102 protein-coding genes and 2 pseudogenes (1 of these 104 only partly in view) are annotated in these 113,697 nt (G+C 63.6%); 53 read left to right on the forward strand and 51 right to left on the reverse strand.

Features of this window, described 5'->3' with window-relative positions:
- Both CFE42_RS06135 and CFE42_RS06140 read left to right on the forward strand, forming a co-directional pair.
- A pseudogene (locus CFE42_RS06135) lies at nt 1-96 on the forward strand (integrase core domain-containing protein); the annotation flags it as partial.
- An 874-nt stretch (nt 97-970) separates the two neighbouring features.
- Nucleotides 971-1,585, forward strand: coding sequence for a hypothetical protein (locus tag CFE42_RS06140; protein WP_004631585.1), 615 nt, complete (start codon nt 971-973; stop codon nt 1,583-1,585).
- 46 nt (nt 1,586-1,631) lie between these two features.
- Here CFE42_RS06140 and CFE42_RS06145 read toward each other — a convergent pair whose 3' ends face one another.
- The 4 genes from CFE42_RS06145 to CFE42_RS06160 form a co-directional block, all read right to left on the reverse strand.
- Nucleotides 1,632-2,294 (reverse strand): hypothetical protein, encoded by a 663-nt coding sequence (locus CFE42_RS06145; RefSeq protein ID WP_193747925.1) that lies wholly within the window; start codon nt 2,292-2,294, stop codon nt 1,632-1,634.
- A gap of 605 nt (nt 2,295-2,899) precedes the next feature.
- Entirely contained in the window at nt 2,900-3,265 is a 366-nt protein-coding gene (locus CFE42_RS06150) for a hypothetical protein (RefSeq protein ID WP_004631583.1), read from the reverse strand.
- Between the two features lie 4 nt (nt 3,266-3,269).
- Entirely contained in the window at nt 3,270-3,995 is a 726-nt protein-coding gene (locus tag CFE42_RS06155; RefSeq protein ID WP_004631582.1) for a hypothetical protein, read from the reverse strand.
- The gene (locus CFE42_RS06160; RefSeq protein WP_004631581.1) at nt 3,985-4,431 is read right to left on the reverse strand and encodes a helix-turn-helix transcriptional regulator; all 447 of its coding nucleotides are present in this window, start codon (nt 4,429-4,431) and stop codon (nt 3,985-3,987) included. The genes CFE42_RS06155 and CFE42_RS06160 overlap by 11 nt, the downstream gene beginning before the upstream one ends.
- A 117-nt stretch (nt 4,432-4,548) precedes the next feature.
- Between CFE42_RS06160 and CFE42_RS06165 the strand changes: the two genes are divergently transcribed.
- From CFE42_RS06165 to CFE42_RS06180, 4 genes are read left to right on the forward strand one after another with little or no spacing between them, the layout of a single operon-like run.
- Nucleotides 4,549-4,743: a hypothetical protein gene (locus CFE42_RS06165; protein ID WP_037044300.1), complete on the forward strand. Its 195-nt coding sequence runs from the start codon at nt 4,549-4,551 to the stop codon at nt 4,741-4,743.
- Between the two features lie 2 nt (nt 4,744-4,745).
- Complete coding sequence (locus CFE42_RS06170) at nt 4,746-5,039, forward strand: hypothetical protein (protein WP_004631579.1); 294 nt, start codon at nt 4,746-4,748, stop codon at nt 5,037-5,039.
- Nucleotides 5,029-6,093, forward strand: coding sequence for a hypothetical protein (locus CFE42_RS06175; RefSeq protein ID WP_004631578.1), 1,065 nt, complete (start codon nt 5,029-5,031; stop codon nt 6,091-6,093). Before CFE42_RS06170 ends, CFE42_RS06175 begins: the two co-directional genes overlap by 11 nt.
- Complete coding sequence (locus CFE42_RS06180) at nt 6,090-6,356, forward strand: AlpA family phage regulatory protein (RefSeq protein ID WP_004631577.1); 267 nt, start codon at nt 6,090-6,092, stop codon at nt 6,354-6,356. Before CFE42_RS06175 ends, CFE42_RS06180 begins: the two co-directional genes overlap by 4 nt.
- A gap of 255 nt (nt 6,357-6,611) precedes the next feature.
- On the opposite strand, the gene CFE42_RS06185 is transcribed toward CFE42_RS06180, so the two are convergent.
- Nucleotides 6,612-6,968 carry a hypothetical protein gene (locus tag CFE42_RS06185; protein WP_238563808.1) on the reverse strand — a complete coding sequence of 119 codons (357 nt, stop codon included), beginning with the start codon at nt 6,966-6,968 and terminating at the stop codon, nt 6,612-6,614.
- A gap of 1,036 nt (nt 6,969-8,004) precedes the next feature.
- Between CFE42_RS06185 and CFE42_RS06190 the strand changes: the two genes are divergently transcribed.
- From CFE42_RS06190 to CFE42_RS06200, 3 genes are all read left to right on the forward strand, one after another.
- Complete coding sequence (locus tag CFE42_RS06190; protein WP_004631575.1) at nt 8,005-8,688, forward strand: type 1 glutamine amidotransferase domain-containing protein; 684 nt, start codon at nt 8,005-8,007, stop codon at nt 8,686-8,688.
- Nucleotides 8,689-9,302: 614 nt separating this feature from the next.
- Nucleotides 9,303-11,993: an excinuclease ABC subunit UvrA gene (locus CFE42_RS06195; RefSeq protein WP_004631574.1), complete on the forward strand. Its 2,691-nt coding sequence runs from the start codon at nt 9,303-9,305 to the stop codon at nt 11,991-11,993.
- Nucleotides 11,994-12,028: 35 nt separating this feature from the next.
- Nucleotides 12,029-13,189, forward strand: coding sequence for a low temperature requirement protein A (locus CFE42_RS06200; protein WP_004631573.1), 1,161 nt, complete (start codon nt 12,029-12,031; stop codon nt 13,187-13,189).
- A gap of 771 nt (nt 13,190-13,960) precedes the next feature.
- Here CFE42_RS06200 and CFE42_RS06205 read toward each other — a convergent pair.
- Nucleotides 13,961-14,155: a hypothetical protein gene (locus CFE42_RS06205; RefSeq protein WP_238563807.1), complete on the reverse strand. Its 195-nt coding sequence runs from the start codon at nt 14,153-14,155 to the stop codon at nt 13,961-13,963.
- A gap of 394 nt (nt 14,156-14,549) precedes the next feature.
- Between CFE42_RS06205 and CFE42_RS06210 the strand changes: the two genes are divergently transcribed.
- From CFE42_RS06210 to CFE42_RS06220, 3 genes are all read left to right on the forward strand, one after another.
- Nucleotides 14,550-15,557, forward strand: a complete 1,008-nt coding sequence (locus CFE42_RS06210; RefSeq protein WP_238563806.1) for a GGDEF domain-containing protein — start codon at nt 14,550-14,552, stop codon at nt 15,555-15,557.
- 286 nt (nt 15,558-15,843) lie between these two features.
- Nucleotides 15,844-17,268, forward strand: coding sequence for an alkaline phosphatase family protein (locus CFE42_RS06215; RefSeq protein WP_004631570.1), 1,425 nt, complete (start codon nt 15,844-15,846; stop codon nt 17,266-17,268).
- Nucleotides 17,269-17,271: 3 nt separating this feature from the next.
- On the forward strand, nt 17,272-18,486 hold the full coding sequence (locus CFE42_RS06220) for an alkaline phosphatase family protein (RefSeq protein WP_004631569.1): 1,215 nt from the start codon (nt 17,272-17,274) through the stop codon (nt 18,484-18,486).
- Nucleotides 18,487-19,171: 685 nt separating this feature from the next.
- On the opposite strand, the gene CFE42_RS06225 is transcribed toward CFE42_RS06220, so the two are convergent.
- Nucleotides 19,172-19,621: a hypothetical protein gene (locus tag CFE42_RS06225; protein WP_004631568.1), complete on the reverse strand. Its 450-nt coding sequence runs from the start codon at nt 19,619-19,621 to the stop codon at nt 19,172-19,174.
- A gap of 180 nt (nt 19,622-19,801) precedes the next feature.
- Nucleotides 19,802-20,668, reverse strand: coding sequence for a CHAD domain-containing protein (locus CFE42_RS06230; RefSeq protein ID WP_004631567.1), 867 nt, complete (start codon nt 20,666-20,668; stop codon nt 19,802-19,804).
- Between the two features lie 381 nt (nt 20,669-21,049).
- On the opposite strand from CFE42_RS06230, the gene CFE42_RS06235 reads away from it, so the two are divergent.
- From CFE42_RS06235 to CFE42_RS06245, 3 genes are all read left to right on the forward strand, one after another.
- Nucleotides 21,050-22,594 (forward strand): methyl-accepting chemotaxis protein, encoded by a 1,545-nt coding sequence (locus tag CFE42_RS06235; RefSeq protein ID WP_004631566.1) that lies wholly within the window; start codon nt 21,050-21,052, stop codon nt 22,592-22,594.
- A 297-nt stretch (nt 22,595-22,891) separates the two neighbouring features.
- Nucleotides 22,892-23,956, forward strand: coding sequence for a porin (locus CFE42_RS06240; protein WP_004631565.1), 1,065 nt, complete (start codon nt 22,892-22,894; stop codon nt 23,954-23,956).
- Between the two features lie 863 nt (nt 23,957-24,819).
- The gene (locus CFE42_RS06245; RefSeq protein ID WP_004631563.1) at nt 24,820-25,983 is read left to right on the forward strand and encodes a GGDEF domain-containing protein; all 1,164 of its coding nucleotides are present in this window, start codon (nt 24,820-24,822) and stop codon (nt 25,981-25,983) included.
- Between the two features lie 1,021 nt (nt 25,984-27,004).
- On the opposite strand, the gene CFE42_RS06250 is transcribed toward CFE42_RS06245, so the two are convergent.
- Nucleotides 27,005-27,457 (reverse strand): hypothetical protein, encoded by a 453-nt coding sequence (locus tag CFE42_RS06250; RefSeq protein ID WP_004631562.1) that lies wholly within the window; start codon nt 27,455-27,457, stop codon nt 27,005-27,007.
- Between the two features lie 725 nt (nt 27,458-28,182).
- Between CFE42_RS06250 and CFE42_RS06255 the strand changes: the two genes are divergently transcribed.
- The 4 genes from CFE42_RS06255 to pdeM are packed head-to-tail and all read left to right on the forward strand — an operon-like array spanning nt 28,183 to nt 34,158.
- Nucleotides 28,183-29,247 carry a ligase-associated DNA damage response exonuclease gene (locus CFE42_RS06255; RefSeq protein WP_004631561.1) on the forward strand — a complete coding sequence of 355 codons (1,065 nt, stop codon included), beginning with the start codon at nt 28,183-28,185 and terminating at the stop codon, nt 29,245-29,247.
- Nucleotides 29,244-30,890 carry an ATP-dependent DNA ligase gene (locus CFE42_RS06260; protein ID WP_004631560.1) on the forward strand — a complete coding sequence of 549 codons (1,647 nt, stop codon included), beginning with the start codon at nt 29,244-29,246 and terminating at the stop codon, nt 30,888-30,890. Before CFE42_RS06255 ends, CFE42_RS06260 begins: the two co-directional genes overlap by 4 nt.
- Nucleotides 30,887-33,502, forward strand: coding sequence for a ligase-associated DNA damage response DEXH box helicase (locus CFE42_RS06265; protein ID WP_004631559.1), 2,616 nt, complete (start codon nt 30,887-30,889; stop codon nt 33,500-33,502). The genes CFE42_RS06260 and CFE42_RS06265 overlap by 4 nt, the downstream gene beginning before the upstream one ends.
- On the forward strand, nt 33,499-34,158 hold the full coding sequence (gene pdeM / locus CFE42_RS06270; protein ID WP_004631558.1) for a ligase-associated DNA damage response endonuclease PdeM: 660 nt from the start codon (nt 33,499-33,501) through the stop codon (nt 34,156-34,158). The genes CFE42_RS06265 and pdeM overlap by 4 nt, the downstream gene beginning before the upstream one ends.
- 266 nt (nt 34,159-34,424) lie before the next feature.
- Here pdeM and CFE42_RS06275 read toward each other — a convergent pair whose 3' ends face one another.
- Nucleotides 34,425-35,294, reverse strand: a complete 870-nt coding sequence (locus CFE42_RS06275) for a manganese catalase family protein (RefSeq protein WP_004631556.1) — start codon at nt 35,292-35,294, stop codon at nt 34,425-34,427.
- Between the two features lie 143 nt (nt 35,295-35,437).
- On the opposite strand from CFE42_RS06275, the gene CFE42_RS06280 reads away from it, so the two are divergent.
- Nucleotides 35,438-36,733 carry an Nramp family divalent metal transporter gene (locus tag CFE42_RS06280; RefSeq protein WP_004631555.1) on the forward strand — a complete coding sequence of 432 codons (1,296 nt, stop codon included), beginning with the start codon at nt 35,438-35,440 and terminating at the stop codon, nt 36,731-36,733.
- 306 nt (nt 36,734-37,039) lie between these two features.
- On the opposite strand, the gene CFE42_RS06285 is transcribed toward CFE42_RS06280, so the two are convergent.
- On the reverse strand, nt 37,040-38,242 hold the full coding sequence (locus tag CFE42_RS06285) for a DUF2252 family protein (RefSeq protein ID WP_004631553.1): 1,203 nt from the start codon (nt 38,240-38,242) through the stop codon (nt 37,040-37,042).
- 192 nt (nt 38,243-38,434) lie between these two features.
- Here CFE42_RS06285 and CFE42_RS06290 point away from each other — a divergent pair, with 192 nt between their 5' ends.
- Nucleotides 38,435-38,860, forward strand: coding sequence for an HU family DNA-binding protein (locus tag CFE42_RS06290; RefSeq protein ID WP_004631552.1), 426 nt, complete (start codon nt 38,435-38,437; stop codon nt 38,858-38,860).
- A 117-nt stretch (nt 38,861-38,977) separates the two neighbouring features.
- Here CFE42_RS06290 and CFE42_RS06295 read toward each other — a convergent pair whose 3' ends face one another.
- The 5 genes from CFE42_RS06295 to CFE42_RS06315 all read right to left on the reverse strand — a co-directional run bounded on the left by CFE42_RS06295 (nt 38,978) and on the right by CFE42_RS06315 (nt 44,582).
- Complete coding sequence (locus tag CFE42_RS06295; protein ID WP_238563803.1) at nt 38,978-39,622, reverse strand: DUF2894 domain-containing protein; 645 nt, start codon at nt 39,620-39,622, stop codon at nt 38,978-38,980.
- Nucleotides 39,600-40,253 (reverse strand): OmpA family protein, encoded by a 654-nt coding sequence (locus CFE42_RS06300; RefSeq protein WP_004631550.1) that lies wholly within the window; start codon nt 40,251-40,253, stop codon nt 39,600-39,602. Before CFE42_RS06300 ends, CFE42_RS06295 begins: the two co-directional genes overlap by 23 nt.
- Nucleotides 40,250-42,556: a DUF802 domain-containing protein gene (locus tag CFE42_RS06305; protein WP_004631549.1), complete on the reverse strand. Its 2,307-nt coding sequence runs from the start codon at nt 42,554-42,556 to the stop codon at nt 40,250-40,252. Before CFE42_RS06305 ends, CFE42_RS06300 begins: the two co-directional genes overlap by 4 nt.
- Before the next feature lie 18 nt (nt 42,557-42,574).
- Entirely contained in the window at nt 42,575-43,309 is a 735-nt protein-coding gene (locus tag CFE42_RS06310) for a DUF3348 domain-containing protein (protein ID WP_004631548.1), read from the reverse strand.
- Nucleotides 43,310-43,454: 145 nt separating this feature from the next.
- Nucleotides 43,455-44,582, reverse strand: a complete 1,128-nt coding sequence (locus CFE42_RS06315; protein ID WP_024541786.1) for a DUF4034 domain-containing protein — start codon at nt 44,580-44,582, stop codon at nt 43,455-43,457.
- A gap of 344 nt (nt 44,583-44,926) precedes the next feature.
- Here CFE42_RS06315 and CFE42_RS06320 point away from each other — a divergent pair, with 344 nt between their 5' ends.
- On the forward strand, nt 44,927-46,081 hold the full coding sequence (locus CFE42_RS06320) for a class I SAM-dependent methyltransferase (RefSeq protein WP_004631546.1): 1,155 nt from the start codon (nt 44,927-44,929) through the stop codon (nt 46,079-46,081).
- A 9-nt stretch (nt 46,082-46,090) separates the two neighbouring features.
- Here the strand turns inward: CFE42_RS06320 and CFE42_RS06325 are convergent, their stop codons facing one another.
- Nucleotides 46,091-47,353: a TIGR03862 family flavoprotein gene (locus tag CFE42_RS06325; RefSeq protein WP_004631545.1), complete on the reverse strand. Its 1,263-nt coding sequence runs from the start codon at nt 47,351-47,353 to the stop codon at nt 46,091-46,093.
- A gap of 216 nt (nt 47,354-47,569) precedes the next feature.
- Between CFE42_RS06325 and CFE42_RS06330 the strand changes: the two genes are divergently transcribed.
- Nucleotides 47,570-48,412 carry an SAM-dependent methyltransferase gene (locus CFE42_RS06330; RefSeq protein WP_004631544.1) on the forward strand — a complete coding sequence of 281 codons (843 nt, stop codon included), beginning with the start codon at nt 47,570-47,572 and terminating at the stop codon, nt 48,410-48,412.
- Nucleotides 48,413-48,456: 44 nt separating this feature from the next.
- Here CFE42_RS06330 and CFE42_RS06335 read toward each other — a convergent pair whose 3' ends face one another.
- Both CFE42_RS06335 and CFE42_RS06340 read right to left on the reverse strand, forming a co-directional pair.
- The gene (locus CFE42_RS06335; protein ID WP_004631543.1) at nt 48,457-49,929 is read right to left on the reverse strand and encodes a diguanylate cyclase; all 1,473 of its coding nucleotides are present in this window, start codon (nt 49,927-49,929) and stop codon (nt 48,457-48,459) included.
- The gene (locus CFE42_RS06340; protein ID WP_193747924.1) at nt 49,910-50,200 is read right to left on the reverse strand and encodes a hypothetical protein; all 291 of its coding nucleotides are present in this window, start codon (nt 50,198-50,200) and stop codon (nt 49,910-49,912) included. The genes CFE42_RS06335 and CFE42_RS06340 overlap by 20 nt, the downstream gene beginning before the upstream one ends.
- Nucleotides 50,201-50,495: 295 nt before the next feature.
- Between CFE42_RS06340 and CFE42_RS06345 the strand changes: the two genes are divergently transcribed.
- The gene (locus CFE42_RS06345) at nt 50,496-52,736 is read left to right on the forward strand and encodes a M1 family metallopeptidase (protein ID WP_004631541.1); all 2,241 of its coding nucleotides are present in this window, start codon (nt 50,496-50,498) and stop codon (nt 52,734-52,736) included.
- A gap of 107 nt (nt 52,737-52,843) precedes the next feature.
- Here the strand turns inward: CFE42_RS06345 and CFE42_RS06350 are convergent, their stop codons facing one another.
- The 7 genes from CFE42_RS06350 to CFE42_RS06380 form a co-directional block, all read right to left on the reverse strand.
- Nucleotides 52,844-53,167, reverse strand: coding sequence for a P-II family nitrogen regulator (locus CFE42_RS06350; protein WP_004631540.1), 324 nt, complete (start codon nt 53,165-53,167; stop codon nt 52,844-52,846).
- Nucleotides 53,164-56,313: an efflux RND transporter permease subunit gene (locus CFE42_RS06355; protein ID WP_004631539.1), complete on the reverse strand. Its 3,150-nt coding sequence runs from the start codon at nt 56,311-56,313 to the stop codon at nt 53,164-53,166. Before CFE42_RS06355 ends, CFE42_RS06350 begins: the two co-directional genes overlap by 4 nt.
- Nucleotides 56,310-57,530: an efflux RND transporter periplasmic adaptor subunit gene (locus CFE42_RS06360; RefSeq protein ID WP_004631538.1), complete on the reverse strand. Its 1,221-nt coding sequence runs from the start codon at nt 57,528-57,530 to the stop codon at nt 56,310-56,312. Before CFE42_RS06360 ends, CFE42_RS06355 begins: the two co-directional genes overlap by 4 nt.
- Nucleotides 57,527-58,873 carry a TolC family protein gene (locus tag CFE42_RS06365; protein WP_004631537.1) on the reverse strand — a complete coding sequence of 449 codons (1,347 nt, stop codon included), beginning with the start codon at nt 58,871-58,873 and terminating at the stop codon, nt 57,527-57,529. The genes CFE42_RS06360 and CFE42_RS06365 overlap by 4 nt, the downstream gene beginning before the upstream one ends.
- 113 nt (nt 58,874-58,986) lie before the next feature.
- Complete coding sequence (locus CFE42_RS06370; RefSeq protein WP_004631536.1) at nt 58,987-59,514, reverse strand: hypothetical protein; 528 nt, start codon at nt 59,512-59,514, stop codon at nt 58,987-58,989.
- A gap of 64 nt (nt 59,515-59,578) precedes the next feature.
- Complete coding sequence (locus tag CFE42_RS06375) at nt 59,579-59,980, reverse strand: helix-turn-helix domain-containing protein (RefSeq protein WP_004631535.1); 402 nt, start codon at nt 59,978-59,980, stop codon at nt 59,579-59,581.
- A 168-nt stretch (nt 59,981-60,148) separates the two neighbouring features.
- Nucleotides 60,149-61,237: a tartrate dehydrogenase gene (locus tag CFE42_RS06380; RefSeq protein WP_004631534.1), complete on the reverse strand. Its 1,089-nt coding sequence runs from the start codon at nt 61,235-61,237 to the stop codon at nt 60,149-60,151.
- A 283-nt stretch (nt 61,238-61,520) separates the two neighbouring features.
- Here CFE42_RS06380 and CFE42_RS06385 point away from each other — a divergent pair, with 283 nt between their 5' ends.
- From CFE42_RS06385 to CFE42_RS06400, 4 genes are all read left to right on the forward strand, one after another.
- A complete protein-coding gene (locus CFE42_RS06385) occupies nt 61,521-61,850 on the forward strand; it encodes a multidrug efflux SMR transporter (protein ID WP_004631533.1) in 330 nt (109 codons plus the stop codon).
- 20 nt (nt 61,851-61,870) lie between these two features.
- Nucleotides 61,871-62,515 carry an NAD(P)H-dependent oxidoreductase gene (locus CFE42_RS06390; protein ID WP_004631532.1) on the forward strand — a complete coding sequence of 215 codons (645 nt, stop codon included), beginning with the start codon at nt 61,871-61,873 and terminating at the stop codon, nt 62,513-62,515.
- A 74-nt stretch (nt 62,516-62,589) separates the two neighbouring features.
- Nucleotides 62,590-63,027: an Rrf2 family transcriptional regulator gene (locus CFE42_RS06395; protein ID WP_004631531.1), complete on the forward strand. Its 438-nt coding sequence runs from the start codon at nt 62,590-62,592 to the stop codon at nt 63,025-63,027.
- 97 nt (nt 63,028-63,124) lie between these two features.
- On the forward strand, nt 63,125-63,736 hold the full coding sequence (locus CFE42_RS06400; RefSeq protein WP_004631530.1) for an NAD(P)-dependent oxidoreductase: 612 nt from the start codon (nt 63,125-63,127) through the stop codon (nt 63,734-63,736).
- A 35-nt stretch (nt 63,737-63,771) separates the two neighbouring features.
- Here CFE42_RS06400 and CFE42_RS06405 read toward each other — a convergent pair whose 3' ends face one another.
- Both CFE42_RS06405 and CFE42_RS06410 read right to left on the reverse strand, forming a co-directional pair.
- Entirely contained in the window at nt 63,772-65,259 is a 1,488-nt protein-coding gene (locus CFE42_RS06405; protein ID WP_004631529.1) for an ATP-binding protein, read from the reverse strand.
- Nucleotides 65,256-65,933: a response regulator gene (locus tag CFE42_RS06410; RefSeq protein ID WP_004631528.1), complete on the reverse strand. Its 678-nt coding sequence runs from the start codon at nt 65,931-65,933 to the stop codon at nt 65,256-65,258. The genes CFE42_RS06405 and CFE42_RS06410 overlap by 4 nt, the downstream gene beginning before the upstream one ends.
- Nucleotides 65,934-66,166: 233 nt before the next feature.
- Between CFE42_RS06410 and CFE42_RS06415 the strand changes: the two genes are divergently transcribed.
- The 3 genes from CFE42_RS06415 (at nt 66,167) to CFE42_RS06425 (ending at nt 69,913) form a co-directional block, all read left to right on the forward strand.
- Nucleotides 66,167-67,486 carry an Nramp family divalent metal transporter gene (locus tag CFE42_RS06415; protein WP_004631527.1) on the forward strand — a complete coding sequence of 440 codons (1,320 nt, stop codon included), beginning with the start codon at nt 66,167-66,169 and terminating at the stop codon, nt 67,484-67,486.
- 142 nt (nt 67,487-67,628) lie between these two features.
- Complete coding sequence (locus CFE42_RS06420) at nt 67,629-68,729, forward strand: GGDEF domain-containing protein (RefSeq protein WP_004631526.1); 1,101 nt, start codon at nt 67,629-67,631, stop codon at nt 68,727-68,729.
- 53 nt (nt 68,730-68,782) lie between these two features.
- Entirely contained in the window at nt 68,783-69,913 is a 1,131-nt protein-coding gene (locus CFE42_RS06425; protein WP_004631525.1) for a mechanosensitive ion channel family protein, read from the forward strand.
- Here the strand turns inward: CFE42_RS06425 and CFE42_RS06430 are convergent.
- The 8 genes from CFE42_RS06430 to CFE42_RS06465 all read right to left on the reverse strand — a co-directional run bounded on the left by CFE42_RS06430 (nt 69,903) and on the right by CFE42_RS06465 (nt 81,744).
- Nucleotides 69,903-70,793 carry a hypothetical protein gene (locus tag CFE42_RS06430; protein WP_024974208.1) on the reverse strand — a complete coding sequence of 297 codons (891 nt, stop codon included), beginning with the start codon at nt 70,791-70,793 and terminating at the stop codon, nt 69,903-69,905. The genes CFE42_RS06425 and CFE42_RS06430 overlap by 11 nt on opposite strands.
- Nucleotides 70,794-70,796: 3 nt before the next feature.
- Nucleotides 70,797-72,515 carry a DUF2334 domain-containing protein gene (locus tag CFE42_RS06435; RefSeq protein ID WP_004631523.1) on the reverse strand — a complete coding sequence of 573 codons (1,719 nt, stop codon included), beginning with the start codon at nt 72,513-72,515 and terminating at the stop codon, nt 70,797-70,799.
- Between the two features lie 23 nt (nt 72,516-72,538).
- Nucleotides 72,539-72,991 (reverse strand): hypothetical protein, encoded by a 453-nt coding sequence (locus CFE42_RS06440; RefSeq protein WP_004631522.1) that lies wholly within the window; start codon nt 72,989-72,991, stop codon nt 72,539-72,541.
- A 9-nt stretch (nt 72,992-73,000) separates the two neighbouring features.
- Complete coding sequence (wecB, locus tag CFE42_RS06445) at nt 73,001-74,260, reverse strand: UDP-N-acetylglucosamine 2-epimerase (non-hydrolyzing) (RefSeq protein ID WP_004631521.1); 1,260 nt, start codon at nt 74,258-74,260, stop codon at nt 73,001-73,003.
- A 260-nt stretch (nt 74,261-74,520) separates the two neighbouring features.
- Nucleotides 74,521-76,254: a bacteriophage N4 adsorption protein A gene (locus CFE42_RS06450; RefSeq protein WP_004631520.1), complete on the reverse strand. Its 1,734-nt coding sequence runs from the start codon at nt 76,252-76,254 to the stop codon at nt 74,521-74,523.
- Nucleotides 76,251-78,362, reverse strand: a complete 2,112-nt coding sequence (locus CFE42_RS06455; RefSeq protein ID WP_004631519.1) for a glycosyl transferase family protein — start codon at nt 78,360-78,362, stop codon at nt 76,251-76,253. The genes CFE42_RS06450 and CFE42_RS06455 overlap by 4 nt, the downstream gene beginning before the upstream one ends.
- Before the next feature lie 740 nt (nt 78,363-79,102).
- The gene (locus tag CFE42_RS06460; RefSeq protein ID WP_037044292.1) at nt 79,103-80,941 is read right to left on the reverse strand and encodes a methyl-accepting chemotaxis protein; all 1,839 of its coding nucleotides are present in this window, start codon (nt 80,939-80,941) and stop codon (nt 79,103-79,105) included.
- A gap of 89 nt (nt 80,942-81,030) precedes the next feature.
- Nucleotides 81,031-81,744: a glycine zipper 2TM domain-containing protein gene (locus tag CFE42_RS06465; protein WP_004631517.1), complete on the reverse strand. Its 714-nt coding sequence runs from the start codon at nt 81,742-81,744 to the stop codon at nt 81,031-81,033.
- Between the two features lie 270 nt (nt 81,745-82,014).
- Between CFE42_RS06465 and CFE42_RS06470 the strand changes: the two genes are divergently transcribed.
- On the forward strand, nt 82,015-82,947 hold the full coding sequence (locus CFE42_RS06470) for a 2-hydroxyacid dehydrogenase (RefSeq protein WP_004631516.1): 933 nt from the start codon (nt 82,015-82,017) through the stop codon (nt 82,945-82,947).
- A 23-nt stretch (nt 82,948-82,970) separates the two neighbouring features.
- On the opposite strand, the gene CFE42_RS06475 is transcribed toward CFE42_RS06470, so the two are convergent.
- Complete coding sequence (locus CFE42_RS06475; RefSeq protein WP_004631515.1) at nt 82,971-84,227, reverse strand: branched-chain amino acid ABC transporter substrate-binding protein; 1,257 nt, start codon at nt 84,225-84,227, stop codon at nt 82,971-82,973.
- A 229-nt stretch (nt 84,228-84,456) separates the two neighbouring features.
- On the opposite strand from CFE42_RS06475, the gene CFE42_RS06480 reads away from it, so the two are divergent.
- The 5 genes from CFE42_RS06480 to CFE42_RS06500 all read left to right on the forward strand — a co-directional run bounded on the left by CFE42_RS06480 (nt 84,457) and on the right by CFE42_RS06500 (nt 87,673).
- Nucleotides 84,457-85,122 (forward strand): TetR/AcrR family transcriptional regulator, encoded by a 666-nt coding sequence (locus CFE42_RS06480; RefSeq protein ID WP_004631514.1) that lies wholly within the window; start codon nt 84,457-84,459, stop codon nt 85,120-85,122.
- 41 nt (nt 85,123-85,163) lie between these two features.
- On the forward strand, nt 85,164-86,609 hold the full coding sequence (locus CFE42_RS06485) for an MFS transporter (RefSeq protein WP_004631513.1): 1,446 nt from the start codon (nt 85,164-85,166) through the stop codon (nt 86,607-86,609).
- 94 nt (nt 86,610-86,703) lie between these two features.
- Complete coding sequence (locus CFE42_RS06490) at nt 86,704-87,138, forward strand: HIT family protein (RefSeq protein WP_004631512.1); 435 nt, start codon at nt 86,704-86,706, stop codon at nt 87,136-87,138.
- Between the two features lie 91 nt (nt 87,139-87,229).
- A complete protein-coding gene (locus CFE42_RS06495; protein WP_004631511.1) occupies nt 87,230-87,409 on the forward strand; it encodes an ATP-binding protein in 180 nt (59 codons plus the stop codon).
- A 21-nt stretch (nt 87,410-87,430) separates the two neighbouring features.
- Nucleotides 87,431-87,673 (forward strand): ATP-binding protein, encoded by a 243-nt coding sequence (locus tag CFE42_RS06500; protein WP_268747290.1) that lies wholly within the window; start codon nt 87,431-87,433, stop codon nt 87,671-87,673.
- 8 nt (nt 87,674-87,681) lie between these two features.
- Here CFE42_RS06500 and CFE42_RS06505 read toward each other — a convergent pair whose 3' ends face one another.
- Nucleotides 87,682-88,044 carry a DUF2917 domain-containing protein gene (locus CFE42_RS06505; RefSeq protein ID WP_004631509.1) on the reverse strand — a complete coding sequence of 121 codons (363 nt, stop codon included), beginning with the start codon at nt 88,042-88,044 and terminating at the stop codon, nt 87,682-87,684.
- A gap of 256 nt (nt 88,045-88,300) precedes the next feature.
- On the opposite strand from CFE42_RS06505, the gene CFE42_RS06510 reads away from it, so the two are divergent.
- Entirely contained in the window at nt 88,301-89,257 is a 957-nt protein-coding gene (locus tag CFE42_RS06510; protein ID WP_004631508.1) for a TauD/TfdA family dioxygenase, read from the forward strand.
- Nucleotides 89,258-89,259: 2 nt separating this feature from the next.
- Here CFE42_RS06510 and CFE42_RS06515 read toward each other — a convergent pair whose 3' ends face one another.
- Nucleotides 89,260-90,786, reverse strand: coding sequence for a M20 family peptidase (locus tag CFE42_RS06515; protein WP_004631507.1), 1,527 nt, complete (start codon nt 90,784-90,786; stop codon nt 89,260-89,262).
- Nucleotides 90,787-90,938: 152 nt separating this feature from the next.
- On the opposite strand from CFE42_RS06515, the gene CFE42_RS06520 reads away from it, so the two are divergent.
- From CFE42_RS06520 to CFE42_RS06530, 3 genes are read left to right on the forward strand one after another with little or no spacing between them, the layout of a single operon-like run.
- Nucleotides 90,939-91,748, forward strand: a complete 810-nt coding sequence (locus CFE42_RS06520; RefSeq protein WP_024542641.1) for a MetQ/NlpA family ABC transporter substrate-binding protein — start codon at nt 90,939-90,941, stop codon at nt 91,746-91,748.
- 20 nt (nt 91,749-91,768) lie between these two features.
- On the forward strand, nt 91,769-92,905 hold the full coding sequence (locus tag CFE42_RS06525; protein WP_004631505.1) for an ATP-binding cassette domain-containing protein: 1,137 nt from the start codon (nt 91,769-91,771) through the stop codon (nt 92,903-92,905).
- Nucleotides 92,886-93,539: a methionine ABC transporter permease gene (locus CFE42_RS06530; protein ID WP_004631504.1), complete on the forward strand. Its 654-nt coding sequence runs from the start codon at nt 92,886-92,888 to the stop codon at nt 93,537-93,539. Before CFE42_RS06525 ends, CFE42_RS06530 begins: the two co-directional genes overlap by 20 nt.
- Before the next feature lie 186 nt (nt 93,540-93,725).
- Here the strand turns inward: CFE42_RS06530 and CFE42_RS06535 are convergent, their stop codons facing one another.
- The 4 genes from CFE42_RS06535 to CFE42_RS06550 form a co-directional block, all read right to left on the reverse strand.
- Nucleotides 93,726-95,597, reverse strand: a complete 1,872-nt coding sequence (locus tag CFE42_RS06535) for a family 2A encapsulin nanocompartment cargo protein cysteine desulfurase (protein WP_004631503.1) — start codon at nt 95,595-95,597, stop codon at nt 93,726-93,728.
- Nucleotides 95,572-96,510 (reverse strand): family 2A encapsulin nanocompartment shell protein, encoded by a 939-nt coding sequence (locus CFE42_RS06540; RefSeq protein WP_004631502.1) that lies wholly within the window; start codon nt 96,508-96,510, stop codon nt 95,572-95,574. The genes CFE42_RS06535 and CFE42_RS06540 overlap by 26 nt, the downstream gene beginning before the upstream one ends.
- Nucleotides 96,511-96,600: 90 nt before the next feature.
- Entirely contained in the window at nt 96,601-97,602 is a 1,002-nt protein-coding gene (epsC, locus tag CFE42_RS06545) for a serine O-acetyltransferase EpsC (protein WP_004631501.1), read from the reverse strand.
- 55 nt (nt 97,603-97,657) lie between these two features.
- The gene (locus CFE42_RS06550; protein WP_004631500.1) at nt 97,658-98,176 is read right to left on the reverse strand and encodes a rhodanese-like domain-containing protein; all 519 of its coding nucleotides are present in this window, start codon (nt 98,174-98,176) and stop codon (nt 97,658-97,660) included.
- Between the two features lie 245 nt (nt 98,177-98,421).
- Here CFE42_RS06550 and CFE42_RS06555 point away from each other — a divergent pair, with 245 nt between their 5' ends.
- Together CFE42_RS06555 and CFE42_RS06560 are read left to right on the forward strand one after the other, a co-directional pair.
- A complete protein-coding gene (locus tag CFE42_RS06555) occupies nt 98,422-99,840 on the forward strand; it encodes a PLP-dependent aminotransferase family protein (RefSeq protein WP_004631499.1) in 1,419 nt (472 codons plus the stop codon).
- Between the two features lie 73 nt (nt 99,841-99,913).
- Nucleotides 99,914-100,369, forward strand: a complete 456-nt coding sequence (locus CFE42_RS06560) for a DUF3005 domain-containing protein (protein ID WP_004631498.1) — start codon at nt 99,914-99,916, stop codon at nt 100,367-100,369.
- Between the two features lie 108 nt (nt 100,370-100,477).
- Here CFE42_RS06560 and CFE42_RS06565 read toward each other — a convergent pair whose 3' ends face one another.
- Genes CFE42_RS06565 through CFE42_RS06575 form a run of 3 tightly spaced genes read right to left on the reverse strand, consistent with a single transcriptional unit; the run spans nt 100,478 to nt 102,572 of the window.
- Nucleotides 100,478-101,257, reverse strand: a complete 780-nt coding sequence (locus CFE42_RS06565) for an enoyl-CoA hydratase (protein WP_004631497.1) — start codon at nt 101,255-101,257, stop codon at nt 100,478-100,480.
- The gene (locus CFE42_RS06570) at nt 101,254-101,688 is read right to left on the reverse strand and encodes a MarR family winged helix-turn-helix transcriptional regulator (RefSeq protein ID WP_004631496.1); all 435 of its coding nucleotides are present in this window, start codon (nt 101,686-101,688) and stop codon (nt 101,254-101,256) included. The genes CFE42_RS06565 and CFE42_RS06570 overlap by 4 nt, the downstream gene beginning before the upstream one ends.
- Nucleotides 101,685-102,572: an alpha/beta hydrolase gene (locus CFE42_RS06575; RefSeq protein ID WP_004631495.1), complete on the reverse strand. Its 888-nt coding sequence runs from the start codon at nt 102,570-102,572 to the stop codon at nt 101,685-101,687. Before CFE42_RS06575 ends, CFE42_RS06570 begins: the two co-directional genes overlap by 4 nt.
- 117 nt (nt 102,573-102,689) lie before the next feature.
- On the opposite strand from CFE42_RS06575, the gene CFE42_RS06580 reads away from it, so the two are divergent.
- Nucleotides 102,690-103,043, forward strand: a complete 354-nt coding sequence (locus CFE42_RS06580) for a metalloregulator ArsR/SmtB family transcription factor (RefSeq protein ID WP_004631494.1) — start codon at nt 102,690-102,692, stop codon at nt 103,041-103,043.
- On the forward strand, nt 103,030-103,989 hold the full coding sequence (locus CFE42_RS06585) for an SRPBCC family protein (protein WP_004631493.1): 960 nt from the start codon (nt 103,030-103,032) through the stop codon (nt 103,987-103,989). The genes CFE42_RS06580 and CFE42_RS06585 overlap by 14 nt, the downstream gene beginning before the upstream one ends.
- Here the strand turns inward: CFE42_RS06585 and CFE42_RS06590 are convergent.
- Complete coding sequence (locus tag CFE42_RS06590; RefSeq protein ID WP_004631492.1) at nt 103,979-104,104, reverse strand: hypothetical protein; 126 nt, start codon at nt 104,102-104,104, stop codon at nt 103,979-103,981. The two genes, CFE42_RS06585 and CFE42_RS06590, sit on opposite strands and share 11 nt — an antisense overlap.
- Nucleotides 104,101-104,484, reverse strand: coding sequence for a tautomerase family protein (locus tag CFE42_RS06595; protein ID WP_004631491.1), 384 nt, complete (start codon nt 104,482-104,484; stop codon nt 104,101-104,103). The genes CFE42_RS06590 and CFE42_RS06595 overlap by 4 nt, the downstream gene beginning before the upstream one ends.
- Before the next feature lie 103 nt (nt 104,485-104,587).
- Between CFE42_RS06595 and CFE42_RS06600 the strand changes: the two genes are divergently transcribed.
- A complete protein-coding gene (locus CFE42_RS06600) occupies nt 104,588-105,442 on the forward strand; it encodes a LysR substrate-binding domain-containing protein (protein WP_004631490.1) in 855 nt (284 codons plus the stop codon).
- Between the two features lie 130 nt (nt 105,443-105,572).
- Entirely contained in the window at nt 105,573-106,136 is a 564-nt protein-coding gene (locus tag CFE42_RS06605; protein WP_004631489.1) for a hypothetical protein, read from the forward strand.
- 28 nt (nt 106,137-106,164) lie between these two features.
- Here CFE42_RS06605 and CFE42_RS06610 read toward each other — a convergent pair whose 3' ends face one another.
- Nucleotides 106,165-107,286, reverse strand: a complete 1,122-nt coding sequence (locus CFE42_RS06610) for a beta-ketoacyl-ACP synthase III (RefSeq protein ID WP_004631488.1) — start codon at nt 107,284-107,286, stop codon at nt 106,165-106,167.
- Between the two features lie 192 nt (nt 107,287-107,478).
- Between CFE42_RS06610 and copC the strand changes: the two genes are divergently transcribed.
- Nucleotides 107,479-107,850 carry a copper homeostasis periplasmic binding protein CopC gene (gene copC, locus CFE42_RS06615; RefSeq protein WP_004631487.1) on the forward strand — a complete coding sequence of 124 codons (372 nt, stop codon included), beginning with the start codon at nt 107,479-107,481 and terminating at the stop codon, nt 107,848-107,850.
- Nucleotides 107,851-107,854: 4 nt separating this feature from the next.
- Nucleotides 107,855-108,784, forward strand: a complete 930-nt coding sequence (copD, locus tag CFE42_RS06620; RefSeq protein WP_004631486.1) for a copper homeostasis membrane protein CopD — start codon at nt 107,855-107,857, stop codon at nt 108,782-108,784.
- Between the two features lie 82 nt (nt 108,785-108,866).
- On the opposite strand, the pseudogene CFE42_RS06625 reads toward copD, so the two are convergent.
- Nucleotides 108,867-110,090 (reverse strand): annotated as a pseudogene (locus tag CFE42_RS06625) (M20/M25/M40 family metallo-hydrolase).
- 232 nt (nt 110,091-110,322) lie between these two features.
- Between CFE42_RS06625 and CFE42_RS06630 the strand changes: the two are divergent.
- The 3 genes from CFE42_RS06630 (at nt 110,323) to CFE42_RS06640 (ending at nt 112,208) form a co-directional block, all read left to right on the forward strand.
- Complete coding sequence (locus tag CFE42_RS06630) at nt 110,323-110,997, forward strand: histidine phosphatase family protein (RefSeq protein ID WP_004631483.1); 675 nt, start codon at nt 110,323-110,325, stop codon at nt 110,995-110,997.
- 49 nt (nt 110,998-111,046) lie between these two features.
- Entirely contained in the window at nt 111,047-111,811 is a 765-nt protein-coding gene (locus CFE42_RS06635) for an SDR family oxidoreductase (protein WP_004631482.1), read from the forward strand.
- 124 nt (nt 111,812-111,935) lie between these two features.
- A complete protein-coding gene (locus CFE42_RS06640) occupies nt 111,936-112,208 on the forward strand; it encodes a hypothetical protein (protein ID WP_004631481.1) in 273 nt (90 codons plus the stop codon).
- Between the two features lie 12 nt (nt 112,209-112,220).
- Here CFE42_RS06640 and CFE42_RS06645 read toward each other — a convergent pair whose 3' ends face one another.
- On the reverse strand, nt 112,221-113,087 hold the full coding sequence (locus CFE42_RS06645; RefSeq protein ID WP_004631480.1) for a LysR family transcriptional regulator: 867 nt from the start codon (nt 113,085-113,087) through the stop codon (nt 112,221-112,223).
- Nucleotides 113,088-113,188: 101 nt separating this feature from the next.
- Here CFE42_RS06645 and CFE42_RS06650 point away from each other — a divergent pair, with 101 nt between their 5' ends.
- Nucleotides 113,189-113,697 carry the 5' portion of a LysE family translocator gene (locus tag CFE42_RS06650; protein WP_004631479.1) on the forward strand. It continues 118 nt past the right edge of the window, so only the first 509 of its 627 coding nucleotides appear in the window; its start codon is at nt 113,189-113,191; its stop codon lies beyond the right edge, outside the window.

A 113,697-nucleotide genomic window follows, 5' to 3' on the forward strand; every position in this document is an offset into this window, starting at 1 on the left:
CGTGCGATCGCCGACTGGATTCAGTTCTACAACCACCGACGGCCCCACCAAGCGCTGAAGATGAAGACCCCGGCTGAGGCATTCGCTTTAGCCGCCTAACCTGTGCAGGTTTCACTGGGTCATTACATTGTCGCACGAGCAGTATTGGGCGGCTCGATCTTACCTGGACGGCTGGTTATCCTGCGCCCGTGGTGACAGCCTGCCGCGTACCGGCATGATTCGGGAGATCATGCGGATGTGGGGTATTCGGGGTGGGTTGCGCGCAGCCACAATGGAACTATGCGAGCGGCGGTATGGAGTCACTTCCTTAGGCTCCTTGACAGATGCGCAATTGCGCGCAGCGCTCTGGGTGACCGTGGCAGACTGGCGAGATATTGGGCACAGGTCCATACAGCGTAGACAGCCACACGGCAAAAAACCAACAACAGGGGGAGCAGCGACGATGCCTGGCACCAAGCTTCTACCAGCACTTGTTGGGGCGATATTCGCTGCTGCGCCTGTGTGGGGGCAGAACGCGCCGGCACCATTTGACGGTGAATGGGCGTTCACGTACCCCTGCGAAACCGCCACCGGCATATACGCGGAGCGCTGCAAGCAAGGCTCGCGCGACGAATTCCGCCTGAGCCTCCGGCAGCAAGGGCGGCGAATTTGCGGCTACCACCTTGCGACGGGTCAACTTGGCAACAGAGTCGACGAAGGCGACTTGGCCGGGCCTGGGCCTTCAGTGGCAGGCACTGCCACAGGCAATGTGGTGACCCTGACGTTCAAAAGCGCGCGCACAAGCGAAATAGGCCAAGCAACTTTGATCAAGGATGGAGACACCATCGTTTGGCACGTTACACAGCCTTTGCGCGAAGATAATTGGTTTCCGAATGATGCTGTGTTGAAGATGCAGACCGCTCAGCCCCACCTTCCCGCAACGAGTTGCGAGGCGGCGCCTCGACCCTGATTGATAACAACGACAGGTGCTATGTCACAGTTCGCACGCGTTGCCTTCCTGGCCATCCTGCTCACGCTATCCGCCAAACCGGCAATGGCGGACTGGACACAAGACTTCGTCAGAATTGCCTGCAACCCAGATGCACGCTTCTTCCGCTTCGAATGGGTTGGACTCGACGGCAGCAGTGCTTGGTCCGACGCTCAATACGATGACAAGCGCATGGAAGAGCGGAAGGCCATCTGGAGACAACATGGCTTTTACGTACCCTCGGATCTTCACTACGAGTGCAAAGTAGGAGACGTCACATACCGTCTCACAACGAAACAGCAAGCCCCTTATTCTCCCGGGATGTGCGGCGAGCAACCGCCAATCAAATTGAACCTCTCCAAGGATGGCGAGGAAATCCTGAAGGATGTGACCTTCGGCGATGACTGCTTTGGCGGCCCCTCTGTTGCGAGCGTGACCATATTCGAGACCCTGATGGGCTGGGGAGGGGCAGGCACTTCGATGTGTGCCTGGCCTACGACCAATTCCGGTAGTAGCCCATACAAAGAGGTCTGCGAAGACCCTTCAGCGTTCTCGCGCACCATGCCTGTCACCCAGGAGCAGATGGGAATCTATTTGCGCAAGCGGTCTAAGGAATAGCCCCACATCCTATTCTGCATGTCTCTGGCGCTAGGGGTTGTGAGCCTTATTCCCGCCCCTCCCGCTCTCTCTCCATAGTAAGTTCTTCAAGGCAATGACCAGAGGAAGGTTTGTCGCTGGATGGATGTAAGGAAGGGAGCGGGGACGGTGAGACCACCAAATCTAGACGACCTAGATTTCCTTTTTTGTATCGAAAGCGCCCTAGCCAGACGCCCTCCACTCCGTAGTCATACGTCTCAGTACGTCGCCACCCCTGACGCTCAAGAACGGGGAAGAAAATTTCATCGGTAATGCACGGACTTGGAGACTTCTTATATTTTCCAAATTCCATTGACTCGATTTCCGCATCAAAAGAAAAGATGAACCAAGAATACTTTCCTGGTCCTTCGGCAAGTCCTAAATTTAGATGCGAGTCCCCGTTCGGGTGGACGTAATACCACCACCCACCGCGCGCATTTCTGTTTTGGTGGTCATTCTTTATCTTCAATGGCGCTGGAAATTTGACGGCGAATTCATCTTCCACTTGGGACTTTGTTACACGCCCATCGGCAGAGTCCGTCAATCTGAGCAACTTCGCCATCAAGTCGGCTATAGGCTCCGGGCGAGAGGAGAGCGTCGCCTCGCCGGGGGCGGTGGCTCGCGCCCCAGAGGTCGTATGTTGCTTTTTTTCGGCCGACTTGCCGTTCACTTCGTGAGCACTGGCAGACATGCCCAGGCAAGATGCAAATATAGTCAACGACAGAAAATATCTATGCATATATATCGCCGCTCTCAATTTAACTGTTCAGGAGCATAGAGGTCTTTAGTGCGCTAAGCCATTGCTGCGTAGAGTCTTCGACGAAAGGAGGCAAGTCAGTGTCGCGTTCACTTCCAGTGCACGCAATGGCACAACGCCATCGACAGCGCCGCGCTGGAACAGATTCGGCTCAAAGGAAGAAAAGCGCCAAACCAAACGCCAAAAGCACGCACCCGGAAACAAGTTGCGATCGGAGAATGGTCCGCCACCCCGGGTAGCCATACGGCACGGGCGCCGAGAAGCGGATCGGGACAGGCAACCGCAACAGCCAAATTCTCCATGCGTGTGTAACCGCCATGACTCCGCAATCCAGCACGCAGAACTTAAGGAGCCGAAGCGGCTCCAGTTCATTAGGCAGTCGGAAAATTTGCATCACGAGGAATACCAGCGCAGGGAGGGCCAATAGCACCACGGAGGCTCGGTAAGCCAGTGTGACGCTGTCTTAAGCCACTGAGGCGCAGGGTTATCGCCTTGCGGGGCGGGGGTCCATTTCATATTCGTGCGGTGGAGCGGCGACGCTACTTGTACAACCCAAAATCAACCTCTTCCTTGACGAACTTGCCACTCGCCAGCAACGCCCTTTCAACATCTGCAATGACGGCCCTATTGTCGACGGGGGCCGACACGAAGAGGCCCCAGATATCGTCGTCAATCTCGTACCGGCCGCCGGCATACTTCCAGTAACCGAAATAGCGATCTTGCGAGAGGGCAACCTCTGGATCGTCGAGGTTCTCAGGATGGCGCTCCTGCACCGCGTCGAGCGCCTCCTGCAGGACCGCTGCAACGTTTGGAAAACCAGCAACTCGATGGTCGTCACAGATCTCGACCAGCAGATCGCTACCGTGATACACGGGCCGAACACGAAACCGGATTTGATCTGCCATGGAATCACTCCGCACGGATCATCTTCCCCAGCACCGGGAAATGCTGCTCTGCCCATCGTTTGAACTCGGCACGGGCGCTCACCGGAACCTGACATCCGGTTGCCGGGTCCAGTAACGACAGACCTTCACCGCGATCAAGACGCGCAGCCAGCACGCGCAACCTTTGCTCGACCCATCCGACCGTTGCAGCAGAGTCGTACCAGTACGCCAAATCGAGCAAGTCAAATATCTCTGCGTCCACGACTCCGCATGCGTACAAGTCTTGGTCAAGAGCCAGGTCACAGGCCACGCGCCTGGCTTGATGCGACTGATCCTTGGCGCTCAGGGTAGTCAACGCGGCGTGAAGCGCGTCCGGCGAGTAGGTTTCAGACTCACCCAACACCCCTGCATCGTCAAACACCAGGCTGCTGGCGTACCGACACAGCCCCAGCGCGACAATGCCCGCGAAAAACCACGAGTCACGCGTTTGAACGCCAACCATGAACGGGCGGCCCTCGCTCACCTCGCGCCGGCCTGCCTGCTCAGTGAAGGACAGCCAGCACGCATGTTCTAGGCGTTCTCCTGAAACCTGGACGAACGCCTGCAAGAGCGTGGCATCCGCTCCATCCCTGTCAAAAGCGACGGCAGCAGGCGGTAGACCGAACTCGGCAAGCGATGCGCCCACAATCGATTGCAGCTCTGCAAGCGTGTCCGGCAACTGATTGAGGGGAACGTAGAGGCTATTCGGCATCCCGCTTTGTCTTTCTCTTGACCGGCTTCCGTACGGCGCCGACCTGCACGTTGTTCGACCCACCAACAATGATCTGAGAGCGCTTGCCCGCCTTCACTGGCTGGGCCTCAGTGGCGCCGACCGACAGTCCACCGATCAATGCAAGGACACCTGCGCGCCCGCGCGCATCGAGTCTCCGAATGCCGGCGATCAACACGTCTTCCTCGGGGGACAGAAACGTCGATACGTGTCGCCCCGTAACCAAATACAGCGCGTCGGCTCCCGCTTCATGCCAGTTGGCCAGGATTCTTACGCCCGGTTCGCTTGTTCCCGTCTCGTAGTTTGAGTAAGTCCTCAGCGCGACCCCGCCGAGCGCAGCCATCTGGGCCTGTGATAGGCCCAGGCGCAATCGCTCTTCAGCGAGCCTTTCCCCAAAATGCAAAGTTCTGCTACCCATGAGTCATATGCGCAGATTTCTGCGTATCATCGAATTTCATATGCAAGATTCTCTTTCACGAGTATATCGACCATGCCCCGTGGAAATGTCGCGAAACGTCGCGCGCCAATTGGCGTCGTGACTGACAAGCCCGTCTATATCCGCCTTCGGCCCGAGGAGCTTCTGAAGTTCAAAGCGCGCGCCGCCACTGAAGGTCGGTCCCTCGGCAACATGGGCCGCGTTCTCATCCTCAGCGCGCTGGCCCAGCCGAGCCCCAACAAGCTTATGCAAGCCGTGCCGCAACGGCACGCAACTTCCGTTGTCGAGGATTGATCATGCACACCCAACACCGAATAGAACACGCCCTGCGCCGCAAGCTCTCTGGCCCCACCCGGCAAGACGTGCAGCAGACGATGGGCTGGGACAAAGGCGCCATGAGCCGCTTCCTGAGCGGCGAGCAAGGCGTGCTGATCGACAAGCTGGATACGCTGGTTGGCGTGTGCGGCTATGTGCTGGTCACGCGCAAGTACATGGATGCCGTGGCCACGCTGGGCGAGGTCGGCATGTTTTGCGAGTGCGCGCGTCAGGGCCACGGCGAGTGCGGCCGGCCGCAAGGGGGTGGGAAATGAAACACCTCTGGGCGAGCCCGGTGCCGGCAAGACCACGCTCATTGAGTTTCTGTGGAAGCTCTGCGGCCGGCGCGACTACGAAGGCTTCGACCCGAGCAAGTCGTCGCTCGCCGCTCGGGCCCGCAACTTCGCCCAGGTGGCCAACCTGCCCGTGGTGCTCATCGAGGGCGACCGCGGCGACGAAGGCGCCAAGCAACGCGGCTTCGATTGGGACGAGCTGAAGACCGCCTACAACGGCCGCAGCACCCGCGCGCGTGGCATGAAGAACGGCGGCAATGAAACCTACGAGCCGCCCTTTCGTGGCGCCATCGTCATCAGCCAAAACGCCGAAGTCAGCGCCAGCGACGCCGTGCTGCAGCGGATCGTCCACATCTACTGCGACCGCTCTGCACAGACGCCGGCAACGCGCGCTGCAGCCGAAGCGCTGGAGCGCATTCCCGTGGAGGATGTGTCGGCGTTCCTGCTGGCCACCGTCATGGCCGAGTCCAAAGTGCTGGAAACCTTCGCCGCCCGCGTGTCCGTGCACGAGCAGGCCTTGATGGCCCGGCCCGACATCAAGACCGTGCGTATCGCCAAGAACCACGCGCAAATCATGGCCATGGTCGACAGCATGCGCCACGTGCTGCCGCTCACCGACGAGCAGCACGCCGCCGCCCTGGACGAGCTGGGCCGCATGGCTGCTGCGCGCCAGCAGGCGATCAGTGCCGATCACGCATTGGTACAGCAGTTCTGGGAAGTCTTTGACTACATCGAGTCCGACGACGATGACCGGCCGATTCTCAACCACGCGCGTACAGGCGATGTCATCGCGATCAACCTGCAGCACCTGGAACACATCGCGGCAGAGCGGCGCGTGCACCTTCCGCCGTTGGCCGACCTCAAGCGCGTGCTCAAGACATCACGTCACAGGAAGTTCATCGATATCCGATCCGTCAACAGCGCCATCAACGCGCAATTCAACCGCGAGAACTTGCTCGCGCCCAAGCGGCCGGAAACGGTCAAGTGTTGGGTGTTCACGCAAGACCGCCCCAAAGCAAAAGGAGCCAATGCATGACCCGGCAAGTTAGATTGCTCGACCTGCCCGCCGACGGCTATCTGCGCCTCAAGCAGATCATCGGAGACCGAAAAGCCGACCCGCCCGTGCCAGCAATCATCCCCGTATGCTCTTCCACCTGGTGGACCGGCGTGAAAGAAGGCCGTTTCCCACAGCCCACCAAGTTAGGCCCCCGCACCACAGTGTGGCGCGTATCTGACATTTACGAGCTTATTTACGGCCGTGGGGGCAACACTGGGGGCAACTCCAAACGGCGAACTTGAGAGAATGGCTTAACGGTGGGGCTTTGCAGGAGTTATGTGACTGCTGTACGTCCCACCATCTGATGGTTTATTGAGGGACAACAAATGTGCCGTTAAGCATAAAGTGGCCGTCTGGACAGGTTATGGTTGTTTACCCGCTGGGCCACATTTATCGAAAATCGGCGCTAAGTTAAATAGCTTTTCCCGCTCGCAGCGGGAATGATGGACGTAAAAAAGCCGGCCGCGTGGCCGGCTTCTTCTTTGGTTTGGAGGCGCTCAGTCTGCTTCGATGCGTCCTTTGGCGTCCTGGAGCAAGCTGATGACTCCCCTGACGCTGCCGAGCACCTCTTGAGGGACACGCTCCCTCACCTCTCGAAGATTGATTGCTTTACCTTGGCTAACGATGTCCTGACATGCGACATCAATAGCCTCTCGCGCATTGTCCAGGCTCTGTTCTCCGCGGCGCCGCAACTGTCGCCGCCAGCGCTCGGCCAGGATGCGAGCCTCCGTGTTGGCGTTCTGATATAGCTGGCGCACGTCGACATCGAGGCGCCGCGCCGCCTCTGCCACACTCACCGGCGTCAACGAATTACCCATCGCGGTCAGTTCCGCGCGAATCTGGTCCCAGTCCAACGTCCGCCGTGGGGCACGCTGGCACTGGCGCGAACAGCATCGTCACCTGCCGGGATTCAACAGTCGCCGGCGACCAGCCCGCCAAGTCGCCCCTCAACAACTTGGGAAGTGACAATCCGGCCTGCGAAGCGATACTCAAATGGGCGGGCATCCTCATCAATCGGTCGCACAACGTACTGCTCAAGTTGCTCGACGACTTCCTCTCGGCCAGGGAACTCAGCTGCGGTCAAATCGGAGATGAGGTTTCTTTCGTCTGCCGAGGGCGGGCGAAAACTATTGAAGTTCCCACCTCTACGCTTTACGGGGCCCCTTACGGTCGCCCTCGTCAAGAGGGCACAAGGACGTTGCCACTCACTCAGACTCACCTCAACTGAGCCTAGGTTTGCGGCTTGGCCTCATCAGGCTCATAGCCCAGTCGCTCCCACCGCTCAACCTAAGCGGCAACTTCACCTACAGCGACATTCTTCGCGCCCCTGGACCCTGCAGTGACTTGGGCGGTCGAAGTGAATTTTCGGGACGAAAATCGCAATACCGAACTTCCGTTGCGCACGCGGTTTCAGCTTCGGTAGACGCTGAACGGCAGTTCGCGGTGATGACATGAAATTCCTTTCTCCATCCGAATGTTCAACACGGCTGGAAAGTGAGGGCTGTTGCGAGAATCCGTACGGGGGACAGCACTAAGCACGGCCTCGTATCTACAGTTCGCAATTCCTAAATTCGATGGCAGAGGCGCCCATACGGTAGATGCCATCCGTACTTGCGTTGGGTCACCGCGACCTTGCCTCTTTCAGGTTACCGATTGGTCGCGTTATGCGGAGCTTAGGAATTCGATACTGGCGGAACTGGAATCGACATGTTCAGGCGAACTCCGACCGTTCGACGCCGACGTGGTCAAGGGGCGGGGAAGAACACAGCACAAAAACCGGCAACACCCTCAGCGCTCCTGACAGCCGCCTATACTGCCAGAATGACTTGGGTCGACGACACCGCTCTTCGGCTCGTTGCAACGTGAATTGAACGGACTCGCGAGGTTGTCATGAAGATTCTGGTGGTACTGACTTCACACGACCAGCTCGGCGATACGGGCCGGAAAACCGGATTCTGGCTCGAAGAGTTTGCCGCGCCTTATTTCGTGTTCAAGGACGCAGGCGTCGAGATGACGCTCGCTTCGCCAAAAGGCGGCCAGCCGCCTCTCGACCCCAAGAGCGACGATCCGGATTCGCAAACCGAAGCAACCCGGCGTTTCAAGAACGATAACGAAGTGCAAGCGGCCCTGGCAAATACAGCGAAGCTCTCAACTGTCTCGGCCGCGGACTATGATGCCTTGTTCTATCCCGGCGGACACGGACCGCTCTGGGATCTGGCAGAAGATCCGCAGTCGATCTCATTGATCGAAACCATGTATGCGGCGGGAAAGCCGGTCGCCGCCGTTTGCCATGCACCCGGTGTGCTCCGTCATGCAAAGGCGCCCGATGGCTCTCCGCTCGTGCGCGATAAACCCGTAACCGGCTTTGCCAATTCAGAAGAAGCGGCCGTCGGTCTTACGGAAGTGGTGCCATTCCTCGTCGAGGACATGTTGAAGAAGAATGGAGGCAAGTATTCGAAGGGGCCGGATTGGCAATCATATGTGGTCGTCGCGGCAAGCCTGATTACTGGACAGAATCCCGCCTCGTCGGAAGCAGCGGCAAAAGCGCTGCTCTCGAGGCTGAGCATGGCTTGATACGTCGCCGGAGTTGAAGGAGTGAGTCATGCAAAAGGAGAGTGGGCCAGCAGATCCGAAACCCGAAACCAATCGAAGGACGTGATACATGCGCCCGAGCCGAACCTGAACCGGCGCGCACCAAGCACTTTGCTTTGATCGCACAGGGAATCTTTTCAGAAAATCGGCGTCGCTGGCTGGTAGAAGCGCGAACGACGATCGTTTGATCATGTCATGGGGCTTTCTGTTGCTGTCCGTGTCAGCCCTGGCTGGTCCCCCTGATTGTCTAAAAAGAATGGAGGAGCCGCGTCATGCAATCTTCCCTTGAAGAACACATGCTCTTCGATATGACACAGTGCGGAATTCGTTGCAGGCATCCTCATGCTGGTCTCGCACATCATGTTTGAATCTTTAGGGATGGCTCTTTACAGTCTCGGCTGTCTGGGGAAATGTGCCGCTGTCATGCTGGCGCTTCGGGTTTAATTGAAGCGGTGAGGATGCCCCGACAATGCTCGCCGCAGCGGCCATCCCCGCCCTCGTTGCTCAACAACCTTCGAGCCCGAATAGCCTGTGCCGAGCGCCTTCATTAGTTTTCGCTCGATTCGCCGAGCCATGCTTATTCGTTACTCATCGATATGGACGCCATCCGCAACGAAGCTCGCTCGACGCCGGCGCAATCCGACGCACCCGCTTTCACCGGCTTCGTGTGCGTGCGCGGCGCTCGCGAACACAATCTGAAAAACATCGACGTGCAGATTCCGCGTGATGCGCTAGTCGTCTTCACCGGCGTGTCGGGATCGGGAAAATCGTCGCTGGCATTTGGCACGTTGTACGCCGAAGCGCAGCGGCGCTATTTCGAATCGGTCGCGCCGTATGCCCGGCGCCTGATCGAACAGGTCGGCGTGCCCGAAGTGGACGCGATCGAAGGCCTGCCGCCCGCGGTCGCGTTGCAGCAGCAGCGAGGCACGCCGAGCGCGCGCTCGTCGGTTGGCAGCGTGACCACGCTGTCGAGTCTCGTGCGCATGCTCTATTCGCGCACTGGCGACTATCCGCCAAAGCAACCCATGCTGTTCGCCGAGGATTTCTCGCCAAACACGGTGCAAGGCGCCTGTCCGACTTGCCATGGACTCGGCCGCGTGTACGAGGTTACGGAAAAATCCATGGTGCCGGACGACTCGCTGACCATTCGCGAGCGCGCAATCGCTGCATGGCCGCCGGCCTGGCACGGACAAAATCTGCGCGACATTCTGGTGACGCTCGGCTACGACGTCGATAAACCGTGGCGCGATTTGCCGAAGAAAGTCCGCGACTGGATTCTCTTCACCGACGAACAGCCGACCGTGCCCGTCTACGCCGGCCTCACGCCGAAAGAAACCCGCGCCGCGCTAAAGCGCAAGGACGAACCGAGCTATCAAGGGACATTCTCCGGTGCGCGCCGCTATGTGCTGCACACGTTCGCGAACACGCAAAGCGCGCTGATGAAAAAACGCGTGTCGCAATTCATGGTCGGCAGCGTCTGTCCGACCTGCCATGGCAAGCGGCTCAAGAAGGAAGCGCTGTCGGTGAAGTTCGCCGGGCTCGATATCGGCGATTTTGCTCAGTTGCCGCTCGCCAGACTTGCCGAGATGCTCGAACCGATCGCGCGCGGAAAATGGCCCGAGCCGGATGCCGCTCATTCGGTCAAAGACGCCGCCAGAGGCAGCGTGCTCAGCAGGAGCGCCATGCGCGATGCCGTCGAAAAGCGGGTCGCCGCAGGCGGTTCCGCGCACAAAGCCTCGCCCGACGTGAGGCGCACGCCCAACCTGTCCGAGGAGAAGCGCGTCGCTGCCCAGCGTATCGCAGCCGAACTTCTAGAGCGCCTGACGACGCTGGTCGATCTGGGCCTGGGCTATCTCGCGTTGGAGCGCAGCACGCCCACGCTGTCATCCGGCGAAACGCAGCGCCTGCGACTCGCCACGCAGTTATCGTCGCAGTTGTTCGGCGTCGTGTACGTGCTCGATGAGCCATCAGCCGGTCTGCATCCCGCCGATAGCGAAGCACTCTTCAGCGCGCTGCAGGGATTGAAGGCGGCGGGCAATTCGCTGTTTGTCGTCGAACACGATCTGCAGATGATGCGGCGCGCCGACTGGCTGGTCGACGTCGGCCCCGCAGCGGGTGAGGCCGGCGGCTATGTGGTCTATAGCGGGCCGCCCGCCGGACTCGCGAAGGTGGAGGCGTCGCAAACGCGCCGGCATCTGTTCGCGCCACCGGCGCCAGTCGAACGTATGCCGCGTAAACCTACCGGCTGGCTGCGGCTCGCCGGCATCACGCGCAACAATCTGCTCGGGCTCGATGCCGCGTTTCCGCTCGGCTGTCTGACTGCCGTCACAGGCGTGTCGGGCTCGGGCAAATCGAGCCTCGTGAGCCAGGCACTGCCCGAGCTGGTCGCTAGCCACCTTGGACGCGCCTTCGAAAACCCGGACAACGACGAGCAGGACCCGTTGTTCGCCGCCACCGCCGTGCCGACCGGAGGCCGCATCACCGAAGGGATGGACACCGTGCGGCGACTCGTGCGCGTCGATCAGAAACCGATCGGCCGCACGCCGCGTTCCAACCTTGCCACTTACACGGGCCTGTTCGACCATGTGCGCAAGCTGTTCGCCGACACGCCGCTCGCCCGCAAGCGCCGCTACAGCGCGGGCCGCTTTTCGTTCAACGTGGCGCAAGGCCGTTGCCCGACTTGTGAAGGCGAAGGCTTTGTCAGCGTCGAACTGCTATTTCTACCGAGCGTCTACGCGCCCTGCTCGACATGTCACGGCACGCGCTACAACGCGCAGACGCTGGAAGTCACGTGGCGCGATAAAAACATCGCCGAGGTGCTCCGCCTGACCGTCGACGCCGCCTGCGACTTCTTCGCCGACGAAGCCAGCGTGATGCGCGCGTTGAACGTGCTGCGCGACATCGGCCTGGGCTATCTGCGGCTCGGCCAGCCGGCCACCGAACTGTCCGGCGGCGAAGCCCAGCGCATCAAACTCGCCACCGAACTGCAACGCGCGCAGCGCTCCGACACGCTGTATATCCTCGACGAGCCGACCACCGGCCTGCATCCCGCCGACGTGGACCTGCTCATGGTGCAACTCCAGGGACTCGTGGATGCCGGCAATACCGTCGTGGTGGTCGAACACGACATGCGGGTGGCCGCGCAGAGCGACTGGGTTATCGACGTCGGCCCGGGCGCCGGCGACGCCGGCGGCAAGATCGTGGCGAGCGGCACACCAGTGGAGATCGTGCGCGCGAAGGAAAGCCGCACCGTCGAGTATCTGCGGCAGTACCTCAACAACCACTGAAGATTGGTGCGCTAGCATTACTTGTTAGGCCCAAAATGCAGAACACAAAATATTTTGAACTCAATCGCCGTGCCACCTGGCTCGAGTTGTTCTTCGACCTGATTTTTGTGGTGGCGATCGGTGACGTAACGAATATCCTGAACCACACGCACGAGGGTCATCTTGACCCACCCCAGTTCTGGCAATACGTCCTCGCTTTCATACCCTTGTGGTGGATTTGGGTCAGCCACACGATGTATGCCAACCGGTTCGACGCGGATGACCGGAAGCATCGGCTCGCAACCCTGTTCATCATGTTCCTGATGATTATCATCTCAGGCTTGATCGACCAACGATTCCTGGCCAGCTTTGAGGCCATCATCGTCTGCTACGCTTGTTCGAAATACATCATCGCCATGATGTATTTCGTATCGAAGCAACGGCATAAGGAAAGCGTGCATCTCACAACGGCAGTTGGGTGGGTGACCCTCGCTGGCGCCACCATCAGCCTCGCTTCGATCCTGTTCCCGGCGCCACAGCGATATGTCGTGTTTTACCTTGGAATACTGTTCGATCTGGTTGCGTTCCTCTTTTTTTTGCCCCGTCATCTCCAGGGTATCCCAGTGCATACCGAACACCTGATCGAGCGTGTGGGCCTGCTCACGCTCATCTTACTGGGAGAGTCCGTTATCAGCCTGTCGGCGGGACTGGCCAATATTAGCTGGACTGTGGTGAGGCTGATGACCGCCGCCACCGGCTTCGTGACGATATCCAGCATCTGGTGGGTCTACTTTGACAGTTTTCACCTGTTGTCCAGACAGAAGCTCGCGACCGGTCATTCGGTCGCGTATTCGCATCTTTTTGTTTTCATCGGCCTGTCGATCCTGGCGAGCCTGATCCGGCATGCGATCCTGGACGACATGCAGGTAACCGATTTCCGGATACTGTTGGTCATCGGCACGGTCTGCTTTTTCATTGGCAAGCAGTACGCCTATTTCATGGAGCGTCCTGAGTTGCGGCGCCAGTTGGTCGTCAACACCCTGGTCGTGTTTGTGTTGACCGGGCTTGCCCTGCTATTGCCCAGAACCAGTTACATCCTGCTTGGCCTGACCGCTACGGTGATTTGTTATGCTTTCCTCAGTCTCAAATACCTGACCGTCCCCCGTGGGCGTCAGGATCATCCACGCAACAGCGCTATCACGGGAGACCAGCCATGAGCGACACAGCAAGTTCGGGTGCGATGCGGATGGCGTCCCAAGTTATCTGTGTCGAAGTAAAACGAGTCGAAACGGCCGGACTTCTGGCGGTTGTCGACGGCGAATATAGGTGCGAGCCCCTGCATCCTGCTACCGGCGTTGTACGTTGGATCAACCTGCTGTCTAATAGATAACGTCGCTGTCTATTAGAGAACGCCGAAGTAGGCCGTTCGGCACATTCCTACGACCCGAAGCTTAATTCATTGGAAGGTCGGAGGCAGTTCCATTAGGGCCAAAGATTTCAGCCCTGCCCGTGGCTCTATGCCCTACCGCCTGAGCCGAGCAGCAGCATGCGTCGTCATCATCAGTAGGTAGACGGTCCAATGACGAACTCGCGACTCGGGACGCTCTGCTACAACGTCCCAAGACCCGCATTGCGCGGGCCTCAACGGGAAGAAATCCGTTTGGACAGGTTATGCCTTATTCCGCCCCGTTGGGCCAAGTTGTGCTTTATGGCCTAGCGCCAAGCCAGACTAAGCCCCTGTGCAGCCGGCCACGTTATGCTTTATTCGTCGGCCACGTTATGCTTTATCGGCACGGCGCACCTTAACGGGCGGGTCTTCAAACGGTCGCAAAACCGATGGGCAAAAAAAGCCGACGTTTGCGCGTCGGCTTTTTTCATCGCGGTTACGCTTCGGCGACCTTCAGTCCGCCTCCATACGATCCCGCGCTTCCTGCAGCAAGGTGATAACCCCTCTAACGCTGCCAAGCGCCTCTTGCGGACACGCTTTCTTATTTCGCGAAAATTGATCGCTCCCCTTCGCTGAGGATTTCCTGGCATGCGGCATCAATCGCATCTCGGGCTTTTTCCACGCTCTGCTCGCCCCGGCGTCGCATATGCTGCCGCCAGCGCTCCAGTTGACCACGAATATCGTCCCAGACCAAGGTTCGACGCGGGGCGCGCTGCGCTGTGCGATGAGACAGCATGGTCACTTGTTTGCAAGTGTCGGCCGGTGGGGACCAGTTCTTCAGAGCGGCGTCAGTACTTTGGCAAGTACTCGTCCGGCGTGCCCAGCGATCTGAGGAAGCGCTAGCAATGTAGGCATGCCGCGATGCTTGAGCCAGTGATGTACCGTAACGTAGATGAACGACGTCAATATATATGTGCCCCCCTGAGAGGGGGGGCGCCCTACATCCACCAACGTCGGTAATCAACGGTTCGATTTGGTTTGCGCGGTCGCGCAACCCCACCAATTAACTACGTTGGCAGATGAACCGAAGCGCCTGCGCATCAACTACATTCGGCCAAAACAAGAAAGGTTGTGGTTTGGGAATTCATATGAGATGGGTAGCTTTACTTGGCGTAAGCGGAGCCCGGCGTTTGAGCACCGTTGAAAGGCTGCCGGAGTATGAGCAAGCGCTGTTGCGGGTCTATCTAGGCCCGTTCCCCTTCCTGGCCTATACAGTCGTTGCACTCATCCAACCAACGCCTGAGGCATACCGAACCCTATTGGTATGTCTTTTTTATGCCGTATTCAGCGTCGGTACGTATTTGGCTGTCAACACAGTGTCCGCCCCATCGCGCACGCGCTTAGTGGCGACCACCGTCATGGACCAGGCGTCGGTGGTGATGATACTTGCCGCAGGAGACCGGATTGCATTGCCCATGCTCTGGGCCTTCTTCTGGTTTTTGGTAGGCGCAGGGTGTCGCCATGGCAAGCGCATGTTGGCACTCTCCTGTACTGTCGCGCTTGCTGGCATTGTCATGCTCATGCGATGGGCACCGTGGTGGCAAGAGAATTTTTCCGCCGCGCTGGGCATCGCCTTTGGGGTTACCGCAACCTCGATCTACTTGTCAGTGCTGGTCAACAGGCTCGAGAAGCGAGCCGCTACCGACCCTTTGACGGGTCTGAGCAATCGCAAGAGCCTTGAGAAGGCCGTCGCACGCGTCCTTTCTGCTCAAGACGGGGAAGCGTACCGAACGGCTCTGTTGCTCATTGATTTGGACGGGTTCAAACAAGTCAACGATGCATATGGGCACGGAGTAGGAGACTTGCTGCTGCAACGCTTTGCCCATGCCTTGCAAGCTCGGATGCGCCGTGGCGATACGCTCTCCCGCTTGGGAGGCGACGAGTTTGTGATTCTGGCGCGCGACCTTGATACCAAGACAGACGCGCAAGCCATTGCAGATGAAGTCCAATCGGTACTGAATGCGATTCAAACCGTTGATGGGCATCCGGTTTCTGTGTCGGCCAGCATCGGCGTCTACCTGTTTTCAGCCGACACGCGAGACGCCCCACTCGACATCCCCGCCATCATGCGTCGCGCAGATAGTGCGATGTATCGCGCGAAGACCTCTGGCAAGAACCGGACTGTGTTCATCGACTAGCGTTTCCTCTGTGATAGCGGGTGAGCTGACAACTCGCTCGCCTCCAACTGCGCTTCCGCTGCCGTTGCCAGATTTTTATCCCGTGCCCGTCCGCCAGGCGTTGCATACCCGCACCTAATCTCGAAGCCGTCTTGACGACGTGTGCACCACACGCCGCATCCAGACCGTTTGAATAAGAGCCACGACTCTACTTCGCGATCCTGTCACATGATGGTCCGAGCACCACTGCTACTGTCCGCGCGTTCTAGGGATGCCCTCAGGGCGATAAATAAGCAGGAGAAGTAGCGTGACTCAGAAGATTTCAACGGCGCGTTTCCAGACGCGCCGCCGATTGCTTGGTGCGGCGGCCGCAACGCTCGCCGGTGCCGGCTTGTCTGCATGTGGCGGAGGCGGCGATGGCAGCCTCTCGGGGGATTCAGGTGGCGCCTCATCTACGGGCAGCGCGCCCGTGCCAACCCAGTTGGTGCCACCGGTCTTGCCCGGTCCTGCGCAGTCGGGTATCGACCACGTCGTGCTGGTGGTGATGGAAAACCGATCGTTCGACCACTATCTGGGCTGGCTGCCCGGCGCTAACGGAAAGCAGGCTGGACTCCAGTTCATCGACGCCTTTGGCAATCCGCAGAATTCGTTCCGCCTCGCGACTGATCCCAAGTATGGTTTCCAGGGCTGCGGCTTTGCCGATCCGGATCACAGCTACGAGGGAGCGCGCACCCAGCTCAATGGCGGGAAGATGGACGGATGGTTGCTCACGGCCGACACAAACAAGACGCCTGGCGACCTGTTTCCCATCGGCTACTACCAGGCCGAGGATTTGTCTTTCTTCGGATCCGCCGCTCGCGATTGGACGGTATGCGACAGCTACCACTGCGGCATTCTGGCGGAGACGTATCCGAACCGGTTTTACTTGATGTGTGGCGAGACTGACCGGTTACACAACTCCAATGCAACCTGTTCGCTCCCGACGATCTTCGATCGCTTTGCCGAAAAGGGCGTGTCGGCCAACTATTACTTCAGCGACGTGCCGTTCACGGCGCTGTTTGGCGCCAAGTATCTCAATACCTCCAAACCGTTCGCAACGTTTTTGACGGACGCCGCAGCCGGCACCCTACCTGCATTCTCATACGTCGATCCGCGCTTTACCGGGGAGAACCCGCAAGGCGTATCGGCCGATGATCACCCGAACTCGGATATCCGCAACGGACAGGTCTTTCTCAATCAAATCTATGATGCCGTGCGTAATGGTCCAGGTTGGCAAAAAACGCTGCTGATCATCACCTACGACGAGTGGGGCGGCTTCTTCGACCACGTGCCGCCGTTCAAGCGCCCGGTGTCTGCCGCAGAGACACAGTTGGGCAACGACGGCTACCTCGGCTTCCGTGTGCCGATGGTGCTGATCGGGCCCCGGGTCAAGCGTGGGCACGTCAGTCATTGGCCGCTCGACCCGAGTTCAATCCATCAGTTGCTAACCTGGCGCTTCGGGCTGAACGCCCTCGGCGGGCGTGGCGGGCTGCCGGACACCAATTCGATCGCCTACGCGCTCGACTTCGTCGCTCAGCCAAACCTGTCTGCGCCGGCTTACTCGGTCCCGCAAGGTCCGTTCGGGGGCGTGTGCTCCGGCTCCATCACCGGCAGCGTCCCCGGCATCAGCGGCGTTCCTGGCATCAGCTCCCTTCGCACGATCGCCACCTCGTTGGGCTTTCCTCTTCCTTGAATCATGGCCATCATGCGACTTTCCAAATTGAACTGGCTGACCAGCGGCATCCTCGCAACCTTCCTCGCCTGCCTGCTGACGGGCTGCGGCGGCGCGAGCGATGCAGCCAACTCGACAGGTGGGCCTTCGGCAGCAGTGTCGCCGGCTCCAGTCTCGCCACCCGCGCAGGCCCCAGTGACGCCAACCGCAAGCCGGATCGGCCATGTGTTCGTCATCGTGCTGGAGAACAAAGGCTATACCCAGACTTTCGGCTCTGGGAGCCAAGCGCCTTACCTCGCAAACACGCTGACGAGCCAAGGCGCGTTGCTGACTCAGTACTACGGTACCGGCCATAACAGCAACGATAACTACCTGACCATGATCAGCGGTCAGGCACCCAATGCGCAGACCCAGGCTGACTGCCAGTACTACACCGACTGGTTGGGCACCATGAGCCCCGATGCCAACGGGCAGGTGACTGGAACCGGCTGTGTCTACCCTGCCGCCATCGGCACGATCGCCAGCCAACTGGATGCCAAAGGGTTGGCTTGGCGCGGCTATATGGAAGACATGGGCAACGATCTGACGCGCGACGGCAGATCGACCTGCTCCCACCCTGCCCTCAATGGCAAGGACGGCACGCAGTCCGCCATCGCGACGGACGGATACGCGACGCGCCACAACCCGTTCATGTATTTCCACTCCGTGATCGACAACCAGTCGTATTGCGACAGTCATGTGGTGCGGCTTGATTCGCTGGCCACCGATCTGAACAGCGTTGCAACCACGCCCGCGTTCTCCTTCATCGTGCCAAACCTGTGCAACGATGGTCACGACGAGCCCACCTGCGCGGACGGCAAGAGCGCAGGCGGACTGCCGGCGGTCAACCGGTTCCTGCAGGCCTGGGTGCCGCAGATCATCAACTCACCGGCGTTCCAGTCCGATGGCCTGCTGATCATCACGTTCGACGAAGCGGATACGAATGACACCTCGGCCTGCTGCGGTGAGCCGACCGGGCCAAACTCGGTCGCGCCGGGCCTGACCGGCCCTGGCGGTGGCCGCGTCGGCGCGGTGGTGCTCTCCCCCTTCGTCAAGCCGGGCACGGTCAGCAATACGCCCTACAACCACTATGCCCTGCTCAAGAGCATCGAGGACGTTTTCGGGTTATCGCATCTTGGCTATGCCGGCATGAACGGCCTGCAGGGCTTTGGCAGCGACGTGTACAGCGCCGCGCGCTGATCTTTCCCGCGATGCCGTCGCGATCGACATCGGGCTGGCCAAAAAGGCTACGGCGAGATGCCCTCGGTGGCTGAGGGCATGCGCCAAGCTGTCAGATGGGCGTCTGCCCCTCCGTCTGCTCCCCTCAAGGAACGCCGGGAAGCACCGCTCGGCAATCGCACGACCCTCGCGCATGCCTGCGGCGATCGCTGCATCGGCCGAATCAAGATCGGCGGACACACGATGGAGCCGCTGCATCTGCGGATAGGACATGGCACCGTCCCGTGGTGCGCAGATAAACCCTGTGTATGCGTATCTGAATCCAGAGCCCCTGCCGAGCACGGCCAGCACCTGTATTGAGCAGCCCCTGAACTGCTGAATTGCCCACTGCTGCATTCCGGCGCCCCCAAGTATTCATCGCTGTCTTGATATTGACGGCAGGCGACGGCTGCAAGGCAATTGTCGAAGACTTACATTACATGTATGACATTTTTGTCATTGCTTTCATGTAACTTAATTCAAAGAAGATAGGTCGGGCCTTTTTTCCTCCTCGTGCGCAGCCAAGATGGCTGCGTTTTTTTTTGCCGATTCGGTGTTCAGGGGTCCGCTGTAGGTTCGCGCCTGTAGGGGGCAAGGGGGCAGTTCGCGTATGCCGGTCCATACAAGCGCTGATTGGCAGATCGTCGTCAGCGTGAATACCGCACCATCAATCCTTTGCTGGTCGGCCCGTCTTCACAGACTCTAGTTTCGCTACGACGGCGAGCAGACGATTCGCCGGCATCGCGGCCAATAGGTTGATTCCAGCGCGCAAGAGTTCGCTCTTCTTGACCTTCCTACCACCTGCGAGACACCTCTCCTTGATCTCGGCGAGCATTCGATAGTCTGCTTCCGGCATCGTGAAACTGTCCCGCACAACCTTGGTTTTCTTCGGCTTCTCCGGTGCCATCTCTCCCGCTGGGGTAGCCACACTGGCAGCACGCTTTGTCTTCTTCTGGTTCTTCTCTTGCCCGGTTGGCAATGCCGCCGGCTTGGCCGAGCTTTGTTTGGTTGCTCGCGCGCCTGCGCTCGCTTCAGATTTGGTTCGGCCAGTCTTTGCTGTCGCACTGGACGATGCGTTCTCAGCCACTGCCGCTTGCTTTGCCATTTCGAGTTCCATCTGGTGCCCCCTTTTCTGATGTGTACTGAAACAGTATATATAGTTTCCGACGGGCAAAAAATTTGAACACACCGATCAGGCTGAGGCCCGACGCCTCCTGACAAAGCTCGGACCGGATCTTGCCCACTGCTTCTGTGGATAAGTGACTGCACCTCCCCGACCGGGGCTCCAAGTAGAACCTCAGCGCTCGCAAGGGAGACACCCTAATGCGGCAATAGCAGCACGACGTCGGGCCTTCTTCTCCTTTCTAAGCCATTGCACAAACAGTTCGTGGGCTGTCGCGTACTCCGGCCTGACGGGGACTTGGGAGATGTAGGTTGCCCCGACAACCACGTCGTTCAGCTCTCCTAAAGCGTCTTGAAGCTGTTCCAGTCGGCGAATTCGTTTGATGTCCTTCTTTCCCAACACGGGCGAGAAGAACTCAAGCAGGTAACGCAGTCGCTTGATTTGGATACGCGTCTGATGCAATTCCTGCAAGCCACCATTCGACGCGCGACGAAGCGCTCGATTCACCCGCCTGGACGCCGCTGCAATACTGGCGGGCGCAAACTTTCCGAGCGTCTCGCTGGTCTCTGGCTGTGCCTGCGTTGCGTTGCCAATCGCTTCTCTAAAGTCAGCCATCAGCTTCTCAGGCCCGATGCCTTCGAAGGTAACGCGGCTCTCGGCACGCGCGCGCTGCCTGATGTCTTCCAACGCCTCCAGCAAGATCAAGGCAGAGGGCTGGCTCGGCGGAACGGCAGCGCGCAACAGCACGTTGACGATGATGTCCCAGTTCCTCGGCGGCCCAATTTGAGCCGCAACATCGGCTAGCCTGCATCGCCAGTCATCGGCCAGCGCCTTTGGAAGCAGGTCCCGATAGGCCCACAACAGCGCCCGCAGTCTACGGATGGCGACTCTCATCCGATGACCGATCTCGGGGTCGTTGCTCCGTAGATACTCTGGTGCCCAGTGCTCGACGATTGCGATCTCAGGCGTGGCCAGCCGAGAGAGCATCGACAGGGCCTGTGCTTCGGCATGCAAAGGAGATGATGCGGCGGAGTTGACCATCAGAATTGCCCATTGAGATCAGAGCACCGGTCGCAGCGAGCAGCCCAATCTCCCAATTGAATCGATGCGCGGCTTGCTGACACACACATGCAGTCTCATCACTCCATTGAGAGGTAGGAGCCAAGCCGGAGACGTTGGCCACCAGACTATCAGCCCACTGTAGACGAGTCCTCGGCACTGGCCTTGACACCTATCAACCGTAAATATAGAGGACACGGCGCAGGCGCGTCGCGCTTCAACAGCGGCAGGGTGGTAGACGGCGCACATATTTTCGCAGCAATAGTGCACTGCAAAAATTCATCTTAAGTGGCACGCAGATTGGCCGATAAGAAGACGTCCAGGCGAGGACCAGGTCTCGCCGAACTCGTCTTACCCGTCATCATGAAACTGTCGATCAAACTGCCCCTCGCCTTTGGTATTGCGCTGCTGCTGATGTTCTCCGGAGCAATCTACGGAATCGCTTCGCTCAACCACTCCATCGTTGAATACAACACCACCGTGCAGGCCCGCGTCGCCGATGAGCGGGCGGTGACGAAAATGCTCGTTACCTTCAAAACGCAAGTGCAGGAGTGGAAGGACACGCTTCTGCGTGGTGAAGACCCAGTCAAGCTGGACAAATATTGGGCGGCCTTCCTGAAAGGTGAGCAGGCTGTTTCTGATCAGGCAAAGGCGCTGCAGGATTCGCTTCCACCTGGCAAGAGTCGAGACCTGATCAAGCAATTTGCCGAAGCGCATGTCGCCATGGGCGTCGGCTACCGAAAGGGCCACGATATGTTCGTCGCCGCCTCGTTCGACCCTACCGTTGGCGACAAGGTCGTAGCCGGGGTCGATCGCGAGCCAGCACGCCTGCTGGATGAAGCGGCTCAAGAGATCGCGAAGGAAAGCATCGCCGTATCAGCCAAAACGGCTGAAGCCGCGCACACCGCATTGGTCGTCAGCTCCGCACTGATGCTCGTGGCATTCGGGCTGGGGCTGGCCGGCGCTTTCATATTCAGCCGCACCATTACGAAGCCACTTGCCCGCGCGGCGGATGTGGCCAGCGCGGTTTCGCATGGCGATCTAGCCAAGCCGTTTGACTCACGCGGCACTGACGAGATCGGTCAATTGCTCGATGCCCTCAAGCAGATGCAAACCAACCTTGCCAACGTGGTGAGCGAAGTGCGTCGGAATGCCGAAGGCGTTGCCGCTGCCAGCTCACAGATTGCTGCGGGCAACCTGAATCTTTCGTCGCGTACGGAAGAACAGGCGGCGTCGCTGGAAGAGACCGCCGCGAACATTGGGGAGCTGACCACAACCGTCCGACGCAATTCGGAGAGCGCCGTGCAGGCCTCCTCGCTCGCGGGGCACGCTTCCGACACCGCAGCACGCGGCGGCAAGGTCATGAACGAAGTTGTGCAGACCATGCAAGGCATCTCTGAGAGCTCTGCGAAGGTGGGCGAGATCATTGGTGTCATCGACAGCATTGCTTTCCAGACCAATATCCTGGCCCTCAACGCTGCAGTTGAAGCGGCCCGTGCCGGCGAGCAGGGCCGGGGCTTTGCCGTCGTGGCAGGCGAGGTGCGCACGCTCGCGCAGCGTAGCGCCTCGGCAGCCAAGGAAATCAAGGGCTTGATCAGTCAATCCACGGAGCGCGTGGAAGCGGGGGCGCGGTTGGTGCACGAAGCCGGCACCATCATCGATGACATCGTCACCTCGGTGCATCGCGTGACGCAGATCGTTGGCGAGATTTCCGCGGCTTCGGCCGAGCAAAGCACCGGTATCGATCAAGTGAACGTTGCCGTGGGCCAGATTGAAGAAGTCACCCAGCAGAATGCGGCATTGGTGGAAGAGGCGTCGGCTGCCGCGCATGCCATGGCCGAGCAGGCCGATTCACTGCGCCGCGCGGTTGCAGTCTTCAAGCTCAGGGACAGCGCGGTGGGCGCCTGACGAACAGGCCACGCGGTATGCAGGAATCTGCGGATGGCATCACCTGCGCATCGAGTTGATGAGCGCAGGGCTTGATGCTGGCAAGCGCACTGCAGCCTGTCTTTCGAGTAGCGCAATACTCGGATCGATTATTTCCAAAAAAAGAAATATTAAAGAGCCATTCATCTGGATTGTTTACTTATTGCTGTCACATAACTGACGCATTATCTCGCCTTAGCGTTCGGGGGCGCGTTCATTAGCTGGTTACGACAGGCCCCATCGCAGATTCATTCGTTCAAACAGCAATTGAGGCTAACAGTGAAAAAAACTCTCCTCGCAGTGACAATCGCGGCCGGCACCGTGCCTGCCGCCGCATTTGCGCAGTCGTCGAATGTCACGCTTTACGGCATTGTTGACGCCGGCGTCAGCTATCAAAGCCACGTGAAAGGCGGTGCCAACAGCAACGGCTCGGTCACCGCGCTCACCTCTGGTGGACTATCTGGGTCGCGCTGGGGCATCCGTGGCGCTGAAGATCTGGGGAATAACCTGAAGGGTATCTTCGTATTGGAAAGCGGCTTTGACATCGACACCGGCAAATCTGCGCAGGGTAGTCGGTTGTTTGGTCGCCAGGCCTACGTAGGCTTGCAGGGCGATTTCGGCGCCGTCACGCTGGGGCGTCAGCAAAACGCGCTGTACGACCTGTTCGCAGCTTACGATCCGATGGCAGTTGGACCGAACTACTCGCTGAATTCGGTGGACAACCAATTCAATGGCCGCGCCGACAATGCAGTCAAATACACGGGTAAGTTCGGCGGGTTGACTGCGACGGGTTTCTATAGCTTCGGGCGCGACAGCAATTCCGGACTCGGCGGTGAGGTCCCTGGCAGCTTCAAGGTCGGCAAGAACTATGGCGCGGGCGTAGCTTACGCAAATGGTCCGCTTTCGGTGGGTGTCGCCTATGACCAGTACCAGGGCAGCACCATTGCTGCCTCAGCACTCGATGCCAAACGCGCTGCCATTGGCGCGTCTTATGCAGTAGGCGATGCCAAGGTGTTTGCTGGTTATCGCTGGTTGCGCGATGAAGTCACGACCGGCACTGCACGCCACGACAATCTTTACTGGCTCGGCGCGCTCTACAAACTTACCCCTGCGTTCACTCTGACGGGCGCTGCCTACTATACGAACGCACGTACCGACAGCAACAGCTCCTGGATGTTCGTGCTGAACGCGGACTACGCGCTGTCCAAGCGTACCGACGCCTACGCGCTGATCGGCTATGTGAACAACAAGGGAAACGCAACTTATGGCGTGACTGGCACGGCTAACACGCTGCCGGGTCAGAACCAGACTGGCGCGATGGTTGGCGTGCGTCACCGCTTCTAATTCAGCCCAATAAGGCAGGTCGACGCGTCCAGGGACGTGTCGCCGCTAGATCATATCGACCTTGACTTGTCACCGGGTTCAAGGACGTTTGGCCGGCGCTTTCGCCGGCCATTTTTTTTGGAACGCGGCAGGCGCCACACTCTTAACGAGATGCGCTGCAAGACCGCTGCTACGCACCTATCCGGGCAGGGCTGCCGTCGTTTCGAGCGGTTAAGACATGACGACGGAGGATTCCCAGCTCAATGGGGCCGAGGATCGTCCGCTGCGCTTGGAGCCTGGGTGTCTCGTGAATGTTACTTTCAGGCCGGGAAGAAACCTCCCTCTGCCAAGCCCGACAACCGTTAGCACGAGGCATACGCCGTCGACCCACGACGCTCCACTCGATGCCGTAGCAGCGTCTTAAACCGACACGCTGATAGGCGGCGCTCTTTTCTTGCTCAGTCATGGCGCTTTGCATTGCTGAAACCAGTATTAAGTGGCACGCAAATTGGTCGATAAGAGGACGTAGAGGCCAAGACCTTGCCCGGCTGTCATCGCCTTACCCAACACCATGTACCTGTCGAGCAAGTCAGCACGGCCGTCGGTCGGATCGAGGAGGTCACAGAGCGGAATGCAGAACTGGTAGAAGAGCGTTAGGCCGCCGCTCATACAATGGCCGAGCAGGCCGATGCACTGTGTCGCGCGGGCAATCCTTCAAGCTCGGGAACAGCACGGTGCGGTGGCCGCTTGAGAGCCACGCAACTGCTATTCCCAAAATCTAGCAACAGAATCGCGTGCCAGCGGATTCGTTCGTTCTGCGCTCAGTTGTCGAATACGGTTTCGCTCCTCTTGTTTCGCCAATTTTTTGTCACCACCCCGATCTCATGCTCAGCCCCCTCATTCTGGTAGGTATTGTGATCATGTCTTGCCTGATGAGCGTGGCCATCCTTGGTTCGCTGCTTCGGACTGGGGTGATGGGTATAGGTCGCTGGTGCTTGGCTCACGCACTGTTGGCCACTGCTTTGGTGTGGATGTTGGTCGCCGGTACTCAGCCAGGACAGTTCACGACCATTGGGGCTGCGTTGATTGCGCTGACGGCCATGCTGTTGCTCGTGCAGGGGATGCGGCAGTTCTTCGGCATGAGTTACGTACGGCACGACGAAACTGCGGCATTCGCCATCGCCTTCGCAGCGTTGGTGTACTTTACTTACGCGTCGCCGAACTTCGGTGCGAAGATCGCGCTCGTCTCCATTTTGCTCGCTTATTCACGAATCGCTGTGGGTACGTTGGCGCTGCGTCACGCGCCGCGTGACGGTGCGCGCTACCCATATCGATTCGTTGCGGCGGCCGCCTATCTGGGCGCGTTATTTCATATCGCGCGGGCCGTCGCTGGAGGCTTCGGTGTGCCGCAAATGGCTCTTCTGGATCCCTCGCCCTGGAACGTTCTGTTTCTCGGGCTCGCAATTGTCACGTTGCCGTGCCTGTCAACCGGGATGGTGATGCTTGCACATGATCAGCTCGCGCGAAGAATGGAACAGCTCGCGAGTATCGACGAACTGACCGGTGCACTGATGCGACGAGCCTTCATCGAAAAGGCGAACGCGGTGCTTCGCGAAGCGGTTGCAAAGGGCAAGCCGGTATCGATCGCCATTCTGGACATCGACAAATTCAAAGCCGTCAACGACGCTTTTGGCCATGCAGTCGGAGATCGGACCCTTAGACACGTCGCATCTGTTGTGACCGCACGACTGCGGTCGAGCGACCTTTTCGGGCGTCTAGGCGGGGAGGAATTCGCGATTATTTGCGTGGATGCACAAAAGGCAGACGCAGCGGCGTTGATAAACGAACTGCGGCTTGCCGTCGAACGATCGCCAACAGAAGGCGTCCGCTGCACATTCAGCGCCGGGGTCGAATGCGTCATGCCCGGAGATACGTTGGAGGTTGCCTTGGCGCGGGCGGACGCGGCACTGTATCTGGCAAAAGCCACAGGGCGCAATCGAGTCGTCACGGCGCCAGAAGTCGAAGAGCGCGACGTTGAAACGCATTGAACCGCAGCCACTTTGAAATCCAATCTACTGAATCACGATGGCCGCACTGTGGTTTTACGATGACCATCGCATAACTTCCCGACTCGAAACCAGTTCAGCTAGGTGGCTTTCAACGGAGAGTACGCTTCTCCCCTCTAATGGGTGGTTAAGTTTCTTTTCAATCCACTGATAATGAAAGAACGCAGAATATTCAATGGTTCCCTATTGTTGCGTGCTCTGCGTTTTCTGACGCTCTTCCGGAGGGATGAAGGCGTCTGCGCCCGAGTCGTGTGCAGGGGCGCTTTTTTTCTATCAGAAGCAAACCTTTGACTCACATGAGAAGGCCGACGTCCTACTCTCATCAGGGAGCGTCGTGGAGCGATGCTAGCTAGAAAAGCCCCAGAGGCTCCGCCGCCCATCCCAGCTGTAAGTTACGCCCTCTGCCCGCCACCCAATGTGAACAACGACGCAAAGCGCTATCCGCCCTGCGACCGAGCTGTCACGGCCGCTGTAAATGGCCGCTTGGGTGAAAGATGCTTCCGGGGACCACCGCGCAGATATCGAAGCCCATCTCGTTGTCGTCGGTCTCTTCTGCGCCTTCGAGCGCCCAGTGCGCCCAATCCTTCAATCGCCCGCACGTACTTGCACGAGCGTCGATCGACTGGTGAAAGTAGGCCTGCAACATCAACTCCGTCAGGTGAAATGAAAACGAGTTGACCTGCTTGGCGCCTTGCGGGCCTTCTACTATCCACCACGCGTGGACGCCTATCCCGTCTAGCTCATCGCCTTAAAGTCGCAGGACGGCGCGACGGGGCAGCGTCTCAGTTAGCGCATCTTGGAGTTCACGCAGACAAGTCGTCTCGGCTTCGCTGATCCACTCGCGCATAAGGCCTCCGCATTTCCGCATGCCCACATTGACGGGCCGCCATTCGAAGGTAGATGCTGCGTAACCCCGTGCGTTGACGGCGCACAACGAACCTGCGTTTAGAGAGTCAAGCAGCGGACAGGACAGAACCCAGCCGCTGTTGGACAGAACTTCCGCTCACGTCAGTGGCGGCAATGACGCGCCACGATAGAGCGAAAAATCGTGTTCCCGGTCTTCACGGCCCACTTGAATGGCGTCTCGCTCATCGAGAAAGAAGACGTTTGGCGCGGTGAGCACCAGGTCGTAGCCTGTGTCTGCGCACAACTCTCCGCCCTGAAATTCCAACTGGACGCACAGCCATTCGCTCACGCGCCGACAGATCTCCTCCCGTCTTGGGTGGTTCAATCGGCAGTACGCTTTGGCCTCTGCCAGGCTGAAATGCACGGCTAACGCACATTCCTGCCGATTTCCACGGACTGTCGACATCGACCATTTCGCTGCCACGTCATAGCCGCCGCAGTGGGCTCGGGCCGACCTGACGAGCGCTCCTCTGGGTAATGCACGGCACACCGAGGACTCCAGTTCCCAAAGAGCGGCGGCGACCACCTCGTCTGGTTGATGCTCAAGCATGATGCTCCCCCGTTTTTAGCCTATTGGATGGCTCTTTCTAATAGGACCCCACGGTATGTCGATGCTGGCCTTCGCTGGCTGATACAGATCAAATTCTGGATTGGTCGCTCAGCAGCTGAGAAGTAGCGCTCACCGGTTTTCGGAGGTCCAGGGCCGCTGACCGTCCTTTTTCCCACCCTTGAAGAAATGGCCAACCGCCTCCTCAGCCGCGACCCCCGACCGCTCCACAACCGCTCCACAACCGCCCTGCAATCGCCCGCCAGCACGCCTGGCATGCCGGCTGCTTCCTCCACGGGAGCGCAACGGAGCCTATGCATGCATCAGGGATTACGAGCAGCAAAACAAGCAGCCGCAGGTTGGTTATTCTTTCTGGTATCGACGTCCGGCAGCGGGCTTTCGCTTGCACAGCCGGCTGAGCCGCACCCGGCATCGCCAGACGCCGCTCCAGCGGTTCAACCCAAGACGGCAAAGCACTCCTTGTCGCGGTATCCGGACACCATGCCGGCCTCCGCACCGAAGTCGCCCGCGACGCAGCCCGCGGACACTTCCGCGGGAACGCGTCAGCCTAGTGGTGGTGATTCGGCCGGCCCAGGTGCCGCCGCCGCAGGGCCCGGGGGCCCGGCCGACATGCGTACCGAGCCCGTACGCAAGCGGCCATTGCGCTGACGCTGTCGCGGGCGGCTGTCGCGGGCGTCGGATGAGGGGGCATCTAATGAGAGCAATCGATGACCAGCGCAGCGGACCTGATCGTAACCACGCCCAGCGGCCTGTATTGCACGGCAGGCGACTTCTACGTTGACCCATGGCGGCCGGTTGACCGCGCCGTCATCACGCACGCCCACAGTGACCACGCCCGCGTCGGGCACCAGCACTACCTCGCTGCCGCCCCTGGGGCCGGCGTGCTGCGCGCGCGCCTGGGTGCCGATATCCCCCTGCAGACGCTGCCGTACGGCGAATCCATCGTCCACCACGGCGTCCGGCTGAGTTTTCATCCGGCGGGGCACGTACTGGGCTCCGCGCAGGTGCGGCTGGAATACGGCGGCGAAGTGTGGGTCGTGTCCGGCGACTACAAGGTCGAGGCGGACCGCACCTGCACGCCGTTCGAGCCGGTGCGATGCAATACCTTCATCACCGAATCCACCTTCGGGCTGCCGATCTACCACTGGCGGCCGCAGACCGAGATCTTTGCGCAGCTCAACGCATGGTGGCGCGGCAATGCCGACGCGGGGCGCGCAAGCGTCGTGTTCTGCTACGCGTTCGGCAAGGCGCAGCGCATTCTTTCTGGCCTCGATACCGGCATTGGGCCCATCGTTTCGCACGGCGCCATGCTGCAACTGGATGCCGCCTATCGACACGCGGGCGTGGCGCTGCCACCCACGCAACTCGCGACCGACGTGCCACGCGCGGACTTGCGGCGTGCCCTCGTGCTGGCACCGCCCTCCGCACAACGCACGTCGTGGATGCGGCGTTTTGGTGACTATGCCGATGCGTTTGCCAGCGGCTGGATGCAGCTTCGCGGCGCACGTCGGCGGCGCGGCGTCGATCGCGGCATCGTGCTGTCCGATCATGCCGACTGGCCCGGCTTGCTGCAGGCCATCGACGCCACGGGGGCCACGCGTGTCTATGTCACGCACGGACAGGTCGCGCCCATGGTGCGGTGGCTGTGCGAACGCGGCCTGGATGCGCGCGCCTTCGCCACCGAGTATGGCGACGAGGCCGAAGAAAGCGATGCCACCGGAACAGGTGATACGCCCACCGCAGGCGCGCCAGAGGACACGCCCGCGTCATGAAAGCCTTTGCCGATCTGTACGCGCAGCTCGACGCCACCACATCGAGCAACGGCAAGCTGGCCGCACTGGTGGCCTATCTGCGCACCGCGCCCGATGCCGACGCTGCGTGGGCTGTCTACTTCCTGGCTGGCGGCAAGCCGCGCCAACTGGTGCCGGTGCGCGTGCTCGCCAGCTTTGCGCAGACCAGCTCCGGCTTGCCCGAATGGCTGTTTGACGAGTGCTACCAGGCCGTGGGCGACCTGGCCGAGACCATCGCGCTCGTCCTGCCCGATGCAGATCACGCAGATGACGCCAGCCTGGCCGAATGGATGGAAGCCCGCCTGTTGCCGTTGCGCGGGCAGCCACCCGAAGTGGTGCTGCCGCGTCTGGCTGAACTGTGCCGTGGGCTCGCGCTGCATGCGCGGCTGGTGTTGATGAAGCTGATCACGGGGGCGTTTCGCGTGGGGGTGTCGAAACTGCTGGTCACGCGCGCGCTGGCTGAGGTGGGCGGCACCGACCCCAAGCACGTCGCGCAACGGCTGATGGGCTATACCGACATCGGGCAGGCGCCCACCGCGGAGCGCTACCGGGCGCTGCTGGCCGATGCCAGCGTCGACGGCCACGCGCTCGATACCGGGCACCCGTATCCGTTCTTTCTTGCGCACCCGCTGCAGGCCGAAGTGGACGCCTTCGATAGCCTGCTCGGCGCGCCCGCTGAATGGCAAATCGAATGGAAGTGGGACGGCATCCGCGCGCAGCTCGTGCGCCGCGCCGACAGCGCATGGCTGTGGTCACGCGGCGAGGAACTCATCACCGAACGCTTTCCCGAACTGTCCGCCATGGCGGAGGTGCTGCCGTCCGGCACCGTGCTCGACGGCGAGATCGTGGTGTGGCATGCGGGCCGCGTACAGCCGTTTGCGCTTCTCCAGCAACGCATCGGCCGCAAGACGCTGAATGCGCGCGTGCTGCGGGAAGCGCCGGCCGTGCTGCTGGCGTATGACCTGCTGGAATGGCAGGGGCAGGATCTGCGCGAGCGCACGCAGAGCGAGCGGCGCGCGCAACTCGAACGCGTGATTGCCGAATGCATCCATCCGGCGCTCGAGCTGTCTCCGCTGCTTCAAGGCGACGACTGGCAGCATCTTGCGCAGCAGCGGGAAGCTTCGCGTGAGCTGGGCGTGGAAGGGCTGATGCTCAAGCGACGCAATGCGCGCTACGGCGTGGGCCGCACCAAGGATGTGGGCGTCTGGTGGAAATGGAAGGTCGATCCGTTCTCGGTAGACGCTGTCCTCATCTATGCGCAGCGGGGCCATGGCCGGCGCGCGAGCCTGTACACCGACTACACCTTCGCCGTATGGGATGCACCGCCCGACGCGCCCGAGCGCAAGCTGGTGCCCTTTGCCAAGGCGTACTCCGGTCTGAGCGACGCAGAGATCCGCCAGGTGGACGCGCTGATCCGCAAGACCACAGTGGAGAGCTTTGGCCCGGTGCGCAGCGTGGCGCCGACGCTGGTATTCGAACTCGGCTTTGAAGGCATTGCGCGCAGCGCGCGGCACAAGAGCGGCATCGCGGTGCGGTTTCCGCGTATGCTGCGCTGGCGACACGACAAGCCCGTCGCAGAAGCCGATACGCTGCAGACGCTGGAAAGCCTGTTACCGCCGTCATGAACGAACCTGCACTGCCCGACCTTGATACGTGGTTTGCTGCGCGTGGCTGGACGCCCATGCCCTTCCAGCGCACCGTGTGGTCGGCCATGGCACGCGGCGAATCGGGCCTGCTGCATGCCACCACAGGTGCGGGGAAAACCTATGCGGTCTGGCTCGGGGCGTTGCAGCGGCTGGCGCAGGTGCGCGGACGTGGCGGCGCACCGCCGTTGTCGGTGCTGTGGCTCACACCCATGCGCGCGCTGGCGGCGGACACCACGCGCGCATTGACCGAAGCCGCACAGGCATTGGCGCCGCACTGGACGCTCGGCTTGCGCACCGGCGACACCGGCAGCGCCGAACGCGCCGCGCAATCACGCCGCTTGCCCACCGCCCTTGTGACCACACCCGAAAGCCTGTCGTTGCTGCTCGCACGCGCCGATGCGCGCGAGGCCCTGGGCTCGGTGCGTGTGGTGGTCGTGGATGAATGGCACGAACTCGTTGGCAACAAGCGAGGCGTGCAAGTCCAGTTGGCGCTCGCCCGGCTGCGCACGTGGTCGCCGGAACTGATCGTGTGGGGACTTTCCGCGACGCTGGGCAACCTGTCGGAAGCCATGGACGCGCTTGGCGATGCAGCAACCCCCACCCCCGGCACACTGGTGCAAGGCCACCTGCCGAAGCGCATGGAAATCGATACGCTGCTGCCCGATGGGGTAGGCCGTTTTCCGTGGGCCGGGCATCTGGGCATGGCGATGCTGCCGCATGTGTTGGAAGAGTTGGAAAGCGCCGGCACCGCGCTGGTGTTTCTCAATACGCGCTCGCAGGCGGAGCTGTGGTATCAGGCGGTCATCAATGCGCGGCCCGAATGGGCCGGGCTGATTGCGTTGCATCACGGCTCGCTGGACCGCGCAACGCGCGACTGGGTCGAGACCGGGCTCAAGCAAGGCAAGCTCAAGGCGGTGTTCTGCACGTCAAGCCTGGATTTGGGCGTGGACTTTCTGCCGGTGGAACGCGTGCTGCAGATCGGCTCACCCAAGGGTGTGGCGCGGCTGTTGCAGCGTGCGGGGCGATCTGGCCACGCACCTGGCCGGCCCTCTCGCGTGACGGTGGTGCCCACGCATAGCCTTGAACTCGTGGAAGGCGCTGCGGCCCGCGCTGCGGCCATGTCAGGACAGGTGGAGGCCCGCACCTCGCCACACAAGCCGCTGGATGTATTGGTCCAGCATCTGGTGACGGTCGCACTGGGCGGCGGCTTTGTGCCCGACGCGCTGCTGCAGGAAGTGCGCCGCGCCTGGGCCTACCGGGATCTGCACGACGACGAGTGGCAATGGGCGCTCGATTTCGTGCGACAGGGCGGCCACTCGCTCACAGCCTACCCCGACTACCACCGCGTCATGCCCGATGAACACGGCATCTGGCGCGTGCCCGATGCACGGCTCGCGCGGCGACACCGCATGAGCATCGGCACCATCGTCAGCGATGCAACGATGACCGTGCGCTGGTGGCACGCGTCCGGTGGCGGCGCACTGGGGTCGATTGAAGAAGGCTTCATTGCGCGGCTGCGCCCCGGCGACAACTTCCTGTTTGCCGGCCGCCTGCTGGAACTGGTGCGCGTGCAGGACATGACCGCCTATGTGCGGCGCGCCACCGGCAAACGCGCTGCGGTGCCGCGCTGGAACGGCGGCCGCATGCCGCTATCCAACGAGCTTTCGCACGCGGTGGTGGCGCAACTCGATGCGGCGGCACATGCCCGCTTCGACAGCCCCGAAATGGAGGCCGCGCGGCCGCTGCTGGAGTTGCAGGCGCGCTGGTCTGCGCTGCCCACCACGGCAACGCTGGTCGCCGAGACGCTGCACTCCCGCGAGGGCTGGCATCTCTTTCTCTACCCGTTTGCCGGGCGGCATGCGCACCTGGGCCTGGCGAGCCTTCTAGGCTGGCGCGCAGCCAATCGCACGCCGGCCACCTTTTCACTCGCGTTCAACGACTACGGCCTCGAACTGCTGTCGGCCACGCCCATCGACTGGCCGGCGCTGCTGGCCAGCGGCGAACTCTTTGCCACTCACACGCTGATGCACGATGTGCTGGCCAGCCTCAACGCCGGAGAACTGGCGCAACGCCGCTTTCGCGAGATCGCACGCGTATCGGGTCTGGTGTTTCAGGGCTACCCCGGTGCGCACAAGAGCGCGCGCCAGTTGCAGGCATCTTCGGGCCTGTTCTATGAAGTCTTTCGGCGTCACGACCCGGGCAATTTGCTGCTGTCGCAGGCCGAAACCGAAGTGCTGCGCCAGGAACTGGACCTCGACCGCATCGAAGCGGCCCTCGTCCGCATGCGCGGCTTGCAGCTCCAGCTTTGCGCACTGAAGCGGCCTTCGCCGTTCGGTTTTCCGTTGATGGTGGAGCGCTTTCGCGAGCAGCTTTCAACCGAGAAGCTCGCTGATCGGATCGCACGCATGCTGGCCGAAGCAGAACGCGCCGCCGGTCCCGAGCCCACCGACCCGGATGCCGCAACACGGCCGGAGATCGAGACAGATGTACAGGCCGCATTGCGCCTGACCGAATCGCCCGACGCAGCAGGCAAGTCCAGCCGCCGCACGCGCCGGCCACGCAAGACTTCGAAGCCGCTCCCACTGCTATGACGCCTCCTCAGGACCTCGTCATCCGGTGCGCGGGCGAAACCGTATGGCTCCTGCCCGAGCGCGCGCTGTGGTGGCCCGCACGACGCATGCTGATGGTGGCCGATGCGCACTTCGGCAAGGGCGCGACATTCCGCGCGCGCGGCGTGCCGGTGCCCACCGGAAGCACCGGTCAGGCTATCGCCCGCTTGGATGCGATGCTGGCGCGGCTGCCCGTCGCACAGATCGCGTGGTTGGGCGACCTCCTCCACGCGCGCGAGGCACACGCAGCGCTGGACGCCCTTGTCGCCTGGCGCACCCGGCACGCCGACGTAGCCTGCACGCTGGTCCGCGGCAACCACGACCGTCATGCGGGCGACCCGCCTGCGGGCTTGCACTTCAACGTGGTGGAAGAGCCGTGGCCAATCGGCCCCTTCGCGCTATGCCATGAGCCGCAGGTGGTGCCCGATTGCTACGTCATTGCCGGTCACGTGCACCCGGGCGTCGTCATCAGTGGACGCGCAAAGGACCGGCTCCGGCTGCCATGCTTTCGCTTTGGTCCCACCAGCGCGTTGCTGCCCGCATTTGGCGAATTCACAGGTTTGTGGACCGCACCGCCCGAGCCGGGGGAAGCGCTCTTTGCTATCGCCAACGACCGCGTCTGGCCGCTGCCGAGCTAAGGCGCAACTTCTCGTTGTTCGTGCGGGGGATCGACTCTCGAGTGAATCGGCGCGCGTTGTTGTTCGCCTGCCCCGAACACGCCGGCGGGTAGGCCGCGGGCGAGCGAGTAGATGGCAATCACGGCAAGGGTGAGCGCCGCGATCGCAAGCAGTTCTCGCATATGCATGAGCGCCTCCATGTTTGTTCGGGCTTGAAACGCGCGGTGTCTGACGCAGACGCAATGTCCAGGCCCGAGTGACGCTGCACCCGGGCCTGGATGCGGTCATCACCCCTTCGCTTCACCAAGCTCCGCACCGGTGGTCGGATCGACAGCCGGGTCCGAAGCCAGACGCGTCTTCATGGCCTCCAGCGCAGCCAGTTCGGCATCGGTCAGGTTGACCGACGCGTTGCCGTCTCCGCCGTCCGCAGGCATCGGGGGGTCTGCGACCAACTCAAGACCCGTACCGCTATTCCACGGTGCCTGCACGATGGGACCACCGCGCGACATCTTGAAATACGCATCGCTGAACTCCGGCACCGGCGGCAGCTTGCCGGGGGGGAAGTTGCCGTTGATGGCGTAGAGCGCCTTCTCGAACGACTTCTGGTGCGCCACCTCGCGCGTCATGAGAAAGCCAAGCGCATCGCGCACACCGGGGTCGTCGCTCACGTTGATCAACCGTTCGTAGATGATCTTGGCGCGGGCTTCGGCCGCAATGTTCGAACGCAGGTCCGCCGTCGGCTCGCCCAGTGAATCGATGTAGGCGGCCGTCCACGGAACGCCTGCTGAGTTGGTCAACGATGGGCCCCCACCATAAAGCACCTGCGTCACATGGCTGTCGTTACCGGCGCCATTGAGCTTGCGATACAGCTCCGCCTGCTCATCCACCGCTTCCGCCAATTCCCCCTTGGCACCGCGATTGAGCATGGCGACGATGGTGCCGATGATCTCAAGGTGGCTCAGCTCCTCCGTCGCGATGTCGTACAGCATGTCCTTGCGGCCTGCATCCTCTTCTGCCACGGCTTGCGTGAAATAGCGCATGGCGGCAGCAAGCTCGCCTTGCGGGCCACCGAACTGCTCCAGGAGCAGGTTGGCCAAGCCAGGATCGGTTTCGCTGACCCGTACGGTGTACTGCAATCGCTTGTTGTGCATGAACATGGGTGTTCTCCGGAAAGGATGGGTGCCTTCATGGCCCGTCCCTTCTCCGCAACACCCATTCCATCGCACGCTGCACGCTTGGCCAGCGAGCCATCGGGTACGAGCGTTGCGAAGGGCCCCGCGCCACCTATCCTGGAGAATCCATGGACGACAGTCTCGCGCTTGAACCCGACGGCTCTTCTGCATCGAGATGCGTCATTGCCCACGCGCGCGAAGCGCTGGACGGCCGGCGACGTGGTTGGCGCACGTTCACGCCGTTTGTCGGGCCGGCCGTGGTGGTTTCGGTGGCGTATATCGACCCGGGCAATATCGCCACGGGCATTGAAGCCGGCGTGCGATACGGATATCAACTGCTTTGGGTCGTGCTCGCATCCAGCCTGGTGGCGATGCTGTTCCAGATGCTCTCTGCCCGCGTGGGCATCGTGACGGGCCGGAACCTGGCGCAGCTCTGTCGCACGCACTTGCCCGCGCCGGCCGGGCTTGGCATGTGGTTCATCAGCGAGCTTGCGGCCATGGCGACCGACCTTGCGGAGTTCGTCGGTGCCGCCGTCGGTATCGCTCTGCTGACCGGGATACCTTTGCTGTACGCCATGGTCCTCGCGGGTGTGCTGACTTATCTTTTGCTGATGCTGCAAGTGCGGGGGTTCCGCTCTGTCGAACTGATGATTGGCGCGCTGGTGGCCGTCATCGGTATCTCTTACATCATCCAAGTGTGGATCTTGCCTGTCTCGTGGGCGGCGGCGCTGCGGCAAACCTTCGTTCCCACGGCACTGCCGCCCGATGCGTTCATGTTGGCGGCTGGCATTGTCGGGGCCACGGTGATGCCTCACGCGCTCTTTCTCCATTCGGGACTGGTCAATACGCGCGTGCGCCCACGGAGTGCGTCTGAGACATCGCAACTGCTTCGCTATTCCAACCGCGAGGTGGTGGCAGCGCTGGCCGCCGCGGGCTGCATCAACCTCGCCATGGTGGTGGTATCAGCAGGCGCGTTTCACGGCGCACATGCGGAGGTGGCCGGCATTGAGGATGCCTATATCACCCTGGCGCCGTTGTTCGGGGCATCGGCGGGGCTGTTGTTTCTGGTCGGGCTGATCGCATCGGGGCTCTCAAGCTCCGTGGTCGGCACGATGGCGGGCCAGATGGTGTTGCAAGGCTTCCTGCGTGTACGCCTGCCCGTAGGGATGCGCCGACTGATCACCATGGTGCCGGCGTTCATCGTCATCGGCGCAGGCATGGATGTCACGCAGGCACTGGTGCTCAGTCAGGTGGTTCTGAGCATGGTGGTGCCGTTTCCCATGGCGGCGCTGATCTGGCTGGCACGCCGGCCGGACCTGATGGGGCAGCATGCCGCCGGGCGCGGCCTGGTTCTAGTGGCGACGGTTGGGGCCGTGCTGGTGGCTGGGTTGAACGGCGCGCTGCTCGTTCATCTCATCGCATAGCGATGCGGGATGACGCTACCGCCCTGACCCGGTCAGGCGGGCGCCGCACATACCCACGCTGCCGCAATGAAGTCGGCCAGCGAAACATGGCCCAGCACGACGTCCGCCGGTTTGTCGAAATCCTCGTCCAAGGTCACGGCGGTCATCTTTGCATAGGCGCGCCCATCGCCATGTGCACCGCGCCACGTTGCCGCTGTCTTGACTGCGCACTTCGGCAGCCGAGCGCCATCCTCCATCATTGCCTCGCGATGGCTCCGAAGGCTCGATAGCAGCGTTTGTGCCCGTGGAGAGATGCAGCGCAGCAGATCAGCCTGCCCAGGCGCGACAGTGCTCGAGATACTGGCGCTCATGCAGCCCAAGCAGATCGACAATCGAAGACCAGAGCCAGAACGGCGCGTCGATGGAGCGTCCGTGACGCGCCCGCAACTCACGGTGCCATGCCATCGCGACATCCCGGGGCATCTGGCTGCCATGCGCAAGGCCGACGACGTTGCCCAGATATGCGGCCAGGACCGTGGCGTCCTTGTGCTCCAGCTTGTCGACCGACAGCTTCAGGTCTTGCGGTTGCAGCTCGCGCATGAAAAAGCTACCGCCAAGCATGCGCCCCCATGCCATTCGATCGCCCAGGTCAGGAGAAAGACGGCGCGCGCCCGTGACCACGCGCTCGCCGTTGATCCGGGGCATCTCGCCTGAAGAAGCACTGGGCGCCGCCGCCTTGCCCGCCTCCTTGATATCGATCAGCCGATACCGCGGCCCGCGGTCCTGATCGACGGCCAGCAAGACGGCATAACGCCGCTGACCGAGCGAGCTGCACCCTTTGACCCAGTACGCCGCATCCACAATGCTGACAGAGGCTTCGCCCGGCATTTCGTAAAGACGCGCCACCAGGGCAAGCACCTCGTGCTGGCTCACCAGATGTTTCAGTTCGCGCCGCTCTTCTCGTGAGAGCGGCCAGAAATGGCGCCCTAGCGGAATGGATGGAGACGTGTCACTCAGCCGCTCCTTGGCCAGCTCTTTCCACGTACGTGCAGTCGCCGCTTTCATGGCCGTGCGCACGGATGCAGGGCGCGGCGGCAAGCGCAACGCTGCATCGGGGTCGATGCCGTGCAGGTACCCCGCCATCAGCGCTTCCACCATGCGTGCGGTCACGATGCCAGGGAGGTCCGAACCGCGTGCGGCCGTCGCCAACGAGACGCCGAGCCGGATCAGGTCGTGCGCGGGATTGCCCAGCACCGTCTGGTCCAGATCCCGGATCTGTATGCGCGCGGCGCCGGAAGTATGGCCGATCGGGCCGAGGTTGCCGACATGGCAATCGCCGCAAATCCAGATGGTCGGCCCCTCGGGAAACGTGTGCGACTGCACCTCGCTCAGCCACTCGTAGAACTTTGCGGTGCTGCCGCGAACGTACGCATGCGTGGAGCGCGTCATCTTCGATTGGCGCAGCCGGGCGAGTATGGGCGCACGGTTTTTGGGGCTCACCGCGCTGTGCGACGATTTTCGTTGGGACATGTCTGTGCTGAACCTGGGATGCTTTAACTGGGTGATGGACCCCAAACCGCATGCAATAAGTGTTCCCTGGCCCCTAAAACAGCCTAGATAACGCCTCCACGGCGGTCAACCTTTGCTATGCTTGCTCGAAGCGCGCTGCACAGGTGTCGCTTCCATTGAATGGTCAACTTTACCCAACCATCTATTTTCACTATGGCCACCAAAACCAAGACCGCTGCCAAGACCGCTGCAAAGAAGGCCTCGCCGGCAAAGAAGGCCGCGCCAGCAAAGAAGCCTGCTGCAACGACGCCGACCCTCAAGCCCTTGAAGGACACGTTCACCAAGGCGAGCCTGGTGAGCCATCTGGCTGAACAAGCTGCCGTCGACGCCAAGGCGGTGAAGGCGGTGCTGCTCCATCTGGAGAACACCATCGTGGCTTCGCTGCACAAGAAGGGCGCGGGTGAGTTCACGCTGCCGGGCCTGTTCAAGGTGACGTCGGTCAAGGTGCCGGCAACCAAGCGCCGCTTCGGCAAGAACCCGTTTACCGGTGTGGACCAGTGGTTCGAAGCCAAACCGGCAACCGTGCGCGTCAAGGTCCGCGCCTTGAAAAAGGTCAAGGACGCAGCGGTCAACAGCTGATCGCCGCCGCAAAGAAAAAGGGAGCTTCGGCTCCCTTTTTTGCGTGCTTGCCGGCCGAAAGAACCGGCAGGCCGTGCGGCCGATGCCGCCTCGCAGAATGACTTCGTGCTGTGACGCCTAGCGCGCCTTGCCGCGCGCCGCCTTTCCACTGCTGCGGGCGGCATCCTGGCCGCCGGCAGCGCCATCCCCGCTCATGCGTTCCAGCCACGAAAGCGCATCCACATACGACAAAAACTGCCGCAGATAGTCGGGCGACACCTCGCGCATCAATAGCAGCGACCGATGCACCAGGCTGCTCGAATTCAGCGGACCGGCATTCACGGGCACCTTGTCCAGGGCGTCACGCAACTGTTTCTCGGCGCTGACGCGGGACCAGGTTTCGCGCACGTCTTCGAGCATCTTCAATTCCGGCAATGCACGCAGATGAGGCTCAGAACCGCTATCTGCAGCCTTGCCGACATCCAAGCGTTGCCGGCTGGCAATGTCACGCAGCAGTTCGGCCAACGCGCTGTTGGCGGGTGCCTTTGCATCGCTCGCGTCGGACGTTGCCGTCGTGCGATCGACGTGTTGCGCGTAGGCTGCGATCAGCTCGCCGAGCCGCGCATCGAGAAGGCGCCGCGCCTCGCCGGTTTGGCCGGCCGCACGCCGATGCAACGCCTCGATGAAGGAAAAGCGCACGCGGTCCAGCCGATCCGCGCCGCTTGCGCGCCAGCTGTCGAGCGTGGCCTGCGCGGACACATCAATGCGGCTCACGACGTCCACCGTTGGAAGCGGCTTGCCTGGGAACAGGCGCGATCTCCACACGCCGGTTCTTGGCGCGGCCGACGTCGTCTGCATTGGAGCTCACGGGCTGCTGCGAACCAAACGCTGCCGCAAACACGCTCGACGCCGGAATGCCCTCGTCGATCAATGCGCGCGTCACGGTCAACGCGCGCTTGGCGGACAGCTCCCAGTTATCGGCAAACAGCCGATTGCCGGCACGCACCTGCTGGTCGTCGGAAAACCCGCTCACCATCAGGATCTCTTCACGCGACGTGAGATACGCGGCCAGCGGCCCCGCCAGGCTCTTCATCAGCGTGCGGCCCTCGGGTTGCAGCTGATCGGAGTTGATCGCGAACAGCACATTGCCATTGATGCCGATGCGCCCGTTGACGAGCGTCACGCGTCCGGCTGCCAGCGGGCCGGCCAGCGCCTGCTCCAGCGTCTTGCGGCGCTGCGCCTCGGCCTCGCGCTGCTTGACCTCGTTCTCCAGCTTGGAGGACAGCTCCAGCTGCACGCCGATTACGCCCACCAGAATCAGCACGAACGCGCCCAGCAGCACCGACATCAGGTCGCCAAACGCGGCCCAGACCGGTGCTGTGGCCTCGATGCCACCGTCAATCTCGTCGTTCATGCCGCTTCGGTCCCGGCCAGCGCGCGCTGGTCACCCAGCCGTTGCAGGTCTTCCAGGATCTGCTTCTGAGACAGCATGCTCAGGTCGATCACCTCGCGCGCCTGCGCCACGTAGTAGGCAAGCTGTTCGTCGCTGCGCGTGAGCGACTTGTCGAGCGCGGCTTCGATACGCTGCAGCTGGGCTGCAAGCTTGTCGTTCGACTCGCCAAACAGCTGCACGGCCACACCAAACGCCTCGCCAAGGCTCGCCACCTCGACCGCGCTGCCGGTCACCTGCGCGGCCACCGCGCCGAGCTTGCCGGTCTCGGCCTCCACCCGATCGGTGAACCGCACGCCCACGCGCTCCAGCAGGTCCGCCGATGTCGCCACCAGCGCATCCACCGCCGTGCGCTGCTCGGTCGATGCATGGTTGACCGCGTCGAGCAGCGTTTCCAGCGTGCCCAGCAGGCGCGCACGCTCGTCCAGCATCGCGGTATCGCGCACCACGCTGTCGGACAGCTTCTGGCGCAGCTCGGCCACCACTTCGGCCGCGGCCTTGGGCGCTTCCGACGCGGCTTGGACCAGGCGCGAAATCTCGCCGATCGTGTCGTTGGCGTGCGCCTGCGTTTGCGCGGAGATGTCGCGTGCGGTCTGGGCCAGTGCGTCGCAAATCTGTTGCTGACGGCTTGCCGTATCGGCGCCAGCCTTTTCCCACGCCTCGCTCAGCTTGGCGCCCATGGCGCCGAGGGCTTCGGTCCAGGCAGCCAGACGTTGTGCGTCCCGTGCTTCCAGCGCAGCTTGCAACGCGGCATGCGACTGGCGCGATGCGTCCTGCTGCGCGGCGATATCGCGCGCTGTCTGCGCCAACGCATCGCAGATGTCTTGTTGACGGTTCGCCGTATCGGCGCCGGTTTTCTCCCACGCCTGGCCGAGCTTCTCGCCCGTTGCGCTGAGCGCCTCGGTCCAGGCCGCGAGACGTTGCGCGTCTCGTGCTTCCAGTGCGGCTTGCAGCGCCGTATGCGACTGGCGCGACGCGTCTTGCAACGACACGGCGTGCTGCTCGAACGTGGCGGCAGCCGCCTCCAGCGCGCGCTGGTTCTGGGTGGCCAGCTCGGCGTGGGCGTGTTCCTGGCGGGCCAGCGCATCGCGCCAGGCAGCGGACAGTCCGTCTGCGGCGGCATCCAGGCGCTCGGCCACGCTATCGAGCAACCGCGCCGAGCGTTGCTCGAATGTCTGAGCAAACCGGTCGAGCGACGTGCCGACCTGACCGACCAGCGCCTCACTCGAGCGTTGATGCGCCGACAGGGCGTTGTTCCAGATACCGGAGACCGCCTCCGCCGTCGCCTCGAAGCGCGTCGACAGGCCATCCAGTTGACGCTGCACCGCGTGCGTGACCGTCTCCTGCAGCGCGGCCGATTCCCGCGCGAGGCCCGCCATCGTCGTTTCCACCACCGGCTGCAGCGCTGCGCTGGCAACGCGTGCGCTCTCCGCTGCGCTGTCCTTCAAGGACTGACCGACCGACGACGCAAGCTGGCTGTAAGCGGTCTGCGCCTTGTCGAGAAATGCCTGCTGGGCGGCGATCTGTCGCTCGCTGCTGGCCGCGCCCTGCTGCTCCAGCGACGTCATCATCGCCTGCAGCCGATCAACCAGCGCGGGCATCACATCGGATTGCCGCTGCAGAAGCTTGAACGTCTCTTCACGCTGATGTGCGTGCGAGTAGATGCGCAGCGTGGTCGCGATCTTTGCGTCGAGCGCTTGCACGGCCTGCAGCCGCTCGCGCCGGCACAGCGCCGACAGCAACCCCAGCATGGCCGACGTTGCCACACCGGCAATCGAGGTGCCGAACGAGAATCCCAAACCCTTGATCGGGGCGGCCAGCGATGCGCGGATCGCCTGCAGATCCGTCGCGCTTTCCAGCGCTGCGCCCGTGCCTTTGAGCGTCACCACCATGCCGAGCAGCGTACCGAGCATGCCAAGCAGCACGAGCAGGCCCACCAGATACGGCGTCAGCGCGGGCGCGGGCAGCGCCACGCGCTCGCCTTCCACACGCAGGCGCACGGCATGGCGCAAGCTCGGGTGCAGTTGCTCCAGCCATGCCGCCAGATTGGGCGGCGTCTCGGACAAGCCTGCCGCGGCCTGGGCGACCGTGCCCGTCGCTTGCCGATAGCGGCGCAGCTCCAGCGCGCCTGCCACATAGGCGGCACCGATCACGAGCGTGACGGCCAGCGCCAGCAGGTTTCCGCCAACGAGGTAGCCGACGGCAATCCACCCCAAGGCCGCCAGCCCGACAGAAAAAACGATGAGATTCAGGTGATGTCTGGACATGAATGGTGTCTGTCCCGCTTAGCGGGGGCGAAGGGCTGCGAGCAACCCGTCGACCGGTTGAAAACGAACATCGAGCTCGGCCAGGAGCACGCTCTGCATATCTTTGCGGAACGCATCCAGCCAGGCGCGGGATGTGGATTGGGTGGCCGGGCCCTCCGCGGGCAGCTCGGCCTGCCGCTGCTGCTCGGCCGCGCGCAGGCGCTCGAAGTACGGCCCCAGCATCGACGGAATGGCCCCCAGCAACGAACGTTCGCGGGCCGCGAGCGCCTGCTCCATGCTGGCATCCAGCACCGCAAGGCGCGCGAGGTCGGGCGTCCTGGCAGCCAGCAGGCGCCGCAGGCGGCCACGCAGGTCGCTGATCTCCAGTTCCATGGTCTGCTGCATCAGCACGTAGCGCTGCCGGAAATCGGCGTAGTCGACCACCACCGGCACCGACGGGTTCTGGATCGGCGCGCGTGGCCCAGGCCTGGCATCGGGCGCACAGCTGGACGCGATGGACTTCGTCAACGCCGCGCGGACGCGGCCACCGATGGTTTCGGCGTCCGGGCCGACGGGCCGCGTGCTGGAGGCACTGGCGGGCGGTGCCGCGCTCAATGCCGACGAAAGCGTGATGGCATCCGTCCAGCTGAGCCATTGGCTCAACCGGTCAGAAAGGGGCTGCGCAGATGCGGAAACGTCGACGTCCGTCAAGCGAGCAAGAATGCGGATCAGCGCGGGGCCGCTGAGCGCCCTGCGTTGCTGGGCGTGCGCCATGCTACGAGTGCCGAAAAAAGGCTGGAGTTTACACTGCCTGCCGGGTCGGACTGGGGTCCATGAGTGGCACCGAAGTCACTTACCGCAAGAAACCTGCATGCGAGCGCGCCCGCACTGAAATGCACGGGGCTGCCTCGCCTCTTCGTCACTGCGTCAAGGCCCAGGCAAGATTGTTCTGTGCATCTTTATTGCCCTGCTCGGCAGCTTGGCGAAACAACTTGAGCGCGCGTTCCTTGTCCTGACGCACCGCAATCCCAAACCAGTAGAACTTGCCCAGCTCGTTTTCGGAGTAGGCGTCGCCCAAATCTGCGGCCTGTGCGTAGTCTTTTGCGGCTTGGTCGGACTTCTTCATGCGGTGATAAATCGAGCCTCTGGCCGACAGCGCGTATGTGTCACGCGGCTCGAGGCTGATGAGCTTCGACAATGGACCAAGCGCCTGCTCGTATTTTTGCTGGCGAATAAGGACATGGCCCATTTGCGTCAGTGCATCCCGATCATCCGGGTTCAGCGAAAGCGCTTGAGCGTAGTCCTTTTCGGCGCCCGCAAAGTCTTTTTTACCTATCTTGACCCAACCGCTGTCCGCAATGGCCAGCGCCGAAAATTCCTTCAGCGTCGCTGCCGGCACATTTGCCTTTCGACACTCATCGACAAAAGCAGCCATCTCTTCCGGGCTACCGTTCCATTTCGAACGTAGCGACTTGAGATAGGCCCGCCTGACCACCACCGTTTGCGGGTCCTTCCTGAGCGCCTGCTCCAGCAGCACCCGGTTGTGTTTTTTCATCCCTTGAGCCTTACCGATTTCAATCCCTTCCCGATAGGACAAGATCGGCTTTGGATCCAGTTCAACAGACTTCGATAAATCGCGTAGCGCCATGCTTTGGTACGCGCCCATTCCCGCGAACTGTTCATCGGTGGTGTCCCGCGCATACTTGCTTCCGCGCCGCGACCATCCCATCGCCATGTAGTAGATCCCGCGCGACAACAAGGCCGCATAGGAACGTGGAAACTCCGCGACCCATTGATCGAGCTTGGTTTCCATCGCCGAATCAGAGTAGTAGAAGGCTCTGAATGCTCCCGACAACTGCTCGTCGCTGATCGCTCCGCGTCCATAGGCCTGCTGCAGGCCAGACATCTGCCGGTCCAGTTCGGTATAGCGCCCTTCCATCAGCAGGGCACGCCGTTGCGCGGCCTCGCTAGTGGGCGGCTCTGCCGCCGAACTCATTGATTGAAATGCGACGCAGACAAGGCAACAGAGCAAGATTCTTTTGATCATTTTTGTACTCGCTATCAATGCAGCGTTTGGACCGGTTGCTTTAACTGCCCCCGTAGCGCGCACTTTCGAAACTGCAGGAAACCGGAAAGACGAAAGACTCGCGCAGCCAATTTCCCCCACAGTTTTGAGAAGCATAGAGACCACCAGCAGCTAGCACGAAGATAAAAGGAATTAAGCCAAGTAGGGTAGCCAAGTGCCGCGCCTTTTGTCCGGGCACACGTGCGCGCATGGCGTGATCGGCACGGCTGCGGAGACGGAATCACCGCTTAACCTTCGGCTCGCACCCAAAAAGCGGTATCGTGTCGCCCACTACCGCACCCTCCCCGCTTTCTCGCCCATTTGCCGTGACCGATCACCCCACCCTCACCTGGACCGACGACCGCCCTGAAGCCAGCAGCGACGCCGTCCATACCGCCGTCTGGCGCTCCGAAGCCGGCAACCCGCCGCCCAAGCGCGTGGCCATCGCAGACGATCGCACCACAGCCGATGCCGCCTACCGCCTCGCGTGCGAAGGCACGGCATTGCTCTGGCAAGGCGATTTCCAGAACGCGCGCCAACTGCTGCAGGCCATGTCCCGCCGCACGGATCGCAAACCTGGCAAGGCGCGCAAGGAACCCGCCTCGCCCATCGATGCGTTCAACCTGCATCGACAGGCGCAATCGCAGCGCGCCCGCACGCTCGGCATGCTGCTGATTCCGCTGGATGCGGATTACACGATCCCGCTGCGCCGCGCCCCCGACATGCGCGACGCCTGCACGGAGGCTTACGGCACGAGCCATACCGCTTCCGTCGTCTCGCTGCGTGAGCTGCTTGGCTTGATCGGCGCGCATGAGTGGCGCAAGAAGGGTGTCGAGATTCCCGCGCTCGGTGGTGAGCGCATTCACCCGCACTACGGCGTGTTCTCGCCCGTGCGCGGCGAATACATCGAGCTGGTGGCGAATGCACCGTTGCCTTCGAAAACCCTGGCGTTCGATATCGGCACGGGCACGGGCGTGCTGGCAGCGGTGCTCGCCAAACGCGGCGTGAAACGCGTCATCGGCACCGATCAGGACCCGCGCGCGCTGGCCTGCGCACGTGAGAATGTGGAGCGCCTCGGTCTGCAGACCCAGGTTGAGGTTGTCGATGCGGATTTGTTTCCCGGAGGCCGAGCGCCGCTGATTGTGTGCAACCCGCCGTGGCTGCCGGCACGGCCCAGCTCGCCCATCGAGCGCGCCGTCTACGACCCTGACAGTCGCATGCTGCGCGGCTTCCTGGACGGCCTCACCGCCCATCTGGAGCCGAATGGCGAGGGCTGGCTGATCCTGTCGGACTTTGCCGAGCATCTTGGCCTGCGCACGCGCGATGCCCTGCTGGCGATGATCGACGCGGCCGGCCTGCAGGTGGTGGGCCGGGAAGACATCAAGCCGAAACACCCGAAGGCGTCCGATGAAAACGACCCGCTCTATCGGGCCCGGGTTGCCGAGGTGACGTCGCTGTGGCGCCTGAAGGCCCGCCAGTAAACCAGTGACTCAGCGCGCCATCGTCGCCAGGTAGTCGAGCGCGCCCTGCCCCGCAGCGGCGCCGCTCGCAAAACACGCCGTCAGCAGATAGCCGCCCGTCGGCGCTTCCCAGTCGAGCATCTCGCCGGCGCAGAACACGCCCGGCAGACGCTCAATCATCAGCTTTGCATCCAATGCTTCAAATGCAACGCCGCCTGCGGTGCTGATCGCCTCGTCGATGGGTCGCGTGCGTATGAGCCGCAAAGGCAGCGCCTTGATGGCTTTGGTCAATTGAGCCAGATCGGCAAACGCTTCCTTGCTCAGGCACTCGCGCAGCAAGCCGAGCTTCACGCCCGTGATATTCAGCTTGCTTTGCAGATGGCTCGACATCGAACGCGCGCCGCGCGGGCGCATCAGTTCATCTGTCACACGTTGCGCACTCCAGCCTGGCGCAAGATCAAGCCAGATCGTCGCACTGCCCTCTGCGGCCAGCGCATCGCGAATGGGCGCCGACAACGCATAGACAAGGCTGCCTTCAATGCCGGTCTGCGTGACGACGAACTCGCCCTGGCGGAATTGCAGCGCATCGTCATCGCCCGAGCGCAAACCGATGGCGACCGACTTGACGGGCTGCCCAGCAAAACGCTCCTGGAAATACGCGCTCCAATCGGCGTCGAACCCGCAGTTGGCGGGCTGCAAGGGTTGCACCTGCACGCCGCGCGCCTCCAGCAACGGCACCCAGGCGCCGTCGGAGCCCAGGCGGGGCCAGCTGCCGCCGCCCATGGCCAGTACCACGGCATCGGCTTGCACCAGCCGTTCAACGCCGGCGGTTTCAAAGCGCAGCACCTGCGCGTGGTCCGACGGTTCTGCCCAGCCCACCCAGCGATGCCGCATGTGCAGCTGCACGCCCGCCTCGCGCAGCCGGTGCAGCCATGCGCGCAGCAATGGCGCCGCCTTCATCTCGGTCGGAAAGACACGCCCCGAACTGCCGACAAACGTGTCGATGCCCAGCCCATGAATCCACGCGCGCAGCGCATCGGGGCTGAAGCGGCCAATGAACGGCGCCAGCGCCTCGCGCCGCGTGCGATAGCGGCCGAGAAACGCGTCGATCGGCTCCGAATGCGTGATGTTCATCCCACCGATGCCCGCCAGCAGGAATTTGCGTCCGGCCGACGGCATTGCGTCGAACACCTCCACACGCACGCCGTTGCGCGACAGGACTTCAGCGGCCATGAGCCCGGCGGGGCCGGCGCCGATGACGGCAACGAGAGGGGCATTGGATGTTTCGGACATGCGGGGAGGAACGGATCGAATCGCGCGGGGCAGACAAGCGGGGCGCTATTGTCACATCCCGACTGGGCGCGGGCAAACGAGGGCGCGCATCCCCCCTTTGGTGCGCTTGCCGTCGCCCACCCCGCTTTTCGGTAAACTGGCGCCCTCTTTCCGTTTTTCTCCGCGCCGCCGCACCGATCCCATTCCGTGCGACATGTCGCCCAGGCTGTCCTGACGATGTCCAACAAGACCCACGAAATCCGCCCCAACCAGTCGATCGAGCTGCTCAAGGAACTGCACATCCTGACGCGCGACGGCAAGATGAACCAGGACAGCCGCCGCAAGCTCAAGCAGGTCTATCACCTGTTCCAGTTCATCGAACCGCTGATGGCCGACGTGCAGCAAACCAAGGGGCATGTCACGCTGGTCGACCACGGCGCAGGCAAGTCGTACCTCGGCTTCATCCTGTACGACCTGTTCTGCAAGGAGCAGCCGGGCGATGGCACCTCGCACATTTACGGCATTGAGACTCGCGAAGAACTGGTCGCCAAGTCGACCGAGCTTGCCGCGCGGCTGGGCTTCAAGGGGATGTCGTTCCTGAACCTGTCGGTGGCGGAGTCGATTACGTCTGAACAGCTGCCGGCCACGATCGACATCGTGACCGCACTGCATGCGTGCAATACCGCCACGGACGATGCGATCCGCTTTGCGCTCGAAAAGCATGCGCAATACATCGTGCTCGTGCCGTGCTGCCAGGCGGAGGTGGCCGGCGTGCTGCGCAAGAACAAGGGCAAGTCGCTCGGCAATGCGCTCACGGAAATCTGGCGCCACCCGCTGCACACGCGCGAATTCGGCAGCCAGGTCACCAACGTGCTGCGCTGCCTGCAGCTTGAAGCGCACGGCTATCAGGTCAGCGTGACGGAACTCGTCGGGTGGGAACACTCGATGAAAAACGAACTGATCATCGCGCAATACAAAGATCTGCCGCGTCGCCGCCCGACCGAGCGGCTGAACGAGGTGATCAGCACGCTGGGCCTGGAAGAGCTGCACGAACGGTTTTTTGCGCCGGCTGGCGCCTGAAGAGAGAAGAAGCAGTAGCGCACCCGACGCACAGATCTCCGCCGTTATGCCAGACGCCTGCCTTCGTGCTGCACCCGCTTGTCTTCGTACATCGCGACATCGGCCTCGCGCAGCGTTTCTTCCAGACGCCCGCCTTCGTGGCAGGTGGCGCAGCCCATGGAAAACCCAAGCTCCGCGCCCGGATAGAACTGGTTGTTGAGTTCGACCAACTTGCGCAGGCTTTCCACCAAGGCCGCACCGGCGTGTGCGTCGGCGCCGGGCAGCAACACGGCAAACTCGTCGCCGCCAATGCGCGCAGCGTGTGCAGGTTTGTCGATGGCCTTGCTGAGCACCTCGCCGGCGCGACGCAGCAGCGCGTCGCCTGCGGCGTGGCCGAGCTGGTCGTTCACACGCTTCAAGTCGTTCAGGTCGATCATGATGACCGTGACCGGGAACGGGCCCTTGCGCTCCAGCCGGTTGATCTCGTCTACGTAGAACGAGCGGTTCTTCAGCTTGGTGAGCACGTCGTGCTTGCCCAGATATTCCAGGTACGACTCGGCTTTCTTGCGCGCGGTGATGTCGGTCAGCGCCAGCAGCACCATGTCCCAATCCTTCTCGCGGCCGGGGAACACCGAAAACTGCAGGTGGATGTTCAGCGTGTTGCCATCCAGCCCGTAATTGACGACCTCGCGCTGCTGGAAGAGCTTGCCATCCCACAGGTCGATCAACTGCTCGCGAAAGTGCGGGCGCATGTCGTCGCGAAAGATTTCCGGCAAGCGGCCAAGCAAGTCGTTGCGGTTGCGCGCCTTGAACATCTCCAGCGTGAAGCCGTTCACGTCGAGCACCTGGATCTCCTGCATGCAGCGCTCGACAAACTCCGGATGCACATCGGTAAACGTGCGGAAATCGGTGATGCCCTGCATGCGCACTTCGTCCAGCAGCATCTTGATGGTGCTGAAGTTCTCCACCCACAGCGACACCGGTGCATGCTCGAACACGCCGCGCGCGTAAAGCTGGCTGGCGGCGGCTCGGCGGCGGGCGTCTTCGAGTTCGGTGATGTCGTCCACGGCCACCAGCACGCGGTCCCACGGCTGATCGTGGTCAGGCAGGACAACGCCCTTGAGCAGGATGTCGAGGCGGCGGCCGTCAAGCGTGTAGTTGACGCTGCGGCTTTCGAACCACGGCTCGCCAGACCAGAGCTGGACGAGTTCGCCCACGTGCGCTTCAAGCATGTCGTCGCGCAGCACGTCAGCCAGGCGCGCGGTGAGGGTTTCCGTATCCGGGGCGGCGTACATGGACAACGTGCGCCGGTTCACGCGCAGCACCTTGATACAGGCCGAACACGCCGCCACGCGAGATACGTCCTCTTCCAGAAAGCGCTGCAGGTCGGTTACGCCGGCGGCGCGCCACTGGGCAAAGAGGCGGTGCAGATCGCTGTAGTCCTCCAGCCACAATGACGTGGGGGTGACATCGAAGAAGTCGATCAGGTTGACACCCACAGCCGCCGGGCTGTTGACGCTATCGGACGCGGATTGCATGAATCGCTCTACGGAAAACAGAAAACACTTCGCAAACCTTGCGAGCGTACCGGTTTTGTGAAAAACCGCGCACAGCGTCCGTCTCATCCGGAAGGATTACCCCATGCAGGCGATGCGCGGTCAGCTGCTGCAGCGCAACACCTCGTTGAATACCGGGAAAGTTCCCCGGCCAGATTTTCCGACGCTGCGCCGCATTTAGTTTTTCTTTATCTGACGTTGTAAAAATAGCCGCTTCGATTTTTAAGATATTTTCATGAAGCGGGGTATGCATTTCATTTTTTCAACGTGCCTTGCAGAAGTCGCCCATCGCTCGGGAAGGCGCCCGCAGCTTTGCGGATGCGCATACCAAAAACTGCAAATTCCGCTGCAGATTCTCTCGCGCGTGATTTAAAAAACTTCGTCTCGATTCGCAGGCCGTTTCCTCCAGAATCCGTGCATCCCGTGCGCGGGCAGTGATTTGCACCGCGCAAGAAGCGGGTAATTCCTTGTCCCGATTCTGCGGCCTGCCCCCCGATTTTCTTTTGAGCCCTGGGCCGCCGATTCGTTTCCACCTCAGGAGAAATGCAATGCGGGATTCGACAACCCACCGTCGTACGGCCACGACACACACCGGACGGGCCTCCAACGCCCGGACACGTCGCTCGTTCAAGCTGGCACTCGTGGCACAGGCTGCGGCCGCGCTGATTCTGGCCGCGTGCGGCGGCGGCGGAGATGACGCGCTCACGCCGGCCGGCGGCAAGCTGGACGCAAACGGCTCGCAGCAGCAGGGCAATACCAATACCGGCAACACGAATGCACCAGCGCCGGCAGTCGACGCAACGGTGCCGCCGGTGGAACTGCCGGACTACATCAGGCCGGTCAACTACAAGCTGTGGTTCCGCCCGAGCGCAGACCTGAACAGCTTCTCTGGCCGCGCCGACGTGGAGATCAAGGTCACCAAGCAGACCGGCGCCGTGACGCTGGCCGTGCGCGACCTGAAGCTCGACGCCTCGCGCCTGACACTCACGCCCACCTCGGGCGGCGGTGCATCGCGCGTGCTGGTGCCGATTCCACAATCGCAAGGCGCCTTCTACGACCTGCGCGACCCCATCGGAGACATCAAGCCCGGCAACTATGTGCTCCACATGGAGTGGACGGGCACGATCAACTTCACCAAGGCCGAGGGCATCTTCAAGCTGGGCCTGCAGGCGGCAACGGGTGAGAGTTCCGACGCCATCGTCACGCAGGGCGAATCGAACTTCGCGCGCGAGTGGTTCCCCAGCTGGGATGAGCCGGCCTTCCGCAACACCTTCGAAGTGACGGCGGAGATTCCGGGCGACTGGAAGGCCGTGGCCAACGGCAGGCAGACGGGCGCCACCAAGCTGCCGGATGGCTATCAGCAGGTGTCGTTTGCCAAGACACCGTCGATGCCGGCGTACCTGCTGTTCTTCGGCGGCGGCAAGTTCGACATCCTGGAAGACCAGTTCACCAACCCGCTCGACGGCAGCAGCATGCGCCTGCGCTGGTGGGTGCCGCCCGGCGAGGCGCACTCGGCGGTCTCCGGCATGCAGTTCACCAAGGAAGCGCTGAACCACTACTACAACTACTTCCAGATCCCGCTGCCGTTCGACAAGATGGACACCATCGTCGCCAACGACAGCTACAACAACAAGAATGCCGGCTTTGGCGGCATGGAGAACTGGGGCGCCATCTTCGAGTTTGCCGACCAGGTGCTGGTGCCGCCCGATGGCGCACCGACAACGGTCCACTCGATGGGCAAGGCGCGCTCGTTCGTCGTGGTGTCGCATGAACTGGCGCACCAATGGTTTGGCGACCTCGTCACGCTGGACTGGTGGGACGACATCTGGCTGAACGAGTCCTTCGCCAACTGGTTCGAGAACGTCACCAAGATCGCGCTGCACCCCGAGTTCCAGGGCAACACATGGGCCGACTATGCAGCCGTCAAGCAGCGCGTCTACACGTTGGACTTGCAGCCCACCGCCGTACCGGTACAGCACAACCTGAGCGATGCCGGCTCGATGGACTTCCTCGACCGCTTTGCCTACAACAAGGGCGGCCATGTCCTGCAGACGATCGAGAACTACATCGGCAAGGACGCCATGCGCCGTGGCCTGCAGAGCTACCTGAACAAGTACAAGTTCGGTAACGGCACGCCGCCGCGCCTGTGGGCGGAGCTGGAAGCCGCCAGCGGCAAGCCCGTCGGCAAGGTGGGCGACAGCTTTGTGCGCCAGACCGGCGTGCCGCTTGTCACCATCGATGCACAGTGCAACCCGGCCACCAACCAGAACGTGCTGACGATCGCGCAGAAGGCGTTCCCGAACAAGAACGTCTATTCCGGCTATCAGTGGAATATTCCGCTCACCATCGCCTATGGCGATGGGCTGGCGCAAACGCAAACGGTCGTGCTGGACCAGCAGACCGCGCAGGTCACCCTGCCGACGTGCTCGGCTGTGCTGGCGAACCCGACGGGCCTGGACTACTACGTGACCAACTACAGCCCGACGCTATGGAGCGCGCTGCTGGCGCAGGCCGGTGCCATCAGCAACAAGGCGACAACGACCAACATCGCCGGCGATGCGACGCAGTTGTACAACGCGCAGATCATCGACAAGGCGCTGTATGACCAGATCGTCGGCATCCAGAACATGCAGCCGGCGGTGGCAACGCTGCGTGCCCAGGCTGTGACGCCGACGGGCTCGCTGCGTCCGCAAGCGGTGCAGTTGCAGGAAATGCAGTCGATGGATCGGCCGATCCACAAGTTCCGCTATGAAGGTCTCATGAAGCATCTGACCGACATCAAGCGGTAAGCACCAAAGCAAGCGGGCCGCGTCTTACGATGCGGCCCGCTGCAAGGGTGGCTCCTGATGTTCGGCGGACATGGTCCGCCGTTTTTCATGCGCGCGTCACACCACCATCAACCCGTGCGATGCAGGAAGGTGGCCTGAATCACGTCGGTCATCCAGATGGCGCTCTCGCCAGTCTGGCCGTGCTCCAGCACCTTGACGGCGCTTTCGAACAGCACGCTGGCCAGCGCATCGGAAACGATGATCTCGATGCGCACGCGCGGCACAAACTCCGTCAGGTCTTCCTTGATGGAATGCGCGCCGGCCTGTGAAGCCGCTGGCGGATAGGCATTCACCTCACCCACCGTCATGCCCGGAAAACCTGGGCAACTGCGCAGCGCTTCATGCATGCGTTCCAGCAGTTGCGGGCGCACTACAATGCGGATTTCCTTCATGCCTTCGACTCCTCATCAAACCATTTGTACAGCGTGGGCAGCATCACCAGCGTCAGCAGCGTGCAGGTCAGCAGACCGCCGATCACCACGATGGCCAGCGGCCGTTGCACTTCCGAACCCGGCCCCGTGGCAAACAGGAACGGGATCAGGCCCAGCATGGCCACGGTGGCCGTCATCATCACGGGGCGGAAGCGCATGCGCGAACCCAGCCGCACGGATTCCTCCACCGACATGCCCTGCTCGCGCAGACTGCGGATCGTGCTGACCAGCACCACGCCGTTGAGCACGGCGATGCCCCATAGCGCCACAAAGCCGACCGATGCCGGCACGGAGAGGTATTCACCCGTGACGAACAGGCCGATGATCCCGCCCACCGAGGCGAACGGCAGCACCAGAATGATCAGCGTGGCATAGCGCACGGAGTTGAACAGCAGGAAGAGCAGGAAGAAGATGGCCGCCACCGTGATCGGCACGATCACCTTCAGGTGGCCCATGGCGCGTTCCATGTTCTGGAACTGGCCGCCCCACTCCAGGTAGTAGCCCTCGGGCAGCTTGACCTTCTGCGCGACGGCCGCCTGCAGCTCGGCCACGAAGCCGCCCAAGTCGCGGTCGCGCACATTCACGCCCACCACCACGCGGCGCTTGCCCAGCTCACGGCTGATCTGCGCGGGGCCGTCGGTCACATCGATGCGGGCGATGCTCTCCAGCGGCACCTGTGCGCCATTGGGGGCGGCCACGATCAGGTTGCGGATGGCCTCTACGCTGCCGCGATACGCGTCCGGCAAGCGCACCACCGCGCTGAAGCGGCGCTCGCCCTCGAAGATTTCCGTGGCTTCCTTGCCGCCGATGGCGGTCTCGATCACGTTGTGCACGTCGGCGGCGTTCAGGCCGTGACGCGCAATGGCCTGGCGGTCGATCGCGATCTGCAGATACTGCTGGCCGGTGATCCGCTCCACGCGCATGTCCTGCGCACCCTGGATGCCCTGCGCCACCTTGGCAATCGCCTCGGCCTTCTCGCGCAGCGTGTTCAGGTCGTCGCCGAACACCTTGATGGCCACGTCGGAACGCACGCCGGTCACCATCTCGTCCACGCGATCGGAAATCGGCTGTGCCATGACGATCTGCACGCCGGGTAGCACCTGCAGCGCCTTGCGCATCGCCTCGGCAATGTCGTCCTGGTTCCAGCCCTTGGGCCATTCATTGCGCGGCTTGAGTGAGACGATCGGCGTCGATTCGTTCTGGCCCTGCGGGTCGGCCGGAGACTCGCCGCGGCCCACGCCCGAGACGGCCGACTTCACGCCCGGCACCTGCATCACCAGGCGCATGGCTTCCATCTCCATGCGGATCGACTCTTCCAGCGAGATGTTCGGCGCGCGGTTGATGCCGGGCACCACCGAGCCTTCCCTCATCTCCGGAATGAACGCGGTGCCGAGGAATGGCATCAGCGCACCGGTGGCGAGAAACACCGCCACCGCCACGATGACGGTCTTCCGCCCGTTGTTCAGGCTCTGCTCAAGCAAGCGCAGATACGGCTTCTTCATCTTGCGGATCAGCCACGTGTCATGGGCGTCGTGCTCGGCGTGGGGGTCGTCGCTGTGTTGGCCTTCCACGTGCTTGTGCACCTTGGGCTTGAGCAGATACGACGACAACACCGGCGTCAGCGTGAGCGACAGCACCAGCGAGAAGAACAGCGCAATCGCAATCGTGAAGGCCAGCGGCGCGAACATCTTGCCTTCCATGCCCTCCAGCGTCATCAGCGGCAGGAACACCAGGATGATGATGCCCACGCCAAAGATCACGGGCGTCGCCACTTCCGTTACCGCATGCAGGATGATGCGCGCGCGGCTCTCGTTCGGGTCGCGCGGCTTGGCGAGGTGCGCAAAGGCGTTTTCCACCACGACCACCGAGCCATCGACCATCAAGCCGATGGCGATGGCCAACCCGCCGAGTGACATCAAATTGGCCGAGATGCCCAGCTTGTTCATCGCCATGAACGTCAGCAGCGGCGTGAGGATCAGCGTGCCGACCACGATGAGCGATGAACGGATGTCGCCCAGGAACAGCAGCAGCACGATCACCACCAGCACCACACCTTCGGCCAGCACCTTGATGACGGTCTTCAGGGCCGAATCCACCAGCTCCGAGCGCTCGTAGTACGGCACGATCTTCAGGCCGTCGGGCAGCATGCCGTCGTTGTTGATGGTCTTGACGCGATCCTGGATGCGGGCGACCACTTCCTTCGCGTTGCCGCCGCGCATCATCATCACGACACCGCCGACGGATTCCGTCACACCGTTCTTGACCACCGCCCCCGCACGCACCGCCGTGCCGATCTTCACATCGGCCACGTCGCGAATCGTGAGTGGTGTGCCGTTGACCTCCTTGAGCACGATGGCGTCAATGTCGTTGGTGTCGCGCACCAAACCCACGCCGCGGATCAGGTATTGCTCCGCGAAGTGCGGCAGCACACCGCCACCCGAGTTGGCGTTGTTGGCGGCCAGCGCCTCGAACACCTGCTTGACCGTCACGTTGTGGTGGCGCAGGCGCTCCGGGTTGACGAGCACCTGATACTGCTTCTCGTAGCCGCCCTGCGAGTTGATCTCGGCCACGCCCGGAATGGAGCGCAGCAGCGGCCGCACCACCCAGTCCTGCGCGATACGGCGCTGGGTGAGTTCCTCGACCGAGAGTTCCTTGTCGCCGTCATCCGGTTTGTCGAGCGTGTACTGATACACCTCCCCCAGGCCCGTCGATACGGGGCCGAGCACTGGCGTCACGCCCGCCGGCATGCGCGACTGCACCTCGATCAACCGCTCCATCACAAGCTGGCGCGCAAAGTACACATCGGTCTCATCGGTGAAGACGAGTGTGATGAGCGACAGTCCCGGCTTGTTGAGCGAGCGCATCTCTGTCAGCGCCGGCAGACCCGTCATCGCCATTTCCACCGGCACAGTCACAAAACGCTCGACCTCTTCCGGCGAGCGCCCCGGCGCTTCCGTGGCGATCTGCACCTGCACGTTGGTCACATCCGGAAACGCGTCAAGCGACAGCTTGCGTGCGGCATCCAACCCGAAGAACAGCAGCACGGCGGCGATCACCGCCACTACGAGCCGTTGCTTGAGCGCGCCGCGAATCAATGCGTCGATCATGCGCCCTCCATCTCGGCGCGCTTGCGCTCGTTGTTCAGATGGAAGCCGCCTTCAACGACGATCGGCTGCCCGGCCTGCACGCCGGAGACGACCGGGCGCACCCCGTTCGATTCGTCGCCGAGCTTGACCGGCGTGAGCTGGTAGTTCGTGTCGCTGGCACGCACGAACACGTAGTCGCGGTTGTCTTCACGGACCACGGCGGACGTCGGCACCACCACGCGTTCTTCCGGGCGCGACTGGATGATCAGCGTAGCCAGCATCGACGGCTTGAGCGTGCGCTCTGCGTTGTCCACTTCGGTGCGCACCGTGACCGTACGCGTTTGCGGGTCGACAATGTCCGACACCCAGATCAGCTTGCCGACAATGCGATCGCCCGCGCCGGTGTCGATCTCCACGGCCTGGCCTGCACGCACGCCCGCAGCGGCGTTTTCCGGCACTTCACCCACCACCCACACGCGCGACAGATCGGCCACGGTGAACAGTTCATCGGCCGGCTGCACGACCTGGCCGCGCGTCACCTTGCGCTCCACCACCGTGCCGCTGATGCTCGCCACCACGGGCGAGATCGACGACATGCCACCCGTGCGCATCTTCGCCAGCGTGCCGGGCGACACGCCCATCACGCGCAGTTGGTCGACGGCCGCGCGCACTTCGGCATCGGCCATCGCCAGTTCGCTCTGCCGCTTCTGCAACTCGGCTGAGCCGATCACGTCGGCAGCCAGGAGCAGCTTCGCGCGTTCCAGCGCGCGGGCCTGCAAGTCACGCTGCGCGGCGGCCTTCTGGTAGGCGAGCTGCGCGGCGCCAAGCTCCGTGCTGTGCAGTTGCGCCAGGATGTCGCCTGCCTTCACGCTCTGCCCGGGCGTGGCGACCAGCTCGGTCACACGCCCCGTGACGGTGGCGCCGATGCGCGCCACGCGCTGTTCGTCAAACGCAATCTGCCCCGGCACGCGCAGGCGCTCGGCAATCGGCTGCTTGCCCACCGGCGCCACTTTCAGGCGCTCCACCAGCGTGGGCTGTGCAACCACGAGGTTCGGGTCAACGGCCTGTTGTGCGGTCTTGGTGTCATCTGCGGCATCTTTGCCGCAGGCGCCCAGCAGCAGCATCGCCGCCAGGGCAACGCCGGCCAGCCGGATCGAAGAAGAGAAAGGAGAAGGTACGGTCATGGTCTTGCTGGATTCGTAAGTTCGTGAGGCAACACGGCGACTCGGGCGTGTCATTGGGCCTCCGGGCGCAGGCGGTCGAGTTCGACGGCAGCCGTGCGCAGGTCCGCGCGTGCGGCAATCAGGTCGTTACGTGCTTGGCGAAAAACGCGCTGGGCATCGAGGTAGTCGAGAATCCCGCGCTCGCCGTGGCGGTATGCGGCTTCGGCCACGCGCAGCGCCGATTCGGCCTGCTTGATGACGCCGGATTCCAGTGCGCTGACTTGCGACTCCGCAATCTCGTATTGGCGATAGGCCGATTCCACCGCTTGGCGCATGCGCAGTTCGCGGTCGCGCAACAGGGCGCGGGCACGTTCGCGGGCGGCTACGGCTTCGCCAACGGGACCATCACGGCGGTCGAACAGCGGAATCGACATCACCAGGCCCACGCGGCTGTCCTGCAGATCGGGTTGGCGGTCGACCGACCCGCGCAGCGCCAGCGACGGCCAACGCTGGCTGCGCTCGTGCGCAAGACGCGCTTCGGCCTCGCGCACCGCCGCGCGATCGGCCTCCAGCTCCGGATGCGTGGCGAGGACCGTGCTAACCAGATCGGCCAGAGGCGGCAGATGCGCGACGGGAGGCGTTTCCGCACCGGCATCGACATCGAACGTCTGCGGCAGATCGGCGCCCACGGCGCGGCGCAGCTCGGCCAGCGCCTGCTGCACACGCAGTGCGGCGGCCTGCTCGTTGCGCTGCGCGTTGAGCAACTCCGCGTCGCCACGGATGAGTTCATAGCGCGGGGCTTCGCCGGTTTCCACACGCACGGCCACGCCACGGCGGATCTGCTCGACCAGCGTCACGTCTTCGCGCGCGTTACGTTGCTCTGCCTCCCGGCGCACCACATCGTAAAAGCGCAGCTTGAGATCGGCCTCCACGTCGCGTGCCTGCGACCGGGCGGTCGCCTGCGACGCTTCGTACGCGGCATCGGCGGCTTGCGTACGGGCGGCGCGCTGCCACGGCAAATCGAGCTTTTGCGTGATCGAAACGCTATTGGTGCGGCCTTCCGCCGCACCCGGCATGCGGGCACGCTGCCGGCCGGCCATCGCCTCCACCTCGGGGTTGGGCCACGCACGTGCGGTGGCGATGCCCGCCAGCGCCGCCTGCACCTGCGCCTGTGAAGCGGCGAGTGCCGGGTGGTTGGCGCGGGCCAGCTCAAGTAGCTGCTGCAAGGTGTAGCGGGGCTGCGCGGGCGCCTCATGAGCCCGGGCGGTGGAAGTCTGTGCGCCACGTTGCGAAGGTGCCGAGGGTGCGGCGTTGGCGTGGACGGCAATTGCAGCCAGCACTGCGGAAAGAACAGCACATCGCGACACGCGCGCACCCGCTGCGGGGCGCGGGGTGGCCGCATCCTGATTGGACAACATCCGAAATCATCCTGAAAAAGAAGAACAGGCAAGCGCGAACGCCCAGCCGGTCAACGGGCCGGTTGGCGCAGCACTAGCAACTCAAGGGGATGGTTTCCGGCGAAAGCCGGAGATCAGGCGCGTGCGGGAGGACGCAGCATGGGGGCCGGCGTGGGGCCAGCCTGGAACGGGGGAAGAGAGACACGGACGCGCGCGACACGCAAGCCGGGCGTCAACACCATAGGAGTCGGCGGGAGCCAGAGTTCCGGCGCGTCGCTGGGGTGGTCGGGGGCGGCGGCGCTGGTCGTAGGCGCATCGGGTGCATCGGATGCGTGCGCAACCCAATGTTCAACGCTGAAGCACTGGCCGGGCTGCTTGACCGCCTTGCCGAGCGCGACCTTGATGGCGCGCTCGAAACCCTTGCTAGGCTTGGCAACGGGCGGAGCATCGCCGGGCATGTCGTCGACCACGGCTTCGATTGCTTCCAGCGCGTCATCGGCGGCTTGGCCATCGGGGAAATGCGTGGCCGAGAACACCGAAACGGTGAACAACAAGCACCAGATCGTGACGATCCACCGTACGCCCCGCGCACGCGACAGCACGCCCCGCGCGGTCGCGCGAGACAACGTCGGCAAGGCGGAGGAAAGATTCGTCACAAACATGGGCCCCGAATACTATCGGAAAAATGCTGCATCTGCACACAACGTCTGGCAGATCGCGCGGATGTCAATCGGAATCGACCTGCGTTTTGCGGACCCGTTCCATTTCAGGCCAATGTGCGCGCACCCAGTCGTCCAGGCCGACGAGCGTGCGGTTGAGCGATTCGCCGAGCGGACTCAGACGATATTCGACGTGCGGCGGGACGCTGTCGTAGATGGTGCGCAGGATGAGGCCGTTGGCTTCAAGCTCGCGCAGCGTCTGCGTAAGCATTTTCTGCGAGATGCCGTCGCCCACGCGGCGCAGGAGTTCGTTGTTGCGCACGGGGCCGTTTTCCAGCGCCGGAAAGATGCGCAGCGCCCATTTGCCGGCGATCAGCTCGAGTGCGCGCATGGACGGGCAGGCGTCCACGGTGCCTTCAGGGAAATTTTTCGGCGTTGATGATGAGGACGGAGCCATGCTGTCGGCCATGGGGCCTCCGGAACACGATTGGGATACATGTGACCGTACCGCCAATCGTGCCGCCCTGTAACGCGCCTCGTCAGTCGAGTTGGCCCTGGCAGACGTACTTGGTGTGGAGGTAATCGTCCACGCAGGAGCCGCACTCCTCGTCCGCGTGATCGATCCAGTCAATGAAGATCAGTGAGCAGCAACGTGCGCGGCAATCGCCTCGCCCACCTGCGTGGTATTGGCGGTGCCGCCCAGGTCAGGCGTGCGCGGGCCGTCCTTGAGCACCGCTTCGATGGCCGCGACGATGGTGTCGTGCGCCGCCCGCCCCGCGCCCTGCCCTTGCGTCAGGAAATCCAGCATCAAGGCGCCTGACCAGATCATCGCGATCGGGTTGGCGATGTTCTTCCCGTAGATGTCCGGCGCCGAGCCGTGCACGGGCTCGAACAGCGACGGGAACGTGCGATCGGGGTTCAGGTTGGCGGAAGGCGCCAGGCCGATCGTGCCGGTGGTGGCGGGGCCAAGATCGGAAAGGATGTCGCCGAACAGGTTGGTGGCGGCCACCACATCGAAGCGATCCGGCTGCAGCACGAAGCGCGCGGTCAGGATGTCGATGTGCTGCTTGTCGAGCGTGACGCCCGGGTAGTTTTGCGCGACTTCCTCCGCGCGCTTGTCCCACCACGGCATGCTGATGGCGATGCCGTTGCTCTTGGTGGCAAGCGTCACGTGTTTGCGCGGGCGGCTCTGTGCGAGGTCGAAGGCAAACTTCAGCAGGCGCTCTGCGCCCTTGCGCGAGTAGACCGATTCCTGGATCACGATCTCGCGGTCGGTGCCTTCGTACATGATGCCGCCGAGCGATGTGTACTCGCCCTCGGTGTTCTCACGCACGACGTAGTAATCAATGTCGCCGGGCTTGCGATTGGCGAGCGGGCACGGCACGCCTTCAAACAGGCGCACGGGGCGCAAGTTGATGTATTGATCGAACTCGCGGCGGAACTTGAGCAGCGAGCCCCACAGCGAAACGTGATCGGGCACCGTGGCCGGCCAGCCGACCGCGCCAAAGAAAATCGCGTCCATGCCATTGAGCTGCGCCTTCCAGTCGTCGGGCATCATCTGGCCGTGCTGCTGGTAGTAGTCGCAGCTGGCCCAATCGATGGGGTGGCACTCAAGCTGCAAGCCAAAGCGCTTGGCCGCTGCCTGGATGACGCGTAGGCCTTCTGGCATCACCTCGCGGCCGATGCCGTCTCCTGGAATGATCGCGATGCGGAATGCGGGAATCATGTCGTTCCTTTTGCTTCTCTGTTAGATGGAAACCGCCGCGGAATGGGCCGCCGTGCGGTCCCGCTCGTCAAGCCAGCCCGGGCGCAGTTCGGGCACCGAGTTGGCTGGTTGCTCGCAGTATGGATGATGCGGGCCACCACGATCAAAATCGGACGCCCATACCCACGCCGCCCATGGTGGTTACCTTCAGGTGCGTACTTGTTCCCGCACCGCACCGTCCTTACTCTGGGTGCATCGCAACGCATCCGCTTGCCAGCCCGGCAGCGGACACCTCGGAGGTTCCATGCTTCAAACCGCCTGGCTGTGGCTGCTGGCAGCCGGGGCTGTGGAGATCGCCATGGCGGTCTCGCTCGAATTTGCGCAGGGGTGGACGCGCCCGATCCCCAGCGTGCTCGGCATCGTGACGGCGCTTGCCAGCGTCTTTCTGCTCACGCATGCCATGCGCGGCCTGCCTGCCGGCACGGCCTACGCCATCTGGACGGGCATCGGCTCGGTGGGCGTGACGGTGCTGGGCATCGTGCTCTTTGGCGAGAGCATGCAGCCCGCGCGCCTGGCCTGCATCGGGCTGGTGATTGCCGGCACCGTCGGCCTCAACTTCTTCAACGCAGCGTAAAACCGCATCAGGAGTCCACCATGACCCGCCTGCTCCATATCGAAGCCTCACCCATGAAAACGCTGTCCCACTCCATCGACGTGGCGAAGCAGTTTCTCGACGCCTACCGTGCCGCACACCCCAACCACGAGATCGACACGATCGACTTGTGGAGCCAGAACATCGATCTGCCCGAATTCAACGCCGATATGATCGGCGCCAAGTTTGCCGTCCTGCGCACCCAGACCGCCACGCCGGAGCAGCGTGCGCAATGGCAGCGCGCCGTGGCGCTGTCGCAGCGCTTCAACGCGGCAGACCACTATCTTTTCTCCGTACCGATGTGGAATTTTGGCGTTCCCTATCGGCTCAAGCACTTCATTGATGTGGTGACACTGCCAGGGCAGAACTGGAACTGGTCGCCCGCCACGGGCTATCAGGCGCTGCTTTCGGGCAAGAAGGCGGCGCTTATCTACGCCAGCGCCGGGGCGTACGCCGCGCACACGGAAGGTGCCAGCGAATCGCCGGACGATTTCCAGAAGCCCTATCTGCGCCGTTGGCTGCGTTTTCTCGGCATTGAAGATGTGACGGAGATCAGCGCCGCGCCCACGCTGACGGCGCCCGATCTGCTCGCGGCGACCAAGGCCGATGCCAAAGCGCGGGCGGCGGCATTGGGCGCAGCCTTCTGAGATGCACGTCTGCCCGCGGGGTTGACCGCGAACCAAAGTGTATCTAACATGGTTACACTTTTGCGCCTAACCCCATGTCTACCAGCAGCCGCTTCGCCGTCGCCGTCCACATCCTCACCCTGCTTGCCAGTGCGGAGGGACCGGTGCCGTCTTCGCTCATTGCTGGCAGCGTGGGGACCAACCCGGCGCTGATCCGGCGTCTGGTGGCGCAATTGGCGGATGCCGGTTTGGTGACCTCGCAGATGGGCGCAACAGGCGGCGCCACGCTGGCGCGACCGGCAGAACGCATCACGCTGCTCGACGTCTTTCGTGTGGTGGAATCTCCGGTGCTGATCGCGCTGCCGCCCAACGCGCCCAACCCGGCGTGCGAGGTGGGCCGTGAGATCACCGGTGTGCTGGAGCGCGTGACGGAACGCGCGCAAGCCGCGCTGGAAGCCGAGCTGGCTGCGCAAACCATCGCCGGCATTCTCAGCGAGGTGGGGCACGCGCAACGCCGCCGCCGTCGGGCCTAGCCGGGCCGCATGCCGGCCTATTTTTTTATCCCTATATGTAACTGCATTAATTACATATAACGTTTCAACCACCCAGACCAACCACAAGGAAATGATCATGAAGATCGCAATCATTGGCGCCACGGGGCGCGTGGGCACCCGCCTGATCGACGAAGCGCTGCGCCGCGGCCACCAGGTGACCGCCATTGCGCGCACGGCATCCAAGCTGCCCGCACGTGCCGGGCTGACCACAAAGGATGTCGACGTGGCCGATCAGGCGGGGCTCGTGGCCGCGCTTGCCGGCAACGATGTGGTCTACAGCACCGTGCGTTTCCTGCAGGCAAATGCCGATCAGATTGTTGGAGCGGTGAAGAAAGCGGCCGTGCCACGCCTGCTGGTGGTGGGTGGGGCCGGCAGCCTGGAAGTGGCCCCGGGTGTCGCGCTGATCGACACGCCGCAGTTCCCCAAGGAGTACTTTGAAGAAGCCTCGGCCGGCCGCGATTTCCTCAACGCGCTGCGGCAGGAAACCGAGCTGAATTGGACCTTCGTTTCGCCGTCGGCCATCTTCGAGCCGGGCGAGCGCACGGGGCACTTCCGCGTCGGCAAGGATTCGCTGCTGGTGGATGCAAACGGCAAACCCTGGATTTCGATGGAGGACTACGCCATCGCCTTCCTCGACGAAACGGAAAAGCCGGCACACCCGCGCCAGCGTTTCACGGTCGGTTACTGATCAGCGGCAGGTGGAAGGCACGGCCAGTGCGCCAATCAATGGCTGGGCGTGTCGGCCATGCCGGGAGGCGCATCATCGGGCTCGATCGGCTCGGGCGCGGAATCCAGCGCCGGCAGGCGGATCACGATCGCGCAACCCCTGCCGTCCGCATGGGCCAGGCCGTCTTCGATGGCCACCGAGCCACTCCCCAGTTCAACGATACGGCGCACGATCGCCAAGCCCAGGCCGCTACCCTGCGACTGGCTGGTGCGCGGGCGGTAGAACCGCTCGAACACGCGATCGCGCTCGTCGGGCGGGATACCGGGGCCGGAATCTTCAATGCGCAGTTCGACCATCGGCACGCCCGCCTGCTCGATGCGCTTGACGGCCACGCGCACCTCGCCACCGTTGGGCGTTTCGCGCACGGCGTTGTCGAGCACGTTTTCCACCAGCGTCGCGGCGTCTTCATGCGATACCGAGACCCACGCCTGGTTGGCGCCGTCATACGACAGCGTGATGTTGCGACGCTCGGCGCGCGAGGCTTGCTGAATCACGCCGCTGCGCGCGCAGCCGGCCAAGTCCGACAATGCGCCCTGCGCAAGTTGCGCCTCCACGCGGCGCGCGTCCAGCCGGGCAATGGCGAGCAGCTTGGCGAGCGACTGCGTTGCGCGCGAAATGCCACGATCAAATTCGCGCAGCGCGGTAGAACGGTCGTCTTCGCTGTCGGAATGCGACACGACATACGCCTGCGCCTGAATGGCCGCCAGCGGCGTGCGCAGTTCGTGCGCGGCATCGGCAAAGAAACGGCGATCTGCCTCGATGCCGCGACGCACGCGCGCAAACAGCCCGTTCAAGGCTTCGACCAGCGGCTTCAACTCGGCATGCTCGACGCTTTGCACAGGGTCAAGGTCGGCAGAATCGCGCGCCTCAACCTGACGCGTGAGCGTGCGCAGCGGCTTGAGGCCCTGATGCGCCGCCCAACCAACCATCACCATCAGCGCGCTCGCCAGGATGGCCAGCGCCACTGCCACTTCCTGGAAAAGATCGCGAATGGCGCGTTCGTAGGCGGCCAGGGGCTGCGCCACCGTGGCGGAAATCTTGCCGTCGACGCTGTCGACCGTGTAGCTGCGCCACGGCTTGCCCTCCAGCATGATCTCGACGACGGTGCCGTGCGCCTTGCCGCATGGCATGGTGGGCGCACCGGGGAAGGCGGTGATGACGTTGCCGGCGCGATCGCACAGCACGTAGCGGAATTCGCCAGGCAGGATGTTGGGCAGCGACAGGCCCAGCTTGATATCGGTAAGGCGGCGCAGGAATTCTTCGCGGCGCGGCACGTCATCCATGTTGAGCGTGGTGAGGTCCGCATAGGCCTGCGCCGACATGCGCAGATCGCTCACCACCTGGCGGCTGTTGGTGCGCGAGATTTCCAGATGCGCGATGACGAGCTGCACCAGCAGCATCAACACCAGCGCGAGCAGGATCAGCACATACAGGCGGAACGACAGCGAGCGAACCCGCAGGATGGCTGGAACCGCCAGCTTCATTGGGCGGCCCCGCGGTTGCCACCGATCATGTAACCGACACCGCGAATGGTCTGGATGGTTTCGTTGCCGAGCTTGCGGCGCAGGTGGTGGATGACGACCTCCAGCGCGTTGGCGCTCACGCTGTCGCCCTCACGATAGAGCGCATCCATGAGCGTCTCGCGCGGTACCCACCGGTGGGCGCGGCGCACAAGTTCAAGCAGCAACTGGTATTCGCGCGGTGTGAGTTCGATGACCTGCCCCTCTTGCGTCACGCGCTTCTGCGAGGGTTCCACCACCAGGTTGCCGACGTTCCACTGGTTGGTGCTCTGCCCCGCATGGCGGCGCAGCACGGCGCGCAGACGGGCGATGAGTTCGTCCACGGGGAACGGCTTGACGAGAAAATCGTCCGCGCCGGAATCCAGGCCCTTGAGCCGTTCCGACAGCGCGTCGCGCGCGCTGGCGATGATGACGGGCACGTCGCTGTGCGCGGCACGCAGTTCTTCCAGGAAAGTATGGCCTTCACCATCGGGCAACCCGAGATCGAGCACGATGGCTTCGAACGTGTTGGTGGTGATCCATTTCTGCGCGTCGACAAGGCGGCGCACCCAGGTCGCGTTGTAGCCGGCCTGACGCAGCGCGCGGGCCAGCGCCGTGCCCAACGGCAAATCGTCTTCGATGAGGAGGATGGCGTTCATGCGCGGGAATCTCGGCGGCGGTAATGACGGTAAACGGACAACCGGCACCTGGAAAACAGGCGCCGGCGAAGGTCGAAATCTACCGCAACGGACTGAGCTTTACCTTAAATGTGTGGAGACACGTGACGAGGAAGTCGCCTCGCCAATACATACCGGGCGCGGGCTCGGGCATGCAACGTGGCGTTTAGCTATCATTTCTAAATTCCGATTGCATTTTCCTTAAGCCGCCGAGCATGTTCCGCCTGCCCACCACCGCCACCGCGCCGTTCTGCCCGTCCGAGGTGCGCGGCACCGTTGCCGTCCCGCCCGGCCTGCCCCTGTGGAAAAAGCTGCTGCGCTTTGCGGGGCCGGGGTTGCTGGTGTCGGTCGGTTATATGGACCCGGGCAACTGGGCGACCGACATTGAAGCCGGTTCGCGTTACGGCTATGCGCTGCTGTTCGTGGTGGTGCTCTCCAGTCTGGCGGCGATGGTGCTGCAGTGTCTGTCGGCGCGGTTGGGCATCGTCACGGGCATGGATCTGGCGCGTGCATCGCGCAATCGCTATCAACCTGGCGCGTTGCGCGTGCAGTGGCTGCTGGCGGAGCTGTCCATCATTGCATGCGACCTGGCCGAGGTGCTTGGTTGCGCGCTGGCCTTCCACCTGCTGCTGGGCGTGCCGATCCTTTGGGGCGTGGCGCTCACCGCGCTCGACACGCTGATCGTGCTGGGCCTGAAGGGCAAGAACTTCCGCCAGTTGGAAGCCATCGTGCTGGGGCTCATTCTCACGATCGGGCTGTGCTATTTCGTTGAACTCGTGCTCATCAAGCCGCATTGGCCGTCGGTGGCAGCCGGGTTGATGCCCTCGTGGCAGGCCGTGAGCCAGCGCGAGCCGCTGTACCTGGCGATCGGCATCCTGGGCGCGACGGTGATGCCGCACAACCTGTACCTGCATTCATCCATCGTGCAGACCCGCATGACGGCCAGCACCGAAGCCGCCAAGCGCGAGGCCATCGGCCTGTCGCGGCTGGACACCATCGTGTCGCTGGGGCTGGCGCTGCTCGTGAACGGCGCGATCCTGATCCTGGCCGCAGCGGCATTCAACGCGCACGGCCACCAGAACGTGGCCGACATCGAGGATGCCTACCACCTGCTGGAGCCCATCGTCGGGACGGCGCTGGCCGGGCTGCTGTTTGGCATCGCGTTGCTGGCGGCGGGGCAAAGCTCGACCTTTACCGGCACCATCGCGGGGCAAATCCTCATGGAGGGCTTCCTCGATTTGCGCATGCCCTGCTGGCAGCGGCGGTTGATCACGCGGGCGCTGGCGCTGATCCCGGCATTCATTGGCGTGGCGATGCTGGGCGACCACGCCATCGGCAAACTGCTTGTCATCAGTCAGGTGGTGCTCGGCCTGCAGTTGCCGTTTGCGATGTTTCCGCTGATCCGCATGACAGGCGATCGCACCTTGATGGGCGTCTTTGTTAACAGCCGATTCACGTCGTGGCTGGCGTGGGGCCTGTTCGTCGTCATCGGCGTCGCCAATATGTGGCTGGTATGGCAGGTACTGGCGGGCTGATACGCACATTGCGGGATTTCCCCCACTAAAAATCCGCGCACGGGGCTGCCCGCCGCCATTAGAATGCGCGCTTTGTTGCGCAATCCGGCCACGCCCGCGCCCGCATCATCCCGTCGCGCCCGAAGGCCTTTCTTGTCCTGCCTTGAGCGCGAACCTGCCTACCGCCTCCGACCTGCCCGACGCCCGCACGCCCTCGCTCGACTATCAGGCGCGCCATTTCGTGCCGATGATCCTCGCGCTGAGCAAATGCGGCGTGCTCGGTTACGGCTTCGCGATCATGCTGGGCTGGTCGGTCGGGCTGCTGCATCGGCCCGAGCCGTTGCTTGGACTGCTGCTTTTGCTGATGGCAATCGTGGTGACGGCGCAGCGGCATCGGCATACCGGCCTTTGGGGGCTGCTGGCGCTTACGCACCTGTTTGCCGAAGAGGTGGCCATCATCGCGTTCGGTTATCAGGCCGGGCTCCAATGGGTGCTCCCGGCGTTCTATCTGATGCCGCTTGCCACCAGCCCCGCGTGGCTCACCCGGCGCGATTTCTGCATTGCCATGGTGATGTGCGCCACCGGGCCGCTCGTCGCGCTGCTCATCGCGCCGGAACCGGCCACGGCAATCCGCCACGGCTGGCTGGGTCTGGTGCTTTATCTGCCGATCTGCATTGCCGCAGCGGCGGTCATTCACCACTACCTGCTGCGCGCCATGGCCCGGCACTTTGCGGCTGAACGCAGCCTCGCCGATCGCGCCAACACGGACCACCTGACCGGCATGCTCGCGCGGCAGCGCTTCTTTGAACTCGGCAGCTTCGCGGTCGAGCGCGCGCAGCATCATGCCGAGCCGTTGTGCGCGTTGTACCTCGACGTCGATCACTTCAAATCGATCAACGATACGTGGGGACACGCCGCCGGCGACGAAGCGCTTGTCGCGCTCTCCGATGCGCTGGCGGGTGTGCTGCGCCCCGCCGATCTCTTCGGCCGCCTGGGCGGGGACGAGTTTGCCGTGCTGCTGCCGGGCTGCGGCCTGACGGGCGCGCTTGCGGTGGTCGAACGGCTCAAGACTGCCGTGGCACGCACGCAAACGCCCGTCGGGCCCCTGACGGTGAGCGTTGGCGCCGCGGCGCTGCGCCCCGGGCAAGACCTTGCGCGCCTGCTGGCCGATGCCGATCTCGGCCTGATGGAAGCCAAGCGTCAGGGCCGCAACCGCGTGTGTGTGTCGACTGACGCCGACCCCGCGGCAACGCTGCGGCCGTAGCGCAGGCACGCTATGTGCGGCGCAGCATCCGTGTTTTCTGCACGGAGAAACCCATGGAGTGGCTCAACGCCCACACCTTCCTGCGCGTGCCGGCCCGCGATTGGGCCGCCGCCACATTGACTGTCATCGCCGCGTATGCAGTGCTTTCAAGCGTATTGCGCCTCATCTGCAACCGGCTTGATGCGCGCGCGCGCCGTACCGGCCATCGCTTTGACATTCTCATCACCGCAGTGCTGCGCGATACGCATCCGCTCTTCATTGCACTGGCCGCATTGCTTGCCGGGTCGTACTTCATCGATCTGCCCACGCGCGTTGCCAACAAGCTCGACCACATCTGGTTCGTCATCATCGGCTTTCAGATTGCACTGTGGCTCAACCGCGGCGTGAAGCTGTGGGCGCGCGATCGGCTGTCGACGCAAACCCACGCCACACGCAATCCGGTCATCACATCAATGACCGCCTGGGTGCTGCGGTTTGCGCTGTGGTCAATGCTGCTGCTGGCCATTCTGGCCAACGTGGGCGTGAACATCACGGCCTTCGTCGCCAGCCTGGGGGTGGGCGGTGTGGCGGTGGCGCTGGCGGTGCAGAGCATCCTGAGCGACTTGTTTGCCTCGCTCGCCATCGGGCTGGACAAGCCGTTCGAGATTGGCGACTTCATCGTCTTCGAATCGATTGCCGGCACTGTGCAGCACGTGGGCCTCAAGACGACGCGCATCCGCAGCCTGTCGGGCGAAGAGATCGTCGCATCCAACACGGCGCTGCTCAAGAGCACGATTCATAATTACAAACGGATGTCGGAACGACGCATCGTCTTCGCCTTTGGGGTGACCTACGATGCGCGCGCCGCGCAACTGCAGAAAATTCCGGACATCGTGCGCCGTGCGGTGGAGGCCGTCGGCAACACGCGTTTCGATCGTGCGCACTTCAAGGAGTTTGGCGAGAACGCGCTGAACTTCGAGGTCGTGTATTTCGTGACCGATCCGGATTTCAATCTGTACATGGATATCCAGCAGCGCATCAACCTGACGATCCTGGAAGGGCTGGAAAATCTGGGCACCTCGTTCGCCCTGCCCACGCGTACGATCCAGCTCGTGCGCCGTGACGGCGAACCTGTTGGCCCGGAAGACCTCGCCGACCGCTCACCCGCCAGCACTCAGCGTGTGAGCGCGCGGGCTAGCGGTTGACCACTGCGGGCATGCTGAGAAACGCCGCATCGAGGCTGCGCCACAGCGGTCTCGAACGCGGCACCATGTCCTGCCGGAAGTACCACCAGAAGTACCCGCCGACAAACCGCGGATGCGCGATCGCAAGCCCGTAGTAGTGCGCCACGAGCGCGGCCTTGCGCATGGCATGCCGCGTCCCGACTTCGCCAAAACCCAGCACGGCGTGCGGAAACAGTTCTCCCAAGCGGCTGAACACGGCGTTCCAGTCGGGTGGCGCGATCTTGCAGTCGTCTTCATAGAAGCTGATGAACACGTAGTCGAGCCCATCGCGCAGGCGTAGCGGCACATTGCGCTGCGTCCAATCAAACATGGCGCGTGATGGCTGCTCGGCGCAGCCCTCGTTGTAGTACAGCGTGAGCGCCGTGCGGCCGCCGCCGGCCTTGATGACCTCATAGGCTGCCATGGTCTTGTCGATCACGTCGCGTGTGGGGCCTGTCCACTCGCCGTTGATCTCATTGCCGATTTCCCAGACATCGACGTTGCCGGCGAGCGTGTGCAGATAAGCCGCGGCACGCTGGCGCAGTTGCTGGGTCGTGTACTGCTTGAGCGTGGAGGAATCGGCCAGCTCACCCATCACGTAAGCCACGTCCCGGATGGCGGCCACGGGCCCGACGTAATGCGGTGCGTCCATGCCTTCATCAAAGACGACGCGCACGGTGGGTGTGCGCGAGAGGTGCGACAGTGCGTCGACCACGGCGGGCACGTTGTCCACCGCATCGACGGTCACGCCATACAACGGCACAGGGCCGGAAGGCATCGCGCCCACCGGCCCTGCTGCTGCGGTGGATGCGCTCAAGACCAGCATGGCTGCCGCCACCAGTACCGAGCGCATCCGCAGCATCGCCTACTGCGCCGTGCTGGCATCCACCCAGGTAAAGCCCAGCGCGGTGATGCCGTTGATGATGGTTTGGAAATCCGCATAGCCCGGCGTGCCGATCTCCGGCTCAAGCCAGAACGGGTGGAAGAAGAACGAGGCAAAGCCGTCTCGCACCACCTGCGCATACGTCGCATTGGTCAGAATGTCCTGTGCGGTGTAGGTCAGGCACGACGACGGATCGATATTGCAGATGTTGTACTCCACGTTGCCCAGGTTTTCCGGAATGATGCGCTGGTTGTAGTAGTCCTTCTGAATGATGTACGGGAAGAACTGGCCAACCGAGAAATCATGACCCGGCGTCGAGGCATTCAGCGTCTGCGGATTGTCGGAGGTGTAGTACACCACGCGCTGATACGTGGTCTTGAAGTACTGGGGTACCGCCTTGATGGCTAGCGGAGACGACTGATAGTGCGGCGCCTCCCAGGCGAACGGCGCGTAGCCGTTGAGCTGGAACTCCAGCAGCCCCGACGACAATCGCCCTGCTGCCCATTGCGTTGAATCTTCGTTCACGGGCCGGTTCTGCGTGGCGAACCAGAACTCGAAGTCGTTCGCGCTGACGGCGTTGATGAGGTTCGGGATGTTGCTGTACTGGTGCGTGTAGCCGTGCATCAGGATCTTCCCCCCCCGCGCCAGTGCGTGGTTCAGTGCCGACTTGAGCCCCGTTGCATTGACGAGATGGATCGTCTGCGCAACGCCGCCGTTGTAGACACCGTTCGGGTCCTTGTACAGCGGGATGGTGGCAAGCGAGAACGGAATCTTGTTGCTGTACAGATAATCCGTGAGGGTATTGATGGACGTCACCGTGTTGGTGGCATTGATGTCTTCCAGACGCACGAGCGCACGGTGCAGCGTCGGCGCATTGGTGCCCAGGATGTCATGCAGCATGTCGCATATCACCAAGTAGCGGTCGCGCGGTCCGATGTACGAGAACGGCATGTCGGCGAAGTACCAGAAGTTGCCTGAGCGGATCACATACGGAGCCGTCGCCTTGGTCACCGAGTTGGTGATCGTGACCAGGCTCGTCGCCTTGGTGGCATCGGCCACCGCCGTCACGCCAATGTCGGGGTCTGCGGAAATCGCCCCGGTCGTGGCGTTGAAGGCGTAGTACTTCGTCATCGTCTGGTTCTTGTAGGTGACCGTGTCAAAGAAGCCAGGGTTCGGTGCGCTGGCTGACGGTGCCGCGTTCATGCCCGCCAAGTTGGAGAACGAAATGCCGTAGCGCGAGGTAAACGGATACGCCGTATTCCAGGCAAGTTCCCACAGGTTGTACTTGAACCAGACCACGGTCTTCTGCGTGGTCGTCACATCCGACAGGAACGCTGCCGGTATGGGATTGTTGTAGTAACTCCCCATGTAGAAGATAGCGGTGTACTGCTCGGTCATGCCCGCCGTGTAGTTCTGCACGGGCAGCAGCGTGATGGTGGTGTTGAAGTGCGCGAGCAGGTTGTACAGCATGATCGCGTACGACTTGCCGAGGTTGGTGTACTGGTCGTTTGGCGGGGCGTCGTACAGCACGAGCATCGGGGCTGGCGCGGTCTGGGCCGATGCAGATCCACCAATGGTCACGCAGATGGGCCCAAGCCCAATTGTGCAGGTGGCGGCCTGCACTGGCGCTGTCAGCGAGACCCCGAGCATGCTGCCCGCAAAGACGAGCGCGCACAGAAACTTTCGTAGCAATGTCTTCATGATGACTCTCCGACTCATGGCAATCATGGGCGATAGACCGAGCCGTCCGCTTGGCGGTAGAGCCCGAGGTTGAAATTGGGGCCACGGTCGTGGCCACGTTCAGTGCCTGTCGTTTCGTTTTCCGGCATGCCGGGGCGGACTTCGGTCACGACGGCCGGGCGCGGCGGTGGGATGACCTGTCCGTTCTCGTCCATGACGCCGTAGCCGTAGGCGCGCGCGCCTCCGGTCACGGGCCTGGGCGTTGCTGCTGCCACAACGGTGGGCTGCATGGGTTGCGCAGCCATGGCCGTCGCCTTCGAAGACGCGGGCGGTGGGGCCTTCTTGTTCGTGCCGGCGCCGGGGGTGCCCTGGTCTGTCGCGCCGGTCACAATGGCAGGCACACCACCATCACCGCCCCCCGGTGGCGCGACGATCAACCAACCGGCGACAAGTGCGGAGGCAACCAACACGCCGCCCCCGATTTGCTTCGCTTTCATCAAAGCCTCCTAACCGTTCAGGCGGTGCTGTGTTGACGACCCTTGCGCGGTGGCACGCGCCGCTTCCAGATCGATGATTTCGGCCTCGGTGGCCGGTTTGCGAATGAGTTGCGGGCCGCGCGCTGCCTGCTTCGGCTGCGTGGTGAAGGCGTTCTTCAGCGCATCGACAATGCGCCGGCAGGCCTGGCCGTCGCCATAGGGGTTGTGCGCCTGTGCCATGCGTTCGTATTCGGCGGCGTTGTTAAGCAGCGTTTCTGCCTCGTCGACGATGCGTTGCGTATCGGTGCCGACCAGCCGGGCGGTGCCCGATGCCACAGCCTCCGGTCGCTCGGTCGTGTCGCGCGTTACCAATACCGGTTTGCCAAGAGCGGGCGCCTCTTCCTGAATGCCACCGGAATCGGTGACGATCAGGTAGGCGCGGTCCATCAGGTAGACGAACGGCAGGTAGTCCTGCGGCGCAATCAGATGAACGTTGCCGTGGCCGGAAAGGATGGCGCTGACCGGCTGCTGCACGTTCGGGTTCAGGTGCACCGGATACACAACCTGCACATCCGGATGCCGCGCCGCCAGCAGGCGCAGCGCCACGCAGAAGTTCTCGAACGGCTCGCCGAAGTTCTCGCGGCGATGGCCTGTCACCAGGATCATCCGACGCCCAGCCGCCAGGAACGGATAGCGCGCCGCCAACTGCGCTGACAGCGCGGCATCGCTGTCCAGCCGTTGCTTCACGGCCAGCAACGCATCGATGACGGTGTTGCCGGTCAGCGTGACCTGCTCGGGGTCGATGCCCTCGTCCAGCAGGTTCTGGCGTGATTCGGCCGTAGGCGCGAAGTGCCAGGTGGTCACGGAATCGGTCACGCGCCGGTTCAACTCTTCCGGCCATGGCGACCAGATGTTGCCGGTACGCAAACCCGCCTCCACATGCCCGACCGGAATGCGCCGGTAGAACGCTGCGAGGCTCGCCGCCAGCGTGGTCGTCGTATCGCCGTGGACCAGCACGGCATCGGGCTTGTAGGCGTCTAGCACGCCGTCGATGCCGCTCAATACGTTGGATGTGATATCGGACAGCGTCTGCCCGGGCCGCATCAGGTTGAGGTCAAACTCCGGCACGATGCCGAAGAGCTCCAGCACTTGATCCAGCATCTGCCGGTGCTGCGCGCTCACGCACACTGCCGACGCAAAGCCTGCCTCGGCCTGCAATGCCTGCACCAGCGGCGCCATCTTGATGGCCTCTGGGCGCGTGCCGAACACGGTCAAGATCTTCCCCATCATCACTGCACTCCCCTGTCGTCTGCTCCGGCGCGCCTGCAAAGCACGACGGGCGCGAAGACGCGCGTGTCGCTTCTGACGCCGGGCAGACCTCGCTACTGAGCGAAGGCCGTGCCATGCGTCCTGCTTTGACCCACCATGGCGCTGCGACGCCATCCTGTGGACGCCGCTGCCAAGTCTCTTTGTTACCCGTTTCCCTCGGCGGTCAAAAACGTTTCATCTGCGACACCTCTGACTGGGGTCTGCTTGAATCCGGGGTTGCCCTAGAACCAAAGAATGGCTCGCGCGACCACCCCCTTTGCTCGATCCGCGTGCGTCAACGGCAAGCGGTATTGCACGGTCAAGTCCAGCCAACTGGCCGGCGCCGCGTAGTGCGACTCGCGAAACCAATAGCGGAAGTTGATGCCTGGGCCGACACCCAGCGCAAGCTGGTGGTCGATCGCCTTGTTGTCGTGATCGCCCGCCAGCACGATGTGCGGGTAGACCGTGAGCCGATCGCTGACGGAGTTCAGTAGCCACGTGTGTCCGTAGCGCATTTCCGTGCTGATGATCATCCGGCCCTGGTTGAGGAAATAGGCACCCTCGCCATACACCTGCCAGGTCTGCCAGCGCGGCTTGGTGACCTGCAGGTCGAGCCCCTGGTCGGTCGAGAACCCGATGCGCAGCAGCGTGTCGTTGGTGGTCAGTTGCCCAATGCGGAAAAGGCGCTCGGCGGTGAACACCAGGTTGATGTCCTTGATCGGCTTGTAGCGCGCGCCCACCGAGCCCTGCGCGGTCGGGAGGCCTGTGTGGCCATTGCGGTCGTACACGTTGTCATAGCCGCGCGCAAAGACCTGGAAGATGCTGCCGTCCCGATACCCGATGCCGGGCGGCTGCCAGTACACCTCCGCGCCCGCTTGGCCCACGCTCACGGTGTTGGGCAAACCGAACGCCGAAGTTTGATATGCGCCCGAGACGACCATGCCGAAGTTACGCTGCATCTGCTCGACTTCGCGCCGGTAGCCGAAGCGGCGGTCGGGTGGAAGGCGGTCGTCGCCATTGCTGCCGCTGTCGCCCTTGGCATCGGCATCGGCATGGTCAAGGCTTTGCCGGAAGAGCTTGATGGCGGTCGGGTTGTCGCCCAGGCGCTTGGCCGCGTAGGCGGCATCGGCGTAGTGCGTCCAGCTGCCTTGGCCCGAGGCAAAGCCGCGCTGGAAGGCTGCCAGCGCGGCACGATCGTCACGCGCGCGCAGGTGACTGTAGGCATCGTTCAACTCACGCTGGCCGATCACGCGCGGGTCATTGGCGGACATGGTTTCGCCCTGCGCTTCAGGTGCCATCGCCTGGGCAAGCAGCGCCTTGGCGTAGCGCTGGCGCGCCGGGTCCGTCGCGTGTTCGGCTGCCAGCGTGGCGGCCTGAGACGCACCATCGCGGTCGCCCAATTGCAGGCGAGATTGCGCGAGACGCAGTTGCACGTCGGCGTCGGGTTCGTCCTTCATGCCGCTCAGCGCATCGAGGGCGGCTTGCGGGTGCTTGGCCGAATATGCGCTGTCCGACCAGGCCAGATGCAGATTGCGCTGCTCCTGCGGCGTCCAGTCGGTGCCTTGCACAGCGTGTGCAAAGTCCTGTTCGGCCACGGCGGGATCGTTCGCTTTCTGCGCAAGGAACCCGTGCTGTGCAAAGACACGGGGCTCGTCGGGATACTTCCGCAGCAGCGCATCAGCCTGCGCGCGCGCCGCATCCAACTGGCCCTTGCGCGTCAGCACATCCAGCAGCAGCAGGTTCAGTTGCAGGCTGTCTGGCTGCGCGGCCAACGCCGCACGCGTGGCGGCTTCCGCATCGTCGAGCTTGTTGGCGTCGATGGCGCGATAGGCGCGGTCGGCGCGAAAATAGGCGTCGGGCTGCAACGGCGCGGGCGGCTCCGCCAGGGATACGCCATGACAGAGCGCCCACACTGCCGCGGCAATCGGCCAGCGCAAACGGCGCACGGTTAGACGGATGGCTCTCTCGTGTGTCATGCCACACCTCCCGCAACAGATGGGTTGGGCCGCGGCTCTGATCCGGGGGGCAGATCCGGCGGCACAGGAATCGGGGGGATGGTGGAAGCCTCGGATGCGGGTGCCGTGCCGGCTGCAATGCCTGGGCCGGCGCCCGTCATGGATTCGACGGCCAACATGGCCGAATGCGCCGACGGTCCGAATACGACCGTGGCACGGCGGTTAGGGTCGGCCATCTGCGCCAGCTCGGCCGACATCTCGTGGTCGCACGCCATGAAGCAGGCGACCTTGCGGCCCGCAGCGCGGGCCAGCTCTTCCAGCACTTCGCCCTCGGGCAACTCCGACACGGCGATGTTGAGCGACCCGTCTTCGCCAATCGAGAACGGCACCACGTGATGCCGCACGGCCAGGTCTCGCGGCAGGCAATCGGCCAGCGCTCCGAGCACGACGTTGGTCAGGCTCACGCGCGGCAGGTCGACCTGCTCGGCCAGCGCATCGGCCAGCGTGTCGGGCGTGACCAGCCCCTGCTCGACCAGCACTTGCCCAAGCCGGTGCCCGCTCTGGCGCTGGATGGCGAGTGCTGCATCCAATTGCTCCTGCGTGAGCACTTCCCACTTGACGAGCGTCTCGCCAAGCTTGCAGCGCGTACGGCCCAGCGCGTCGTTCGACAGATAGGTGTGCTGCGTCTTGTCCCAGGCGATGGGCTTGCCTGTCAGGCAGTAGATCAGGAAGATCTTCCACGCCCGGCACACCGAGAAGAAGTTGATGAAGTTGTTCACCACCAGCCTGGGCAGGCACAACACGCCCTGCAACGGGCCGTTGAGCCGACCGACAAAGTACACGCGCTGCGCCAGCCGGTTAAAGAGCAGCGCCGCGTTGATGGCCAGCAGGTCCTGCATCCAGATGCTGCCGACCACGAACGTGCCATCGGGGATCGTGATCACGCCTTTGAACATCAGCGCGCCCAGCGCCAGATAGTTCAGCGACAGCACATAGGCCAGGATGGAGAACAGCGCCGTAAGCACGCCTTTTCGATCCCGGAAGAACATGTAGCGGGTAACGAGGTTGCCATTCCACCCCATCTGCAACCAGCCCTGGAACGCGATACCGAGCACCCAGCGCGCGCGCTGCCGATACGCCGTGCGGAAGGTGCTCGGAAAGTACTCCCGCGTGGCCAGCAGTTGCGGGCGGGTTCCCTGGCGCCGCCCAAAGCGCCAGCGTGTGCGCGTCTTGCCCTCGGCATCCTCGGTTGGTTCTGCGTTCTCGCAGATCGGGAAATGCACGAATGCTTCGCGCATGCCCAGTTCGCGCAGGCGAAAACTGAAGTCATAGTCTTCCGTGAGCGTGCTGGTGTTGAAAGGCGAATCGCCGCGCACCTTCATCACGGCTTCGATGGCACGGCGGCTGTAACAGAGCGCGACGCCAGCACCGGGCACCGTGCCGGTCAGCGCCTGGCGCGCCACCAGGTCTTTCTGGTGCGTCTCGGAAAAATCATCCATGTAAGTGCCGGCCACCCACTCATACCACTTGCGCTCAAGCGAGAGCACCGGAAGTTGCACCAGATCCTGATCAAGGATGAAGTAGTTGAAGTACTTCAGCTCCAGCGGGTGGATCACGTCTTCACAGTCGTGCATGATCACGCCCGCAAAGCGGATACCGTGCCCAGCCTCGTGCCGGATGATGGTCTGGATGATGGTGTTCAGGCAGTCGGCCTTGCACGTCGGGCCATCGTGCGTGACCGCCGCGCGCACCACACGGCCGGGGTAGCGGCGCACCATGCGTTCGACTTCGGTGGTGGTTTCCGCATCGTTGCGGTACGCGCCGGCAAAGATAATGAAGCGCGTGTACTCCATCGTCGCCAGGGTGTTCTCAACCATCTTGGCGATGACGTCGTACTCCTTCCAGGCCGGCACCATGATGGCGAGCCATTGCTCTTCGCGCTCGCGCAACGATTGCGCCGAAATCGTGACCGGCGTGCGGCCACGCTGCGGCCAGAGCCACAGCTCCCGCACCCAGTAGAAGGCGTCCAGGAAGAAGTCGTCGGCGGTGCTGATGAAGATGACGAGCGTGGTCGCTACCGTCAAGGTGTTGAGCAACGCCAAGTAAAGCTCCCATGGCAAATCGCTCACGGCTGCTCCCCTGCCCCGGCCTTGCGGGCGCGTTGCGAGTGTCCGGCGTACCCCCCGCCTTGCGCAGTGGCGCTCATGCTTCCCCCAAGGTCTTTTCGACGTGCGACGCAACCGCTTTGCGCCATGGCATCCGACCTAATCTCCCACCGCCGATCGGGTTGACGCGTCGCCCTCTGGCCTGCTTCTCGTGAAGGGGAACGCGAGGACCATACCAACGCCCGCCAAAGCGCACAGTTATGCGGTGCAGCACATCACATGCGCCTTCAGACACGTGCCGGATAGCCCGGGTTGTTGCATGCGTGAACGCAGGAAACGGGCGGTGGCGGTGGCGGGATCAACGCCACGGCATACAACGCCATCTGATATGGGGGGGACATTCGTCCGGCAGCCAACAAGGCCTCCCTACAAACGACGGAGGCGCTGCCCGATCAAATGCAGGCGGTTTGGCTTAGGCGAGCGGGGAGCACCCCTGACCGGCGTGGGCGCGTGTTACCGCATGAACTAATGCGCGCAACTGGGCGCAGGTTGCAAAGTCTTATGCGCAAAGGCTCTGCCCGATGAATCGCGCGGCAAAACGCGACCGACCTCGCGGTCCGGCGTTGCGTTGGCGACGCCGCAACGCAAATCGTCGGCCGGATCAACAACCTCGGCCCAAGCAGTTCTGCAAATCGGTTGCAGCGCTGAAACACAAAGCCGCGCTCAGGGCGCGGCTTGTCGGGATGGACGTGTCGGCGGGTGCGTCAGAACTGTTCCCAGTCGTCGGCATCGTGCGAGACCGCGGCCAAGGCAAGCTTGCCGGGCTTGGGTTCAACTGCCACGGCAGGCGCTGTCTTCACGTCCTGAGCGGGCACAACAGCCGGTTTGACTGGCGCGGCCAAGCGCTTGCGTGCCGCACGCGCCGTCGCAACGGCAGGTTTGCGTGCCACCGGTTTGGCGACCGGGCCGGGGTTGCTGGACACGGCCGATGCAGCCGAACCAGTATGCGCCGCCTTTGGAGCTACGGGCGCCTGCACAGGTTCAACGTGTACACCCGCCGCCGGCAAGCGGAATGACGCGACCGCCTCGCGCAGCACACCGGCCTGCTCTTCCAGCGATTGGGCCGCAGCCGCAGCCTCTTCCACCAGCGCGGCGTTCTGCTGGGTCACTTCGTCCATTTGCGTGACGGCCTGGTTGACTTGCTCGATACCCGCGCTCTGTTCGTCCGATGCGGAGCTGATCTCGCCCATGATGTCCGTCACGCGCTTGACGGCCACCACCACTTCGTCGATCACCGCGCCGGCTTCGGTCACCAGCGTCGAGCCGTTCTCAACACGGCCTACCGAATCGCTGATCAATTCCTTGATTTCCTTCGCTGCCGTGGCGGAGCGTTGCGCCAGACTGCGCACCTCACCCGCCACCACCGCAAACCCCCGGCCCTGCTCGCCTGCGCGCGCAGCTTCCACTGCGGCATTCAACGCAAGGATGTTCGTCTGGAACGCAATGCCTTCGATCACGCCGATGATGTCGGCGATCTTCTTGCTGCTGTCGTTGATGCCCGACATCGTCTCGATCACGCGGCCCACCACTTCACCGCCCTTCACGGCGATGTCCGACGCGTTGCCGGCAAGCTGGCTGGCCTGACGTGCGTTGTCGGCGTTCTGGCGCACGATGCTCGTCAGCTCTTCCATGCTCGACGCAGTTTCTTCCAGTGACGAAGCCTGTTCCTCCGTACGCTGCGACAGGTCCATGTTGCCGGCCGCAATCTGCTTGGTGGCGCTGGCGATGGATTCGCTGCCACCGCGCATCGTCACGATGGTGCGGATCAGGCCGTGCTGCATGTCGATGAGACCTTGCGTGAGCGCGCCCATTTCGTCCTTGCTGCCGACAGTGATGCGCTCGGTCAGGTTGCCGTTCGAGATCGCGCTGAAGTGGCCCAGCATCTTTGACAACGGCACCGAAATTGCCCGGTGCAGGCCAAATGCGCACCCCAGCGCCGCCGCAATGCCCACCCCGATGGCGCCGATGATCAGCATCAGGAACGCGTGCGATCGAGCCGCTGCGCTTTCGTAGGCTGCCTTGGCCTGTTCGACCTGGCTGCGATCCAGCGCATCGGCTGCCGCAGACAGCGCCACGGACAGCGGCGGAATCACGTTCATCACCACCTTGTCGACGGTCGCGGCATCGCGGGCACGCAATGCGGTCATCAGCGGCTCGATGCCGTCACGGAAGAATGCGTTGCGCTTGGTCTCCATGTCGGCGGCCAGACGGCTTTCGTCCGCGTTCATGGGCAGGGTCTTGTATTGCTTCCAGGCGTCGTCAGACTTCGTGCGGTAGCCGTTGGCCTTATCCAGGATGGCCGGCACGTCGGCGGCATCCGGATGGAAGACCGCGCGATCGAGCGTCGTACGCACGATCGCCGCATTCAGCTGCGCCTTGCCGACCAGCGAGGTCGAAGCGAGCTGATTGGTGTAGATCTCGTTGATGTTCGCGTCGGACGCGCGCATTCCGATCACGCCAATGGTGCCGGTAATGGCGAGCAGCAAGGCCAGCAGCGTCAGCGCTGCATTGAGACGGAAACGGATGGAAAGTCGATTGAGCATGGGAATCACCGCGGGGTTATTGCCTCCGCTATATCGGTCGGCCCGCGCCGTTTCTGAAGCCGGCGCGGGCGCTCCCATGCAGGAAGTGGCTAGTACGGCACTGCCATGTTGTTTTCGATGCGGGCGCGATCCCCCACGCGCAGGCCGTTGGGGTTGTTCTGGGTGAGCGTGACACGCGAGTTGTCGTTCAGCCGCATGGTCACGCGGTAGGTCTGGCCGACCACCGTGTTGCCTTCCACGGCGTTGCCCGCCATGGCACCCGCCACCGCGCCGCCGATGGTGGCCACGGTATTGCCGCGCCCGCCGCCAACCTGGTGGCCAAGCAAGCCGCCCACCACGCCGCCGAGCACGGCACCCACGCCGCTCGACTGGCCGCGCACGGGCACCGCTTCGACGTATTCGACAACGCCGTAGCGGTTATCCGCTGGCGCTTGATAAGACGGGTCGCCGTTGTTCGGATACGGCGAATAGTTCGGTTGCGAATATGTCGGCTGGGGCTGCGAATACGCCGGCGCCGGCTGCTGCGGATACGGCTGCGGCGCATTCGCGTCATAGCTGCCATAGCCGTTGCTGTACGTGTTGTCGTACCCGCTGGCATAGCCGCTGCTGTAGGTGGTCGGGGCGATGCTGTTGCCGTAAGCATTGCTGCCCGCGGCATAGCCTGCCCCATAACCGGCGCCGTAACCGGGGTACGCCGGCGCCGTCACGCAGCCCGTCAGCCCTGCTGCCACGGCGGCCAATGCGGCCACAGCCACCCAACGCGCTGCGCGCCCTGCACGGTCTAACTTGTTCGTTGCTCGCATGATGAATCCCGTCTGGTAAGCGAAGCATCTGGGCCGGACCGGCAGTCTGTTCTGCGGCCCGCGGCCATGCGCCTCCTGCCGCAAAGTCTATGCCGCGGCTCTGCAAACCCGTGCAACCAAACCTGCTCATCGGTAACGGTGTGTAACCGCATGGCGCGCGTGGCTTTCCGCGTGGCGTTGGAGCGCGCGTTATCATCGCCAGGCGCTGCGCGACGCACCTCTTTGCCGGGTCTCGCCCCATTCATGCGGCCCGTCTCCTCTTCCTACCCCATGCAACCGACCCTGCTGCTCCTCATTGCGATGACGCCCGAGAACATGGCGCAGATCGCTGAACATTTCCGCGTCATCCATGCACCCACCCGCGCCGAACGCGACGCCGCCATCGCGCGCGATGGGCGCGATGTCCGCATCGTGCTCACCAATGGCTCGACGGGCCTGACCGGCGCGGAGATCGCCGCGATGCCCAAGCTTGAACTCGCCTGCGCGCTGGGCGCCGGCTACGAGAACATCGATGTGGATGCCGCCCGCGCGCGTGGCGTAAAGGTAGCCAACGGCGCCGGCACCAACGATGCCTGCGTGGCCGACCACGCGTTTGGCTTGCTGCTGGCCACCGTGCGCGGCATTCCCAAGCTGGATCGGTCCACACGCAACGGTATCTGGCGCGACGACATTCCGCTGCAGCCCGGTGTATGCGGCAAGCGCCTGGGCATCGTCGGCCTTGGCACCATCGGCCTGCAGATCGCGCGCCGCGCAGCCGGTTTCGACATGCAGATCGGCTATCACAATCGCAAGCCGCGCGACGGGGTGTCGTACCGCTACTTCGATGCGCTTAAGGACATGGCCGCGTGGGCCGACTTCCTGATCGTTGCCACGCCGGGCGGTGCGCAGACGAAGCATCTGGTCAACCAGACGATCGTGGAAGCGCTGGGCCCGCGCGGCTACGTGGTCAACATTGCGCGCGGCAGCGTGGTGGATACGGCGGCGCTGGAAGCGGCCATCCGTTCAGGAAAGCTGGGCGGCGCGGGGCTGGATGTATATGAGAGCGAGCCCAAGCCGCCGGCCGGGCTGCTGGACCTGGAGCAGGTCGTGCTGACGCCGCACATTGCCGGCTGGTCGCCGGAATCGGTGCAGGCGACGGTGGATCGCTTTCTGGAGAACGCCCGCGGACACCTGGCGGGCACAGGCGTGGTGTCCCCGGTCTAAGCCAGGGACACCTGCACGCTACGTTACGACGCCGGACGCTTCATCTGGCACGACGTCGGCTGGGCCGCCAGGTGCGGTTCCAGCGTGACGTCGGTACGCCAGCCGTAGCCAGTGTTTTCCTGGTCGTACTTGATCTTCTTGCCGTCGGCCTTCACCCAGGTCGTCACGTACAGCGTCTGCTGCGCCTGGTGATCGGTCTTGCGCATCTCGATCGGGCCGTTGAGCCCATCGACCGTCATGCCTTCCATCACCTTGGCCACCTTGGCCGGCTCAGCCGAACCGCTGGTCTTGATGGCCTTGGCCAGGAAGGCGATGCCGGTGTAGACATCGGCGTTGAAGAAATCGTCGTTGTACTTCTTCTTGAAGCCGTCGAGCACAGCGCTCGTCTTCGCGTTGCCGTCGTTCGGCGCGAAGTAGCTGATGACCTTCACGCGGTCGGCGCCTGATGCGCCCATCGCCGTGGGCACACCGGTGGTGCCAGCGTAGTACGTATAGAAGTTGGTGGTGAGGCCCGCATCCTTCGATGCGCGGATCAGCAGTGCCAGATCGCTCCCCCAGTTACCGGTGATGACCGTATCCGCGCCCGAAGCACGAATCTTCGCGACATACGGCGAGAAGTCCTTCACCTGCGCGAGCGGGTGCAGATCCTCACCCACCACCTGGATGTCCGGGCGCTTGCGCTTGAGGTACTCCTTCGCCGCGCGCGCCACCTGGTGGCCGAACGAGTAGTTCTGGTTCAGCAGGTAGACCTTCTTGATGCTCTGGTCCTTGGCGAGATAGCTCGTCAGGGCCTCCATCTTCATGTCGGAGTTGGCGTCCAGGCGGAAGTGCCAGTAGTTGCACTTGCTGTTGGTCATGTCCGGATCGACCGCGGCGTAATTGAGATAGATGATCTCCTTGCCCGGGTTGCGGTCGTTGTACTTGGCGATCGCGTCTTGCAGCGCCATGCCCACGCTGGAACCGTCGCCCTGCGCGACGTAGCGGATGCCCTGGTCGGTGATCTGCTTGAGGATCGTCAGGCTTTCTTGCGGCGACACCTTGTTGTCAAAGCCGACGACTTCAAACTTGGTGCCGTTGCCGCTCCAGTTCTGCTGGTTGGCCAGATCGGCCGCGTATTGCCAGCTGCGCAACTGGTTCTGGCCCAGCGCGCCCATCAGCCCGGACAGCGGATCGATCCACGCGATCTTGACGGTCTCGGCGTGGACGATGCTCGGGCACAATGCGCCCGCGAATGTGCCAACTGCTGCCGCCGCGCACAGCGCGAGTCGGAATGCCTTCATGCAAATGTCTCCTGATGTCTTATCGTTTGACGCCGTGCAGAAGGCATCGTCGAGCATGGTTCTTGTACTAAACCGCAAACCGAGGCTTACGGTAGCTCGATCCTTCCATACACAAACGTATGTGCATGGTAGGAGCGCGTTTGTTGCCGTGTCAACCCGCGCAAACCAGGGGGCCTCAGCACGATTTAAGCGCTGGACAGACCTGTTAGCGGGACTAGAATCCGCCTTCATGCCCAAGCCTTCCCTGCTGCTCGACAAACACGACGACACCGTCGACGTCGGTGCCGATTCCGCCTCCCCTGCCGCGCCGCGTGCACAGCTCACGCCCGACGACTGGGTGCGCGCCGCCACCGATCTGCTCGTCACCAAGAGCATCGATGCAGTGCGCGTGGATGTGCTCGCCAAGCAGTTGGACGTGACGCGTGGCAGCTTCTACTGGCACTTCAAGAACCGCGACGACCTGCTGCACCAGGTGCTGCAGGACTGGAGCGAGCGCACGCGCGTGGGCCCCAAGCTGGAGCGGCAGAACCCGTCGGTGCAGGGGCTCGTCCGCGATCTGCTCGCACTGCCGTTTCGCGGTCGCAGCGCGCGCCGGACGGCCATGATCGAATTCGCCATCCGCGCCTGGGCGCGGCGTGACCCGATGGCGCAAGAAGCCGTTGAAGCTGTCGACGAGCATCGCATGGACTACTACGTCCAGCATTTCCAGGCGATCGGCTTTGCCCGCAAAGACGCCAAGACGCGCGCCTTCATGCTGTACGCCTACCAGCTATCGGAAGCCACGCTCTGGCACCAGGGCAGCAAGCCCGATAAGGACGCGCGCCGCCGCTTCTTTGAAGACACGCTGCTCGCGGGCGCACCGCAAGACGGTTCGGCCGCGCCTTCGCGGGAATAAATCGTGCTGCATCGTGCGCAATCCTCTCCGGGTGCGCCGCGATGCCCGAATCGCCAGCCTTTCACACATCAGACCTGCCCAGCCGGCTCGATCGCCTGCCCTGGAGCCGCTTTCACACGCGCGTGGTCATTGCACTGGGCATTACGTGGTTGCTCGACGGCCTGGAGGTGACGCTGGCCGGCGCGGTGGCGGGCGCGCTCAAGCAAAGCCCTGCCCTGCATCTCACCAACGCGCAGGTTGGCATTGCCAGCAGCGCGTATCTGATCGGGGCAGTGTTCGGCGCGCTGTTGTTCGGCTGGATGACCGATCGGCTCGGCCGCCGCAAGCTGTTCTTCATCACGTTGGGGGTGTACATCCTCGCCACGCTCGCCACGGCGTTTTCGTGGAGCTTTGCCAGCCTGGTCGTATTTCGCGTGCTCACCGGCGCGGGGATCGGCGGCGAATATGCGGCCATCAATTCGACGATCCAGGAGCTGACGCCGGCACGCGTGCGCGGCTGGACGGACCTCGCCATCAACGGCACGTTCTGGGTCGGAGCGGCGTTGGGCGCTGGCGCATCGTTGTGGTTGCTGGACCCCGCGCACATGAGCGTCGATACCGGCTGGCGGCTGTGCTTCTTCATCGGCGCCCTGCTGGGGCTCATCATTCTGGTGATGCGTTTCTGGATTCCGGAAAGCCCGCGCTGGCTCATCACGCGCGGTCGCCACGAAGAAGCGCAGACCATCGTGCAGGACATCGAAAGCGAGATCGCCACGCGTGGCCATCGCTTCGATTCCGCGCCGCTGCCGGCATTGCGCATGCGCAGCCGCGGCCATCCCCGATTGATGGAAGTCGCACGGGTGCTGTTCGTGCAGCACCGGCAACGTGCGTTGGTGGGCCTCGCGCTGATGGCCGCACAGGCGTTTTTCTACAACGCGATCTTCTTCACGTACGCGCTGGTGCTGACGGATTTCTACGATGTGCCCGCGACGAAGGTCGGCACCTACCTGCTGCCGTTCGCGCTGGGCAATTTTCTCGGGCCCCTGCTGCTCGAGCGGATGTTTGACGTGGTGGGCCGGCGCACGATGATTGCCGCCACGTATGCGATCAGCGGTCTGCTGTTGCTCGTGAGTGGCGCACTGTTCAAGGCGGGTGTGCTAGACAGCGCCACGCAGACGATCGCGTGGACCGTCGTGTTCTTCTTTGCATCGGCCGCCGCCAGCTCGGCCTATCTGACGGTGAGCGAAACCTTCCCGCTGGAAGTGCGCGCGCTGGCCATCGCGCTGTTCTATGCCGTGGGCACCGGGCTGGGCGGCGTGGCCGGGCCTGCGCTCTTCGGCTGGCTGATCGATACGCACTCGCGCGGTGCCGTGTTCGGCGGCTATGCGTTCGGCGCGGTGCTGATGCTGCTTGCGGCCGCGGTGCAGGCGTACTGGGGGACGGCCGCTGAGCGCAAACCGCTCGAACACGTGGCTGCGCCGCTGTCGGTGGACGACAGCCCCGCTTGATCTGCGCCAAACCTGCGCGACGCGCGTCGCCAACGGTCGCCTATATACTTCGCGCAGCGCTTTCCTGTGCCTTTTCCGCTTACTGGAGACACCCATGCCTGACGCGACTTACGACAACCAGAACATCTTCGCCAAGATCCTGCGCGGCGAGCTGCCCTGCATCAAGGTGTACGAAGACGACCACACCGTCGCTTTCATGGACATCATGCCGCAGGCCGACGGCCACGTGCTGGTGCTGCCCAAGGAAGGCGCGGCAGAGCTGTTCGACCTGTCCGACGATGCCGCATCGGCTGCCATCCGCACCACGCGCAAATTGGCGCGCGCCGTGCGGGCTGCGTTCACGCCGCCGGGCATCGCCATCTTCCAACTCAACGGCAGCGCCGCCGGGCAGACGGTGCCGCACGTGCACTTTCACGTGCTGCCGCGCTACAGCGATACCCCGCTGCAACCGCACGCCCGCGTGCAGGCCGACAGCGACAAGCTCAAGGCTCAGGCCGAGAAGATCATCGCCGCACTGCAGGCCGAATAAGCGCCACCGTTACGGCGCGGCGGATGGCGCCGCCGAATCTGCCCGCGCCGTAATGCCTTCCCGCTCTTCCTCCCGTCGATAGGCCAGCCCAGTGCAGGTGCTGGTCGACTACTTCGACGCAGTAGCCGCCGATCGCAACATCACCATCGACGTGCAGGGCGATGCGCAACTACGCGCAGATGCCACGTTGCTGCGCCGGGCGATCAACAACCTGCTCGACAACGCACTGGGTCACACCCCCACCGGCGAGCGCATCGACGTGACGATCTAGACAGCGCCGCAGAGGGTCGCCATCGCCGTGCGCAACCCAGGACCGGGCATTCCGCCCGCCGCCCTGCCGCTGCTGTTCGAGCGGTTCTACCGCGGCACCCCCTCGCGGGCGCAATCCGGCACGCAGTCTGGTGCGCAGTCGAGCCAGTCCACCGGGTTGGGACTGGCCATCGTCAAAACCATCATGGACCTGCACGGCGGTAGCGTGCAGGCCAGCAGCCCGCCGGGTGGGCGGACCGAGTTCCGGCTCGTGTTTCCGGCTTGACGCAAGGCTTACGTACCGATCCGCTGTGCCGACGGCGTACGCGCTGCATCCTGCCCGTCGTCGCGCAGAATCTGCCGATACGCGGCCATCACCACCAAACCGATGAAGCGCAGCAGGCGGCGCGGGGCGTTGATGTCTTCGGTCACGGCAAAGCGCGCCGGCGTGCCTTCGACCGGCTCACCGGACAACCAGAACCGCACGCCCGCCGGCACGTCGATCGATTGGCCCGGCTTGAGCCAGATGTCCTGGCGCTGATGCTCCTGCGTGACCCACAACAGCCCGGCTTGTGCGGCGATGGTTTGGGCCCGTGCCGACCGCCAGCTCACCGGCACGCCCGGCCGGTCCAGTTCGAAGATTCTGATTTCGCGCATGATTGAGACTCCTGTGCCGGGGTTCGTGGTGGATGATTTTTTATGGGGGCTGCGGATCGGCACGGTTCCATCTTGCGCGGCAGCGCAACCGGTTGACATGAACAGTTGTGAACAGTTTGGCTGAACTGTTCAGCATCTTTCGCGAACAGTTCATCGGCATGACCGACAGAACTGCATTTGGATATGTCAAACCGTTCGTTTTCGGCCGGGCACCGGGTGGCTAGCATGGTCCATTGCCATTCTTGCCGGAGCCGCCATGCCAGACGATCACAACGCCGCCATCGACACCACGTTCGGCACCCTGCGCGTACGCCGCGTGGCCGGACATATCGGCGGGGAGGTGCTCGACCTCAAGCTCGGCGCCGACTTGGCGGAAGACACGTTCGCGAGCCTGTATGCGGCGCTGCTCAAGTACAAGGTGTTGTTCTTTCGCGACCAGCAGCATCTGGACGATGATCGGCACCAGGCTTTCGGCAAGCGCTTCGGCCGCATCGTTGCCCACCCGACCGTGCCGGCGCCCACCGGCACGCAGCTGTTTGAACTCGACGCATCAAAGGGCGGCGGCCGTGCCGATTCGTGGCACACCGACGTGACCTTTCTCGATGCGTTTCCGAAGGTGTCGATCCTGCGCGCGGTGACGATTCCCGCTTACGGCGGCGACACGGTCTGGGCCAACACGGCCCGCGCCTACGAGCAATTGCCGGATACGCTCAAGCAGCTTGCCGAGCAACTCTGGGCCGTGCACACCAACGATTACGACTACGGCGCCGAGCGCACGCAGATCGACGGCGCACGCCTGCGGCATCACCGCGAGGTATTTACCGCCTCGGTATATGAAGCGTCGCACCCGGTGGTGCACGTGCACCCGGAGACCAGCGAACGCGCCCTGCTGCTCGGGCATTTCGTCAAGCGCTTCACCGGCCTGCCGGGAAGCGAATCGACGCGGCTGTTCGAACTGCTGCAGAACCGCGTGACGCGCCTGGACAACACCGTGCGCTGGCAATGGCGCCAGCACGACGTCGCCATCTGGGACAACCGCGCCACGCAGCATTACGCCATCAACGATTACGGCAATCAGCCGCGCCTGGTACGCCGCGTGACCGTGCATGGCGACACGGCCATCTCGGTGGATGGCAGCCGCAGCACGCAACTGCGCCGCCCCGAAGCCACCAACGACGCGCACATCGACACGCTGCTGGCTGGCGCGCACTGACATCAGGCCCCGGCCGCCTGCTGCACCAACCGGTGGTAGAAGCGGATCAGCTCCACCAGGTTGGCTTCGGTGATCCGCTCGTTGGTACCGTGAAAGCGCGGCAGGTCTTCCGGCTTGGCGCGCACCGGCGAGAACCGATACACATGGTCGGCAATCTCGATCATGTGGCGCGAATCCGTCGCACCGATCATGAGCCCGGGCGCCACGACCGTGCCCGGGAACAGCTCGCGCACCGTCTTGTTGATCAACTGATACGACGCCGATTGCGTGGGCGACACCGGCGAGGCCTCGCTCGAACCGGGCAGCCGGCTCAACTCGAACTTGCCTTTAGGTGCAGCGGCCTTGGCGGCGTCTTCCACATGCGCGGTGACGGAGGCGATGGTGTCGCCGGGCAGCAGCCGGAAGTTGACCGTGGCCTCGGCGCGGCCGGGCAGCACGTTGTCCTTGTTGCCGGCTTGCACGATGGTCAGCGCGGTGGTGGTGCGGAGCATGGCGTTGGAGCTGCCCGATGCCTCCAATTGCTTCTGGAGCAGCGGCCCGAAAAGCCACAGGTTCGACAGTGCCACGCGGCTGAAACCCTGCATCTCGGGCGCCAGCGTCGTAAACATCTCCTGCGCAACGCCCCTAATGCCCGCGGGCAATTGATCGTCATCCAGCCGCTTGAGCGTGGCGCTCATCATGGCGATGGCGCTCTGCCCTTGCGGGGGCGGCATCGACGAATGCCCCGGCGTAGCGCCCACCTTGAGCTGCACGGAGAGGAAGCCCTTCTCTGCCACGCCGATCAGCGCCGCAGGTTTGGTGAGCCCCGGCAGCACGCCTTCGGTAATGAGCAGCCCTTCGTCGATCACGAAGTCGAGCCGTTCGCCGCGCGATTTGAGCAGCGCGGCGATCTGCTTGGCACCGCGCTCGCCGCCCACTTCCTCGTCGGCGCCAAAGGCCAGGTGGATGGTGCGGCGCGGCTTGAAGCCGCTGGCGGCCAGCAGCTCGATGGCCTCCATCTGCGAGATCAGGTTGCCCTTGTCGTCCCACGCACCGCGCCCCCAGACCATGCCGTCTTTGACGACGCCGTCGAAGGGCGGCTGCGTCCAGTCGCCTTCGGTGCCGGGGGCGATGGGTACGACATCCTGGTGGGCCATCAGCATGATGGGCTTCAGCGACGGGTCAGCGCCCTTCCAGGTGTAGAGCAACGCAAAGTCGCCCACCTGCTCACGCTGCAGCACGGCGTGCGCCTTGGGGTAGCGCGCCTCGAGCATGGCGTGCAACTGGCGGAACTGGTCCGCATTCAGTTGCGCATCGGTGGCGCTCGACACGGTCCGTGCGCGCACGGCCTCGGCCAGGTGCGCCGCAGCGGCCGCGCCATCCACCGCGACCGGCGTGACGGCCGGCACATCCAGCTGGCGCGAGTCGTGTCGCCACGTATTCACGCCCACAACCGCCGCAAGACCCACCAGGATGACGGCGATTGCCAACAGCAATCGCCCCACCACCCGCCCCGCCGTCGCCCGGCGACGTTTGAAAGATGCATGCATCGAAGAGTCCCCTCCTTGTGATTGAACTGCCACGGTCGTCCGCAAGTATCGCCCTAACCCAGACCGAGTAACCATCTAAGCAAATATTCGTGGGAATGGAGCCGGTTGCCATGCTGGAATCACCGCATGTTCCTTTTGCGGTAACCATGCCCATGAAACTGACCCAACGACTCGCCCTGGCACTCAGTGCCCTCACCGTTGCCGCTACCGCTCATGCAGCGCCACTGCGTATCGGCGTCACGCCTGGTGCGCTGGCCGACTCCGTGGAGGTGGCCGCCGCCGAAGCCCGCAAGCAGGGGCTCGACGTCAAGGTGGTGGAGTTGACCGACTGGACCACCCCCAACGTCGCACTCGCCTCGGGCGACCTGGATCTCAATTACTTCCAGCACCAGGCCTTTCTCGACAACGCGATCAAGGAACGTGGCTATGCCTTCAAGAGCGTCGGCATCGGCGTGCTGGGCAACATCGGCCTGTATTCCAACAAGATCAAACGCCTGAGCGATTTGAAGGACGGCGCGCGCGTGGCCGTGGCCAATGACCCCGTCAACCAAGGCCGTGGTCTGTTGCTGCTGCAGAAGGCGGGGCTGATCAAACTGCGCGATGGCGTAGGTGCACGCGGCACGCTCAACGACGTGGTCGCCAATCCGAAGAAGCTGAAGTTTGTCGAAATCGAAGGGCCGCAGCTCGTACGCGCGCTGGATGACGTGGACCTTGCACAGGGCTACCCCGCGCACTTCGTCAACGCGGGCAAACCGGACGTTGCAAGCGCTGGCTTGCTGTACTCGGGCATCGACGACGAGTACTTCGCTATCCGCTTCGTTGCCCGCAACGACAATGCCAACGACCCGCGCATCGCCCGCTTCATCAAGCTGTATCAGGACTCACCAGCCGTGCGCCAGCAGGTGCGCACGTCCTATGCCAACGACGACAAGCTCTTCACTCTGCCCTGGGTGAAACGGTGACACGGTGACACGCTAAGGCCATGACCACACTCGTCTCAAACCCCGCACACATCTGGACCGACGCGATCGCGCCGCATGCCAGACACGCCGATGCCGCGGTCTCCACGCCCACCGCCGGCACCATCACGTTTCGCAACGTCGGCAAGACGTACCGCGCGGCGGCGGGCGATGTGCATGCACTGCAAGGCATCGACCTCGACATCCCGGCTGGGGGCATCTTCGGCATCATCGGGCGCAGCGGTGCGGGCAAATCCAGCCTGCTGCGGACCATCAACGGACTCGAACAGCCCACCCGCGGGCAGGTGCTGGTGGACGGCGTCGATGTCGGCACGCTTGGCAGGGCCGCACTGGTGGGGCTGCGCCGGCGCATCGGCATGATCTTCCAGCACTTCAACCTGCTTTCTGCCAAGACGGTCTGGGAAAACGTCGCGCTGCCGCTGAAGGTGGCAGGCGTGCCGCCGGCCGAGATCGCGGAGCGCGTGGATGCGCTGTTGGCGCTGGTCGGGCTGGAGGGCAAGCAGCACGTGTATCCCGGGCGCCTGTCCGGCGGGCAAAAGCAGCGCGTCGGGATTGCGCGCGCACTCGTGCATCGCCCCGAAATTCTGTTGTGCGATGAGGCCACCTCCGCGCTCGACCCCGAGACGACCGACGCCATCCTCGCCCTGCTGCGCGACATCAACCGCCGCCTGGGTCTGACCATCGTGCTCATCACGCATGAGATGGGCGTGATCCGCGATATCTGCGACAACGTGCTCGTCCTCGAAGCCGGTCGCATTGCCGAGCAAGGCCCCGTATGGCGCGTCTTTGGCGACCCGCAGCACGACGCCACACGGGCGTTGCTCGAACCGCTACGCGGCGGCCTGCCTGAAGACATCGCCCTGCGTTTGCAGCCCACGCCGCCCGCGCGCGCGCCGTTCGAGCAACTGATCGAACTCAGCTACACCGGCGCCGCCGCCGTGCCGGAACTCGCGCAGATTGCCCGGGCACTGCACCAACCCACACGCCTGCTGCGCGCCGACCTTGACCGCATCCAGGGCCGCACGCAAGGGCGCCTGCTGGTCGCGGCGGCGGGCAGCACGCTCTCGGCCGACGCGCTCGCCGCGCTGCAATTGTCCCAAGACACCCGGAGCCTCGGCTATGTCGCCGCTCACGATTGATCGCATCTGGCAGGGCTTGCTCGACACGCTCACGATGGTGTCGGCCTCCGCGCTGATCGCCGTCCTGGCCGGTATTCCGCTGGCGCTCATCCTGGTGCTGACGGCGCCGGGCAACGCGCTGGAATCGCCGCGCGTGCACCGCGTGCTGGGCGCACTCATCAACGGCTTTCGGGCCACGCCGTTCATCATCCTGCTGGTGGCGCTGCTGCCGTTCACGCGGCTGGTGGTGGGCGCGACGATTGGCGTATGGGCGGCGGTCGTACCGCTGTCGATCAGCGCCACACCGTTCTTCGCGCGCATTGCCGAGATCAGCCTGCGCGAGGTCGACCGCGGCCTGATGGAAGCCGCCCAGGCCATGGGTTGCGAGCGTCGCCACATCGTCTGGCACGTGCTGCTGCCCGAAGCGCTGCCCGGCATCATCGGCGGCTTTACGCTGACGGTGGTGTCGTTGATTGGCGCATCGGCCATGGCGGGTGCCGTTGGCGCAGGCGGGCTGGGCGACATTGCCATCCGCTACGGCTATCAGCGCTTCGACACCACCGTCATGGCGGTGGTGATCGTGGTGCTGATCGGGCTGGTGAGCCTCGTGCAGTGGGTGGGGGATGTCTCGGTGCGGCGGCTGAAGGCGCGTTGAGAGCTCGTTGATTTTTTTTGCTAGTGGTCCATTCCCGGTTTCATCCCCGGCAGGGGGAGAAAAAGAGACGCACCACCACCCCCCCGCCCCGCCAAAGGCCAAAGGCCAAAGGCCAAAACAAAAAAACGCCCCGCCAGCCCGTGCATCGGACCAACAGGGCGTCTTTCTTCAACAGCCCAAAATGCCTTACCGCCGGGCCAGCGCCGCCACCACGCGCACGAGTTCATCCACCTCCTCGCACGTGTTGTAAAACGCCAGGGATGGCCGCACCGTGGCCTCCACCCCAAAGCGCCGCAGGATGGGCTGCGCACAGTGATGGCCGGAGCGCACGGCAATACCTTCGCGGTTGAGCGCCGCGCCCACTTCTTCGGTGCGGTACCCAGCCAGCGTGAACGACAGCACGCTCGCCTTGTTGGCAGCCGTACCGATCAGCCGCAAACCGGGAATGCGCGACAGCCCATGCGTGGCATACACCAGCAGGTCGTGCTCGTAGCGCGCGATGTGCTCCAGGCCGATACGCTCGACGTAATCAAGCGCAGCGCCCAGCCCCACCGCATCGGCAATGTTGCCGGTGCCGGCCTCGAAGCGCGCGGGTGCGGGCTGGTACAGCGTCTTCTCGAACGTGACGTCGGCAATCATGTTGCCGCCGCCCTGCCACGGCGGCAGCGTGTCGAGCAGATCCTGCTTGCCGTAGACCACGCCAATGCCCGTCGGCCCGAAGACCTTGTGGCCGGAGAACACGTAAAAGTCCGCGTCCAGCGCCTGCACGTTCACACGCAAGTGCGAGACCGCCTGCGCCCCGTCCACCAGCACGCGCGCGCCGGCCGCATGCGCCAGTGCGATGATCTCCTGCACGGGCGTCACCGTCCCAAGCGCATTCGACACCTGCGTGACCGACACCAACTTCGTCCGGCTGCTCAGCAGCTTGCGGTATTCATCCAGCAGGATCTGCCCGCTGTCGTCCACCGGAATCACGCGGATGCGTGCGCCCACCTGCGCGGCCAGCTGCTGCCACGGCACGATATTGGCGTGGTGCTCCAGGTGCGAGACGATGATCTCGTCGCCCGCGCCGATGTGCTGACGGCCAAACGTCTGCGCGACGAGGTTGATCGCCTCGGTGGCGCCGCGCACGAAGATGATCTCGCTTGCCGACCGCGCACCGAGAAAGCGCGCCGCCTTGTTGCGGGCACCCTCATATGCGTCGGTTGCACGTGCGGCCAGTTCATGCGCCGCGCGGTGGATGTTGGAGTTCTCGTGCGCGTAGAAATACGCCAGCCGATCGATCACCGCTTGCGGCTTGTGCGTGGTGGCAGCGTTGTCCAGCCAGATCAGCGGTCGGCCATTGACGCGCTCGGCCAGGATCGGAAAATCCCGCCGCACGGCATGCACGTCGAAAGCGCCAACGCGATGCGGCTGGTGGCTCTGCTGGTCCCTCGTATTGCGCGGTGCCTCCAGCGTGGGCGTGGGAGAGCCACCGGCTGGCGCGAGGAAATAGAACTGCCCCGCCTGCGCTGCGCCGCCGGGCTGCTGCAAGGCGTCGGGCCCGGCGGGCGGCGTGCCTGCCGCTGCATCGATGAACCGTGCCAGCGCATCGGTGCCTGGGAGGTGAAACGGCTGCGCCGAGACACGATCCTCCGGCACACCCGCCTCCGACGCCGCCACCCCCGCATGCGGCGCAGCGGACTGATATCCGCTCGCCTCACCGAGGAAGTAGTACGGCGCACTCGGGGCCGAGACGGGATGCGCAGGTACAGGCTGGCCATGACCGGGTGCCAGCTGCGGCAGCGCCGCCGCATACTGCGTCGGCACACCCAGCACAGGCACCTGCGATGCAATCGGTGCGGCATCCGCAACGGGCAACGCGCTCAACTGCGGCGATGTGCCCTCCGGCGCCAGATCGATGGCGGGCTCTGGCTCCCTGCCGGGTAGCGCCGTGAAGAACGCGTTGGCCAGTTGCGCCAGCGCAGCCGCATCCGGCAAACCAGCCGGCACGTCGCCCGCCGGCAGCGCCAGGCCGCTCACGCCGGGCGCATTACTTGTAGGTGTCGGGGTAGTCATGGTACTTGCCAATCTCCACGTCTTCGAGCACCGCCAGCGCGTCTTCGGTCAGCACGGCCAGCGAGCAATACAGCGAAATCAGATACGACGCGATGGCGTTCCGGTTGATGCCCATGAAGCGCACCGACAGACCCGGGCTCTGCTCGCCCGCCACGCCCGGCTGATACAGACCCACCACGCCCTGGCGCTTGTCGCCCACGCGCAGCAGCAGAATCTTCGTGCGGCCGTTCTCGTCAATGGGCACCTTGTCCGACGGAATCAGCGGCAGGCCGCGCCATGTCAGGAACTGCGAGCCGAACAGGCTGACAGTGGGCGGCGGCACGCCACGGCGTGTGCATTCGCGGCCAAACGCGGCAATCGCCAGCGGATGCGCAAGGAAGAACGCCGGCTCTTTCCAGACCTTGGTGATCAGCTCGTCCAGATCGTCGGGCGTGGGCGCGCCGGTGAGCGTGGAGATGCGCTGCGTTTCATCCACATTGGCCAGCAGGCCGTAGTCGGGGTTGTTGATCAGCTCGCTTTCCTGACGCTCCTTGATGGTTTCGATGGTCAGGCGCAGCTGTTGCTGGATCTGATCGTGCGGGCTGCTGTACAGGTCGGAGACACGCGTATGCACGTCCAGCACCGTCGTCACCGCGTTGAGGAAGTACTCGCGCGGATGTTCATCGTAGTCGACGAAGGTCTGCGGCAGCTCTGCCTCGTCGCGCTGCGAGCAGGCAACACGCACATCGCGCGGATTCTTCACGCGGTTCAGGCGGAAGATGCCGGCCTCCACCGGCTGCCACTGCAGCAGGTGCACCAGCCAGCGCGGGCTGATGGTGGACAACTGCGGAACAGTCTTGGTCGCGTTCGCCAATTGGCGTGCGGCACTGTCGCCTAGCGCGGTGCGCACGTCCTGGGTATCTGCTTCTGCCATGCAATGACTCCCAACTTCATTTGAAAAAATGCCCCCGTTTCTCTGGCGGGTGCGGTGGATAAAACCGGTGGGAAAGGCACGTCGGGCGAATCAGCGCGCGGGGTGTGCCTCGCTGTGGCTGTGCGTGTGCGGCCGAGGGCTCTGAACGCCCTCCTGCACGCCGCTCTGCACGTTTGCCTGGGTGACGCTGCTGCCGGGCGGCACGCTGCGCGTGAGCCACACGTTGCCGCCAATGGACGAGCCGCGTCCGATGGTGATGCGCCCGAGGATGGTCGCGCCGGCGTAGATGACGACGTCGTCTTCCACCACCGGGTGGCGCGCAACGCCCTTCTCAAGATGGCCATCGGCATCGGCAGAAAAGCGCTTGGCACCGAGCGTCACCGCCTGGTAGATCCGAACGCGCTCGCCAATCACGGCGGTCTCACCAATCACCACGCCCGTACCGTGGTCGATGAAGAAGCCGCTGCCGATCTGCGCGCCGGGGTGGATGTCGATGCCGGTGTCGGCATGCGCGGTCTCGGCCACCATGCGCGCAAGCAGAGGCAACCCGGCGCGGTACAGGTGATGCGCAATGCGGTGATGGATGACGGCGAGGATGCCGGGGTAGCACAGCAGCACCTCGTCGACGCTGCGCGCTGCCGGATCACCGTGGTAGGCGGCCAGCACGTCGGTATCGAGTAGGCGACGCAGCGCGGGGAGTGCCGCCGCGAAGTCGCGCACGAGTTGCACCGCCTCGGCATCGGGATCGCGATCCACGGCGCGCGCCTGGCGCACCGTGTGACGCAGCTCCAGCCGCACCTGCGCCACCAGCGCATTGAGTGCCGAATCGAGCGTATGGCCGACATAGAAGTCTTCGCTTTCCTCACGCAAGTCTGTGGGGCCGAGCCGCATGGGGAAGAGGGCCCCGCGCAGCGCCTCCAGGATCTGCCGCACCGCCTCGCGCGAGGGCAACTCGCGGCCCGTGACTTCGGTACGGCCGTTGCGGGCGCGCCAATCAGCCCGGGCCGCACGCAGCTCGCTGACGATGCGGTCCAGTTGCCAGCCTGGGTCGTGCGCGGGCGCAGGCCTGCCCGCGATGACGCGATCGCTCATCGTCGCTCCCCTGTTCTGTTGGTTTGGTTGTTAGCGGATACGGATACGGTGGCGCTTAGTCCTGCTGCCAGGGCAGGCCCCAGCGACGCCAGCCGCCGGCTTCGCCGCGCTGCTGCTGTTCGTCCAGATCGCCCTCAAAGCCTTCCAGCACGTTGAACACGTTCTGGAATCCGGCAGCGGCGGCGGCTTCCGCTGCGGCTGCAGAGCGTTTGCCACTGCGGCACAGCAGCAGCACCACGGCGCTCTTGGGCGCGGCTTTCTCCAGCTCGCGCAGGAAGCGCGGGTTCTTGATCATGGCGGGCCCGGTCTGCCACGCTGCGTGCGGGGTATCCGGCACACGACCCACGAACTTCCGTTCTTCTGCGGTACGCACGTCCACGAGTACGGCGTCGCCACGGCTGACCAGCGCCCAGGCTTCGGCCGGTGTCAGCCCGCCCGCATAGCGCAGTCCCTGCGCGCTGGCGTGGCTGCGTGCGCGCTCCAGCAGCGTTGACGAGGGTGTAGACAGCACGCTGTCGAGCACGGCCTGCACAGCCGGATCGCGTGGCGCAGTTTGAACGGTGGTGGCAGACATCGAACCTCCGACTTAGCGATCGCAACGAGCGCGCAATGGGTGACGGACAAGCCCACTCTAGCCGTGGGTGATATTTGATAAAACGAATAAAACCGCCCTTCGATCCACGGTCATCGCATAACGCCGGCCTGCATGACGCGCCGTACCGAAGCGCGTCCGTTGGTGCGCCGGGTCATTACAATGCGAACAGTCCCGAACAGTTGTACGTGACTGTTCCGAATCATCTGCCCGGAGGGCTACCGCCCATGAAACTCCAGATCGATCCCGCCACCCGCGTCCCCATCTCCGACCAGATCGTGGCCGGCGTGCAGGCGTGGATCGGCGGCAATGACGTGCGCCCCGGCGCCAAGCTGCCGTCGATCCGGCAACTGGCGGCCGACTACGGCATCAGCCGCTTCCCCGTGATCGAGGCATATGACCGGCTGGTCTCGCTGGGGCTGCTGGACTCGCGCCACGGCTCGGGCTTCTACGTGGCCGAGAGCAACCTGACCGGGCGCGACGGACGCGGCTGGTCGGACCCGCGCCGGGCCGAGGCCGAGTCCAAACACATCTTCGAGCAGTTCAGCTACCCCGACGGCATGCTCAAGCTCGGCGGCGGGTTCGTGCCGGCCGACTGGCGCGATGTCGACGGCCTGACGCAGGCCATCCGCCAGGTGTCGCGCACCGACACGCACGCGGTGATCGACTATTCCTCGCCACTTGGCAACACCGCGCTACGGCATCAGGTCATGATGCGTGCGCGGCAGCTCGGCATCCAGGCCGAACAGCCCAATGTGCTCATCACCGCCGGCACGAGCCAGGCAATCGACCTGGTGATGCGGCACCTGCTGAAACCCGGCGACACGGTCTTTGTGGAGGACCCGGGCTATTACACCGTGTTTGGGCTGCTGCGGTTGCACGGCGTGAAGCTGGTCGGTATTCCGCGCCGCACCGACGGGCCTGACGTGGAAGTGACGGAAGCGATGCTGCGCGAGCACCGGCCCAAGCTGTTCTTCATCAATAGCGTGCTGCAGAACCCCACCGGCTCGGTCGTGTCGCCACCGGTCGCGTTCCGGCTGCTTGAACTGGCGCGGCGCCACGGTTTCACGTTTCTGGAAGACGACATCTTTGCCGACCTGCAGACCGATCCGACCGCGCGCCTGGCGACGCTGGATCAGCTCGATCACGTGATCTACGTGGGCGGATTTTCCAAGACGGTGTCGGCGTCGCTGCCGGTGGGTTACCTGATTGCCAAGCGCGAGCTGGTGCATGACCTGACCAACGTGAAGATGCTCACCAGCGTGGGGGGCTCGCGCTTTGCCGAGGCCGTGGTGAGTACGCTGCTGGAGCGCGGCGCCTATCGCAAATATGTGGAGCGGCTGCGCCAGCGCGCGGGTGACTCCGTCATCGCGTCGCTCGATGTGCTGGCCGATGCGGGCTGGGAGGTGTTTCACCATCCGTCAGGCGGCAACTTCCTGTGGGCGCGTGTGCCGCATGTGGAGGATTCGCGCGATCTGGCGGCCACCGCAGAAAAGCATGGTGTGACGCTGGCGCCCGGGCATTACTTCCGCCCGAACCTGGAGGTATCGCCGTGGGTGCGCATCAATAGCGCCTATGCGACGGAGCCGCGTGCGGTGGCCTTTCTGCAAGAAGCCGGGCGCCGGCCGGGCCGCAAGCGCGCCTGACGCACGAGGCCGGGCACGCGCGTTGCGGCGCTGTTGACGTTCATGCCGCATGCAGCGGCGCAGGAGCCCGATCATGCACAACGCCGAGCACAACCAAGCGCAGCCTCAGCCCGAAGAGCCCGTCACCCGCCAACCCGAAGGCGCCAAGCTGACGAAACCGCCGCCCGACTCGCCCCGCAACGACCCGCTTGCGCGCGCCTCCCACCGCATCCGCTCCGTCGACGCGGCGGGTGCCGAGGCGACTGACAACACCGTCGACACAGACGGGAAGGGCCTGGAGGCTGCGAAGAGCCCATCACAGTGGCAAGACAACGTGATCTACTCCAACGCCTCGCTCGACAACAGCCGCCCCGAGCCCGATCCGGCAGCACCCATCGCCGGGGTAGACAGCCGGCCAGGCCAAGGGCGCCCCACCATCGCTGTGCAGCCTGGCCAGCGCGTCGTCATGCGGGGCGTGGTAGACGAAACGGCACGCAACGGTACGCGCGCTGCGCAGCGGTTTTCCGTGGAAGAGGATGAGCAGCCGTAGCATGGCGCGTTGACCCGCCCTTCCCTCGGAGAGGTAGCCCAACCCGCGCTCAGGTAGTTGAATCGCCACCGCGCGGGCTGAAGGTGTGCGGGAAGGCCACCGGCGCGCTCAGTGCGCCACGGCGTTGAAATTGGGCGGCCGTCGATCGACGAACGCCCGGAAGGCTTCATGCGCCTCCGGAGACTTCAGCCGCTGCGCAAAGCAGGCGCTCTCCGCATCCATCTGCTGTTTGAGCAGTTCGGCGTCGCGCATCAGGCGCTTGGTTTCGGTCAGGGCGCCGAGCGGCTGGCGCGCCAGTCGGGCAGCAACGGCTTGCGCCTCCGTGCCGAGCTGGTACAGCGGCACCACGCGATTCGCCAACCCCCACGCGAGCGCCGATTCGGCGCTTACCGCATCGCCCAGCGCGAACATCTCGAACGCGCGCACGTGACCCAGGCGCGCGGGCATCAGCAGGCTCGATGCCGCTTCCGGCACCAGCGCCAGATTGACGAACGGCGTGGAAAGCTGCGCGTTGTCGGCCAACAGCACGAAATCGCAATGCAGGAGCATGGTCGTGCCAATGCCGACCGCGCGGCCTTGCACGGCCGCGACCAGCGGGCGCGTGGCACGCGCGAGCGCATGCAGGAAGCGGATGACGTTGCGCTCGCCATCGCCCTTGCCGCCCGTCATGGCGATCGATGCGAATTCGCCGATGTCGTTGCCGGCGGAGAACATGTCGCCTTCTGCGCGCAGCAACACCACGCGCACGGTGTTGTCGCGCTCGGCGGCGGTCAGCGCATCGGCCAGCGCGCCGTACATCGCGTCGGTCATGGCGTTCTTCTTGTCGGCGCGCGCCAGGGTGAGCGTCAGCACGCCGTCGGCGTTGTGGCTCTGGATGTGTTCACTCATTGCTCGTCTCCGTTGGGGAACTTGGTTTGCAGGCTGGCCAGCCAGCGTGCGACAACGTCAATTTCGGCGTCGGTAAAACCTTCGGTCAGCCGCGCGTTCAGTTCGGCCAGGCCGTTGCGTGTTGCTGCCAAGGCTTCGCGGCCGGCGGGCGTGATCCAGAGTTGCCAGGCGCGGCCATCCTTGGCGTCAGCGCGGCGCTCGATGAGGCCGGCGTCGGTGGTTCGATCGACCAGGCCGCTCATGGCGGAGGGGCCGAGGTCCAGCGCGGCGCCAGCTTCGCGCATCAACGCGCCGTCGTTCTTCTCCAGGAAGAACAGCAGGCCGGACTGCGCGGCGGTCACGCCCTCGCCGGTACGCGATTGAATCCAGCGCTGCAAGCGGCGTTGCCCAACGCTGATCAGATACACAAGGCGGCGGTCGGGCGCAGTCATGCAGCCTCCGCTTCGTTGCGTGGGGCGGCGGCACGCTCGCGCAGCCAATCCACCAGACCTGGCCACAGCGTGGTGGCGAACTGCGAGCGGAAGAAGCCCAGGTGCCCCACCGCGCCGCCGGCCTGCGCAGGCGCGATCTGCCGGCGCTCGACCCACGTGTTCGTGAAGTGCATCGTCAACGCATTGATGGCGGCGGGCGTGGCCCACGGGTCGTCGTCAAAGCCATAGACGAGCACCGGATGCGTCACGCGGTTGAAGCGTTCGATGGCGCCGAGCGTCGGATCATCGAAGAAGTAGCGCTGCATGCCGGCCCACGCGCCCCATTCGATGGCAACGCCGCCCGGCAGGTCTTCGCCCAGGCCCATCCGCTTGCCGGGCACGTAGCCGATCAGCCGCGCCATCAAGGGGCCAACGCCGCGCAGGATCAGCTCCACGCGCAAGCGTTCGCCGCGTTGGCGGATGAAGCGCGAGTTGCCCGTGTGGCAGGCCACTTGCACAACGCCCGCGACATCCCAGTCTGCGCAGCACAGGCCGATGGCGTGGCCGCCCACCGAGTGCCCGACCGCTAGGTGCGGCAACTCCGGATAGCGCGCCCTTGCCCACCGCATCACACCTTCGGCGTCGAGCAGCGCCCAGTCGCGCATGCGGGCAGCAAAGCGGCGCAGGCTCTTGGGCCGGGATGCGCCGATGCCACGGTAGTCGTACGTCATCGTGTGGAAGCCGTGCTCGGCCAGGAATTTGGCAAAGGCTTGATAGATGCGTTGCGGCACGCCCGTGGCCGGGTGCATGACGACCACGCCGTGCGGCACGCCGGCAGCGGTCCAGAGCATGGCGCCCAGCGGGTAGCCGTCCGTCGCGGGAATGGTGTGCGGTGTGCTGTCCATGACGTCGATTTAGTTCGCATGCGAAGTGTTTTACTTTGTATGCGAAGTAAATCGGTGTGTCAATTACAGAAAGATAAAGTACTTGCTTAACTATTCGGACTCGCTATAGTTAACCACATGCTTAACCATGACGCCTCTCTCGATCTCGCCTTCCAGGCACTGGCCGACGGCAACCGGCGCGCGATGCTGGTGCAGCTCGTGCGCGGGCCGGCGTCGGTGAGCGAACTTGCCCGACCCCTCGATATCTCGCTGCCTGCGGTGATGCAGCACCTGTCGGTGCTGGAGAACTCCGGTCTCGTGCGATCGGAAAAAGTGGGCCGCGTGCGGACTTGCCGTATCGAACCCGGGGCGCTGAGCCTCGCAGAGCAGTGGATCAACCAACGACGCCTGGAGTGGGAACAGCACTTCGACCGCCTCGGCGCCTATCTGGAAACACTCAAGACCCAAGGAGACTTGCATGACGACCATTGACAGCCCCGCCGGCACGACCCTGCGCCCCCTCGTGATCTCGCGCACGTTTCCCGTTTCGCGCGACTGGGTCTTCAAGGCCTGGAGCACCGCCGACCACATCAAGCGCTGGTTCTGCCCGACGCACTACACGGTGCCCGACGCGACGGTGGAGTTTCGCGTGGGCGGCAAGTTCGATGTGTGCATGCGCTCGCCCGAGGGGCAAGACCACTGGTCGCGCGGCCACTTTCTGGAGATCGTGCCCAACGCGCGCCTCGTCATCGACATGAACGTGGTGGATGGCGACAACCGCCCGCTGATGAACGCCCACACCGTCGTCACCTTTGCCGAGGAAACAGGCGGCGGCACGCGCATGGAAGTCACGCAGACCCACACGCCGCTCGCGCCGATTGCCGAGATGATGATCAAGGGTGCGCCCGAAGGCTGGAAGCAGACGCTGGACAAACTGGAGCGCGAAGCCGCAAGCATGCCGCTGGCCGAAGGCATTCAGCGCTCCGTCGTGCATGCCACCTTTACGGTGGAACGCACGTACGACGCACCGCGCTCGCGCGTGTTCAAGGCACTGACCGACCCGGCCGCCAAGGCCAAGTGGTTTGCCGGCGGCAACGGCTACACGCTGCTCGTGCGTGAAATGGATGCCACGCCGGGCGGCCGCGAAGTCGTCAAGGGCCGGTGGGACAGCGGTGTTGTCTCCAGCTTCGAGGCGCTGTACCACGACGTCATCCCGAACGAGCGCGTCGTCTATTCGTATGTGATGCACCTGGACGACCGCAAGATCTCCGCCTCGCTCGCCACGCTGGAATTGCGCGAGCCCAAGGACGGCTCCGGCGGCACGCACCTCGTCATGACCGAGCAAGGCGCCTTCCTGGATGGCTACGACGACTCCGGATCGCGCGAGCGCGGCACGCAGTTCCTGCTCGACATGCTGGGCAATTCGCTCAAGGACTGAGCCTTTGCAATACGTCGCGCGCGACGACCGCCAACGTGACCGCCGCGCCGACGATCAACACTGCCGCCCACAGCACGCCGCCCAGGTGCGCCAGAAGCGCCTGGCGCGGCGTCATTGCGCGTACTGCGCGATGCCGTGGCCGAATGACCAGTTCTCGGGCAGCACCTCCACCAAGTTGATGAATACGTCTTCGGGCCGTATGCCGGGCTCCTCGCCCAGCAGCTCGACGATGCGGCGATAGAGGGCCTGCTTCTGCTCGCGGTTGCGCGTGTTGTTGGCAGTGATCTGGATGATCACAACGTCGTCGCTACGCGCGATGCCAAAGTAGCTCGGGCTGACGCTGAGGGTGCTCGCGTCGTGCTCGGTGAGCGTCATGAAGCGGTCGTCTTCCGGCACGTTGAAGGTCTCGCGCATGGCGCGATAGACGCCGTCGAAAATGGCCTGGTGATAAGCGGCAGGCTTGCCGCGCCGCAGCGACACTTGAACGAGAGGCATGGCGGACTCCGTGATTTGCAGTCACGACAGAATGCCTCACGTTGATCATTGAAAAAAGACATCCTAAGATATTTCAATCATTCGATTTCAAAATGATTTGACCATGAGGATGCTCGATCTGGAGGCCGTCCAGGCCTTTGTGCTGACCGCCGATCTGAAGAGCTTCACGCGCGCGGCAGAGGCCATGGACTCCACGCAATCTGCCGTGAGCCTGAAGATCAAGCGGCTGGAAGATGCGCTGGGCCGCCGGCTTCTGGAACGCACGCCGCGCCTGGTGCGGTTGTCTCAGGACGGGGCGGCGTTCCTTGCGGCGGCGCGCGAACTGGTGGCCGCGCACGAAGGGGCGCTGGGCGCGTTTGGCGTGGAACGGCGGCGCTTGTCGGTCGGGATGAGCCACCACATCGTCGGCGCGGAACTGCCACGGCTGCTGCGGCAGATGGGTCGCGCCGAGCCCGCCCTGACGCTGGAGATCCGCATAGCCAGTTCCTGGGAAATCCTGGAGATGTTTGAAAGCGGCGCGTTGGATGCCGCCATCGTGCTGCGCCACGACAACCGGCGCACCGACGGCGAAGTGCTGATGGACGAACCCTTTGGCTGGATGGCCGCACCCGACTTCGAGCACCGCGCGGGCGAACCCGTCCGCCTGGCCAATCAGACCGAAACGTGCCGCATACGACAGATGGCAACGACAGCATTGGACGCCGCCGGCATCGCCTGGCAAGAGGTGTTCGTGGGGGGCGGCGTGGCCACCATTGGCGCAGCGGTGGCGGCTGGCCTTGCGGTGGCGGCACTCAGCCGACGCGTGGCACCGGCCGGCACCATCGACGTGGGCGAAGCGCTCGGCCTGCCGCCGCTGCCGCCGCGCAGCGTGGTGCTGCACTCGCGGCTCGCCGATCCGGTCGCGAAGAAGGCGCTGCGGACGTTTGCCACCACGTTGCGGGCCACGGGCGGACGATAGCGGGACGCCCCTGCCGCACGCGCATTTTGCGCAATCGCTGCACCGCGCGACGCCTGCGGGGCGACTATGCTTTGCCGCATGAAACCGCGCACTGAACACGATTACCACCGCCGCATCGCCCATCGGCGCCGTGGGCTTCTCGTTGGGCGGCTACACCGTGCTGGAACTGGCCGGCGCACGCACGGATGTCGCAGCCTTCATGGCGTTCTGCGGCTCGCCGCAGGCCGATGCAATCTGCCATCCGCCCGAGATGGCCCGGGCGCAGATCGACCCGGCAGTTGACACAACGCGGTCACCGCAAACGGAAGCGTCGCTGGCCCGCTCCAGTGCGTCCTACCGCGATGCCCGCATCCAGGCCGTCTTTGCCATGGCGCCTGCAGTCGGCATGGCGATGGACGCCACGTCGCTAGGCAACATCAGCATCCCGGTCTCGCTGATGGCCGGAGACGCGGATGTCACCGTGCCTATCGACACCAACGTACGCCGCGTCGCCAAGATGCTGCCCAAGGCCGATCTGCTGCTGGTGCCGGGCGCGTCGCACTACACGTTCGTGGACACGTGCCTGCCAGGTGCCGCACCCCACGTGCCGCTGCTGTGCAAGGACAACGCCGGCGTCGATCGCGATGCGGTGCATGCCCTGGCCGTGCGTCGGGCGCTGGACTTTTTCGCGGCGACGCTGCCCGGTCAGACCTGAGCGTCGCCCGCGATTCGATGCAGATCGATTACTGCTTCTGCACCGCCACGCTGCCGATCGAATAGCCCGCGCCAAACGAGCAGATCATGCCCAGGTCACCCGACTTCAGGTCGGCACGGTGGCGGTGGAACGCAATGATGGAACCCGCCGATGCCGTGTTGGCGAACTCGTCCAGAATGACCGGCGCCTCGTCGGCCGATGCATCGTGCCCAAGCAGGCGCTTGCCGATCAGCTGGTTCATCGCCAGGTTGGCCTGATGCAGCCAGAAGCGGCGAACGTCGGCCGGGGCATGGCCCAGTTGCTGCAGATGGCCGGCAATGTGCTCGGCCGCCATCGGGCAGACTTCCTTGAAGACCTTGCGGCCTTCCTGGCGGAAGAGCTGGTCGCGGTCGTCCGGGTTGCGATCTTCGCTGCGCGAGAGGTAGCCGGCGTTGTTGCGGATGTTGTTGGAAAAGCTCGTCGCGCACTTGGTGCCGAGCACGCGCCAGGCGTCGGCGGAGCGCGTGTCTTCCGCGCGCTCGACCAGCACGGCCGTGCACACGTCGCCGAAGATGAAGTGGCAATCGCGGTCTTTCCAATCGAGGTGGCCGGAGGTGATTTCCGGGCTCACCACGAGCGCGGCGCGCGCCGTGCCGCTGCGCACGGCATTGATGGCCTGCTCCAGCCCAAAAGTGGCCGACGAGCACGCGACGTTCATGTCGAACGCGTAACCGCCCGCGCCAATGCCGTTCTGAATTTCCACGCCCAACGCCGGATACGGGCGCTGGAAGTTGGACGTCGCACAGAGCAGCATGTCGACGTCGGCGGCGTCGCGTCCGGCAGCGACCAATGCGTCGCGCGCGGCGGCCACGCCAATCTCGGCTTGCAGCGACAGCACATCGTCGGGGCGCGGCGTCAGGTGCGGGCGCATGCGCGTCGGGTCCAGCACGCCGGCCTTGTCGATCACGTAGCGCTGTCGAATACCCGAAGCCTTCTCAATGAACTCGGCCGACGACTCCGCCAGCGGCGTCAGCTCGCCCGCCGCAATCGCTGCGGCGTGCTGCGCGTTGTAGCGCTGGGTGTAGGCGTTGTAGGAGGCGACCAGCTCCTCGTTGGTGATGACCTCGGGCGCGACCCACAGGCCCGTGCCGCTGATGACGACGTCGTGCATACCCGGAATTTGTGAATTTTTCGTGGCGGCGACGATAGCACATCGGCCGGCCAAATGCGGGTTGCAGGATGTGATCGTTTACATCTAGTTGGGCCTTGCGCTGCAGCGCACATGGGTAGGCGCACCCTTGAGCGAAAAACAATGCGTTACGCTAGTCGCCATCCCCGAACTTCGCAGGAAACCCGCACACCTATGCTCAGCACTTTCCGAATTGCCCAAGCGTGTGTGGCCGTTGGCGCCGCCCTCACTACCTCGCTGGCGCTGGCCCATCCGAAACTGCTCTCGGCCAATCCCGCCGACAAGTCCGTTGGCCCCGCACCGGCCCAGATTGCGCTCCATTTCTCGGAAAAACTGGTTGCCCAGTTCTGCGACGCCACGCTGATCATGAACGCAGCCTCCGGCTCGACGAATGTCGCTGCCAAGGTCGCCACGAGCAGCGATGGGCGGACACTGACGGTATCGCCTACGCAGCCGCTCGCGCCTGGGGCGTACCGCGTTGACTGGCATGTCGTGGCCGCAGACACGCACCGCGTGACCGGCAACCTGACGTTCCAGGTGAAGTAACGCGATGCCCGAGGACTGGCTGGCGGTCATCCTGCGCTTTGCGCTGTACCTGGATTTGATGGTGCTCTTTGGCGTGCCGCTTTTCAGCCTTTACGCGCTTGGGCCAAGCGGCAAATCGCCGGCCATCCCGCGGTTGTACGGCACGGTGGCCGCAGCATCGGCATTGGCCGGCATCGTGCTGTCGATCTGGGACGTGGTGGCGATGGCCGAGTCGATGACCGGCGCCTCCCGCTACAGCCAGCTGAGCAGCCGTGTCTTCGACATGATCCTGACCGGCACCGCAGTCGGCGCGGCATGGCTGGTACGCATGGCGGTGCTTGCGGCCGGTCTTCTCGTGGGAATCGCATGGCGCCGAGATCCGCTCCGCCAGCGGGCCGTGCTTGCGGCGTCGGGCGCCATCGCGCTGGCCACGCTTGCATGGGCCGGGCACGGTGCCATGGACGACGCCTTGCGCGGCGCACTCCATCTTGCCGCCGACATTACGCATCTGCTGGCCACTGGCATGTGGGTGGGTGCCCTGGTCGCATTCGTGTTGCTGTCGTCTGCCCGACATGCAGACACGCCCGATACTGTGCAAACGCTCAGCCGTGCCGCCAGCGGCTTCGCGACCATCGGCACGTGCATCGTTGGGATGTTGATCGCCACGGGCGTCGTCAACTATGTGCTGGTTGCCGGCCCGACGTTCGATGCACTGTTCACCACGCTGTATGGGCGGTTGCTGCTTGGCAAGCTCACGCTGTTTGCTTTGATGCTCCTGCTGGCCGCAGGGAATCGCTATCGATTGAGCCCCCGGCTTGCGGCTGCAATCCGCACGGGCGATTCCACGGGCGCGGTGAAGGCGCTGCATAGAAGCCTGCAGGCGGAAACCTGCCTTGCCGTGCTGATCTTGGCGCTTGTGGCGTGGCTTGGCCTACTTTCGCCGGTGCCTGCTTAGCGGCCCATGCGGTCAACAAAACAAAACGGGTGACAGCGCCGCGCCATCACCCGTTCGTTGTTGCGTACCGCCGGCGCGCAGCTTACTTGTTCGCGGCAAGCTCCATGATCATGCGCGACAGCAGATAGAGACGCGGCACGACGCTCTCCACTTCCGCATATTCCTCCGGCGTGTGAATGCCGCCGCCAACAATCCCGAAGCCATCCAGCGTGGGCGTACCGACACCCGCCGACAGGCTGGAATCGGCCGCGCCGCCGCTGCCCTCCAGCGTGAGCTTGCGGCCGATCTCGGCGTAGATGGCTTGCGCCTTGGCGGCCAGTTGGTCGGACGCCGCATTGCGCGGCATCGGGGGGAAGCTGCGCACCAGCGAGGTCTTCACTTCCGTCTCGGCGATCAGCTTGTTGGCCGACACGCGCGTCAGATCGCGCTCCACGCGGTCGAATTCTTCCGGCACTGCCACGCGCACGTCTGCGTAAGCCGTTGCATGGTCGGGGATGACGTTGGTGGCATCACCCGCCTTGAGCACCGTCACGTTGAACGTCGTCTGCTTGGCGCTGTCACCCAGCTTGCCGACTTGCAGCACCTGGTGCGCCAGTTCGTTGGCGGCGTTACGACCAGTTTCTGGCGCCACACCGGCGTGCGCGGCCTTGCCTTTGACGTCGATCTCCGCCGTGCCGCTGCCCTTGCGCCACACGACCAACCCATCGGCGGGCCGGCCGGGCTCCAGGTTGAGCGTCACGTCATGCTGCTTGGCCTCGCGCTCGATCAACGCGCGCGTGCCCTTGGAGCCGGTTTCCTCGTTCGTGTTGAGCAGCAGCGTGACTTGCCCGTATTGCTTGAAGTCGAGCTGCTGCAGGATCTTCATCGCATACAAACCCGCCACCACACCGCCCTTGTCATCCATCACGCCGGGGCCGTAGGCGCGCTTGTCCTTGATGTAAAAAGGCTTGGCGCGTGCGGTGCCGTCCTTGAAGACGGTGTCCATATGCGCCATCAGCAGAATGCGCGTTTAGCCCGTGCCCTTCCAGGTCGCGAGGATGTTGTTGCCCACCGCCGGCGCGGCGGACACTGTTTCCACCTGGGCGCCAGCCTTGCGCAGTTCGTCAGTGACGATGGTGCCAATCTGGCTGAGCCCCGCTTCGTTGCCCGTCCCCGAATCGATGTTTACCAAGCGCTCGAGCAGGTGCAGCGCGTCGCCACGGTAGCCCTCGGCGGCGGAGAGCACCTTGGGATTGGCATCGGCAGCGCAGGACAGGCCTGAGGCACACAGCAGCAGCGCAGCAACGGCAAGGCGGGACGGTTTCATGCGGGACCTTTGTAGCGAAGTGGCAAAACAGCCATTACACACAACATCAGTGCTGGCCGGGGCAGCCATGTTGCGCGAGGCGCACGGTCTTCACCCGCAGCTTGCTCTTGGCAAGCCGTCATGCAGTGGCACAACTATTCATTGCATGCATTACCGGTCATTCAAAGAATAAATTTCACAAATAATGCACGCGCCGCTAATCTGGTTTCCCCTTTGATTTGGCGAGCAGACGATGGCGGAGCTTTATCTCGTACGGCACGGACAAGCCTCGTTTGGCGCGGCGGATTACGATCGGCTCTCTGAGCGCGGCGAGCAGCAGAGCGTCTGGCTTGGGGAATACTTCGCGCGGCAGGACATCGTTTTTGATCGCGTCATCTGCGGCACATTGCGCCGCCATGAGCAGACCGTCGACGGCATCCTGCGCGGCATGGGCATGTCGGGCACGGCGTATGAGCAGCATGCCGGGCTGAACGAATACGACTTCCAAGGGCTGTTTGCCGCGCTCGGCGAGGATTTTCCGGAGCTGACGCAGCTCGCTTCGGGCTCGATGCGCGACCACTACCGGGCGCTCAAGCAGGTGCTGCATCTGTGGTCGGACGACAAGATCCGCGGGCCGCTGCCCGAAACGTGGGCCGCCTTCCAGCAGCGCGTGGCCGATGCGCGCGCGGCCATCCAGGCCGGCGGCGGGCAGCGTGTACTGGCGATCAGTTCCGGCGGTCCCATCGCTGTGACGGCGCAGCAGGTGCTGGCCGCACCGCCAACGAGCGCCATCGCGCTGAACCTGCAGATCCGCAACAGCAGCGTCTCGCAGTATTTCTTCAACGCCGAAGCGTTCCAGTTGGCCACCTTCAACGGCATCCCGCATCTGGACGACCCGGCGCGGCGCGCATTCCAGACATACGGCTGAACGCCCACGCGGACACGCCCACAACACATAACCATTGGAGGAGCACACCATGAGCACCAACCTGTTCGACCTGACCGGAAAGATCGCCCTGGTAACGGGCGCAAGCCGTGGCATTGGCGAAGAGATTGCCAAGCTGCTGGCAGAACAAGGCGCGCACGTGATCGTGTCCAGCCGCAAGCTGGCCGACTGCGAAGTCGTGGCGGAACGCATCCGCGCGGCAGGCGGCAAGGCCGAAGCGCTTGCCTGCCACGTCGGCCGCATGGAAGACATTACGGCGGCGTTCGACACCATCCGCAGCAGGCACGGCCGGCTCGACATCCTCATCAATAACGCGGCGGCCAACCCGCACTTTGGGCACATCCTTGAGACGGACTTGGCGGCCTATGAGAAGACCGTGGAAGTGAACATCCGCGGCTACTTTTTCATGTCGGTTGAAGCCGGCAAGATGATGAAGGCGCAGGGCGGTGGCGCGATCGTCAACACCGCGTCGGTCAACGCGCTGCACCCGGGCGACAAGCAGGGCATCTACTCCATCACCAAGGCGGCCGTGGCCCACATGACGCGCGCGTTCGCCAAGGAATGCGGGCCTTTCGGCATTCGCGTGAACGCGCTGCTGCCGGGGCTGACGAAGACCAAGTTCGCAGGCGCCCTCTTTGAAGACAAGGCCACGTACGACCGCTGGATCAGCGAGATCCCGCTGCGCCGCCACGCCGAGCCGCGCGAGATGGCCGGCACGGTGCTCTACCTGGTGTCTGACGCAGCGAGCTACACCAACGGCGAATGCATCGTCGTCGATGGCGGCATGACGGTCTGACAACGGGGCGCTTACCGCATCGACCGAGCCGCCGCGCTATTGCGGCGCGGCCGCAACATCGTCCTTGAAATCTGTGGATACCTGTATATATTTACAGTAACTGTAAATTTATACAGCCCTTGTCATGGACGACCTGATCCGCATCGAAAACGAGTACGACCGCCAGACGGTGCTTTGGCTGCGCGAGCGCCTGGGTGAACAGGCTCTGAACGAAGTCGTGTTGCGCATGGATGTGCGCGGGCGGCCGTATGTGTCGGAAGTCTGCCGCACGCTGGGCCTGACGCCCCCGCCGCGCAGACGGGCGGCACCGCGTGCCCGACCGTTCAACCGGGCCGTGGGCGAAGCATATCTGGCCACCATTCGCGGCATCCTGGGCGGCCGGCAAGCGACGGCATAAGCCCGGCTGACGTTAATCCGCCAGCGTGGCGGCCGCCTCTTCGCGCAACCAGTCAAGCCACGCGCCGGCCGGGCTGTCGGGCGCAATAGGCGCATCGGCCAGCAGGTTGTAGCTGGAGCCGTCACGTCGGAACCCTTCGGGCGCAATCAGCCGCCCATCTTTCAGGTCATCACCGGCCATCAGCTTTGACGCGATGGCGGTGCCCTGCCCCGCCAGGGCCGCCTGCAAACTCAGATAGAAATGTTCGTAGCGCGCTTCGGGCAGCCGCCCTCGCGGCCGTGCCGTGCTGCTGGCGCGCCACCATGCCTGCCATGCATCGGGGCGCGTGGCGGTGTGCAGCAGCCGTCGACGCGCGGCAATATCCGCTTGGCGGGCGTGTACCGGGCCGATCCACTCATCGCAAATGGGCGCCGCATGCACGTGCGCGGGCCACGCAAAGTCATCACGGCGCAATGCGACGTCCACCCCGGTGCGCGCGAAATCGATCGGCCCGCCCGCCGCAAACAGATGCACCTGGATGGCCGGATGCCGCGCCTGGAAGCGCGACAGCCTCGGGATCAGCCACCGCATCGCCAGCGTCGGTTCGCATGACACCACCAGCGTTGAAGACATTGCCCGGCGGGCAATCCGGTCGATGCTATCTGTGAGAATTTCAAACGCATCGGTGGCAGCCGCATGCAACTGGTCGCCCGCTGGCGTCAGGAAGACGGCCCGATTGCGCCGCTCGAACAGATCCACCCCTAACGACGCTTCCAACTGTCGTATCTGCCGGCTGACAGCGCCATGCGTTACGTGAAGCTCCTGCGCCGCACGCACGAAGCTGCCGTGCCGTGCCGCAGCTTCAAACACACGCAGGGTATTCAGTGGAGGCAGCGCCATCTGTCAGTTTTTCTCACCTAAAAACGGCATCATAAATCGATTTTCAGCGATGACGGGTGCATCCAGAATTGGCGCACCCCCACTTTGCGATTGCGCCCGACATGACCGAACTCCTTGCTGTTGCCCTCATCACCATCCTCGCCGTCATCAGCCCAGGCGCGGACTTTGCCATGGTCACGCGCAACAGCCTGCTGCATGGGCGGCGCGCCGGCGTGCTGTGCGCGCTGGGCATTGCGCTGGGCGTACAGGTGCACGTGTTCTACACGATGTTCGGCGTAGGGCTGCTGATTGCGCATGCGCCAACCCTTCTGCAGGGCATCAAGCTGGTAGGCGCGGCGTACCTGGTGTGGATTGGCTGGAAGACGCTGTCGGCCAAGCCGTTGCCCAGCGGCGAGACTGCCGGTGACAGCGTCGACGCTCCAACGCTATCGACCTTCGCAGCCCTGCGCATGGGCTTTCTCACCAATGCGCTCAATCCCAAAACGACGCTGTTCGTAGTCAGCACGTACACGCAGGTCGTTCACCCGGGCACGCCGCCGGCCGCGCAGTTCGGCTATGGCGTGTTCATGTCGGCGGCGCACGCGGTGTGGTTTGCGTTGGTGGCCGCAGT

This window comes from Ralstonia sp. PBBBR1, from assembly GCF_002256165.1.
Taxonomy (GTDB): domain Bacteria; phylum Pseudomonadota; class Gammaproteobacteria; order Burkholderiales; family Burkholderiaceae; genus Ralstonia; species Ralstonia thomasii.

Excerpts from the sequence above, each read along its gene's own strand:
- CFE42_RS06140 (WP_004631585.1), top strand. The coding sequence starts at position 971 with ATGTCACAGTTCGCACGCGTTGCCTTCCTGGCCATCCTGCTCACGCTA.
- CFE42_RS06145 (WP_193747925.1), bottom strand. The coding sequence starts at position 2,294 with ATGTCTGCCAGTGCTCACGAAGTGAACGGCAAGTCGGCCGAAAAAAAG.
- CFE42_RS06150 (WP_004631583.1), bottom strand. The coding sequence starts at position 3,265 with ATGGCAGATCAAATCCGGTTTCGTGTTCGGCCCGTGTATCACGGTAGC.
- CFE42_RS06155 (WP_004631582.1), bottom strand. The coding sequence starts at position 3,995 with ATGCCGAATAGCCTCTACGTTCCCCTCAATCAGTTGCCGGACACGCTT.
- CFE42_RS06160 (WP_004631581.1), bottom strand. The coding sequence starts at position 4,431 with ATGGGTAGCAGAACTTTGCATTTTGGGGAAAGGCTCGCTGAAGAGCGA.
- CFE42_RS06170 (WP_004631579.1), top strand. The coding sequence starts at position 4,746 with ATGCACACCCAACACCGAATAGAACACGCCCTGCGCCGCAAGCTCTCT.
- CFE42_RS06180 (WP_004631577.1), top strand. The coding sequence starts at position 6,090 with ATGACCCGGCAAGTTAGATTGCTCGACCTGCCCGCCGACGGCTATCTG.
- CFE42_RS06190 (WP_004631575.1), top strand. The coding sequence starts at position 8,005 with ATGAAGATTCTGGTGGTACTGACTTCACACGACCAGCTCGGCGATACG.
- CFE42_RS06195 (WP_004631574.1), top strand. The coding sequence starts at position 9,303 with ATGGACGCCATCCGCAACGAAGCTCGCTCGACGCCGGCGCAATCCGAC.
- CFE42_RS06200 (WP_004631573.1), top strand. The coding sequence starts at position 12,029 with ATGCAGAACACAAAATATTTTGAACTCAATCGCCGTGCCACCTGGCTC.
- CFE42_RS06205 (WP_238563807.1), bottom strand. The coding sequence starts at position 14,155 with ATGCTGTCTCATCGCACAGCGCAGCGCGCCCCGCGTCGAACCTTGGTC.
- CFE42_RS06220 (WP_004631569.1), top strand. The coding sequence starts at position 17,272 with ATGGCCATCATGCGACTTTCCAAATTGAACTGGCTGACCAGCGGCATC.
- CFE42_RS06225 (WP_004631568.1), bottom strand. The coding sequence starts at position 19,621 with ATGGAACTCGAAATGGCAAAGCAAGCGGCAGTGGCTGAGAACGCATCG.
- CFE42_RS06230 (WP_004631567.1), bottom strand. The coding sequence starts at position 20,668 with ATGGTCAACTCCGCCGCATCATCTCCTTTGCATGCCGAAGCACAGGCC.
- CFE42_RS06235 (WP_004631566.1), top strand. The coding sequence starts at position 21,050 with ATGAAACTGTCGATCAAACTGCCCCTCGCCTTTGGTATTGCGCTGCTG.
- CFE42_RS06245 (WP_004631563.1), top strand. The coding sequence starts at position 24,820 with ATGCTCAGCCCCCTCATTCTGGTAGGTATTGTGATCATGTCTTGCCTG.
- CFE42_RS06250 (WP_004631562.1), bottom strand. The coding sequence starts at position 27,457 with ATGCTTGAGCATCAACCAGACGAGGTGGTCGCCGCCGCTCTTTGGGAA.
- CFE42_RS06255 (WP_004631561.1), top strand. The coding sequence starts at position 28,183 with ATGACCAGCGCAGCGGACCTGATCGTAACCACGCCCAGCGGCCTGTAT.
- CFE42_RS06260 (WP_004631560.1), top strand. The coding sequence starts at position 29,244 with ATGAAAGCCTTTGCCGATCTGTACGCGCAGCTCGACGCCACCACATCG.
- CFE42_RS06265 (WP_004631559.1), top strand. The coding sequence starts at position 30,887 with ATGAACGAACCTGCACTGCCCGACCTTGATACGTGGTTTGCTGCGCGT.
- pdeM (WP_004631558.1), top strand. The coding sequence starts at position 33,499 with ATGACGCCTCCTCAGGACCTCGTCATCCGGTGCGCGGGCGAAACCGTA.
- CFE42_RS06275 (WP_004631556.1), bottom strand. The coding sequence starts at position 35,294 with ATGTTCATGCACAACAAGCGATTGCAGTACACCGTACGGGTCAGCGAA.
- CFE42_RS06280 (WP_004631555.1), top strand. The coding sequence starts at position 35,438 with ATGGACGACAGTCTCGCGCTTGAACCCGACGGCTCTTCTGCATCGAGA.
- CFE42_RS06285 (WP_004631553.1), bottom strand. The coding sequence starts at position 38,242 with ATGTCCCAACGAAAATCGTCGCACAGCGCGGTGAGCCCCAAAAACCGT.
- CFE42_RS06290 (WP_004631552.1), top strand. The coding sequence starts at position 38,435 with ATGGCCACCAAAACCAAGACCGCTGCCAAGACCGCTGCAAAGAAGGCC.
- CFE42_RS06300 (WP_004631550.1), bottom strand. The coding sequence starts at position 40,253 with ATGAACGACGAGATTGACGGTGGCATCGAGGCCACAGCACCGGTCTGG.
- CFE42_RS06305 (WP_004631549.1), bottom strand. The coding sequence starts at position 42,556 with ATGTCCAGACATCACCTGAATCTCATCGTTTTTTCTGTCGGGCTGGCG.
- CFE42_RS06310 (WP_004631548.1), bottom strand. The coding sequence starts at position 43,309 with ATGGCGCACGCCCAGCAACGCAGGGCGCTCAGCGGCCCCGCGCTGATC.
- CFE42_RS06315 (WP_024541786.1), bottom strand. The coding sequence starts at position 44,582 with ATGATCAAAAGAATCTTGCTCTGTTGCCTTGTCTGCGTCGCATTTCAA.
- CFE42_RS06325 (WP_004631545.1), bottom strand. The coding sequence starts at position 47,353 with ATGTCCGAAACATCCAATGCCCCTCTCGTTGCCGTCATCGGCGCCGGC.
- CFE42_RS06330 (WP_004631544.1), top strand. The coding sequence starts at position 47,570 with ATGTCCAACAAGACCCACGAAATCCGCCCCAACCAGTCGATCGAGCTG.
- CFE42_RS06335 (WP_004631543.1), bottom strand. The coding sequence starts at position 49,929 with ATGCAATCCGCGTCCGATAGCGTCAACAGCCCGGCGGCTGTGGGTGTC.
- CFE42_RS06340 (WP_193747924.1), bottom strand. The coding sequence starts at position 50,200 with ATGCATACCCCGCTTCATGAAAATATCTTAAAAATCGAAGCGGCTATT.
- CFE42_RS06345 (WP_004631541.1), top strand. The coding sequence starts at position 50,496 with ATGCGGGATTCGACAACCCACCGTCGTACGGCCACGACACACACCGGA.
- CFE42_RS06350 (WP_004631540.1), bottom strand. The coding sequence starts at position 53,167 with ATGAAGGAAATCCGCATTGTAGTGCGCCCGCAACTGCTGGAACGCATG.
- CFE42_RS06355 (WP_004631539.1), bottom strand. The coding sequence starts at position 56,313 with ATGATCGACGCATTGATTCGCGGCGCGCTCAAGCAACGGCTCGTAGTG.
- CFE42_RS06360 (WP_004631538.1), bottom strand. The coding sequence starts at position 57,530 with ATGACACGCCCGAGTCGCCGTGTTGCCTCACGAACTTACGAATCCAGC.
- CFE42_RS06365 (WP_004631537.1), bottom strand. The coding sequence starts at position 58,873 with ATGTTGTCCAATCAGGATGCGGCCACCCCGCGCCCCGCAGCGGGTGCG.
- CFE42_RS06370 (WP_004631536.1), bottom strand. The coding sequence starts at position 59,514 with ATGTTTGTGACGAATCTTTCCTCCGCCTTGCCGACGTTGTCTCGCGCG.
- CFE42_RS06375 (WP_004631535.1), bottom strand. The coding sequence starts at position 59,980 with ATGGCCGACAGCATGGCTCCGTCCTCATCATCAACGCCGAAAAATTTC.
- CFE42_RS06380 (WP_004631534.1), bottom strand. The coding sequence starts at position 61,237 with ATGATTCCCGCATTCCGCATCGCGATCATTCCAGGAGACGGCATCGGC.
- CFE42_RS06385 (WP_004631533.1), top strand. The coding sequence starts at position 61,521 with ATGCTTCAAACCGCCTGGCTGTGGCTGCTGGCAGCCGGGGCTGTGGAG.
- CFE42_RS06390 (WP_004631532.1), top strand. The coding sequence starts at position 61,871 with ATGACCCGCCTGCTCCATATCGAAGCCTCACCCATGAAAACGCTGTCC.
- CFE42_RS06395 (WP_004631531.1), top strand. The coding sequence starts at position 62,590 with ATGTCTACCAGCAGCCGCTTCGCCGTCGCCGTCCACATCCTCACCCTG.
- CFE42_RS06400 (WP_004631530.1), top strand. The coding sequence starts at position 63,125 with ATGAAGATCGCAATCATTGGCGCCACGGGGCGCGTGGGCACCCGCCTG.
- CFE42_RS06405 (WP_004631529.1), bottom strand. The coding sequence starts at position 65,259 with ATGAAGCTGGCGGTTCCAGCCATCCTGCGGGTTCGCTCGCTGTCGTTC.
- CFE42_RS06410 (WP_004631528.1), bottom strand. The coding sequence starts at position 65,933 with ATGAACGCCATCCTCCTCATCGAAGACGATTTGCCGTTGGGCACGGCG.
- CFE42_RS06415 (WP_004631527.1), top strand. The coding sequence starts at position 66,167 with ATGTTCCGCCTGCCCACCACCGCCACCGCGCCGTTCTGCCCGTCCGAG.
- CFE42_RS06425 (WP_004631525.1), top strand. The coding sequence starts at position 68,783 with ATGGAGTGGCTCAACGCCCACACCTTCCTGCGCGTGCCGGCCCGCGAT.
- CFE42_RS06430 (WP_024974208.1), bottom strand. The coding sequence starts at position 70,793 with ATGCTGCGGATGCGCTCGGTACTGGTGGCGGCAGCCATGCTGGTCTTG.
- CFE42_RS06435 (WP_004631523.1), bottom strand. The coding sequence starts at position 72,515 with ATGAAGACATTGCTACGAAAGTTTCTGTGCGCGCTCGTCTTTGCGGGC.
- CFE42_RS06440 (WP_004631522.1), bottom strand. The coding sequence starts at position 72,991 with ATGAAAGCGAAGCAAATCGGGGGCGGCGTGTTGGTTGCCTCCGCACTT.
- wecB (WP_004631521.1), bottom strand. The coding sequence starts at position 74,260 with ATGATGGGGAAGATCTTGACCGTGTTCGGCACGCGCCCAGAGGCCATC.
- CFE42_RS06450 (WP_004631520.1), bottom strand. The coding sequence starts at position 76,254 with ATGACACACGAGAGAGCCATCCGTCTAACCGTGCGCCGTTTGCGCTGG.
- CFE42_RS06460 (WP_037044292.1), bottom strand. The coding sequence starts at position 80,941 with ATGCTCAATCGACTTTCCATCCGTTTCCGTCTCAATGCAGCGCTGACG.
- CFE42_RS06465 (WP_004631517.1), bottom strand. The coding sequence starts at position 81,744 with ATGCGAGCAACGAACAAGTTAGACCGTGCAGGGCGCGCAGCGCGTTGG.
- CFE42_RS06470 (WP_004631516.1), top strand. The coding sequence starts at position 82,015 with ATGCAACCGACCCTGCTGCTCCTCATTGCGATGACGCCCGAGAACATG.
- CFE42_RS06475 (WP_004631515.1), bottom strand. The coding sequence starts at position 84,227 with ATGAAGGCATTCCGACTCGCGCTGTGCGCGGCGGCAGCAGTTGGCACA.
- CFE42_RS06480 (WP_004631514.1), top strand. The coding sequence starts at position 84,457 with ATGCCCAAGCCTTCCCTGCTGCTCGACAAACACGACGACACCGTCGAC.
- CFE42_RS06485 (WP_004631513.1), top strand. The coding sequence starts at position 85,164 with ATGCCCGAATCGCCAGCCTTTCACACATCAGACCTGCCCAGCCGGCTC.
- CFE42_RS06490 (WP_004631512.1), top strand. The coding sequence starts at position 86,704 with ATGCCTGACGCGACTTACGACAACCAGAACATCTTCGCCAAGATCCTG.
- CFE42_RS06505 (WP_004631509.1), bottom strand. The coding sequence starts at position 88,044 with ATGCGCGAAATCAGAATCTTCGAACTGGACCGGCCGGGCGTGCCGGTG.
- CFE42_RS06510 (WP_004631508.1), top strand. The coding sequence starts at position 88,301 with ATGCCAGACGATCACAACGCCGCCATCGACACCACGTTCGGCACCCTG.
- CFE42_RS06515 (WP_004631507.1), bottom strand. The coding sequence starts at position 90,786 with ATGCATGCATCTTTCAAACGTCGCCGGGCGACGGCGGGGCGGGTGGTG.
- CFE42_RS06520 (WP_024542641.1), top strand. The coding sequence starts at position 90,939 with ATGAAACTGACCCAACGACTCGCCCTGGCACTCAGTGCCCTCACCGTT.
- CFE42_RS06525 (WP_004631505.1), top strand. The coding sequence starts at position 91,769 with ATGACCACACTCGTCTCAAACCCCGCACACATCTGGACCGACGCGATC.
- CFE42_RS06530 (WP_004631504.1), top strand. The coding sequence starts at position 92,886 with ATGTCGCCGCTCACGATTGATCGCATCTGGCAGGGCTTGCTCGACACG.
- CFE42_RS06535 (WP_004631503.1), bottom strand. The coding sequence starts at position 95,597 with ATGACTACCCCGACACCTACAAGTAATGCGCCCGGCGTGAGCGGCCTG.
- CFE42_RS06540 (WP_004631502.1), bottom strand. The coding sequence starts at position 96,510 with ATGGCAGAAGCAGATACCCAGGACGTGCGCACCGCGCTAGGCGACAGT.
- epsC (WP_004631501.1), bottom strand. The coding sequence starts at position 97,602 with ATGAGCGATCGCGTCATCGCGGGCAGGCCTGCGCCCGCGCACGACCCA.
- CFE42_RS06550 (WP_004631500.1), bottom strand. The coding sequence starts at position 98,176 with ATGTCTGCCACCACCGTTCAAACTGCGCCACGCGATCCGGCTGTGCAG.
- CFE42_RS06555 (WP_004631499.1), top strand. The coding sequence starts at position 98,422 with ATGAAACTCCAGATCGATCCCGCCACCCGCGTCCCCATCTCCGACCAG.
- CFE42_RS06560 (WP_004631498.1), top strand. The coding sequence starts at position 99,914 with ATGCACAACGCCGAGCACAACCAAGCGCAGCCTCAGCCCGAAGAGCCC.
- CFE42_RS06565 (WP_004631497.1), bottom strand. The coding sequence starts at position 101,257 with ATGAGTGAACACATCCAGAGCCACAACGCCGACGGCGTGCTGACGCTC.
- CFE42_RS06570 (WP_004631496.1), bottom strand. The coding sequence starts at position 101,688 with ATGACTGCGCCCGACCGCCGCCTTGTGTATCTGATCAGCGTTGGGCAA.
- CFE42_RS06575 (WP_004631495.1), bottom strand. The coding sequence starts at position 102,572 with ATGGACAGCACACCGCACACCATTCCCGCGACGGACGGCTACCCGCTG.
- CFE42_RS06580 (WP_004631494.1), top strand. The coding sequence starts at position 102,690 with ATGCTTAACCATGACGCCTCTCTCGATCTCGCCTTCCAGGCACTGGCC.
- CFE42_RS06585 (WP_004631493.1), top strand. The coding sequence starts at position 103,030 with ATGACGACCATTGACAGCCCCGCCGGCACGACCCTGCGCCCCCTCGTG.
- CFE42_RS06590 (WP_004631492.1), bottom strand. The coding sequence starts at position 104,104 with ATGACGCCGCGCCAGGCGCTTCTGGCGCACCTGGGCGGCGTGCTGTGG.
- CFE42_RS06595 (WP_004631491.1), bottom strand. The coding sequence starts at position 104,484 with ATGCCTCTCGTTCAAGTGTCGCTGCGGCGCGGCAAGCCTGCCGCTTAT.
- CFE42_RS06600 (WP_004631490.1), top strand. The coding sequence starts at position 104,588 with ATGAGGATGCTCGATCTGGAGGCCGTCCAGGCCTTTGTGCTGACCGCC.
- CFE42_RS06610 (WP_004631488.1), bottom strand. The coding sequence starts at position 107,286 with ATGCACGACGTCGTCATCAGCGGCACGGGCCTGTGGGTCGCGCCCGAG.
- copC (WP_004631487.1), top strand. The coding sequence starts at position 107,479 with ATGCTCAGCACTTTCCGAATTGCCCAAGCGTGTGTGGCCGTTGGCGCC.
- copD (WP_004631486.1), top strand. The coding sequence starts at position 107,855 with ATGCCCGAGGACTGGCTGGCGGTCATCCTGCGCTTTGCGCTGTACCTG.
- CFE42_RS06630 (WP_004631483.1), top strand. The coding sequence starts at position 110,323 with ATGGCGGAGCTTTATCTCGTACGGCACGGACAAGCCTCGTTTGGCGCG.
- CFE42_RS06635 (WP_004631482.1), top strand. The coding sequence starts at position 111,047 with ATGAGCACCAACCTGTTCGACCTGACCGGAAAGATCGCCCTGGTAACG.
- CFE42_RS06640 (WP_004631481.1), top strand. The coding sequence starts at position 111,936 with ATGGACGACCTGATCCGCATCGAAAACGAGTACGACCGCCAGACGGTG.
- CFE42_RS06645 (WP_004631480.1), bottom strand. The coding sequence starts at position 113,087 with ATGGCGCTGCCTCCACTGAATACCCTGCGTGTGTTTGAAGCTGCGGCA.